This is a genomic window from Yersinia sp. Marseille-Q5920, from assembly GCF_946902935.1.
In the GTDB taxonomy this organism is placed as follows: Bacteria; Pseudomonadota; Gammaproteobacteria; order Enterobacterales; family Enterobacteriaceae; genus Yersinia; species Yersinia rochesterensis.
Genome location: NZ_CAMPQA010000006.1, coordinates 115,343 through 230,685, shown reverse-complemented (window position 1 = coordinate 230,685; position 115,343 = coordinate 115,343). Strand labels below are relative to the sequence as shown.

Below are 115,343 nucleotides of genomic sequence, written 5' to 3'. Positions count from 1 at the left end.
GTGGTGCGTGCTGAATAACGTGAGAATTTAGTTGCTCGGAGGTGGGGCTGATCCCAGATTTCATCGTGATAAAAGCGTAGGCATGGGTATCATACCAATCATGTCTTTTATCGTGGTAACCATCCAATATTTCAGGAGCGAATGCGATAACTGCAGTCGTTTTAAAACGGCTGGATGGATTAAATTCAACAACATCTTTAATAAGAAATTGGCCTTTATCACCTAACGTTATGACATGCCCTTGAGGGTTATCCAGATGAAGATATTGTCGGTTAAACTCAGGGGTAATGATAATTTCATTCTGTGCCAGATAGAGTTTTTTTTGTTGATAGGGATTTAATGTGTTAAAAAAATCGGTGCTAATTGCATAGATATCAATATTTGAATACGTCTTATCATTGACATGTAGGTTGGTGAAAATACGTGCGATGTAATCAATCTTCTTGATATCTTTATCATTTCTTAATACGGAAATAAGTGGGAATGGAACTTGTGCTGACTTCACTTCATCGCCGTTAGGTAGATTAAATGATGTTTCTATCCGATATATATCTTTATAGTTACTATTATGTTTCTCAATACGAGAGTCTGTTAAATAAAGAAACAATACAAAAAATAGTGAGATCAATCCTATAGCCGTTATTAGTATTGCTAACAGGCTTGATACTGGGCTTAGCTTCAGATCATTAAAAAATTCACTTGTTAGCATGGAAAGTATCTCACTGATTTTAATAAAATAGAGTGGTGGTGTTATTTTTTTCTAAAATTCATCAAACGATAATGATCATTATAATTAAGATGCTACTAATAGCATCTTAATTTGTTTTAATTAAAAGTATCATTGTTTGATTTATTGTTGTGTAAAACTTTTTGACCAATTCCAGGCGGTTATTTGGTTGTCGGCGTTGCTGCGTTTTAGATTTTCTATTTCATGGTCATTTATAGAAAATAAATTATTTTTAAATGATTGTTCTAACGACTCTAACTTAGTCTTTAATGCCATTAAATGAGCATTATTTATTCTTTCATTTGATTGATTCGACGTAAACATATGAATATCCTTTTAAGTTTATTCCTTTTTTGTGCTGCTCAGCCTCAGTGAGTGTTGAACTATTTATTTGTAATTCTTTTCTCCGATTTTATCAATGTTTTTTTCATCATGCTTTTTATAATGATTTATTAATTATGTTATTAAACTAAAGGATTATTAGTTATTGGCGTAACGAGAGTAAGCTATATATCTTAAATAAAATAAAAAGCTCCCGAAGGAGCTTGAGGTTAATGGCAAAGTGCCTGTAGCCGGTGAAAACAGGCAGATCGTAAAGACGCCATACTTCTTTTGTTAAACAAGCTTCCCAGGGGGGCGAGCTGCGCCATCCTTGGCGCGGACGCTTTACTCTTCTACCTACCGTCATCTTGCAAGATCGAGTTATCGAGGTTTGTCAGCAGTCCGAAGGAGCTTTAAGTTTTCTATTATTGTTGATCGGCTGAGTGATATCCGTTAGCGATGTAAATATTCGGCATGGAAACGCAGATGATCTTCAATAAATGTCGCTATGGTGAAATAGCTATGATCATAGCCCGGCTGAATACGCAAGGTCAGAGGCCAATCACGTTGACGTGCCAACTCGGCTAATTTTGCCGGTTGTAATTGATCGGCAAGGAACTGATCGACATCTCCCTGATCCACCAACATCGGCAACTGGGTTTCTGCATGTGTTAGTAAATGGCAGCTATCATATTGTAACCATTGGCTTTCATCTGCACCCAGATAGGCACTAAAGGCTTTACGGCCCCACGGAACCTGACACGGATTGACTATCGGCGCGAAAGCTGAGGCCGATTGATATTGCTGCGGGTTACGCAGCGCTAACATCAGCGCACCGTGCCCGCCCATTGAGTGACCACAGATAGATTGACGTGCACTGACACTAAAGTGCTGACCAATCAATGCAGGCAACTCCTGGCTGATGTAATCATACATATGAAAATGTTCAGACCAGGGAGCTTGCGTTGCATTGAGGTAGAACCCCGCTCCCTGGCCTAAATCATAGCCATCATCATTAGGAACATCATCACCACGTGGGCTGGTATCCGGCATCACCAGCACCAATCCTAGCTCAGCCGCGATACGCTGTGCGCCCGCTTTTAGCGTGAAGTTTTCATCATTACAGGTTAGTCCCGATAGCCAGTAAACTACCGGCGGCGGGTTATCATCCCGTGGTGGTGGCAGATAGATGCTGAAAGTCATATTGCAATTCAGGCTGCTGGCGGCGTGGCGATAGCGCTGTTGCCATCCGCCAAACATCCGGTGCTCTTCGAGAAGTTCAAGTGACGTATTCATGCCTTCTTGCCTTACTTGTTTTGTAAAGAATGGTTTTGCGAAGATTGATCAAAATGAATCACGGTACGGATGGATTTGCCTTCATGCATCAAATCAAAGGCTTCATTGATTTGGTCCAATCCCATGGTATGGGTGATGAAGTCATTCAGGGCGAACTTCCCATCCAGATATTGCTGCACAATGCCCGGTAATTCTGAACGGCCTTTTACCCCACCAAAGGCAGAACCACGCCAGACGCGGCCTGTCACCAATTGGAATGGACGGGTTGAGATCTCTTCACCGGCACCGGCGACACCAATAATCACTGATTCGCCCCAACCTTTATGGCAGCACTCTAAAGCTGAACGCATGACATTGACGTTACCAATACATTCGAATGAGAAATCTACGCCGCCATCGGTCAACTCGACAATCACATCCTGAATAGGTTTATCATAATCTTTCGGGTTAATCAGGTCCGTCGCACCCAGTTTGCGGGCCAGCTCGAATTTACTGGTATTGAGATCGATACCGATAATGCGACTGGCACCGGCCATCTGTGCGCCAATGACCGCAGACAAGCCAATACCACCCAGCCCGAAGATAGCTACAGTGTCACCCGGTTTTACTTTGGCAGTATTGATAACTGCCCCCATGCCAGTGGTGACGCCACAACCGAGCAAGCAAACTTCTTCTAATGGCGCTTCTTTATTGATTTTTGCTAGTGATATTTCTGGTACCACTGTCAGTTCGGAGAAAGTTGAGGTGCCCATGTAATGGAAAATTGGCTGGCCATTCTTAGAAAAACGCGTGGTGCCATCAGGCATTAACCCTTTGCCCTGTGTGCTGCGGATTGCTTGACACAGGTTGGTCTTACCAGAGCGACAGAATTTACATTCACCACATTCAGGTGTGTACAGCGGGATCACATGATCACCCACCGCAACACTGGTCACGCCTTCGCCAATTGCTTCTACAATACCGCCACCTTCGTGACCCAGAATAGCTGGGAATACACCTTCAGGATCTTTGCCCGATAAGGTATAGGCGTCAGTGTGGCAAACCCCACTGGCGACGATCCGCACCAGGACTTCGCCTTTTTGTGGTGGCATTAAATCGACTTCTTCAACGGATAGCGGCTGGTTTGGCCCCCATGCGACGGCGGCGCGGGTTTTAATCATCTTCATGGTGTTGCTCCTATAGCTTCTGTGTAATGAGTGTTATATAAATATATTCTTTATGTATCATATATGTTTCATGTGATCGTTACCGATAACAGCAGACGATACTTGTATAAATTATGACCGGAAAAAGTAGCTCTGCCCGCTCAATTACTGAGTTTCAATCTGTTCAATGATTAATTCTTTGAGGGCGTGAACATTAGGGCTAAAGGCATCTTTACGCCAAATAAGCCAGGTTGCCGTCTCGGCAATATCGGGTGGCAGGTGGTGCACCTGTACTCGCTCGTGGCCGGGTAGTAGAGCCAATACTGAATGCGGTATCAGCGCTAACCCCGCTCCGCTAGCCACACAAGCTAGCATGGCGTGGTAGGACTGGATTTCCATGATATGTCCAGGTAAACAGCCCGCCTGACGGAACCAGCTTTCCAGCTGTAGCCGATATGAACAACTGGGACGAAAAGCAAACAAAGTTTCATCCACGGCATCACGGGCTTGCAGAATAGGTCGGTGATCCAGACAGGAAATGATCACCAATTGCTCCTCGAAAGAGCGGCAACCATGCAGTTCATCATGCTGCACCGGGCCATCGACCAATGCGGTCGCCAGTGTTCCGGCTCGGACTTGTTCAATGATTTCGCCGGAAGTCCCGGTGGTCAGTGATAAAGAGACCTTGGGATAGCGCTGGTGATAAGCCGCGAGCAGATTGGGCAGGCGAGTGGCCGCAGTACTTTCCATCGAGCCGAGAGGGAAATTACCGGCAGGTTCACCTGCATGAGTAATGCTCATGGCCTCCTCGCTCAGCGCCAGAATTCGGTTGGCATAGCAAAGAAAATTGTGACCCATGGGCGAAAGGCGCAGGCGCTGTTTTTCACGGATGAACAGGTCTGCACCCAACTCTATTTCAAGCTGGCGCAGGCGTGTCGTCAAATTTGAGGGGACGCGGTGCATCTGCTCCGCTGCTCGGGCAACGGAACCTGTTTCTGCTACACAACAAAACATGCGCAGCTGGGTCAGATCCATAGGTGTTCTCTTTTTGTGATGAACTTAGTGACTATTATTCATTTTTTGTGATTCTAATGCTCAGGCATGATATTCGCAACTTTCTTTTAACAGATTGTCTGCGGTAATGAGCTGACAGAAATAGATAGGCGGGGCTGATGGCATTAAGAATTGCATTGAGTGGCTTTCTGGCATTAGTGGTGGCTATGGGGATAGGGCGTTTTGCTTTCACTCCCCAAGTGCCACTGATGATAGCGGAACATCAATTCACCCTGACCGGGGCAGGGCTGGTTGCGGCAGTTAATTATCTGGGATATTTATTTGGTGCTTTTGATGCCATGCGGGCCAGCCGCCATGTTGAACGCCGCTTATGGCTAGGGATATGGGGCGCGGCGGCGTTGACATTGCTATCGGCGTTTGTTGACGGGCCGTGGTGGCATGGTGTGGTACGTTTTGCTATTGGCTGGGCCAGTGGCTGGTCGATGGTGCTGGTTGCCGCCTGGACCAATGAGCGATTGGCACATTTTGGCCGCCCTGCGCTGAGTGCGGCTATCTTTGCTGGGCCGGGGGCTGGCATATTCATCAGCGGCATGTTGGCTGTGCTGATTCATAGCTATGGCTTATCGGCGGGAGAAGCTTGGCTAGTGTATGGCGTATTGGCGTTGATTATTGTTGCTGCCATTAGTATTAATTTACCGCGCAGTGGGGAATTGCATCGTCCTCATCTTGCCGCTGTGCCACTGACTTTAACTCCAGCACTGAAACGGTTGGTGTGGAGTTACAGTCTGGCGGGGTTTGGCTATATTTTACCCGCCACGTTTTTATCGCAGATGGCCACTGCCCGTTTCCCTGATAGTCTATTTGCGCAGTTTGTCTGGCCTGTTTTCGGTGGTGCCGCCGTGATAGGTATTACCCTAGGTATCCTGACGCGCCATTGTTTGACATCACAAACACGGCTGGCATTAACCCTGTGGGTACAGGCCTTAGGGGTGCTGTGTGCAGAATGGGTGCCAGGTGTGAGCGGACTGGCATTGGGTGCTGTATTAATCGGCGGTGGTTTTTTGAGTGTCGTCCAACTTTCTTTGCAACATGGTCGCGAATTGGCCCCGGAACACACCCGGTATATGGCCGGTTTATTGACCACCGGCTATGCTATCGGGCAGTTGGTTGGGCCGATATTATCCGCGATTTCGACCGCATTGACCCACCGGTTGGAACCCGCATTATATGTCGCAATAGTGGCACTGATGATTGCCGGGGCTTTGGTGATTAAAACCCCAGCCCGTGCGCGGGAGATTGCTGCTCATCCAGACGCAACAATTTCATCATGATGAAAGAGCCGCTGCAGATGAATAACAATCATCGGATATCAAGAACAATCACTGGATAATCATTTTGCTCTCAACTAAAGTGGAGAGCAAAATCTGAACGTGATCTACATCATGTTTATCTCGCTCAGACACGTATGCCTGTTGGAGAAAAGAATGTCATCGCTGAGTAAAGAAGCTGAGCTGGTTCATGAAGCACTGCTGGCCCGTGGCCTTGAAACCCCATTGCGCAAACAAGAATTAGATGCCGAAACGCGCAAGACCCGGATTCAGGAACATATGACGCAAGTTATGCAATTGCTGAATCTTGATTTATCTGACGATAGCCTGGCTGATACACCCAGACGTATCGCCAAGATGTATGTTGATGAGATTTTCTCCGGACTGGATTACGAGAATTTCCCTAAAATTACCCTGATCGAAAATAAAATGAAGGTTGATGAGATGGTTACGGTGCGTGATATCACCCTGACCAGTACTTGTGAACATCATTTTGTCACTATCGATGGTAAAGCAATAGTGGCCTATATCCCGAAAGACAGTGTGATTGGTTTATCCAAAATCAATCGTATTGTGCAGTTTTTCGCCCAGCGCCCACAAGTACAAGAGCGGCTGACGCAGCAAATCCTGCTGGCCTTGCAGACCTTGTTAGGGACAAATAATGTCGCTGTTTCTATTGATGCCGTGCATTATTGTGTGAAAGCGCGTGGTATTCGCGATGCGACCAGTGCGACCACCACCACGTCATTGGGCGGGTTGTTCAAATCCAGTCAGAATACTCGCCAGGAATTCCTGCGCGCTGTTCGTCATAATAGCTAATATCACCACGGTTAATTAGCCTTTTGCCAAAAAGGGCACCATTGGGTGCCCCTATACAGGATGTCGGGTATGCGTCAACGCATCGCAACGTTAGACAGCGCGCGAGGTCTGGCCATTCTTGGCATTCTTCTGCTCAATATTAGTGCTTTTGGCCTTCCCAAGGCTGCTTATCTTAATCCTGCTTATCTTGGTCTTCCCTCTGTGTCTGATAGCTGGACATGGGCCATTCTTGATATTGTCGCTCAAGCAAAGTTCCTCTCTATTTTTGCCATTTTATTTGGTGCTGGCCTTGAACTGCTGCTTAAACGTGGCAAAGGCTGGATACGGGCGCGGCTTTCTCTCCTATTGTTATTAGGGTTGATTCACGGCATTTTCTTCTGGGATGGCGATATTCTTTTAGCTTATGGTTTGATCGGCCTGGTGTGCTGGCGAATGATTCGTGATGCTAAAGATGCAACCAGTTTATTGCGCACCGGGGCGGTGCTTTATTTGCTGGGGGTGGCGGTGTTATTGCTACTGGGTTTTGTCACCAGCGCCGAGCCGGGCCGCTTTTGGCAACCGGGGCCAGCAGATTTGCAATATGAGCAATTCTGGAAATTACAGGGTGGGGCGGAGGCTTGGAAAAACCGGCTGGATCTGTTGTCATCCAATTTGATTGCTATCGGCGCGCAATATGGCTGGGAACTGGCAGGCTCAATGCTCTTGGGGGCCGGGCTGATGCGTTGCGGTTGGCTACGTGGGGAATTCAGTTTGCGCCATTATCGGGTGCTGGCTGCTTGTTTGATACCGCTTTCATTAGTTATCCAAATACCGGGTGTGGCGCTGCAATGGTTGGTTGGATGGGATTTCCGTTGGACCGGCTTTTTGCTACAAGTGCCGCGTGAGCTGGGCGCACCTCTGCAGGCGGTAGGTTATTTGGCCTTGCTTTATGGCTTCTGGCCGACATTGGCGGGCTGGCGAGTTAGCCATTGGTTGGCACAGGTTGGCCGCATGGCACTGAGCAATTATTTATTGCAGACATTGATATGCACTTTTATCTTCTATCACCTCGGCTTCTATCAGCAGCTAGATCGTCTGCAATTGTTAGCTATCGTTCCATTGGTCTGGCTATGTAATATCCTCTTCTCCTTGTTATGGCTGCATTATTTTGCCCAAGGGCCAGTCGAATGGCTTTGGCGTAAATTGACCGCCTATGCTTGTGGTCAATCGTTACAGCCGCGCAACACCAAGTCTTGAATGCGTCTAAAACAGGATAATGATTGAACAGTTGCAAATTTGTATGTAAACGTTTTCTTTCTTGTGACGTATTTCACGTGGCAGTCTCAATAAACTGGGTAGGATAGGCCACCTGCCATGACAGGTTGTGCTTAACCTATGCATGGCGACTTATTGATAAAATAAGACTCACAGGATAAGGTCATGGCCGCTCTGCATTCAACTGGAAACAGTATTACTATTCGCGATGTGGCCTCACGGGCGGGCGTTTCGCTGGCCACAGTTTCAAGAGTGCTTAATAACAGCGCCTCTATTCGGCCAGAAACTCGGGCTGCCGTGCTGAAAGCGGTGTCAGAGCTGGGCTACCGACCTAATGCCAATGCACAGGCGCTGGCAACTCAAAGCAGTGATACGGTCGGTGTGGTCGTGATGGATGTATCAGATCCCTTTTTTGGTGCATTGGTGAAAGCGGTAGACACTGTTGCACAGCGACATCAAAAATATCTATTAATTGGCAATAGTTATCACCAAGCAGATAAGGAGCGGCACGCCATTGAGGTGTTACTCCGCCAGCGATGTAATGCTTTGGTGGTTCACGCTAAGGCATTGAGTGACGGTGAATTAATTGCCTTTTTGGACCAAGTTCCCGGCATGGTTCTGATTAATCGAATCATTCCCGGGTTTGAGCATCGTTGCGTCGGATTAGATAATGTTAGCGGTGCGCAAATGGCGTGTCGCCTGCTGCTCAAACATGGTCATCAGCGCATTGGTTTCCTCGGTTCTAATCACCCCATAGATGATGTAATGCAGCGCCAGATTGGGTACCTCAAGGCACTTGAGGGTGCCGGTATTACTGTACCTGATACTTGGCGCGCCTATGGTACTCCGGACTTAGCCGGAGGAGAGCGGGCTATGATTGACCTGCTGGGGCGCAATTTGCAACTCAGTGCAGTGTTTGCCTATAACGACTCAATGGCTGCTGGCGCACTGGCGGTGCTAAAAGAAAATGGTATCAGTGTCCCTGAGCAGTTTTCGCTGGTGGGTTTTGATGATATCCCGATTGCTCGCTATACCAGCCCTAAATTAACCACAGTCCGCTATCCTATTGTTTCTATGGCAACTTTAGCCACAGAGCTGGCGCTTGAAGGTGCCAGCCGTGCGCCAGACTCACATGCGGTCTATTGTTTTAATCCTACACTGGTGCCCCGGCATTCTGTCGCAATTTGTGGTGTCGCTCACTAGTTCGGTATTTATTCTTGTGTAACCGTTTTCAATCTGTGAGAAAATTCACAGATTCTTAACAACGGCCCGTCTATGCTCTAGTTGTTTTCTACCTGAATGTATCAATATGTCATCAGTTACCGGATAAAAAAATACACGGTAGCGGGTTTTAGAATAGCGATTTACAAACGCGAGTTCCGCAAACGACGAGTTTGTAAATGACATGGTTTTTGACGACTCAGGCAGCTTTTCGGAGTGGAGTGTGTTCAAGGACGAAAGATATGAGTGTCAGCTGCTTTGAACGATGGGTTTTTCTCACGTTAAGGCGATGGTGTTATCACCCTGTACTACCCTACATAAACCCGGAGATACAAATGAATAAGAAGGTTTTCACATTAGCGACTCTGGTTGCCAGCATGATGTTCGGCGCGGCGGCTCAAGCTGATACCCGTATTGGTGTCACTATTTATAAATATGATGACAACTTTATGTCCGTGGTCCGTAAAGCTATCGAGAAAGATGCTAAAGCATCTCCTGATGTTACCTTACTGATGAATGACTCTCAGAATGACCAATCCAAGCAAAACGATCAAATCGACGTGTTGCTGGCGAAAGGCGTAAAAGCGTTGGCAATCAACTTGGTTGACCCAGCCGCAGCGCCGGTGGTTATTGATAAAGCCCGCGCAAACGATGTTCCAATCGTGTTCTATAACAAAGAACCTTCACGCAAAGCGCTTGATAGCTATGACAAAGCTTATTATGTAGGGACTGATTCCAAAGAATCTGGTGTTATCCAGGGTGAGTTAATCGCCAAACATTGGCAAGCCAATCCAAATTGGGATTTGAACAAAGACGGCAAAATTCAATTTGTGCTGTTGAAAGGCGAGCCAGGTCACCCAGATGCAGAAGCTCGTACCACCTATGTTATCAAGACCCTTAACGAGAAAGGCATCCCGACACAACAATTGCAGTTAGATACCGCAATGTGGGATACCGCACAGGCTAAAGATAAGATGGATGCGTGGCTATCTGGCCCGAACGCCAACAAAATTGAAGTGGTTATCGCTAATAACGATGCCATGGCAATGGGTGCAGTGGAAGCATTGAAAGCGCATAACAAAACCAGCATTCCAGTCTTTGGTGTTGACGCCTTACCAGAAGCATTAGCTCTGGTGAAATCAGGTAAAATGGCCGGTACTGTTCTGAACGATGCCAACAATCAAGCTAAAGCGACCTTTGATCTGGCTAAAAATCTGGCCGATGGCAAACCTGCTGCCGAAGGCACTAAATGGAAAATCGAAAACAAAATCGTACGAATTCCATATGTAGGTGTTGATAAAGATAACCTGGCTGAATTTACTAAATAATAGCCAGTAGCCGTGATGGGATGTACCCACAGCAGCTCTAACCGCTATGGGTAAAGACGTTATTAATAACCTTCTGGCCCCGTTCTTGGGTGACCAGCACCGGGGTGGAAGGTTTTTTTGCATTGATCCTTATTTTGAATATGCGCTAAACGACTGGTGCTGTATATATCCAGGACGTCAGTGGCAATTCTTAGCCAGGTACAACTATGGCCGATATTAATACAGCACAACCTCGTGAGTGGTTGCTGGAAATGAGTAATATTGATAAATCATTTCCGGGCGTAAAGGCGTTAGATAACGTAAATCTTAAAGTGCGGCCAAATTCGATCCATGCCTTAATGGGAGAGAATGGTGCAGGTAAGTCAACGCTATTAAAATGTCTGTTTGGTATCTATAAAAAAGACTCTGGAAGTATTATCTTTCAGGGGCAAGAAATAGAATTTAAAAGTTCTAAAGAAGCATTAGAACATGGTGTTTCTATGGTGCATCAGGAGTTAAACCTGGTATTACAACGCACCGTAATGGATAATATGTGGTTGGGGCGTTATCCAACTAAGGGTTTCTTTGTCGATCAAGATAAAATGTACAAAGATACCAAAGCAATCTTCGATGAATTGGATATTGATATTGATCCACGCGATAAAGTTGCCACTTTATCGGTATCCCAAATGCAAATGATCGAAATTGCCAAAGCTTTCTCTTACAATGCCAAAATCGTCATTATGGATGAACCCACTTCTTCATTAACTGAGAAAGAAGTTAATCATTTATTTACGATTATCCGCAAATTAAAAGATCGCGGCTGCGGAATTGTTTATATCTCCCATAAAATGGAAGAAATATTCCAGCTGTGTGATGAAATTACTATTTTGCGCGATGGTCAGTGGATTGTGACCCAACCACTGGAAGGGCTGACCATGGACCAGATAATCTCAATGATGGTCGGGCGTTCACTGAGTCAACGTTTCCCAGATCGCCTTAATAAGCCCGGTGAAGTCATTCTGGAAGTGAAAAATCTGACCTCACTGCGCCAACCTTCAATCCGTGATGTGTCCTTTGATTTGCATAAAGGTGAGATTCTGGGAATTGCCGGGTTGGTGGGGGCAAAGCGCACCGATATTGTTGAAACTTTATTTGGTATCCGCGAAAAAGTAGCTGGCACTATTAAGTTGCATGGTAAGAGTATTAATAATCACAGCGCCAATGAAGCTATTAATCACGGTTTTGCCTTAGTGACGGAAGAGCGCCGTTCAACCGGGATTTATGCTTATCTCGATGTTGGCTTTAATTCCCTAATTTCTAATATTCGTAATTATAAAAATAAATTTGGGCTGCTGGATAATACCCGCATGAAAAGCGACACCCAATGGGTTATTGACGCTATGCGAGTAAAAACACCCGGTCATCGCACCAGTATTGGTTCTTTATCGGGTGGGAATCAGCAGAAAGTTATTATTGGCCGTTGGTTACTGACTCAACCAGAAATATTAATGTTGGATGAACCGACTCGGGGGATTGACGTCGGTGCTAAGTTTGAAATCTATCAGTTAATGACTGAACTAGCGAAGAAAGACAAAGGAATTATTATTATTTCCTCTGAAATGCCTGAGCTATTAGGGATTACTGACAGAATTTTGGTAATGAGTAATGGTCAGGTTGCGGGAATTGTTGAAACAAAACAAACCACGCAAAATGAAATATTACGTCTTGCATCCTTGCATCTCTAATCTAGTCGAAGGTTCTTATTATGAATGCGTTAAATAAGAAAAGCATGCTCACTTACCTTAAAGAGAGCGGGATTTACGTCGTATTATTCGTATTGCTGGCAATAATTATTGTCAAGGACCCGACATTTTTAAGCCTGATGAACTTAAGTAATATTCTGACCCAATCTTCTGTGCGTATTATTATCGCGCTCGGTGTTGCGGGGCTGATTGTGACTCAAGGGACTGACTTATCCGCCGGTCGTCAGGTGGGGTTAGCGGCAGTGGTTGCAGCTACAATGCTGCAAGCCATGGATAACGTTAATAAAGTTTTCCCAGATTTGCAGACTGTACCTATTCCGATCGTTATTTTAACCGTGTGTTTGATTGGTGCGATTATCGGATTGGTCAACGGTATTATCATTGCTTACCTGAATGTGACACCATTTATTACCACATTGGGCACCATGATTATTGTTTACGGGATTAACTCCCTGTATTACGACTTCGTGGGCGCATCACCGATTGCCGGTTTTGACCCTGCATTCTCAACCTTTGCACAAGGGTTCTTGCGATTTGGTGATTTCAAACTCTCTTACATTACTTTCTATGCTTTGATTGCTATCGTTTTTGTTTGGGTACTGTGGAATAAAACGCGCTTTGGTAAAAATATCTTCGCCATCGGCGGTAACCCAGAGGCAGCAAAAGTTTCTGGTGTGAATGTGCCACTAAACTTAATCATGATTTATGCGCTGTCTGGTGTGTTCTATGCATTCGGCGGGATGTTGGAAGCTGGCCGTATCGGTAGTGCGACGAATAACTTAGGCTTCATGTATGAGTTAGACGCAATCGCCGCTTGCGTGGTCGGCGGGGTGTCATTCAGCGGCGGTGTCGGTACGGTTATCGGCGTGGTGACCGGGGTAATCATCTTTACTGTGATTAACTACGGGCTGACTTATATCGGTGTGAACCCGTATTGGCAGTACATTATTAAGGGCGCGATTATTATCTTTGCGGTAGCACTGGACTCACTGAAATACGCTAAGAAGAAATAATCGACCATTAGCAGTAAAAAAAGCCAGCCAGAGTCAAACTCGGCTGGCTTTTAATTGTCATTTTTTTCGTCATAATTGTCGAAAGATACCATGATGTCTGGCGCACTAGATTCAGTGAGCCGGATTACGCAGATAGATAATCCAGTAGGTCAAACCTACTAATAATCCGCCACCAATGATATTACCGAGAGTCACCGGAATAAGATTATCAATAATAAAATTAGACATTGTGAGGGCAGGGAATTGCTCTGGTGCTGCATTAATTGAATGCCAGAATTCAGGTGATGCAAAATCACGAATCACAATAGCTAATGGGATCAAAAACATATTAGCAATGCTGTGCTCAAATCCACTGGCAACAAACATGCCAATGGGAAGTAGCATCACCACGATTTTGTCTGTCAAAGTATGGCCTGAATAACTCATCCATACAGCCAGGCAGACCATCAGATTAGCTAATATCCCCAAACACACAGCTTCTACAAAGGTATGGTGCAATTTATGGTCGGCTGTTTGCAGCACATTTAAGCCCCATAAACCATTCGCCGCGGTATGCTGTCCAGCAAACCAAATCAGAGCAACAAAAAACAATGCGCCAATCAAATTACCAAAATAGACATTAATCCAATTGGCCATTAATTGCCGCCAATTTATCTTGCCGCTGGCTTTCGCTACCACAATCAACACCGTAGAGGTGAATAAATCAGCACCACAAATAATTACCAGAATCAGGCCGAGGGAGAAACATAAACCGCCGACTAATTTTGCCAGCCCATATGCCACACCTGCGGTGCCGGTGGTAGCTGTAATGTAGAAGACAAAAGCAATGGAGATAAAAACACCTGCTGTTATGGCTAAATAAAAGGTTGTGGCGGGATTCTTAGTGGCCTTATATATACCAACTTGCTCTGCAAGTTTTGCCATATCAACCGGAAGTCGTAGATCAAAGGGATTTTCAATACTCATTGATAACTCCTTGTTGCTTATTTTATTGTTAAGATAAAAATAAATATTTATTTTAGTGACAGGAGTTTCATGCATTTTCCATACCATGAAACAGATGGGGCGATTATAAATTGGGTGATGAGTCAGATTAAGTATTTCTATTGGTGATTTTCAGTCAGTATTACTCATATCGTTATATAATAATCTATACATCGATGTGCCGGTGATGGATATAAATTGTCACGATATGTTTTAATGTAACTTAATGTTTTATTGAATTTTTAATCTGAATGAGACGTGATTTCAATCATGAATTGTCATAGGCTAATGTGGTGAAATAGTTTATTAATCCAGATCAAGCTTATCGTTGGTTAATATATATTTGTTCATTTCAATACATTAAAGTAGTTATCATCCATTTTTTGGGCTTAATTACTTTGGGTATATATGGATAGCGCAAAAAAACTACCCCGTCCCACATTGGCTCAAGTTTGGCAAGACACATTGTTCAGGGTATCGAAAAAGTTATTATTACTGCGGGATATAACCGATTTAGTTAATGAACTCAGGAAACTCTCTTTTTCTGTCATCCGTTTCCAACGGGTCAATTTATTACTGCTTAACCCCCTGTATAACCAAATGACCCTCTATACCCATGATGATGTGTCTGATACTGTCGTGGAGTCGCAAAATATTTTATTTGCCGAAGGCCCTGGTGGCCAGGCCTGGCAGCAACAGACGCCTTTGCAAACTGACCATCAGCGTATGCAAAGGGAGTTTTCTGCTGTCTGCGATTTAGCGCCGTATCAGGAATTACATTCTGGTTGCCATTTTCCTTTGGGCCATGATAACCACTGGTCGGGCTGTGTTGAGTTTATTAAAACCGATGACAGCCAGTTTGATGAGCAAGATATTACTTTACTGGAATTATTGGCCGAGGTAGTGGCCATTGCGGTGAACAATATTACTGAGATAAACCGAGCATTTTCCGAGCGTGAACGGTTACGCTTTGAACGGGATCATTTCCGGATATTAGTTGATGTCACCAATACGGTTATTTCTAAACTGGAGTTGGATGTATTAGCAGCAGAAGTCTCGAAAGAAATACATCGCTTTTTCAATATTGATTACATCAGTTTGGCAATATGTGGCACCCACAATGACAAAAATAAACTGAATGTTTTTTCTACCCGCTATCAGTCTGGTAAAGCGGTGCAGCATCAGCAATCCTGGGTGGATATAACAGGTACATTAGCCGGGCAGGTTTTACATAGCCGGGAATTATTGCTGGTCAATCTGGCTGATATTGCTCTCTTGGCTCCGGATGATAAACAACTGGAAAATATGCTGGACGCTGGCTTACAGGCAGTCTGTCTGTTACCCCTATTTTTCGGTCATAAGATGCTGGGCGTATTAAAACTAGCACAATGCCAAAGTGATATTTTCACCGACAGTAACCTCAAGTTGCTGCGACAAATAGCTGCGCGAATTGCTATCGCAGTCGATAACGCTTTGGCTTATAACGAAATTACCCGTTTGAAAGATTCACTGGTCAATGAAAATCTCTATTTGACTGATCAAATTATTCATAATGAAGAGTTTGGTGAAATCATCGGCCAAAGTAGCGCTATTCAAGCGGTGCTGGAACAGGTTGAAATGGTGGCCTCCAGTGATTGTACAGTGCTGATTTTGGGTGAAACAGGAACAGGTAAAGAGTTAATTGCTCGCGCTATCCATAATTTGAGCACCCGTAAGAATAAACGCATGGTGAAAATGAACTGTGCGGCTATCCCCTCCGGCTTAATGGAGAGTGACTTATTCGGTCATGAAAAAGGAGCTTATACCGGCGCATCATCACAGCGCATTGGCCGATTTGAAATGGCAGATGGCGGTACGTTATTTCTCGATGAGGTCGGTGATATTCCTCTTGAGCTGCAACCGAAACTCCTACGGGTACTACAAGAGCGCGAAATAGAACGATTGGGGGGCAGTAAAATTATTCCGGTTGATGTTAGGCTAATTGCCGCAACCAACCGCGATTTAAAAACGATGATGGTGAATCGGGAATACCGCAGTGATCTCTATTATCGGCTTAATGTTTTCCCAATTGTGATTCCACCTTTGCGTGAACGCCCTGAAGATATTCCTTTACTGGTGAAATTCTTTACTCAGAAAATAGCCAAACGTATGAACCGCACTATCGATACCATTCCGAGTGAGACATTGCGTTTGCTCAGTCGCTTACCTTGGCCGGGTAATATTCGTGAACTGGAAAATGTGATTGAGCGGGCGGTGATCCTCAGCCGTGGCACTACGTTAAATTTACAGTTACAAGAACTGGAATATCATTTATCACCATTAGAAGTAGCCAAACCGGTGTCTGAAAAGGTTGTTCACAAAGTTTTATTACCTGAGAGTGAAGAACCGGAATTTTCAGAATCCGAACGTGCGCGAATTATTCGGGTATTACGGGAAACTAATGGCGTGGTTGCCGGGCCAAAAGGGGCGGCAATTAAGTTAGGGCTGAAACGTACGACACTGTTATCCCGCATGCAGCGGCTAGGAATATCAGTAAAAAGTATCGAAGATGAAGATGGAATGGAGTAACTCAAAAATAAGATCCATATCTAATTACCGGTCACCCTGTTGAACCAAGGCGTGATAAATCTTTCTACTCGGACGAAGCGTCGCGAGCAAAGCCAGTCTGGGCGCGCCCAGCGCACAGCCACCGAAGTGTACATAAGTACATGACGGTGGCGAGCACTGCGTAAACCCAGAATGGCAAAGCGCAGTAGCCGTTAGTCTATTAACTTACTTCGGCTTCTCGACGTAACCGCGCCTTCAACTGGCTATACTCTTGCTGCACGTAGTTTTCCGCCCAAGTTTGATCTGTAATGGCCTCTAGTTTCACCGCACAATACTTATATTCCGGTGTCTTGGAAATAGGGTCCAGATGGTCCAGTGTCAGCTCATTACAAGCGCCAATCCACCACTGATAAGTCATATATACCGCACCAACATTGATACGCTCACTGACTGACACGCGAGTAATAACCTTGCCGCGCCGTGATTCAACCCACACTAATTGCTGGTCTTGCAAGTGCATTTTATCAGCATCCTGCGGGCTGATTTGCACATAACCTGGTTCGTCGGCCAGTGTTTGTAATGCTGAGCAATTACCGGTCATTGAGCGGCAGGAATAGTGGCCGACCTCACGCACGGTACACAGCACCAGCGGATACTCCTCATCCACCTGTTCCATTGGTGCGCGCCATTCGCTGGCAAACAACAGTCCTTTGCCGCCAGGGCGGTCGAACTTATTACCGGCATATAGCCACGGTGTGCCGGGACTGTCTTCCGTGGTACAAGGCCACGGAATATAGCCTAAACCGGCCATTTTTTCGTAAGTTGCGCCGTAATACAGTGGGCACAGCTCGCGCAGTTCGTCCCAAATCTCTTTAGTATTGTTGTATTTCATCGGATAGCCGAGCGCCGTAGCCATTAGGCTAATAATTGCCCAATCCGGTTTTACATCACCTTGGGGTTCTACAGCTTTTTCAAAACGTTGGAAGCCCCGGTCGGCGGCAGAATAAACGCCTTCATGTTCACCCCACGATGTTGCCGGGAAAATGACGTCCGCTTCGGCAGCCGTTTTGGTCATAAATATGTCCTGCACAATCAGCAATTCCAATTCGCTGAATGCTTCGCGCATCATCGAAAGGTCGGGTTCAGTTTGCAGCGGATCCTCGCCCATCACGTAGTTGGCTTTGATTTTTCCCTCTTTAACCTTGTGCGGAACATCGGTCAGCGAGTAACCAATTTTGTTGGAAAGCGAAGGAACACCCCAGGCTTTGGCAAATTTTTCCAGTGTTGCTGGGTCAGTAACGGGTTGGTAACCGGGGTACATATTGGGCAATGCGCCCATGTCGCAGGCACCTTGCACGTTATTTTGTCCACGCACCGGGCCAACGCCAACATTCGGGCGGCCTAAGTTGCCCGTCAGTAATGCCAATCCAGATAATCCCTTAACAACATCTACGCCCTGACCCCATTGGGTTACTCCCATGCCCCACAAGATGGTGGCAGAGGGCGCGGCAGCATAGATGCGCATTGCTTCACGGATGGTTTGTGCTGACAAGCCAGTGATGCTTTCGACATATTCCGGTGTGTATTTGGCAACAATTTCGCGATACTCATCAAAACCTTCGGTATAACGCGAAACATAGTCTTTATCGTATAGTTCTTCAGTTATCAGCACATTGGCGAATGCATTCACCAGCGCCATATTGGAGCCGTTTTTCAATGGCAGCCACAGGTCGGCAATACGCGCTGTTTCAATATGGCGAGGATCGCAAACAATGACTTTAGCGCCTTTCTCTTTAGCTTTGAGAATGCGGCGGGCCACGATAGGGTGAGAATCTGCGGCGTTATAGCCAAACACTAAAATGCATTTGGTATCTTCAATCTCGCAGATGGAATTACTCATCGCGCCGTTACCCAATGTCACTTGTAGACCCGCCACTGATGGGCCGTGACACACACGAGCGCAGCAGTCAATGTTGTTGCTGCCGGTGACGGCGCGGGCAAATTTTTGCATTACATAGTTGGTTTCATTGCCCGGCCCACGGGAAGAACCGGTGTGCATAATGGCTTCCGGGCCATATTTTTCTTTAATAGCGCGCAGTTTACTGCTGGCGAATTCGATAGCTTCGTCCCAAGAAACTGCTTCCAGCTTGCCGCCTTTTTGACGACGAATCATCGGCTGTTTTAAGCGCGGGGTCAGTAGCTTGGTATCATTGAGAAAATCCCAGCCATAATAGCCTTTCAGACAAAGTTCACCCTGATTGGTGACGCCATTTGCCCCTTCAGCGCCAACAACTTTACCATTTTCGACCAGTAAATTGATTTTGCAGCCGGAGCCGCAGTAAGGACAGACAGTGAGTGCCTTGTGCATATTAATTATCCTTCGTTCAAAAGTTCATCTCGTTGGCTTCGTCCAGTGCGGCGCGCATTTGTTTCTTGCGTAGCATGGCTTGCAGGGTGTCGCGGCCAATCAGGTGTAGCGCCTGAGTCGGACACACCGAGATACAGGCCGGGCCGGCGGCGCGACCTTCACATAAATCACACTTTTGAGCTTCAGCTTTCAGGCAAAAGCCCTGTGAGAGGCCGTTGAACATCACTTCGACCTGTTTGGTCACCACATTCATGGCACCGTAAGGGCAGGCAACAACGCAGGTTTTGCAGCCAATACATTTCTCCTGCAATACCTGGATGCTGTCAGTTGCCCGCACAATCGCGCCATTCGGACAAACATTGGCACAAGGGGCATCTTCACAGTGACGACACATAATGGCGGTGCTGACATTCATTCCTTTGACCACTTTCAAGCGCGGGGCGAAATTGGCTTTGGTCATGGTGTCCAGTTTGCCGCCATTGTGTGCTAGCACGCAGGCAACCTCACAGGTACGGCAGCCAATACACTTTTTTGGGTCTGCGATTATGAACCGGTTCATTGTTTCCTCTCCTTACGGTTCCAAATAGAAAGTTCTGGCAGATTTGCATTTAGGTTCGCAAATCTGGCTCATTACCTCACATATTGCATGGTTTATGCCAAGTTGAAGAGGTTCGATAGAAGTTAATCAATCTAATTGTTTTAAAAGGATTTATGGTTTTTTATCGAGGGGAGAGAACTGGAAAAAACTGTCGGCGGGTGTGACGTCGGCAAATTTGACGACACCACACCGTCACCTAATCAAAGGTGGCTAAAACCGCCGTCACCCTGCCAATGGGGTAGTTGTTGATACAGTGTTTCGACGGCCTGTTTGACAATGTCGGTCATCGGGAAGTAGAACGCCACTAAGGTGGGCTGGATACCGACGAAGATAACTTCGCTGATATCTTCCTTTAACTGATCAATCAGAAAATTGAGCGGTAAATTATGCGTGCTCATGATGAACATCTCGGAAATTCGCTGCGGATCAATAATACGAATCTCACCTGGCGGCAGTTCCATATCGGCGGCATCAACGATAATCAAGCGCGTGGGGCGTAAAGCACGAATCCGATGCACCACATTTTCCGGTGCCGAGCCGCCGTCGATAACTTGCCAGTCAGCTAAGGGTTGCTGGGTCATGCGCTCGGCTAGCAGCGGGCCTGCGCCGTCATCGCCCATCATGCTATTGCCGACGGTTAATACTAAATTTGTGATGGGATGTTGATGGTTCATGGGCGGCGTTTCACCATTAAATAAATGGCCGGTTCCTGCTCAATATCGTACAGGGTTTGCAGCAGTTGTTGGCTCCACTGCGGGTGCAGCGAAGTAGGGTCTTCAGCCAGTGGCGCAAAGGCTTGGGCCAGTAATTGGGTATGGGTGCTGTCGATGGTGATTTCACCAAATTTCAGCAAGCCGGCCATTTTTCGGCGAGCTTCGCCCTCGGGTAACTGGCTGAACCACTGTTCATACTCATTCAGCGGGCATTCCATGATGGCTTTTAAGCAATCAATGACTCCAACATGGTGGCCAATAGCCAGCGAGTAATACATCACTTGCTGCGCTTGCTCGGGCATATCCTCATCACTGTCGAGGAACTTCTGGTTTAGCGCATAAAAAATCACTTTAGCGGCCATCAACATACCCTCCCGCCAGTTGTTATAGAGTGAGTTGTTGCAGAGTTATCTGTTGCAGGCTGGCAAATATCTCACTTAGGCGCGGGTCATCTTGCTGGTGGAGGTAACTTTGACAGCGCTGTTCCAGCCCTGGTAGAGGTTGATTGACCAGCAGTGATAAGAAACTGTCGGTGATTTCCCGCCCTTGACGATAACCGGCCATGCGGCGGGCCTCGCGCTCTAACAATACCCGCAGTGTGAGTGGCGCATCCGGGTGGATCAGCGCCACGCGCTCATCGGCGGCTTCTTGATGATCCTCACCTTTGAGTTTTTGCTCCAGCAAACCCAGCGCTACCGCAAAGCCATAAATGGTGGCGGCGGGGGTAGGAGGGCAGCCGGGGATATAAACATCAATCGGCACAATGGTGTCGCTACCGCCCCAGACACAATACAGGTCGTGGAAGATGCCGCCGCCGCAACCACAAGCGCCATAAGAGACACAGATTTTAGGGTCAGGGGCCGATTCATAGGCGCGTAAGGCCGGTGTGCGCATGGCGCGAGTGACTGCGCCAGTAAACAGTAAAATGTCGGCGTGGCGCGGCGAGGCCACCACTTTAATACCAAAGCGCTCAGTGTCGAATACCGGCGTAATCGAGGAGAAAATCTCGATTTCACAGCCATTGCAGCCGCCGCAGTCCACTCGATATACATAAGCCGAGCGTTTGATATCTTTGAGTAATTTTCTTTTTAGCTGGGCGATAGAAGAGTCAAGCGCAACTGGCTGGCTGATATGGTGCCCCCAGGCCGGTTTTAATGAATCTAGTTGGCTCATGAGTTGATCCCCTCATTGCGGTGCTGATTGAGCATTACATTATGCTGACGACCAATATTATGCTGACGACCAATATTATGATGACGACCAATATTCTGTTTCCGCTTGCACTCCGGGCAGGTTTCAAAATGAGGCCGTTGTTGTTCGACATCTTCAGCGCTCATTCCGGAGTGAATCAGTAGCGCCATGACGTAATCCACTTCTTTTTTCGGCGCAAAGGGCTGCTGGCACTGCTGGCAATGGGCGAGAGTAAAACTGGCGCGCTGATATAAATCGGCTTTATTGAATACCGCCAGCTCAAATTCTTGTGATAACACAATGGCGCGGGTCGGGCAGACTTCCTCACAGCGACCACAAAAAATGCAGCGCCCCAGGAACAATTGCCATTGTCGAGTCCCGCCAGTAAGGTCGGTTTCCATGGTCAACGCATTGGCGGGGCAGGCCATGGTACAGGCACCACAGGCAATGCATTGCTCGGCATCATATTGTGGTTTACCACGGAAGCCGTGGCTGACCTCAAGCGGCTTAAACGGATACTTCACCGTGGTATCGCCAACTTTCAGGATGGTTTTAAACAGTTTTAACATTCTTCATCCCTCTATTTGAGCGGCGAATGGGTGCGCTCAATGCCATAGCGTTCGATCTCTTTGTACGGCACGGTGACGGATTTCTGCTTGCGCATATCCACCAATGTCACCCGGTCGGTGCAGGAGTAGCAGGGATCGAGACTGCCAATAATCAATGGCGCATCAGAAACCGTGTTGCCGCGCAGCATATAGCGCAGCACCGGCCAATTGGCATAGGTGGCGGCGCGACAGCGCCAGCGGAACAGCTTTTGATTGTCGCCGGTCATGCTCCAGTGGACATCTTCACCACGCGGGGCCTCTGAAAAACCGAGCGCAAATTTATACGGTTGATAGTGGACTTTCTCCTCCAGCAGCGGCCCGCCCGGCATATGGTTCAACCCGTATTCAATCATCACCAGCGAGTCGAAGAATTCTCGCACCCGCACCAGCAGGCGCGAATGCACGTCGCAGCCATCCAGGCTAAACAGCTCTTTAGGGACATTGGCGTAGTTGGCATAAGGGTGGTCATGGCGCATATCGCGCGCATAGCCACTGGCGCGGATCATCGGGCCGACAGGGCTGAAATCACGGGCAATTTTGCGGTCCAGCAAGCCAACACCGACAGTACGCTGCTCAATATTGGCGGTGCTCATCAGCATATCCACCAGCTCACTGATATCGGCGCGCATCTCTGAGACCAATTGCAGAGTTTTGAGGCGGTCGGCTTTCAGAATATCGCGCCGTACCCCGCCAATCAGATTCAGGCCATAGGTTTTACGCGCGCCGGTGAGCATCTCGGCGATGGTCATGGCTTTTTCGCGCACGCGGAAGAACTGCATAAAACCGGTATCAAAACCGACAAAGTGGCAGGACAATCCGATATTGAGCAGATGGCTGTGCAGCCGCTCGACTTCCAGCAAAATAGTGCGGATCATCTGCGCCCGTGGTGGCACGATAATGCCGAGCGCATTCTCAATCGACGAGGTGTAAGCGACACTGTGAGTAAAGCCGCAAATACCGCAGATGCGATCCGACAGGAAAGTTACGTCGTTATAGCCCATGCGGGTTTCAGCCAGTTTTTCCATGCCTCGATGCACATAAAAAAGGCGATAGTCGGCGTCAATAATGTCTTCGCCGTCAACAAACAACCGAAAGTGGCCCGGCTCATCGGAGGTAATATGCATCGGGCCGATGGGCACGACCCGGCTGCTGCTGCCCGCTTCATTTTCAAACTGATAGGTTTCAGTGTTGCTGGTAGGGGTTGGGCGCTGGCGGTAATCCATGGTGTCTTTGCGCAATGGATAAAGGTCGTCCGGCCAATCATCGGGCAGCACTAAACGGCGCTCATCAGGCAGGCCAATGGGCTGCAAGCCATACATATCGCGCACTTCGCGCTCCCCCCAGACCGCCGCCGGAACCCGTGGTGTCACGGAGGGGAACTCGGGGCGCTCGGGGCTAATCAGCGCTTTGACAATCACCCAGCATTTGTCGCCGTATTCTTTGCCGGTATCAACGCCGTATTGTTCGCGGCCCTCCATTGACAACACATAGTAAATAGCAAAATAGCCATTCAAACTGCGTTCGTCATTGCCGAATAGCACTGACAGCCAACCACCTTGTTGATAATAAAGGTGTTCAACCACATCCGGCAGACTGTTCAGCTTAATGGTAATCGTCAGTTGGTCTGGGGTTTGCCACTCTTCATCAAGGATTGCCGCCGGAAATTGTTCCCGCAGGCGGGCTACATAAGCGGCGCCCAGTTTTTCACCACCATGTGGCGGTTGCCCTGAAACTGAAATAGGGGGTTCGTGAGTCACGTTACATCTCCTGACGAGTCGGGGTAAGTTGTACAACGGTATGGCTTTGTGCAACGGATGGAATGGGCTGAGTTATCGTTGGGGGTGGAGAAATCTGTTGCCACGGCAAGATAAAGGGCTGCTGGGCGGGGTCACGACTGTCATTATTGAGCACAATCTGTGCTGCATCGGTCAGCAAACGGGTGACCGGTGCGGGAATATGTACCCCGAGCAACAGCATCAACAGCAATAAAATAGCCATTGGCGCAGTGGTCAGAATCCCCAACTCCCCTTTGCTCACGGCTTCCGGTGGGGTGCCCAGCACAGTGCTGGCGATCATGCGCACCAACCCGGCCAGTACCAGGGTTAGCAGCAATAGTAAGATAATCACTAAGGTGATATGACCGGCTTTAATCGCGGCGGCGACCACCATAAATTCACTGACAAACACGTTAAACGGCGGCATCCCGGCCAGTGCCAATGCGCCGCCAGCCAGCATCACCGCCGTGAATGGCGCAACACGAATAATGCCCTTGATAGCGCCCATATCTCGCGTGCCATACTTCAGCAGCACATTCCCCGAACCGCAGAACAGCAAGGTTTTTGCCAGGCTGTGATTCATAGTGTGGAACAGTGCGGCCAATACCCCGAGTGGGCCACCAATGCCCAATGCCACGGCGATTAACCCCATGTTCTCCACACTGGAGTAAGCCAGCAAACGTTTCATATCGCGCTGTGCCAGAATAAAAAATGCGGAGACGGCAACTGACATCATGCCGAAGACCAACAGCAACATTTGTGGGAAATGCGGCCCGATAGCGGCGCTGATAATGATGTAATAGCGGATGATGACCAACAGGGCGCAGTTGAGTAATACGGCGGATAACAAGGCGCTGGTCGGGCTGGGGGCTTCGCTGTGGGCATCCGGTAGCCATGAGTGCATGGGAAACAGGCCGGTTTTGGTGCCAAAGCCAATCAGAATAAAGACAAATGCCAGGTGCATCAGGCTAGGGTCTAGCTCTTTGGCATGTTCGGCGACGACTGTCCAGAAGATGGCACTGCTGGGGTCTGCCAGCACATTGGCCGCATTGGCATACACCAATACTGTGCCGTATAACCCGAAAGCCACCCCCACGGTACAGATGATAATGTACTTCCACGCCGCCTCCAGTGAGGAGCGCTGGCCGTATAATCCCACCAAAAAGGCCGAACTGAGAGTGGTGGCTTCAATGCCGACCCACATCAGAATGAGATTATTGCTGGTCACCACCAACAGCATGGTGAACAGGAATAGATGGAAAAAGCCGTAATAATTGCACAGCGTGCTGACGGTAATTTCGTCGTTATTCACTTCATGGCGCATATAGCCGAGGGAGTAAAGGCCGGTGATAAAACCGATAACCCCCAGAATAGCGAGGAACAACGCGCTGAGGCTGTCAATATGCAGCCAGTTGTGAACCGCCAGAATTTCCCCGCCAACGGCGACCCGGCATACCACCATCAAGGCCACTATGAACAATAAACTGATGCCGGCAAAATGTACCCAAGTGGTTGCCATGCGGGCGGCACGGCCCAAAGCCCGGCAAGCAAATGCCAGCAGCGAGGTTATCAGAGGTATCGCCAGCAGTAACAGCAGCAGGTCAGTATGACTCATTTCATTACCCCTTTAGCGCCGTCAGTTGTTTAACATCCAGCGTGTGCAGTGTGCGGTAAATTTTGCGCGCCATTAACGTCATCACAATCACCGCGAAGATGGCATCGGTAGCAATACCAATCTCGACCAACTCCGGTGCGCGGAAAGCCAGTAACGCCAACATCAGGTGAGCGCCATTTTCCATCAGGCAGTAGCCGAAGATATTTTTCAGGATATTGCGCTGGGTGACGATACACAGCAGGCCAATCAGGAAGTGCCCCAGTGACACCGCCAGCGCCGGTTTCAGGGCGCTGACCATCGGCAATTGCACCGGCTCGACCACGAAGTAGCTCAGTAAAATGATAATGGCGGCGATAAATATTAGACTGGCCGTCCCTATCACACCGCCGTCGGCTTTGGGGTCTTCCATCTGGCGAAAAGCGCGGTACATAATCCACGGCACCAAGATCACCTTGGTGATAAAGGCGGTCAGCGACCACATATACAGCTCGTGGGCGTGCAAGGTTTCGGCTAATACCAGGAAAATCAGCACCAAGACCAGTGACTGCACCGCATAAAACAGCGCCGAGGTGGCGGGCTTTTTGACAATAATTACCAGTAGCGAGGTAATGATCAGCAGGCCAGCTAGATTGTTGACGACCATATTGTTGACAAGAAGTGTTCCGGTCATTTTTTACTCCCTTATCCGAGCCAGGCGACGGCAATAAAGCTTGAGCACACAGACATAATCACCAGCACCACCAACACGCCCTGCATGGCCAACGGCAGCGGTTTGGCACTGGCGACGGCTTCTGATGGTTTGCCGGGCACGGTTTGCCCGAACCAGTAGAGGAACCAGCCGAAGCTCGCTACTGATTCAATCAGGGCCAGCACCAATAGCGGTATTAGCAGCCAATGTTCACCAGAAAGTGAGAAACCGGCGGCGAAAATGGGGAATTTGCTGAAGAAACCGTTAAACGGCGGCACTCCGGTGATAGCCAGTGCGGCGACACAAAATCCAACGCCCAATAGCGGCATTTTGCCCATGATGCCTTTGAGTTTGGGTAACATGCGGGTACCGCAGCTGTAGCTCAGCGCCCCAGCGACCAGGAAGAATAAGCTCTTGGCAAACGCGTGGTTGAAGATGTAGGCAATGCCGCCATCAAAGGCCAGTTTTGACCCATAGATAGCCAGAGACAGCGCGAAGAAAATATAAGACAACTGGGTGATGGTGGAGTAGGCCAGCAGCCGCTTCATATCTTTTTGCGGCAGATACATAAAGAAGCCATAAATCAGGGTGATAACCGCCATCACCATGCCGACGGTGCCGATAATTTGCGGCACGTCACCGGCAGAATAAATGGCACGGGCGAAGATATAGACCCCCACTTTGACCATCGAGGCGGCATGCAGATAGGAACTGACTGGGGTCGGCGCTTCCATCGCATCTGGCAACCAGATATGCAGTGGCAGTTGGGCGGATTTCCCCCAAGCGGCAAACAGGATGCCACCGAACACCATGATTTTGGTGTTGTTATCCAGTTGCGCTAGCGCGGTTAAAGCAAAAGTGCCCGTATTGACCAGCAGCACTGCCGCCGCCAAATACAGGCCGATGGCGGCCACATGGGTGACCAGCAAAGCTTTTAGCGCTGAGCGCAGTGACTTCTGGCTTTGATAGTAGCCAATCAATCCCCACGAGCAGCCGCCAGTAATTTCAAAGAAGAACAACTGACCCAGTATCGTGGATGATAATACCAGCCCAGCCATCGCGCCGATGAATACTAATAACAGCGCATAGTAGCGGTTGGTGCCTTCGTGAGGATGCTCGCGATTACCTAATGTCAGATAGCCAGTGGAATAAATGCTAACCAGCAAACCGAGGAACACCACGGCGAAAGCAATCAAGGTGCTGATGCGGTCGATGGTCAGGCCGAACAGCGCCATATCACCGTAATGAATCAGATCAAAAGTGACATCAATCTTGCCGCCACTCAGATAGGCGTAAGCCAGCAGCACAGTGCCGAGAGTGGCCAGCAGTGAAAAGAAAGTGCAAGACCATTTTGCCCATTGTTGTGGTAAACAGGCCGTGAGGATGGCACCGGCAAACGGCAGCAGAATGGTCGCAAGGGCGATGTTTATAAGGACTGAATCCATAAGAGCCATGTTATCCATGATGGGTTTATTAGCTCCTTAAAGGCCGGTGAGATAGAAAACCAGAGACAGGGCGGCGACGCCAAACCCCAGCCAGGTAACACGGGAGGTCAACAGGAAGCGCCCGCGGGCAATACTGTTTTCCACGATGGAGGCCAGTACAAACAGCACCACCAATTTGATAACACCGGCCACCAGCGCCCATAGCAAGCCCGGCCCACTCAGTACCGCCAGCTTGCCAAAGGGGATAAATACGCCGAGGAAAAGCTGCGCCACCACCACCTGTTTTAAACTAATGCCCCATTTGACCAAGCCCAGTGACGCGCCGGAATACTCAGTCAGAGGCCCTTCTTGTAGCTCTTGTTCTGCTTCGGCGACATCGAACGGAATTTTGCCCATCTCGATAAACACCGCGAAACCACAGGCCAATAGCGCCAGAGCCGTTGCCGTCGGTGATTGCCAGTGCCCTTGAGACAAGGCGGTACTGATGGTGCCGATATTGGTGGAACCAGCAATTAACCCGACCACCAGCAGTGACAGAATTAATGTCGGTTCGACCAACACCCCCAGCGTCAACTCTCGACTGGCACCAATACCGGCGAAGATGCTGCCGCTATCCAGACCCGCCAGTGAGAAAAAGAAGCGGAACAACGCGAACAGATACAACAGGGTTATCAGGTCGCCCGCCACCCCAAAGGGGGAGGCCAGAGTGAAAATGGGCAACGCCATGGCAATCAACAACATGCTACCCAGCAGTACATAGGGCATCAGGCGGAAAATAATCCCAGCATTGGCGGGGGCTACATCCTGGCGTTTCAGCAGCTTGGCTAAATCTCGATATTCTTGCAGGACGCCCGGCCCACGGCGCGAGTGCATCCGGGCTTTCACCATGCGCGAGATCCCCGCCATCAGCGGTGCCAGCGCTAGCATCACCAGCGCTTGCCCGATGGCGAAAGCAATCATAGAGACCGCGGGCATATCAATAGTTGGCATTGCTCGTCTCCTTAAATAGCCGCAATGATCAGCAGGGTAACCAACGCGGCGACCACATACAGACAGTAGAGGCGGAAATCGCCCTGTTGCAGCCATTGAATTCGTTGGCTGAGCCATTGGATCAAACGGATAAGCGGAGCCACAATTTTGTCGTCCCAGACCGGTTCCACCCGGCCCGCGCCACTGACGGAATGTTCCAGCGCGCGTTGCATCATTGGCGCGGGGTCGAGTGTTTTACGCAGCCGATAGAGTGGGGCAAACATGGCTCGCAGAGGTTGAGTAAAACCACCGGCAGAGACAGTCATCGCCTGCTCCCAGGCATAGCCGCAAGCCCAAGGATCACCGCCATGGCGAAATGCTAAACGGCTGCCTTTGTAGCGGCTGACGACTAGCAAAATCACCAGTGGCAATATCAGTAAACCGAAGAAAATATACAGGGTGGACAGCATGGCCTGAGAACTGTGTTGCGGGAATAACACCGCGCCTTGGGCGACCTGCAAAGAAGGCACTGGCGGGGCGGTTATCAAGCTAGCGGCAATGCGGGCAATCACCGGTGCGACGTGGGTGGCACCTATCCCCAAGGCCAAACACAACAGTGCCAACAACAGCATGGCGGCGGTCATCGGCCAGGGGACTTCCCGCGCGAGGGCTGCTTTTTCTGTGCGCGGCAACCCGCAGAAACTAATGCCGTAAACTTTCACAAAACACATCGCCGCCAGTGCGCCGGTAATTGCCAGCATCACGATAGCAATCGGCCCGGCCAGGCGAATAATAAAGCCGCCATCTTTGGTCATGGTAAACAGCGATTGATAAGTAAACCATTCACTGACAAAACCATTGAATGGCGGTAGGGCGGAAATCGCCATACATCCCACCAAAAAGGCCAGCGCGGTATAAGGCATCATTCTGGCTAAGCCTCCCATCTTCTCCATGTCTTTGGTATGTAAGCGATAAATGACCGCACCGGCCCCAAGGAACAGCAGCCCTTTGAAGACGGCGTGATTAAGCAGATGGTAAAGTGCGCCAAGTAAGCCAAGAGCGGCTAATACTGGCTGATGGCTGGCAATCCCTATCATGCCGACCCCAACACCCATCAGGATGATGCCGATGTTCTCGACGGTGTGGTATGCCAGCAGGCGTTTGATGTCGTGCTCCGCCAGCGCATATAGCACGCCGAGCACGGAGGAGACTGCGCCAAAGCCCAAGACCACCACGCCCCACCACAGCTGGCTCGCGCCGAGCAAATCAATGCCCACTTTGATGATGCCGAAGATACCAATTTTAACCATGACACCGGACATCAGGGCTGAAGCATGGGACGGGGCAGCAGGGTGCGCCCGTGGCAACCAGCCATGGAGCGGCAGCATCCCGGCCTTGGCACCAAAACCGAAGAAAGCTAACAAGAAGATAACCGAGGCCATGATCGGCTGCGGGTTAGCTTGACGGAAAGCAGCAAACTCCAGACTGCCGCTCAGGCGGTACAACAGGAAGAAAGCAATCATGATCAGCACGGAACCGGCGTGGGCAATCAGAAAATAGAGCAAGCCCGCGCTGATGGCGTCGTCGTCCTGATCGGAAATCACCAGGAAGTAAGATGCCAATGACATCATTTCGAAGAAAATAATAAAGTAGAAAGCGTTATCCACCACCACCAGCGCCACCATTGAGGCGATGAATAAGTTCATAAAGACCCCCATTCCCCATGCCCCGCGCCCTTTGTATTCCTGCACATAGGCCAGTGAATAGAGGGCGGTTATCACCACCAACAGTGAGATGACCATCAGCATAAATGCCGCTAATGGGTCAAGGCGCAGACTGAATGCCGCGAATGGGAATGGCCCGGCGGTGATGAAAGTGATTATCCCGCCCCCCAGCAGTGTGGGCGCAGCAGCCAACAGACCAACAACGCCACCCAGTAATGACGCCAGCCCAGAGGCATAAATCGCCAGTGTTTCGCGCCGTGCCAAAAGCAGAGAAAGCAATGCGCCAGCCAGATACAGCAGTAAGGAGAGCCATAATAGCTCAAGCGAACTCATCATCTTTTCTGCTCCTCGTGAGAGATGGCGGACGCGGTGTCCGTGGCCATAAAGGGCAGCTCGTTGGCAAATCCGCTGGCGGCGGCCAGGTGCTTGGCGCGATTAGCCTGCTCAATGCTGTGTTCATCCACCAACATCAAGGCATTGGTCGGACAAACCCGCACACATTCCGGCCCCTGCGGTTGGAAGCTACATAAGTCACATTTCACTGCGACAGTGCGAACTCCGGCATTCCAGGCAAGGAACGGATTCATATTGACCGGGCTGAATGGCACATCAGATAACGTGGTCATCGGAATGTATTCAGGGAAAATTTCTGGCACCCCCAATGGTTTACTCCCCGCTGGGGTGATAGCGCCAAATGGGCAGGCGATACCGCAAAGCTTACAGCCGATACAGGTGGTTTCATCCAATTCGACGGCGTTATTGGTCAGGGTGATGGCATTGACCGGACAAACTCGTGCGCACCATGCATCTTCGCAGTGGCGACAGAGAATTGGCGTCGTAACCGTGGCGTTACGCATCACGGTCAATCTGGGATGTTCTTGTAAACCCTTGGCTTTATGCACCTGGCTGCAAGCAGCCATACAGGTATTGCATCCAATACAAAGCCTTGGCTCCGCAATCACAAAGCGGTTCATGGCCATACCCTCCGGGACAAAAATCTGGTGACAGTCAGGCAGATAGAAATCATTTCCCAGCGACAAAGCATATTCTGTGCCAGTCCGGCGGAGGCCAATACAAAAGAGCGGTGAAGCCCCGCCAGTAGGGCATTAAGGTGATTGCAGATAAAGGGGAGGAATTTAAAAGGCAGTAAAAACAGGGGGATTGCCACAGGTCGGTGTCGACATTAGTGACGAAACTGCCGCTGTTTGATGACACTTCGACAGTAATTATTCATCCAGTGAATTTATTGCGAGGGGATTTTGGTAAATATCATTATTTATCAGTTTGTTAAATTGAATGTCGTTTCAGTAGAAAGCGCGGAATTACTGGCACCGTCTTTGCATTATTTTTGTAAGTTAAATCCACACAGGGAGAACAGTCATGCATGAGATTACCTTGTGCCAAAACGCTATTGCCATGATGGAACAGCAGGCACGGCTGCATGGTGCGCAGAGAATTACCGGGGTGTGGCTGGAAACCGGCGCATTTTCTTGTGTCGAGCCGCAGGCATTGGAGTTCTGCTTTGAGCTGGTGTGCCGTGGCACTTTGGCTGAAGGCTGCGTTTTGCATCTTAGCCAGCAGCAATCACAAGTGTGGTGCCATGACTGTCAGCAATCCATTAATTTGCTCAGCAGTAAAGTGACTCGCTGTCCATTGTGTGGCGGCAGTCATTTGCGTACTGGCGCGGCTGATGATGGCGTGATGATTAAGCGGTTGGAGGTGGAATGAATTTACTTTTTTTATGCCGTGATACAGCAGGAGCCGGATTATGTGTATAGGGATCCCAGGGCAAATTGTCGCGCTAGATGACATTCAACCGGGCATGGCATGGGTGGATGTCTGCGGTGTACGCCGCTCGGTGAATATTATGCTGGTGGCCGCAGATGAGCAGGCCAGTGCAGCATTAATCGGCCATTGGGTTTTGGTGCATGTGGGGTTCGCCATGAGTCGGCTGGATGAGGATGAAGCACTGGAAACCTTGCAGTTATTGCAGGAAATGGGGGAGGTTGAAAGCGATGTGGGGGAATTTCTAGGGCAAAGGGGGAGTTTTTTATAGTCTAGTGGTGTTGATTCAGGAGTTCACAAATTCAGTAAGTTAGATATTCAGTGATCCGGTTCGGTTGTTAGTGCTTCACGGCTCACCTGTCCTTGAGTGAACCAACAGCCAAAGGGGGTGGCGGCCCCCTTGTGGAATTACGCGCTGGCGCGAAATATTACTGCTGTTCGCAGTACCCTCCGGCAGTTTGCATGCTAATCGAACCGGGGCCGACTATAGCCTCTTCGAGGCTACCCTCCGGGCCAACGCAAGCGTTGTTCAAAACTGCTACGCAGTGTTGTCGCATTCCAGCTCGACAGCCCCTTTCGCCGCGTCCATGCGGCTCATTCGGCCTGCAATCTTTGTCGGCAATATTTCTGATTGCGCTTAACTGCAAAAGCAAAACAAGAGCAAAAACAAAAGCGGGGCAAGAGTAAAAACCAATTCAAAATCATGGTGCAGGTGCAGGTGCAGGTGCAGGTGCAGGTGCAGGTGTAGATGCAGTTTTTTTCGCTTTTTCTTCTGCCAGCCGTTGTTCCAGTTCAACTAACTGTTCTGGCGATACTGCCGGATAGCCTTGTGCATCATCGGGTATGACGTGTACCTCAGGGATAGGAATTAATGGCCCAAGGAAGCGCGGCTCACGTTTCAGAACATAGAGATCAGACAGTGCGCCGAGGCGGGCAAAGATCTCGCGGACCCGGACATTGAGCATATTTTTGGGGGATGGCACGGCAAAACACTGCGCTTGAATCCCCATATGCAGAGCAATAAATAATGCCCGCTCGCAATGGAAACGCTGAGTAATGATAATAAAATCATTAGTATCAAACACCTTACGAGTGCGCACAATAGAATCTAGCGTGCGAAAACCTGCATAATCCAACACGATATCAGAGGGGGCAACCCCTGCGGCGATCAGGTCACGGCGCATGGTCATTGGCTCGTTATAACTGTGTAGAGCATTATCACCGCTAAGCAGTAAGTAACTGATTTTGCCACTGTTATAGGCGTTTAATGCTCCTTGGATGCGGTATTGATAGAACTGATTAATACCACCGGTACGGTAATATTTGGCAGTACCCAACACCACACCGACTTGCCGATGGGGTAAGTCTTGTAGCTCATCATAAATAAAAGGGGCTGTTTTCCAGCTGATCCAGCGATCGAGCGCAATAGCTGTCACCATCAGCAACCCTGCGATGATAATTAAGCTAATAATCAGGCGTTTCCACATTCTGAGGCCTTTAATGCATTCAACTCACTGGTGATGTTGCAAGGCTACTGTACCTGCCTATGCCGCGCAACATAATATCTTTCGCCCTTAGGGTTACAACTGCGTTAGCTGCGCTCGTTCACCCGAATCACTGACTTGAGCCAGTGATTCGGGATTCTCTTACAGCCAGCCTGGCTGTAATGCCAATGTCTTTTCGCCCTTGGCGCTACAGCGGCGTTAGCTGCATTCGTTACTCGGCCAACGTAAAAGTGCGGGCCGGGTAGGATTTAGAACGAAGTTCGCTTGTAGGTACGATACTGTGGTTGCCAATAGTTATGCTCAATGGCTTTTGCCAGTGCTTCTTCTGAGGTCACAATGGCGACGCCTTGCAACTGTGCGGCTTTACCGACCTGCATTGCAATGGTTTTTGACACAGCTTGAATATCGTCGATATTCGGCAACAATGCCCCCTCACCATTAAGCGCTAGTGGTGAACACCCGGCTAATGCGCGGCTGGCAGCCATTAGCATGCCGTCAGTCACGCGTTTGGCGCCGGATGCCAATACTCCCAAGCCAATACCGGGGAAGATATAGGAATTATTGCATTGAGCAATTGGATACAGTTTATCTTTATAACTCACGGGTGAGAAAGGACTGCCCGTCGCCACCAGTGCGGCGCCATCGGTCCAGTTAATAATGTCTTCTGGCCGTGCTTCTACCCGCGATGTTGGGTTCGACAGTGGCATCACGATTGGGCGCGCGCAGTGTTTGTGCATCTCACGGATCAATTCTTCGGTAAACAGCCCTGGCTGACCAGAAACGCCAATCAGGACAGTGGGCTTGGCATTACGCACGACATCCTGCAATGAGATTGAGTCACTGCTCAGATTCCAGCCCTGCAGTGAATCACTCTTCTGCACCAGTTTACTTTGAAAATCCAACAAATTAGGGAGTTTGTCAGTCAACAGGCCGAAACGGTCGACCATAAAGACGCGCGCCCGGGCTTGTTCTTCGCTCAATCCTTCTGAGATCATCTGTGCGATGATTTGCTCAGCAATACCACAACCAGCAGAACCGGCACCGAGGAAGGTGACTGTTTGGTCGCGCAACTGGCTACCAGCGGCATGACTGGCGGCAATCAGGCTACCCAAGGTGACCGCTGCAGTACCTTGAATATCATCATTGAAACAGCACAACTCATCACGATAGCGGTTAAGCAGCGGAGTCGCGTTATTCTGAGCAAAATCCTCAAACTGCAACAACACATTCGGCCAGCGACGTTTTACTGCCTGAATGAACTCATCAACAAATGCATAATATTCATCGCCGGAAATTCGCGGGTGACGCCAGCCCATATACAGCGGGTCATTCAGGCGTTGTGGATTGTTGGTGCCCACATCCAACACCACTGGCAAAGTATAAGCTGGGCTGATACCACCACACGCGGTATACAGTGAGAGTTTCCCAATGGGAATGCCCATACCGCCGATACCCTGATCGCCAAGGCCAAGAATACGTTCGCCGTCGGTGACCACGATAACCTTAACATTCTGCTTGGTGGCATTTTGCAGCATGTCATCAATGTGTTCACGGTTCGGATAGGAGATAAATAACCCGCGCGCGCGGCGATAGATATCCGAAAAGTGTTCGCAAGCTTCGCCTACAGTCGGGGTATAAATAATGGGCATCATCTCACTGAGATGGGCTTCCAGCAGGCGGTAAAACAGAGTCTCATTGGTATCTTGAATATTACGCAGATAAATATGTTTATCATCGTCGTTTTTGAAATCTTGATACTGGCGGTAAGCACGCTCGGCCTGTTCCTCAATGGTTTCAACCGCTTCCGGTAATAAGCCGTGTAAATTGAAGTGGTTGCGCTCATCATTAGTGAAGGCGCTACCTTTATTCAATAAAGGGAATTCCAATAGGATGGGGCCAGCGTAAGGGATGTACAAGGGGCGCTTACTTTCGTATTCCAGTTCCATGAGTTTTACTCTTTGACTTTGGGTAGAGACAGTAATTGTTACCCCGATCCTAAAAGATAAGAAAAATATGTACAGCTTTTGTTAGTTAAATAAAACAACTGTGGGTAAAAGTGCGAGCCAACTTACAGATTCAATAGCTAATCAGCAACATGCGGTGTTTTATTGCGCAATACCCCGCATGCCATTGCATGCTGCGTTGTCATTCGAGGAGCATTTTGTTTGCATGGCAGATAAAACTCACCTGCTGGCACAAAAAAACATCACATTGGAGGAGTATCTGGTACAGCCTCATTTGCTGATAGCCCTTCAGGCCGTGGTGGGGACTGATTTATTACTGACTGTCGCCAGCCGGGTGGTGACTGAGCAAAGTGATAACCGGGGTTAGTCAGATAACCCCGGATTAAGCGCTATTCGTTTAAAATGTCACGCGTTTTACATCAGAGCAACCAAGGGCGGCCAGTGTGGCTTGAGTTGCAGCCCACTGAGTCAGTATCGGCTGGCTGCCTTCGACCAGCACTGCGCGGCGAATAGCACCACAATTTTTGCCTGAAAGATTGGTCAGGATCAATGCGGCTTGCAGTGGTGGCAAACTCGGGTTGAATGCCGCATTTTCAGCATAACGGCCTGCATAAATGTTGCCATCTGCAGTTTCTAATGCCACGCCGCTGTGAGAAAGGCTGTAAGGTGCATGGCTGTGGTTTGCACCATTAAGTGCCGCCTGAGTCAAGGCGTCAGTGTCAGTCACTTTATATTCGTGATTGACCGGGTCCATCAGCAGGGTGGTGATATCCAGATCTTTCGGACCGAAAGAGTCAGGTAAATATTGTCCCAGTGTTGAAGCCGGGCGGCCTGGTAGATGAATGTGCAGGCCAGTTCCGCTGTTCAATTCATTCATAAACTGGCGGCAATGACCACATGGCGTGTAATTAACGGTAATAGAAACCAAACTGGCCTCATTGCGCAGCCATGCATGGGTGACAGCGCACTGTTCGGCATGAATGGTTTGTTGCAATGGGGCACCACTGAACTCCATATTGGCACCGAAATAGAGATTACCGCTAATCCCCCTGGCAATGGCCCCGACCTTAAAATGGGAGATAGGCGTTAGCGCACAAGCGGCGGCCAGTGGTAACAACGCAAATGCTAGCGCATCGTCATCTAACCCACTGATGCTCTTCACCGTTTCAACTTGCTTAGCTGTCAGCATTGCAGGGAAATCGTTTGCGCTCAAGATAGGTTCAAGGGCGGATTGCAGTGAGGCGGGCAACGTAGCCCAAGCGTCATGGAAACGTGCTTGCATAGGGTTCTCTCCAATAGTTACGGGAAACTATTTTAGGCAGCTTAGGGTTTTCTTGGTGTGACGTGGATCTCGTTATATATGAAATCTATGCAAGTAAAATCCCAAATGAGAGATGTATCTCAAATTTATACCGTCATCCTCAGCCAAATAAATGTAGCAGTATCGGAAATAAAAAGGGCGCCAGCAGTGAAGTAATAATCCCGCAGATAACCAATGCGAGTGAGCTAAACGCGCCTTCCTGGAAATCTAACTCCGCACAACGGGCAGTGCCAAGGGCGTGCGAAGCTGTTCCCATTGCCAAACCGCGCGAGGCTTTGGTGGTGATTTTTAACAGATTCAACAAGCTGTGACCAAAAACGGCCCCCAGAATGCCGACAAAAATAACGCATACCGCACTGATGGCCGGTAAACCATGAATAGATTCGGCCACGGCCATGGCGATCGGCGTAGTGACGGATTTTGGCAAAACTGAGGCAGCAATTTCAGGGGTTGCCCCCATCCAGAGGGCAACAGCAGTACCACTGACCATGGCGGTAATACTGCCGATAAAACAGATGCTAATGATGGATTTCCAGCGCGCACGAATCTGATGCAACTGTTCATACAGTGGGAAAGCCAGTGCCACCACCGCGGGCTGCAACAGGTCATTCAGGATTTTGCTGCCCGCGAAATAGTTGGCATAGGGCATATGTGTTACTAACAACAATGGAATGATGACAACCATTGATATCAATAATGGGTTGAGCAGCGGCATTTTTAGCCAGCGTGCCAAACGACGGGCGCTGAAGAACACAATGAGAGTCAGTGGCAGTGACCACCATAAATTGCTGATCATTTGTCTTCCTCCGTGTGAGTCGGAGAACCTACCACCTTGAGCTCACGGTGGACATATTGTGAACTGTAGGCCACCACCAGCATCACAATCAGGGTACTGACAAAGCAGGAAACCACAATCGGGCCAAACTGCTGGGTCAGTTGATCATAATATTGCATGACGCCGACACCGATCGGCACAAACAGTAGCGCCATATAGCGGATCAGCAGGTGGCAGCCAGGTTTCACCCAGGTTGAAGGCAAAATCTGTGAGGCCAGCAGAGCAAACAGAATCAGCATGCCGATGATGCTACCGGGGATGGTGATGGGTAGCAGTAAGGCCACGGCCTTACCCGCCCATAAACACAGATAAATAATGACGAAAGCTCGCAGATACTGCCAGCAAAGTGAAGTCACATTGCGCATAAGAAGAGTCCTGAGTGACCGAATACATTCATCATACAATTAAGTTTAGCACTGTGCCAGTCATCACAGTATGAATAATATACCCATTACTTTTCAAATTGCAGGGGTGCTGGCTGCTGGCTCTTCTTGTCTTTTAGCCAGTTGGTAGCCGCGATAGAAGAATGCCAGCCCCAAAATAGCCGCAACAATTAGCATATAGAACATCATTTGTGGTGCCGCATACGCTAACAAAAAGCCGCAAAGTACCGGATTAGCTGCACCGCCTAACTGGCCGAGATTCTGTACTCCATAGTAACTGCCTTTAAGATTTGCTGGGGCAATAAAATCGATAAACAGGTATTCGACCGGGATAACAATAATCTCACCTAATGAGAAAATCGCCATTGCCAGCATCCACACGGGGATTGACTGCTGAGCCACCATAAATCCGAACAAACCAATAATAAAGAACAGTGTGCCGAGCATCAGCCAGCGCATTAAATTCTGTTGATTCATACGGCGACTTAATAGGTATTGTAAGGTAATGACAATGACGGCATTGACCGTCATCACGGCACCAATCACTTGATAAGCAAATTTGGCATCAGACACGGTAATCAGGTATTGAGATAAGTAGCCGGAGAACTGGCCAAAAACCACTGCACTGAGCATGCTCCCAATAGTGAAATAAATCAGCCGCTTATCATGGCGCAAAATACGGAATGTCTGGCGGAAATCTGGCACGGATTCGGTCTGTGTCTGTTCGGCGATTGACATATCAGCGCTGTTTATTCTGAATTTCAAGATAATGGCCACCAATAACGCCAGTATTCCCGAAATGATAAAAGGGACTTGCGGGCCGATGTTGACGACCAACACCCCTAACCCTGGGCCGATCGCCCAGCCAACATTCACTAGGGTGTAGTTAGCCGAGAAAGCTTTAATGCGCTCATTAACCGGTAGCCAGTCAGCAAAACAGGCTTTAATAGCAATAGCGTAGACCGAGTAGGCCGAGTGCAACAGCGCCAGAATCAGGATAACCCACGCTGGGTGCTCAACCCACGGCAAGCTAAAAAAGGTCACTGAGAATAGGGTGACGGCTAGCAGAATCAACTGTTTTTTGTTGAATTTGTCCACCAGATAACCGCCGTACAAACTGGTGAAAATACCTAAGGTTAAACTCGCCCCAAGGACTAACCCAACCTTATCGGGAGCCAACTGAAAATGCTCGGCCAAATAGATGGTGATAAAGGGGAGTGTGACGGCTCGCCCAATGGTCAAGACCAATGAGGCAATCAGCAGATTAGTGACTCGCGATGGAAATCCTTTCATGGCATTTTCTTATTGATAATTATTTTGGGTAATGAACTGTTTCTATGCGGTTTTTTCAATCAAAAGAATGACTCGAACAGCATTACCACAGAGCGGCTCAGCCAATTACAGTAGACTATTGCAGGAACTAAAGAGAGGGGGAGGAAGAAAAATTTTTGCAAATAGCCGATCGACCTAAATCGACCAGCCATTTATAGGTTTTTAACCTAAATATTCGATGATAGATAAGCCACCATTATAATCGGTGCTGTAGATAATCCCCTGGGCATCAACAAACACATCACACGACTGAATGACTTGTGGGCGACCGGGTCGCTTATCCATCATTTTTTCCGGCGCAGCGGGCACTAAAGCCCCCGTCTCTTTCGGCTGATAAGGGTTGCTGATGTCATAAGCACGAACCCCGGCATTCTGGTAAGTTGCAAAAATCAGTGATGAGCTGATAAAACTACCAGGCCGGTTCTCATGCAAATTATGTGGGCCAAAATGAGCGCCTTTTTTCACATAATCCTGCTCATCAGGCACCGGGAAGGTTGAGATACTCACCGGATTGCTCGGCTCACGAATATCGAATAACCAAATATGCTTCTCGCCATCCTCTTGGTTATCCAGCACCGCTTCATCCAGCACCACCAATAAATCGCGGTCGGGCAGGGGCAATGCAGTATGTGTGCCACCGCCAAATGGTGGGCTCCAGTTACGATGACTGATAAGCGTTGGCTCAGAGCGGTCGCTGACATCTAACAAGGTTAGGCCGCCATCGCGCCAACTGCCATATGCAGTGTCGCCGCTGATAATGGCATGATGCAATGCATAGCGTTTGCCGTCTGGCCAAGTGGCTTGCTCACCCGCCGCAGTATGCATGCCGGGTAAAGCATAACGGCCAGCAACCTGCGGTTTTTGCGGGTCAGCCAAGTCAATGGTGAGAAAGATATAATCACTGTAACCATCTAACAGCGCCGAAACATAAGCCCAACGCCCGCCGACATACCAGATTCGGTGGATACCAATGCCGTCAAGTGGCAGGAAACTTATCTCGCGCGGCTTATCCGGTGTCGAAATATCAAAAATGCGTAAACCGGCACTCCAACCGCGGCCTTCTTGCTGGGTACTGACCGTTTGGGCAACTGACTGGGTGTAATACACTTTTTCTTCGGCAAAACTGGCGTCAGCGAAGAGGTCACGAGCATTAATCACCAGTAACAGGTCATCATGGGCTTGTAAGTGCACATTCCAGGTATTGGGTGGTGCGGCAATAAAACCCGCGGGGCGGGGATTTTTGGCATCTCGAACATCAATAATTGAGACACCCTGCGACACCATATGGCCGACATAGGCGTAACCGCGATGCACCATCACCTGCACACCATCTGGTTTGCCGCCCTGATCGCTATGACCAATCAGCCGCATATTGCGGCTGTATTCTGGTGTCGGCAAGACTCCTTGCGCTGCCATTTATTTCACTCCAAATCGATTAACCACATTGATTTTTACGGGTTCATTACTGACCGTTCTTGGCCGCAAGGGTAGCAAACCAAGGCGAGTTGAAATCATCAGATTGGCCCCAGCCAGGGATAATTTTACTCAAACCAGCAACGTTAACCGGGCCGGGTTGGCTTGCCAACAGGGCTTGTGGAATAGAGGCTGCACGGAATTCATAGCTAGCGGGGGTTTCTTCACCAGCAATCTTCTTGGCAATCAGGCGCAAGTTAACCGCCCCAATGAGCTTAGGATCGACAGCAACACTGACTTTCCATGGGCTATTAGCTTCACGCATCAGTTGTAAATCTTGATTCGAGATATCAATGCTGTACAGCTTGATTTCAGTACGGCCATTTTCCTGCAAGGCTTTATAAGCGCCCTGAGTAAAGGCATCCCAAGTTCCCCAGATAGCGTCGATCTTACCTTTTGGGTATTTTGCCAAGACGGCACCCACTTTATTCGCGGTATCACCTTGAACATCAGATGAAACAGCACCAATAGACTCCAGTTCAACAATGCCCGGATTCTGTTTTAGTAATGTCTGATAAGCGGCCTGGCGACGTTCCATTGGTGGGAAACCGGCTACCCAGAGTTTAATAATATTTGCTTTCCCGTTGAAATCTTTGACTAATTGACCGAAAGATTCATTGGTCAAGGAGGCGTCGTCTTGTTGAGTCACAGTTAAGCCGGGGATATCGCCCTGAATGGCGGTATCAAATACAGACACCGCAATGCCGCTGGCGGCAATACGTTTAACCAGTTCAGTTGAGTAAGGGTCACGGCCTTGGGAAAGGATAATTCCATCATATTTTTGGCTAATAGCTTGGTTAACAAAGTCCTGAAAACGTGCATCATCGCCATTACTCAAGAAAGTATCGACTTTGAAACCGAGCTTTTTGCCCTCTTTTAATACACCTGACAAGAACTGTGTTGTGTTGTCGTCAGAACCCAAATTACGAATTACCGCAATTTTAATCTGCCCTTCATGGTTGGCTATCGCGTCTGGAATTGGGGCTACTGTGGCGGTGTCCGCAGCGAATACTGGCAGTGCCGTCAATAGGCTCAGGGCCAGTAATGGGGAAGAAAATTTTTTCATCTGGAACTCCGTCATGGTGTTGATATGTTATGCAATGTGTACGTTGCTATCATTGTTATGGCTATCTTTGTGTCTAGACGTCTATCTGTCTCTGTGGAACATCATAACCATAACTATTTAGATAAGGAATTAACTTTGTTATGAATTTTTGGATTGCCTTATGTCTTTTAGTTTGGATAGCTGAAATAAACAGCGAAAGACGGAGAGGGGGTGAGTATAATGAGAGCAAATAATACCAATAACCTTTTTGTTTTAGTGGTTTTATTTCAATAGAAGTTTTATGGTCTATTTTTATTACAACGAACATCAGGGTTAATATTTTATTTCACTGCATACTCATGACTGGTATTCTAAATAGACCTGAGCCACAACAATAAAATAAAAGATGTTAACTGTCATGAAATGAGTCAATTTTCATCGTTTTAAGTTTAATGATTTTTAAAGGATTAAAGTCACTATGGGTAAAATTAGCAACCTATATAAATTCAGGAAAGATGGCGTTGAGATGGCGAAAATGGATTTAGATTATCTTATCAATAATGGATTTATTGATAACCCTATTTGCCGCTATATGTCGCGTAGTGAGTTCTTCTTTCTATTTTTTCGTTATTTATTCGCATTAATGGTTATTGTGTTTCTGGTGACGATTTTATTTCCTGATTTGACTGATGACGTTTTGTATCTTTCAGTTTCGTCCTTCTTTCCCGTACTTTCATTGGTGTTGTTGCTACCTTGTTCATACCGTTTGGCGAGCCAAAAGTTAAGTCCCTGTTTATTGATGTTCCACTTTCTTCCGTTCGCTTATTGTTTTTTGCACGGCGTACTGATGTTTTTCTTGTTGGGTTCATTTTTACTTTATCTGATACTTATCAATATTTTTGATATAAAACCACTCGCATGTGAACGTAGAAAACAATGGGCTTCTGCCTTACCTAACGAATATCCATTCAGATTGGCACTGATCAGCTTTAGTTTATTATATCTAAGCTTTTTTCTATTATTTGAGTTAGATGATGCCATTATTGCGTTAATGATGTTGTCGTGGATTTTCTTTTTACTGGCTAAATGGTATTGGCCGGTGGTGGCATTGAATATCGTGGGGGCCGTTGGTTTATTCTGGTTTTTCTCGTCAGGATTTGTGGAAGTAAAACATCATAAGAATATTATTATTGATGCACTTATTAAGATTTCTTTACTGGACAGTATTTTATTTTTAATTTTCTCACTCAGTTTATTTATTAATATCCTATTTTGGTTGGAAGCTCGGCAACGTGAGCAGCAACCTATCACGCATAGAGAGTAACGGTCAGATTTCAATCAATATGTTGGCAATAAAAAGCCAGTCAGGACTCCCATGACTGGCTTTTTCGTCTTCTAGCTCGATATTACTTTACTTGCATGCCGGGTTGAGCACCACTGTCCGGACTAAGCAGGAAGATATCGTTGCCGCCAGGGCCGGCTGCCATCACCATACCCTCTGAAATACCAAAGCGCATTTTACGTGGAGCCAGGTTTGCCACCATCATGGTGAGTCGACCTTCTAAGACTTTCGGATCAGGGTAAGCCGAACGAATGCCAGAGAAGACCTGACGCGTTTCACCGCCGAGATTCAGTTTTAGTTTCAGTAATTTATCTGAACCCTCGACAAAATCTGCTTGTTCAATCAGCGCGATACGCATATCCACTTTAGCAAAATCATCAAAACTGATGGTTTCCTGGATCGGGTCATCGGCTAATGGACCGGTTACCGTCACTGCTGTTGCAGCCATATCTTCTTTAGAAGAAGCGACCATATCGTTCACCTTATCCAAATCAATACGGTTAAATAGCGCTTTAAAAGTATTAATCTGATGACCTAACAGGGGGTGTTCGATGCTATCCCAAGTTAATTCAGTGTTGAGGAAAGCTTCGGTACGTTCGGTCAGCGCAGGTAGCACCGGCTTGAGGTAAGTCATCAAGACCCGGAACAGGTTGATGCCCATGGAGCAAATAGCTTGCAAGTCAGCATCACGGCCTTCTTCTTTCGCCACAACCCAAGGAGCCTGTTCATCAACATAACGGTTGGCAACATCGGCCAGCGCCATAATTTCACGAATCGCTTTGCTTGATTCGCGGCTATTATAAGCATCCGCAATACTGACGGCGGCATCTGTAAAGGTTTTATATAATTCAGGTGAAGCAAGGTTCCCGGCTAACTTACCAGCAAAACGCTTGTTAATAAAACCGGCATTACGGGAAGCCAGATTGACCACTTTATTGACGATATCGGCATTAACGCGCTGGACAAAATCTTCCAGATTCAAATCGATATCATCAATACGTGAAGAGAGCTTGGCGGCGTAGTAATAACGCAGGCAATCGGCATCCAGATGTTTCAGGTAAGTGCCCGCTTTAATGAATGTGCCACGGGATTTCGACATTTTTGCGCCGTTTACCGTGACATAACCATGGACGAACAGATTGGTTGGCTTGCGGAAGTTACTGCCCTCCAACATGGCTGGCCAGAACAAGCTATGGAAGTAAACAATGTCTTTACCGATGAAATGATACAGATCGGTTGTAGAATCTTTACGCCAGAACTCATCAAAATCTAAATCGCCGCGCTTATCGCACAGATTTTTGAATGCGCCCATATAGCCGATAGGGGCATCAAGCCAGACGTAGAAATATTTACCTGGCGCATCGGGGATTTCAAAACCAAAGTAAGGCGCATCACGGGAGATATCCCACTGTTGCAGGCCCGACTCAAACCATTCCTGCATTTTATTCGCAACTTGTTCTTGCAGTGCGCCAGAACGTGTCCAGGCTTGCAACATATCGCTGAAAGCAGGTAAGTCGAAGAAGAAATGCTCAGATTCGCGCATGACCGGCGTAGCACCGGAAACCGCAGATTTTGGGTCAATAAGTTCAGTCGGGCTGTAGGTTGCGCCACAAACTTCGCAGTTATCGCCATATTGATCCGGCGCTTTACACTTCGGACAAGTGCCTTTCACAAAGCGATCGGGCAGAAACATACCTTTCTCAGGGTCATAGAGCTGAGAAATAGTCCGATTTTTGATATGACCGTTCGCTTTTAGGCGGCCGTATATCAGGCTCGACAGTTCACGGTTTTCATCACTGTGAGTCGAGTGATAGTTATCATAACTGATAGCGAAACCGGCGAAATCTTGTTGGTGCTCCTGGCTCATTTCGGCAATCATCTGCTCTGGTTCGATACCCAATTGCTGAGCTTTTAGCATGATTGGGGTGCCGTGGGCATCATCTGCACAGATAAAATGAACCTGGTTGCCGCGCATTCGCTGGAAACGGACCCATACGTCTGCCTGGATGTGCTCGAGCATGTGACCGAGATGTATAGAACCGTTAGCGTATGGTAGCGCGCACGTCACCAATATTTTTTTCGCGACTTGAGCCATAGTGGGAAATTGCTTTCTTTATGTCGATTAAAGGGTCTTTGATGTTAACCGATATACCGGCTCGTCGCTAGGGTAGGAAACCTGCACTTTGCCTTAAGTTATAATCGATTTACTTTGACGACACAGGCATGACGGAGTTCTGGTACACTATATACTCGTCATACTTCAAGCTGCATGAGCGTTGGCTGCTCTCATTCACCCGAATTATTGACTGGAGTCAACTCATCGGGATTTATTCAATTGCCGCCTTCCTGCAACTCGAATTATTTAGAGTATATTTTGGTTAAAAACGATTGTTGGTTAATAACGATAAATACAAGGAGCCGGGATGAGCCAAAAATCCCCCGAGCAGACCACCCCTGACCTGCTGCAATTACAAATTTCAAAGGTTCTTGCTGCCTTTAAACACCCAACCTTGCAAAAGAGCCTAACTGAGTTGCGCGCTATTCATCACTGTGCCCTATTGGACAATGTGCTGCATATCGAGCTGGTGATGCCTTTTGCCTGGCAATTTGGTTTTGATGCATTGAAAGAGTCGGCCAGCGGAGAATTGCTGGCAGTGACCGGTGCTAAGGCCATTGACTGGAAACTTTCTCATAATATCACCACGCTAAAACGCGCCAATGATCAACCGGGCGTCAAAGGCGTGCGCAACATTGTCGCGGTCAGTTCCGGTAAAGGCGGGGTGGGGAAATCCAGCACCGCTGTGAACCTGGCATTGGCCTTGGCGGAGGAAGGCGCAAAAGTCGGTATTCTGGATGCTGATATTTATGGCCCCTCCATCCCAAATATGTTGGGCACCACCCAGCAGCGGCCAACATCCCCTGATGGCAAACATATGGCACCGATTATGGCCCATGGTATTGCCACTAACTCGATTGGCTATTTGGTGACTGACGAAAACGCGATGGTGTGGCGCGGCCCGATGGCCAGCAAGGCCTTAATGCAGATGCTGCAAGATACCTTATGGCCGGATTTGGATTATTTGGTCATTGATATGCCGCCAGGTACCGGTGATATCCAACTGACGCTGTCACAGAATATTCCAGTCACCGGTGCGCTGGTGGTGACCACGCCACAGGATATTGCCCTGATTGATGCCATGAAAGGCATTGTGATGTTTGAGAAAGTGCATGTGCCGGTGCTGGGTATTATTGAGAATATGAGCATGCATATTTGCAGTAATTGTGGCCATCTGGAACCTATTTTTGGTACCGGCGGGGCAGAGAAACTGGCGCAGAAATATCATTGCAAACTACTGGGCCAAATTCCGCTGCATATTTCACTGCGCGAAGACCTCGACCGCGGCGAGCCAACGGTTGTTAGTCATCCTGATAGCGAATTTGCTGATATCTATCGCCAACTGGCATCCAACGTTGCGGCAGAAATGTACTGGCAGGGCGAAGCGATTCCGACGGAAATTTCATTCCGCGCGGTGTAATTGCGGTTATTTGTCTCTCTAAAGTCTTTGGCGTTGCGCAGTCAACACCGCTGCAACGCCAAAGACGCAGGGTATTGTGCTGGCATCAAACCCGTTAACTCCTTATAATTGGCGCGATCGAAGCACTTAGCGTGCTTTGTCTCCCCTCACACTTCGTAATCAGGTCTTTAATTTTATGACTGACAAAGCACACCAGTGCGTCATTATCGGGATAGCGGGTGCCTCAGCCTCCGGAAAAAGTCTTATCGCCAGTACGCTGTATCGTGAATTGCGTGAACAGGTTGGTGACCAACATATTGGCGTCATTCCTGAGGATGGTTATTACAAAGACCAAAGTCACCTGTCAATGGAAGAGCGGGTCAAAACTAACTATGACCATCCCAGCGCCATGGACCACAATTTATTGTTGGAACATCTGCAATCACTGAAAGCAGGCAAGCCGATTGAACTGCCGCTCTACAGTTATACTGAGCACACGCGTAAAAAAGAAACCGTCCATTTAGAACCGAAAAAAGTGATTATTTTGGAAGGGATCTTACTGTTGACTGACATTCGTCTGCGCCAGGAAATGAACTTTTCTATCTTTGTTGACACCCCTTTGGATATCTGTTTGATGCGCCGTATGAAGCGTGATGTCAATGAACGTGGCCGTTCCATGGACTCCGTCATGGCTCAATATCAGAAAACAGTGCGCCCAATGTTCCTGCAGTTTATCGAGCCTTCCAAGCAATATGCTGACATTATCGTTCCGCGCGGCGGCAAAAACCGTATTGCGATCGATATTCTAAAAGCGAAAATTAGCCAGTTCTTTGAGTAATGTTCGTCTGGATCTTTGCTTCTTAATATGGCAGCTTTCATAGTATGCAAGCTGTAACATGCGAATTTTGATGGAGATTTTAGCAATGAGACTGTGCGACCGTGACATAGAAGCTTGGCTGGACAGCGGTAAATTGGGGATTGACCCCCGCCCGCCAGTAGAACGTATTAATGGTGCGACAGTCGATGTCCGCTTAGGGAATAAATTTCGTGTCTTCCTCGGGCATACTGCGGGTTTTATTGACTTAAGCGGCCCGAAAGATGAAGTCAGCGCAGCGCTGGAACGGGTCATGAGTGATGAAATCATTCTGCCTGAAGGAGAAGCATTCTTCCTGCATCCCGGTGAGTTGGCGCTGGCGGTTACACTGGAATCAGTGACTATTCCCGATGATTTGGTCGGCTGGCTTGATGGCCGCTCTTCCTTGGCCCGCCTTGGATTGATGGTGCATGTGACCGCCCACAGGATAGATCCCGGCTGGCAAGGTAGGATTGTGCTGGAGTTCTATAATTCAGGTAAGCTGCCATTGGCACTGCGCCCTGGCATGCTGATTGGTGCGCTGAGTTTTGAGCCACTCTCAGGCCCCGCTGCCCGCCCTTATAATAGCCGTCAGGATGCCAAATATCGTGGCCAACAAGGTGCTGTAGCCAGCCGTATTGATAAAGATTAGTCCTTTTCTCGCTGAGATTTTCGCCTGATAAGGCTTGTAGCTTGATAAGACTTTTAACTTGATAAGACCTTTAGCTTAATAAGACAAGAGGATGTCATGAGACGATTACTAACGACGTTGATTATCCTGCTGGTTGTGCTGGTGGCAGGAATGAGCGCATTGGTATTGCTAGTAAATCCTAATGACTTTCGTGCTTATATGGTCAAACAGGTTGAAAGAAAAAGTGGCTATCATCTGCAACTGGACGGTGATTTACGTTGGCATGTCTGGCCTCAACTTAGCATCATTGCGGGTCGGACTGCGTTAACGGCCCCCGGTGCTGCTGCGCCGGTAGTCAGTGCTGAAAATATGCGCCTGGATGTTAAGCTCTGGCCACTGTTATCGCATCAGCTTGATGTTAAACAGGTCATGCTAAAAGGTGCGGTTATCCGTTTAACGCCGGATAGTGAGGCACAGCAGGAACCAGGGGCGCCGGTTGCGCCAGCGGGTAATGCACCTCTTGATGAACATCGCGCCTGGAAACTCGATATCAATAAAGTCCAGGTTGCTGACAGTCTGCTAATTTGGCAACGGTCAGATAATGATCAAGTGAATGTTCGCGATATTAATCTTGAACTTAGCCAAGACCCTCAACGACAAGTCCATATAACACTCGACAGCCGTGTTAACCGCAATCAGCGGGATGTCACTTTCTCCTTGGTTGCCGACGCCGATATGCGCCATTATCCACAGCAGTTCAGCGCGAATATCAGCCAATTCACCTATAAATTGGAAGGTGCAGATATTCCTGTCGGTGGTGTGAGCGGCGAGGGGACATTAGAAGCCAGTTATCAACGCGATATTCAGCAATTGTTGCTCAATAAACTGAGTTTCAAGGCAAATAATAACCAACTGACAGGCAGTGCCAAAGCGACTTTTGGCCCAGTTCCTGAGTATGTTATTAATTTGGCTGCTGATAATCTCAACTTGGATTCCATTTTCGGTTGGCAACCCAAGAGCATCGCCGACACTAAAGCCACGGCCAAAGCGGCGACGGTAACCGCACCAGTTATTGCTATTCAAGTCGATGATGATGTTGGGCAGGATTTACAGGCATTCCGTGATTTTTCGGCGCAAATGACACTGACTGCGAATAATGTGGTTTATCGTGCAATAAAAGTCAGCCAATTTAATTTACAAGCATCAAACCAACAAGGTGATGTCCAGATTAGCCGTTTAACGGGCAGCGCTTTGGGCGGTGATTTTTCACTGCCGGGTTCACTGGATGTCACGGGCAAGAAAATCCTCACCGCGATTAATCCGGTGATAAACCATATGGAATTAGGGCCGGTATTAGCGGCAGCAGATTTACCGCAGATGATGACTGGTAAATTCTCCATGAAAGCGCAGTTGTCCGGCGATGGCATTAATGTTAAGGCATTCACTCATCGTTGGAAGGGGGATGCGCAGTTCAGCATGAATGATGCAAGGTTAGAGGGGCTGAATATTCAGAAACTCATTCAGCAGGCGGTCACTCGTAGTTCCAATGATGTTAAAGCTCAAGACCGCGATGAGCGCTATACCGCGGTTAAACAGCTGCAAGCAAATTTGACTCTGAACAAAGGGCGGATGAATGTCAGCAATCTGGTTGCAGACTCTACTTTGATTGCGATTAAAGGCAGCGGAGAACTCAATCTACCGGCGAAGCAAGCTGACATGAATCTGTCAGTACGTGTGATGCAAGGTTGGAGCGGGCAAGATAGCTTGGTCAAAATGCTGCAAAATACGGACATTCCACTGCGTATTTATGGTCCATGGGCTCAACTCAGCTATCAACTGAATGTTGAGCAGCTTTTGCGGAATGAATTACAACAGCGGGCTAAAAAAGCACTCAGTGATTGGGCTGAACGTACTCAGCAGAGCCGCGGAAGTAAGGATCTTAAGAAGCTGATTGATAAGCTTTAAAAAAGAGCGCCATCTTCGATAGCAATGATAGTTATCGGAGGTGGTGGTCTGACTTTGTTATTCTTCAGTTATAATATTGTTCTCCAATGTCGCCTTTCTAAACATAAAATCCTCTCTCTTGCTCACAAACTAACATTTGTTTCTAAAATCTCTGCGAATCATTGATAGATGTCATAAACTCGCCCATGGACTTTGGGCAGAGTGCAGAGCAATTTCCGTGTTTTAACAATTTATGTTTTAACAATTTATGTTTTAACAATCTGTATCTCAATAATCCGTGTCTTAACAACAATAATGATTTACACCCCAAGTAATTAGCGGGCCACTAGCGGTGCGGTGGTGTTGAAAACGCTGGGTATTCAGCAACAGGCGAGTTTTCGGTAAGAGAGGGTATATGTTAGATCTTTTGATTGGGGTTGTAGTGGCCATTGGTGTTGGCCGTTATATTATTAAAGGCTACTCAGCCACCGGCGTACTCATGGTCGGCGGCTTATTGTTATTAGCTATCAGCGCCCTGATGGGCAAAAACGTGTTACCCGCCAGTGCGACGCCAACTGGTTGGCGGGCGACAGACATTGTTGAGTACGTCAAAATCTTGCTGATGAGCCGTGGTGGCGACCTCGGTATGATGATCATGATGTTATGTGGCTTTGCCGCGTATATGACCCACATTGGCGCGAATGATGTGGTGGTTAAGATTGCATCCAAACCACTACAAATGATCAACTCCCCGTATTTATTGATGGTCGCGGCCTATATTGTGGCCTGTTTGATGTCTTTGGCGGTGTCATCGGCAACCGGGTTGGGCGTATTATTGATGGCGACATTGTTCCCAGTGATGGTTAACGTGGGTATCAGTCGGGGGGCTGCTGCCGCAATTTGTGCATCACCCGCAGCTATCATTCTGGCCCCCACCTCTGGCGATGTTGTGCTGGCAGCAAAAGCCTCTGAAATGCCGCTGGTCGATTTTGCTTTTAAAACCACATTACCCATCTCCATTGCGGCGATTGTCTGCATGGCTATTGCTCACTTTTTCTGGCAGCGTTATCTGGATAGCAAAAGCCAGGAAAAGCATGAAATGATGGATGTTAATGACATCACGACCAATGCCCCGAGTTTTTACGCCATTTTACCTTTCACACCTATTATTGGTGTGCTGATATTTGATGGCAAATGGGGGCCGGAACTACACATCATTACGGTATTGGTCATCTGTATGCTGATTGCTGCAGTGATTGAGTTCTTGCGCAGTTTCAATGCAAAAACGGTCTTTACCGGACTCGAGGTTGCTTATCGGGGGATGGCTGATGCATTCGCGACAGTGGTCATGCTGTTAGTTGCTGCTGGGGTATTTGCGCAGGGTTTGAGTACCGTTGGTTTTATCAGCGGGCTGATTGGATTGGCACAATCATTCGGCACAGGTGGCATTATTATGATGCTGGTATTGGTCACTATCACCATGCTGGCGGCGATGACGACCGGCTCAGGTAATGCGCCATTCTATGCATTTGTTGAATTGATCCCGAAACTGGCAGGACAAATGGGAATTAACCCGGCTTATCTGGTGATCCCAATGCTACAAGCTTCAAATTTGGGGCGTACATTGTCCCCGGTTTCTGGCGTGGTAGTTGCGGTGGCGGGGATGGCAAAAATCTCACCTTTCGAAGTAGTGAAACGCACCTCAGTTCCGGTATTAGTTGGGCTAGTGGTGGTGATTGTCGCTACTGAAATTCTGGTTCCTGTGCACTTATAACATCTAAAAATTGTCATAAAAAGCACAAATAATGATAAAAAAACCGGGTAGCAATAAGCAACCCGGTTCTATTTTTATCATTCACATGGCCAATTTCTGCGGCCTAAATATTACGCTACCCACTAATTACACTTCATAATCAGGATCCGGAACCTTCAGTGGCGTTATCTTCACCTTTAAGATGCGGTGACTGCTCACCTCAAGAGGTTCGAACAGATAGTCACCAATTTTCAGTTGCTCACCGACCTGAGGGATCCGCTGGGTATACTCCATCAATAATCCAGCCAATGTATGATATTCACGTTTGTCATCAATCGGCAGTGGTAGATAGAGCACCAAATCTTCCAACGGCATATAGCCATTGGCTATCCAGCAGCCATCATCGGTTTGTTGAATATCATGACGGGCATCTAATTCCTCACCTGCAACAGGCAGATTACCCGCAATGGTTTCCATCACATCGGTCAGCGTCACCACCCCTTCGATAGAGCCGAATTCATCCACCACGAAGGCAAAATGGGTCTGTGCCTGGCGGAATTGCTCAAGCGCCATCAGCAAAGAGACTTGCTCAGGGAAAATTAAAGGCTGACGAATCAATGCTCGCAAGTCGAGTTTTTCATTGGTTAACTGTTGCTTCAACAAATCAATGACATGAATAACGCCGAGCGGTTCATCTGTTGAACTATCTTCGGTGACGACAATTCGGGTATGCATATTCTTCGTTAGCAACTGAGTCAATTTTTCTGGCGGATCATTCAAGTCGAGATACTCAACATCATGGCGTGAGGTCATGATGCTACTCACCGTCCGCTGTGCCAGCCCTAACACCCGCTCAATCATCCGGCGTTCTTGTTGGTTGAACACCTCTTGACCCACCCGAGTATTATCAGCAATCAGATTAGCTGTATGGTTATCCAATTCAGCTTCTTCATGCTTGCCACTGAGCATACGCAGCACCGCTTCTGCTGTCCTTTCACGTAAAGGACGGACAGTCGATAGGAAGCGGCGGCGGTTGAATTGTGCAAACTGATTCAGTGATTCAATAATGACTGAGAAACCAATAGCCGCATACAGATAACCTTTCGGAATACGGTAACCAAAGCCTTCAGCCACTAAACTGAAACCTATCATCAGCAAGAAGCTCAAACAGAGAATGACAATCGTTGGATGCGCATTCACGAAGCGAGTCAATGGCTTACTGGCTAATAGCATCAGGCCAATTGCAATACAGACCGCAGCCATCATGACCGCCAGATGATCGACCATGCCGACGGCGGTAATCACCGAATCGAGGGAGAAAATAGCATCCAACACCACGATTTGTGCCACGACAGGCCAAAAACGAGCGCCTTTGCGCTGCTGATTTTGTTGATGATCCTTACCCTCAAGGCGCTCATTGAGCTCCATGGTGGCTTTGAATAACAAGAATATCCCACCGATTAGCATGATCAAGTCACGAGCGCTGAATGGATGCCCAGAAAGTGTGACAAATGGCGCAGTTAATGTCGCTAACCAAGAGATACTCGCCAATAACACCAAGCGCATCAGCAGTGCGCACAACAGCCCTGTTACTCTCGCTTTATCTCGTAAATGACGGGGTAGCTTCTCCGCCAAAATAGCAATAAATATTAGATTATCAATACCCAATACAATTTCGAGCACAACCAGCGTTGCTAGCCCCGCCCAAATAGTAGGATCTGCGATCCATTCCATATATCTAACTTCACCTTTTATTTCTATGAATTATGACACTAAAACGAATAATGGGCTTATAAGATCAAATTTTCAAATTTAATATAAGAAATAGCTGATATTCATGACAAGAAATACAAACGTAAAAAGGAAATCAATGAAGATAACGTAATGAAATAATTACGCTAATTTATAATTAGTGTGTCAACCAGATAAAGAGAGCTAACAGAATTCTCCTAGTTAAATTTAATATTCTATACTGGATAATCAGTAGAAATCATGATGAGTGTAAAGCGCCTATCCTGTCAAAAGTAGAACATGCCTTTATCAAAGAAAATTTAGACTTTTAGGGTTCTTGCCGTATCCCAAACGCCTGCGCCGTTGAAGGTTTTGTCAATGATTTACCCTTTTACTCTGAGTTTTCTGACCTGAGAAGTGTTGGTCAGTTGGAATACAGAGTGACACTCACGACAACGAAAACGGTTCTAGTTTTTAGGATTCTACCCATGGCGATAAACCAGAGCTGGATCATAACGGAAACAATAAATATTGCGTGGCCAGAGTAAACCTCAAAGGCCACATTATACATCGGATTTAACCGATTGGAGTTATCTTCTAATGAAGATAAAACAGCACTTTTAACACTTTGCTGTGCTCTGATTTTCCTCGTTCATTGACGTTTGAAGCTTTTGGTATTGCTTTATTAGAAGGTGCGATGCATGACAAACCTTTAATTTCAAGTGAAATAGAAACTAAGACAACATTTATTAATACCGGTCAATAGATAGGATTGCTTGTACCGCCATCAGATCCAAAAGCATTAAGAGCAGCGATGGATAACTTATGGGGTAATATTTGAGCTATCTGAAAAATTAGGACGTAATTCAAGAACACGTTATTTAGAATATTTTATTTCTGAGAAAATAGTGTCTGGTTATATTGTTCTCAATAATGAAATTATTGATAGATAATATTTCATTACATAATTTTATAAATTTTTTTGATAATGCAATGTTAATTCAGTCTGTCTGATGATTGACAAAAATGAGGTGTTTACAGGTATTTTAAGAATGTAATCAGAAAAATTCTGATGTAAACTTTGATGCGAGTAGATGGATAAGGGATAATCCCAGTTTATTTCGCCAAGTGTACAGAATTAATCCAACCAGATTTAACTGTTTAAAGTTGAAGAGGTCATAGCAATGAAGTGTTTGAAAGCCGTTATTCCTGTTGCCGGGCTTGGCACCCGCATGTTGCCAGCGACGAAGGCGATTCCGAAAGAAATGCTGCCAGTGGTTGATAAGCCTCTGATTCAATATATCGTAGATGAATGTGTTGCCGCCGGAGTCAAAGAGATCGTGCTGGTAAGCCATTCGTCCAAAAATGCGATAGAAAACCATTTTGATACCTCATTTGAATTGGAGGCGGCACTGGAGTCACGGGTTAAGCGGCAGTTATTAAAAGAGATTAAAAATATTTGCCCGCCCGATGTCACCATTATGCAAGTGCGCCAGGGCCATGCCAAAGGACTGGGGCACGCAGTACTTTGTGCTCAACCGATGGTGGGCGATAACCCATTTATTGTGCTGCTGCCAGATGTACTACTTGACGATTCAACAGCTGATTTGTCTAAAGAGAATCTTGCCAGTATGATTCAGCGCTTTGAGAAAACTGGGCATAGCCAAATCATGGTCGAGCCGGTGCCTCAAGCGGACGTTTCCAAGTACGGTATTGCTGATTGTGGCCATGTTGATTTAAAACCAGGTGAAAGCACCCTGATGACAGCTGTAGTAGAGAAGCCTTCTGTAGCTGATGCGCCTTCTAATCTTGCTGTGGTTGGGCGCTATGTGTTGTCTAAAGATATTTGGCCATTACTGAAAAAAACTCCGCGCGGTGCTGGCGATGAAATTCAGCTTACTGATGCCATTGCGATGTTAATGGAGCAAGAACCGGTTGAAGCTTTCCATATGACGGGTAAATCTCACGATTGCGGCGACAAATTAGGCTATATGAAAGCCTTTGTCACTTATGGCGTTCGCCATAACACCGAAGGTGAAAATTTTACTGCTTGGCTGAAAAAACAAATCGATTAATATCGATTTAGTGCCAGAATAGAGAATGATTTTAAATTTGCATTAAAAATCAGTAGGTTAATTATGACCAAATTGAAAGCAGTAATCCCTGTGGCCGGTTTAGGCATGAGAATGCTTCCCGCCACCAAAGCTATCCCCAAGGAAATGCTACCTATTGTCGATAAGCCATTAATCCAATATGTAGTTAATGAGTGTGTTGCTGCCGGTATTAAAGAAATTATTTTAATAACTCATTCGTCAAAGAATGCGGTAGAAAATCATTTTGATACTTCTTATGAGCTAGAGGCCATGCTGGAGGCGCGTGTTAAGCGCCAATTATTGGAAGAAGTGCAATCTATCTGCCCGCCGGGAGTGACGATTATGCACCTTCGCCAAGGGCATGCAGAAGGATTAGGCCATGCGGTATTATGTGCCAAACCACTGGTAGGGAATGAACCATTCGCGGTGTTGTTGCCGGATGTGCTGATTGATGACGCAATGTCGGATTTAACCCGAGATAATCTGGCTCAATTGGTTAAACGTTTCGAAGAAACCGGCAACAGCCAAGTATTAGTACATTCGGTTGAACCAGAGGCTTTATCAAACTACTCGGTCATTTCGTGTGAAAAAGCTGACTTGGAACCTGGTGAAAGTAGCCGTATTAAGGCCATGGTTGAAAAGCCGCAAAGCCCAGTTGACTTACAATCAAATCTTTCTGCTGTGGGGCGCTATGTCCTGTCCGCAGATATTTGGCCACTGTTGGAGCAAACCAAGCCCGGAGCTTGGGGGCGTATTCAACTGACAGATGCTATTGATGCTCTGGCTGAAGTTAAACCAGTAGAAGCTGTTGGATTAACTGGCAAGTCTTATAACTGTGGTGAGAAACTCGGTTATATGCAGGCATATGTTGCTTACGGTTTACGTCATCCAAAGCAAGGCGCTGAGTTTAAGGCCTGGTTGAAAGAATTTCTGGCGTAAGCCAATGTAGCGATATATGAAAAGCAATCTTGGTGATTGCTTTTTTTTTCTACAAACCAGCATGATAAATTAAATCACATTCACTGTTCACTTTGATAAAGCAAACGTGTGCGAACAGCAACTAGTCAGTTGTGCTATCTATCGCACCAATCACTACCCAGCGGACATAATCCTGAGTTAACATGTTTCCCACATCAAAAACCTGTTGGCTTCAAGGCCGATAACAGGTGTCATCTCTTCAGACAGGAGTTTTTTAATGTCCAAACAACAGATCGGCGTTGTCGGTATGGCAGTGATGGGCCGTAACTTGGCGCTCAATATCGAAAGCCGCGGCTATTCCGTCTCTATCTTTAACCGTTCATCAGACAAAACCGATGAAGTAGTTGCTGAGAATCCAGGTAAAAATCTGGTGCCGAGTTACACCGTTGAAGAGTTTGTTGATTCACTAGAAAAGCCGCGCCGTATCCTGCTGATGGTGAAAGCGGGTGAAGCCACTGATAAAACGATTGCTTCACTGACGCCGCACTTGGATAAAGGCGACATTCTGATTGATGGTGGTAATACTTACTACAAAGACACCATCCGTCGTAATCGCGAACTTTCTGCACAAGGTTTTAACTTTATCGGTACTGGTGTTTCCGGTGGCGAAGAGGGGGCATTGAAAGGCCCATCCATCATGCCTGGTGGCCAGAAAGAAGCCTACGAGTTAGTTGCTCCTATTCTTGAGAAAATTGCTGCTCGTGCTGATGATGGCGATGCTTGTGTTGCGTATATTGGTGCAGACGGTGCGGGCCATTACGTTAAAATGGTTCACAATGGCATTGAATACGGTGACATGCAGTTGATCGCTGAAGCTTATTCTCTGTTGAAACAGTCTTTGGGCTTGAGCAACGAAGAGTTAGCAAGCACCTTTGCTGAGTGGAACAAAGGTGAACTGAACAGCTATCTAATTGATATTACTAAAGACATCTTTACCAAGAAAGATGAAGAAGGTAAATATCTGGTTGACGTTATTCTGGACGAAGCAGCAAATAAAGGTACCGGTAAATGGACCAGCCAAAGTTCTCTGGACTTAGGTGAGCCATTAACATTGATCACTGAGTCTGTGTTTGCTCGTTATTTGTCTTCCCTGAAAGATCAGCGTGTTGCGGCATCTAAAGTGCTCACTGGCCCGACAGTGAAGCCTTTCACTGGTGATAAAGCTGAGTTCATTGAGAAAATTCGTCGCGCATTGTATCTGGGTAAAATAGTTTCTTACGCGCAAGGTTTCTCTCAGTTGAAAGCGGCTTCCGAAGAAAATAACTGGAATCTGCATTACGGCGAGATTGCCAAGATTTTCCGTGCTGGTTGTATTATTCGTGCTCAGTTCCTGCAAAAAATCACTGACGCGTACGCAGAAAATGCGGATATCGCAAACCTGCTGTTGGCACCTTACTTCAAGCAAATTGCTGATGAATATCAGCAAGCGTTGCGTGATGTTGTGTCTTATGCGGTTCAAAACGGTATCCCAACACCAACATTCTCTGCGGCGATTAACTATTATGACAGCTACCGTTCAGCCGTACTGCCAGCTAACTTGATTCAGGCGCAGCGCGACTATTTCGGCGCACATACATATAAGCGTACAGATAAAGAAGGCGTGTTCCATACCGAGTGGATGGAATAATCTATTTAACGGCTACTGCGCTTTGCCATTCTGGGATTGCGCAGTGCTCGGACTCCTCACGTACTTCGTGTACGCTCCAGGTCACTCCGCGCTGGGCGCCCCCAGACTGCCTTTGCTCGCTACGCCTTGAATAGGTTTGCTATTAAGACAAACTTAGAAAGAACAGACAGTCGCTGATTTTAAAAGTTTGCCTTAATAAAAATGCCCTCGATGCTGAGTCGAGGGCGTTTTTTTGCCAGTAAGAGAACCAATAAGAAAATTACTTCTCGTGGCGTTCGCGCAGGCGGCCAATGACTTTGCTTAGATCTAAATCCTGATCTTGTAATAACACCAGCAAGTGATACATCAAATCCGATGCTTCATTTGTCAGTTCTTCACGATCATTCACCGTGGCAGCAAGGGCGGTTTCCACTCCTTCTTCCCCCACTTTTTGCGCGATACGCTTAGTGCCGCTGGCATACAGTTTTGCGGTGTAAGAACTGTCTGGATCTGCTGACTTACGTGATGCCAACAACTGCTCTAGTTGATATAGGAAACCCCAATCGCTGGCCGCTGGGGCGAAGCAACTGTTATTACCTAAATGGCAGGTTGGGCCGATAGGATTGACCAGAATCAGCAGGGTATCATTATCGCAGTCAGGGTAGATATTTACTACATTCAGGAAATGGCCGGAGCTTTCGCCTTTGGTCCATAAGCGCTGTTTAGTGCGAGAGAAGAAAGTGACTTTGCCGGTTTCTTCTGTCACTGCCAGCGCTTCTTTATTCATATACCCCATCATCAGAACTTCGCCGGATACGGCATGTTGAACGATGGCTGGCATCAGATTGTCGACTTTGTCCCAATCCAGTTGGTTAATTTGTTGTTCGCTTAACACACTCTTATCTCCACACCTTGTTCAGACAAATACTTTTTCAATTCGCCGATATTAATGATTTGCTTATGGAATACGGAGGCTGCTAGCGCACCATCGACATCTGCATCACGGAATGCTTCCAGAAAGTGTTCTGGTGTTCCGGCACCGCCAGAGGCGATTAACGGGACATTGCAGAGAGTTCGCATCTGTTTCAATTGGCGCAAATCATAACCGTTACGCACGCCATCTTGATTCATCATATTTAGCACAATCTCACCGGCCCCACGTAATTGAACTTCTTTTATCCAATCCTCGGTTTGCCAGGTGGTGGCTTTGGTCCGTTTTTCATCGCCGGTAAATTGATAAACTTGGTAACTGTCACTTTCTGCGTCATACCAAGTATCAATGCCCACCACAATGCATTGTACGCCATAGCGGTCGGCCAAGCGGGTAATTAACGTCGGATCAGCCAGCGCTGGTGAGTTGATGGAGATTTTGTCCGCACCGAAGGTTAGGATTTGACCGGCATCTTCCACACTCTTAATTCCACCTGCAACGCAGAATGGAATATCAATCACTTCCGCAACCCGTGATACCCAGCTTTTGTCGACCACTCGGCCATCAGAGGAGGCCGTGATATCGTAAAATACCAACTCATCAGCGCCTTCTTGTGCATAGCGTTGTGCCAGCGGCACGATATCACCAATGATTTCATGATTGCGGAACTGGACGCCTTTAACCACTTGGCCGTCTTTCACATCCAGACAAGGAATTATACGTTTTGCCAGCATGCAATCGCCTCCTTCACGTTAAATTTGCCGTCCAAGAGCGCGCGGCCCACGATCACGCCTTGTACACCACTGCCGCGCAAACGAGCAATATCATCCAGACAACCAATGCCACCGGAGGCCTGGAATGCCACTTGCGGGTAACGCTGGCACACTTCCTGATACAGCTCAACATTTGAGCCACTTAAGGTGCCATCGCGTGAGATGTCTGTACAGAGCACATGTTTTAGGCCGAAAGGTAGGTATTGTTCGACAATTTGCTCTAACGTGGCATCAGAATTCTCCTGCCAACCGCTGATTGCGACTTCTTTGCGGCCTGCATCATTGATACGCACGTCCAGCGCTAGCACAATGGCCTCGGCACCATAGCGTTCAAACCATTGCTGTACCATTTCCGGTTGTTTAACCGCGGTTGAACCCACAACAACGCGTGTTGCGCCAGCTTCCAGTAGTGCGACAACATCTTGCTCATTACGGATACCGCCGCCAACTTGCACCGGCACATCAACACCGGCCAGTAACTCACGTAATAATGGGATTTGGCGGGCTGCGGGGTCTTTAGCGCCAGTCAGATCAACCAAATGCAATACTTGAGCACCTTGCTGCTGATAATCCTGTAAGCGCGGTAACGGGTGATTGCCATAATCACGCTGTTGACCGTAATCGCCTTGATGCAAACGCACCACCTTGCCTTCGATCAAATCCAAAGCGGGAATAATCATGGTGCTTACATCTCCAAAAAGTTTTTCAGCAGTTGGGCTCCAGCCGCTCCGGAGCGTTCCGGATGAAACTGCACACCAAAGAAGTTGTCTTTTTCGACTGCGGCGGTAAACGGCTCGCCGTAATTGGCTTGGGCGATGGTATTTGGGCATATTGGCATTGCGTATCCGTGCACAAAGTAGAAATAAGTTCCGTCCGGGATACCGCGGAACAGATGATTTCCCGCCTGTGGCGTGATCTGGTTCCAACCCATATGCGGTAACGGTAAACCAAAGTCTGTCATCTGTTTTACCGGTGTATCGATAATGCCAAGCGTCTCAATCCCGCCGCTCTCTTCGCTGCTGGTTGCCAGCAACTGCATTCCGAGGCAAATACCCAGCACTGGCTGAGTGCAGCTTTTAATCAACTCGATAAGCTCGCGTTGCTTCAATTGCTCCATTGCTGCATGAGCGGTACCCACGCCAGGTAGAAACAGCTTATCGGCCCGCAGCACTATTTCCGGGTCGCGGCTGATAACCGGCGCATAACCTAAACGCTGCACCGCGTAGGTGACAGAGGAGAGGTTGGCGCAACCGGTATCCAGAATCACCACATCCATTACAGCACTCCCTTGGAACTTGGCAGGGTGTTGCCCTCAACACGGATTGCCTGGCGCAAAGTACGACCAAACACTTTAAACAGGCTTTCCACCCGGTGGTGATCATTGCGACCTTTGGTTTTCAGGTGCAGGGTGCAGGCCATGGCATAAGAGAGAGAGCGGAAGAAGTGCTCGACCATCTCAGTGCTGAGGTCGCCCACGCGCTGATAGTTAAATTCTGCTTTGTATTCCAAGTGTGGACGGCCGGAAATATCTAATGCACAACGAGCCAGACATTCATCCATTGGCAGCACAAAACCAAAACGCCCAATACCGCGTTTGTCACCCAGTGCGTTGTTAATAGCCTCACCCAGCGCCAGCGCAGTATCTTCCACGGTGTGGTGGTCATCAATGTACAGATCGCCACTGACCTGAATATCCATCCGGAAACCGCCGTGTGTTGCGATTTGGTCCAGCATATGGTCGAAGAAACCTACGCCGGTTTTGATCTTACTGCCGCCTTCTCGGTCCAGCCAGACATCAACATCAATGGCAGTTTCTTTGGTGACACGGTTAACGTGAGCATGGCGATCACGCTGGGTCAGTTGTTTGGCAATCTGTGACCAATTCAGCCCATCGCGCTGATACCGCAAGCCGCTGATACCCATGTTTTGCGCCAATTGCAGATCAGTCTCGCGGTCACCGATAACATAGCTGTTGGCGCTGTTCATCACACCTTCGGCCAGATAGTTTTCGACTAATGCTGTTTTTGGCTTACGACAATCACAGTTATCTGCCGGTAAGTGCGGGCAAATCAAAACCTGTTCGAAATTGATCCCCTGAGAGCTGAAAATCTGCATCATTAGGTTATGTGGCGGATCAAAAGTTTCTTGCGGGAAACTGGCAGTGCCCAGCCCATCTTGATTAGTTATCATCACCAAACGATAATCTGCTTTTTGCAGTTCCAGCAATGCTGGAATGACGTCTGGCTCCAGCTCCAGCTTGTCCAGCCGATCAACCTGAAAGTCCGCTGGTGGCTCAGCAATCAGGGTGCCGTCTCTGTCAATAAAAAGAAATTTCTGGCTCATATCGTTTCCTTACGGAGGCTGGAGGTATTAGTGTTATTCGGGCTATCAACACCAGGTAAAGGAGCAAGGGCGGCAGCCACTCGCTCACATTCCTGGCGGGTACCTATCGTGATACGCAGGCAATTCGATAGGCTCGGTTGCTTGTTTTGGTCTCGCAAAATAATGCCCTGATCCCACAGTGTTTTGAACACACTGCTGGAGGCTGTGAATCGCGCTAATAAGTAGTTACTTTCACTGGTAAACACTTGTTCAACACAGGCGCAGTTTTGTAACGCATTTTGTAGCCATTCACGATTGGCTTTTACTTCGCTGACCCGTTGGCGCATTTGCTCAAGGCCCAGTGGGCTGAGCGCCTGTGCAGCAATATCCGCCACTGGCGTTGATAATGGGTACGGCGCAATCACTTTAAGCAGCAGTTGGATGATATCGCTGTTCGCTAACGTAAAGCCACAACGCAAACCGGCTAATGCAAAAGCTTTCGATAAGGTGCGCAAAATAACTAAATTCGGATAATCTTTTAGCCAACCGCTCACCGAGGCCTGTGGGCAGAACTCTATATAAGCTTCGTCGATAGCCACGATAGCGCGGCCTTGTGCTAGTTCCAGCACTGCGCGTAAGTCAGCCGGGTTGATCAAATTACCGGTTGGGTTATTCGGGCTGCAAATATAAATCAGTTTCACCCGATCTAAGCTTTCTTTAATCGCGGGCACATCTAATTGCCAATCTGTTTTGGTCTGCACTGTGCGAAGCTCAACACCAAAAGTTTCGGCACTGACAGCATACATACCATAGGTTGGCGGGCAGAACAGAATAGCATCCTGACCCGGCTCGCAGAAGGCGCGAATTAACAGCTCAATCCCTTCATCGGCCCCACGGCTGACTAAGACTTGGTCAGTTTCTAAACCGGCGTAAGCCGCATAGCGCTCGATAACCAATTTGGGCTGGCACTCGGGGTAGCGGTTAAAGGTTTGCGCCGTCAACTGGTATTCAGTGGCCAGCGGATATTCATTGGCATTGAGCCACACATCGCCATTACCGCCCAAGCGGCGGGCTGACATATAAGGGGTCAGTGCGCGGACATTGGCCCGGGCTAAATCAGTGACATTGGCAGAGTTACTCATGCTTGCTCCTTATTAGCGGCTGTCAGGGCAGCGACACGGAGGGTAACGGCGTTTTTGTGGGCGGTCAGTTGTTCAGCCTGAGCCAGCGTTTCAATGGTTGATGCCAGTCCCAGCAAACCTTGCGGGGTTAATTGCTGCACGGTCATGCGCTTAACAAAATCGGCTAGCCCTAAACTGGAATAGGTTGAGGTATAACCGTAAGTCGGCAATACGTGGTTGGTGCCAGAGGCATAATCACCGGCCGATTCTGGCGACCAGTCACCCATAAACACCGAACCGGCGTTATCGATCTGATCAATGATTTCTTCCGGCTGGCGGATTTGCAGAATCAAGTGTTCCGGCCCGTATTGATTGCTGATTTCAATACATTGCTGCAAGTCTTTAGTGATGATCAAGCGGCTGCTTTCCAATGCTTGACGGGCAATATCCGCACGCGATAACTGCTGGAGTTGGCGCTCAACTTCGACCGCAACGGCTTGAGCAATAGCGGCATCTGGCGTCAGTAAGACTACTTGAGAATCCGGCCCGTGCTCGGCCTGAGACAGCAAGTCAGCGGCAATAAACGCCGGTGTAGCGCCGCTGTCGGCGATAACCAATACTTCAGATGGGCCAGCCGGCATATCAATCGCCGCACCGTCCAAACGTTGGCTGACCTGACGTTTTGCTTCAGTGACATAAGCATTGCCCGGCCCAAAGATCTTATTCACTTTCGGCACTGACTCACTACCAAATGCCATCGCAGCAATCGCTTGCGCTCCGCCAATTTGGAACACTTCTTGAATGCCACATAATTGCGCGGCATACAGAATTTCATCGGCAATCGGCGGTGGGGAGCATAAAATCACGCGCTGGCAACCGGCAATACGCGCCGGAGTGCCAAGCATCAGCACGGTAGAAAGCAGCGGAGCTGAGCCGCCAGGAATATATAAGCCGACGGAGGCAATCGGGCGGGTGATTTGCTGACAGCGCACACCCGGTTGCGTTTCAACATCCACCACCGGCATTTTCTGCGCGTTATGGAAGATTTCAATATTACGCACCGCTTGCGCCATGGCCTGTTTGATGTCGTCACCCAAGCGCCCTGCGGCGGCGGCTATCTCATCGCGGCTGATGCGGATGTCAGCAACTTTAACCGTATCAAAACGTTGGCTAAAATCACGCAAAGCACTATCGCCCTCGATTTTCACCCGGTCAAGGATTTCACTGACTGTTGCGGTGATTCGCTCTGATGCATTAATAGCTGGGCGGCTCAACAGCGCTTTTTGCTGCTCTTCACTGCATTGCTGCCAGTTGATTAAGGTATTGAAATTCGTCGGCTGCATTCTTTACTCCATCATCTTTTCAATCGGCAACACCAGAATGGAGCTGGCACCCAGCGCTTTCAGTTTTTCCATGGTTTCCCAGAATAGGGTCTCGCTACTGACCATGTGCATCGCTACGCGGCTTTTGTCACCAGCCAGTGGCAGAATGGTCGGGCGCTCGGCACCCGGCAGCAGGGTGATGATTTCATCCAGGCGCTCACTTGGCGCGTGCATCATGATGTATTTGGATTCGCGCGCTTGAATCACACCCTGAATACGGGTCATCAGGCGGTCAATCAGCTGTTGCTTATCGGCTGGCATTTCGCCATCACGTTGAATCAGGCAGGCTTTAGAGCGGTAAATCACTTCAACTTCGCGCAGGCCGTTGGCTTCCAATGTGGCGCCAGTGGATACCAGGTCACAGATGACATCGGCTAAACCGGCACGTGGAGCCACTTCAACTGAGCCGTTGAGCAAGCAGGATTTGAAAGTTACCCCTTGTTTATCAAGATATTGTTTTAAAATGTGCGGGTAAGAAGTGGCGATGCGCTTATTTTGTAAACATTGCGGGCCGGTATATTCGGTATCCAGTGAGGCGGCCAGTGACAGGCGACAACCACCGAAATCCAGACGGCGTAAAGTGAAATAACGTGGGTCTTCACCTTGAGCACGGCGGCTCAGCAACTCTTCTTCCAGCACGTTTTCGCCAATAATCCCCAGATCAACCACACCATCCATCACTAACCCTGGGATATCGTCATCACGTACTCGCAGGATATCGATCGGCATGTTTTCCGCGAAAGCGATCAGGCGCTGTTGTTGTAAATTAATTTTAATTCCGCAGCGCGATAATAATTCGTGGCAATCGTCACTTAGGCGGCCTGATTTCTGCATCGCAATGCGTAAACGCGTTTTATCCAACATGGTAATCCTCTTAATCTATTAATTTATAAATCTAATTTATAAAATGGTGGGCAACAAAAAAGCCCTCGGAAGATAATCTTCCGAGGGCTTTCTCTATTGCGTTCTACCGCCACCTGGAAGATTCGTTAACCGTCTTCCAGCACACATCGGCCTGCAAGACTAGTCAGGATGATGGTGATGATGGTGATTAAATTGAACGCGATTCATAATAATTTCTCTATTTGGGCTTTCTGACATAATTTCTGTCAATCAACGTAAACCATCTGACTAGTACCGCGCAACCTTTTTTTCACCTGATGATTTTATTTTACGCCGGTACACCACGTGCCATCTGCTGGCGCTGGTTTTATTTTTAGCGATTATCACTCTATTTGATGTCAGTTTAAGCAGGAAATTGTTACATATGGCGATTACGCCAACGAACAAAAACAGATTCATAATATCGAGCAATTATTAAGTTACATTAATTCTCGTAGGTTATTAGTATGGAGTGTGGCGGTATGAACCGGTCGAGGGCAATTGAGATGAAAAAAGTAGCCATTATTGGATTGGGCTGGCTGGGTATGCCGTTGGCGCAATCATTGGTTCGTCGTGGAATTGAGGTTGTGGGGAGTAAAACCACGCCGGATGGCGTCGAAGCCGTCAGAATGAGCGGGATTAATTGCTTTCAATTGCAACTCACCCCCGAGTTGATTTGTGACCCAGATGATTTGGCACAACTGATGACGGTGGATGCGCTGGTTATCACCTTACCCGCCAGCCGCACGGCTGACGGCGGGGCACAGTATTTTCAAGCGGTACAGATGGTGGTCGACAGTGCACTGGCGTTTGGTGTGCCGCGCATTATTTTTACCAGCTCGACCTCAGTGTATGGCGAAACTCGGGGCCGAATTAAAGAAAGTTCTCCACTGCAACCGGTGACCACAGCGGGTAAAACGCTGGCAGAACTTGAACTCTGGCTGCATAAATTACCGAATACTTCGGTGGATATTTTGCGTCTGGCGGGGTTGGTGGGGACTGATCGCCATCCGGGCCGTTTTCTGGCGGGTAAAACCAATGTGAAAGGTGGCTCGCAGGGGGTAAATCTGGTGCATCAGGAGGATGTGATATCCGCCATCGAACTGCTGCTTAACCTGCCCAGAGGCGGGCATATTTATAATTTGTGCGCGCCAATCCACCCACGAAAACGGGATTTTTATCCTGAATGCGCGCGCGCGTTACAACTGACTCCGCCCGAGTTTGCGCCTGAAGATATTGAAGAACCCATTCGCGAGATTGATGGCAGTAAGATTTGCAGTGAGTTGGGGTTTGAGTATCAGTACCCCGATCCAGCCAGAATGCCTTTGAATTAATGATACGGCTACTGCGCGTTTGTATTTTGGGCTTGAGCACTGCCCAAGCCCAAAATACTTTCGCTCGCTACGCCTCGAATGGATGGGCATTGAAAACATTACGAAATAAGGATCAATACCCAATCACCGCTTCTGATGAATATAAGTCAGGGCTAAGGCCAGCGCCAGAACCAACCCTTTGATGATATCCATTGCGTAGTAAGGTACTGACAGCATCACCAGCCCGTTTTGCAGCACACCAAGGATAACCGCGCCAATTAAGGTGCCGAAAGCATTGGGTTTGCCGGAACCCGCGAGTGAAAAGCCAATATAGGCGGCAGCAACGGCGTCCATCAGGTAACCACCACCGGCGTTGACTTGTGACGAGCCAATGCGTGATGCCAGTAAAATCCCGCCCAGTGCCGCTAGCAAAGATGAAAATACATAAGCCAACACCCGATAACGTACGGTACGGATGCCCGCCAGCCGCGCCGCTTCTGGGTTGCCACCAATGGCATACATCCGGCGACCATGCTTGGTTAATGACAAATACAACTGCACTACAATAGTCACCGCCAACATGATTAGCACGATAACCGGCACTTGACCCAGCGCTGAGAATATCTCAGGAATGACGCCCTCCGCCATATCGCCGCTCGGCAGCAACATATTCTGCGTGATAGAGCCGCCGTAGCTGTACGTCATCGCCACGCCCTGAATGACAAACAGACTGGCAAGGGTCGCCAGCATATCGGGGATCTTCAGCACCACAATCAGAAATGCGTTAAATAGCCCCACTAATGTACAAATGAGCAAGGTCAGGATAATTGCCCCAGTGGTGCCAAATCCGTACCAGACAAAGAGTGAGACCACGATGGCATTGGCCAGCGAAGCAGTCGAACCGACCGATAAGTCAAACCCCCCCACAGACAGGGAAATAGACACCCCGATAGCAATCACTGTCACTATGGCAATGGATCGCAATATATTGATGATATTGTTTGGGTCGAGGAAGTTATCTGAGGCCAGACCAAACAGCGCGATTAGCGCCACGACGGTGAGCAACATCCCCCATTTGTAGAGAAAATCAAACAACTGGTGACGCCATGGCTGCGCGTCCGGCAGGGGTATTTCTTTGCTCACTGAGGGGTTCCTCCGGTTGAAAATAGTAATAATGTTTCTTCATCGACATCTGCGGCGTTTAGCTCGGCAACAATTCGCCCATCCCACAACACACAGATACGAGAGCATAAACCGACCAATTCTGAGAATTCACCGGATGCATAAATAATGCCTTTTCCCTGTTGCGCTAACCCGTCAATCAGATTGAACAGATCCTGTTTGGCTTTGATGTCCACACCTTTGGTTGGCTCATCAAAAATCAATACCTGCGCATCGCCGCGCAACCATTTGCCGATCGCCACTTTCTGCTGATTTCCCCCCGACAAGCGGGCGAGTTTTTGCTGCGGCGAAGAAGTTCGCACCCCCAAGCGCGCAATCAACTCTTTGGCCCAGCTCAACTCTTGGCGGCGGCTAAAAATACTCCAGCGGGAAAAACTGTCATCAGCGGCCACACTCAGGTTCATTGGGATACCTTCGTGGATAAAAATACCTTCTTTGCGCCGTTCTTCGGGCACTAAAGCTAGCCCCTGCTCGACGGAGCGATCCGGTGAACGCGGTTTCCAAGGTTTGCCCTGTAATTCACCCTGATCAACACGGCTGGGCGTAGCACCAAACAATGCTTTGCACAATTCGGTTTTTCCCGCGCCAGCTAACCCGGCAATCCCTAATATTTCCCCTTCATGCAATGTCAGGGAAATATCGCGTAATTTGTGTTGGTCATGTAACCCACTGACAGACAATAATATTTTTTCACTAAATGCCGTTCGTCGGGGTGGGAAAATATCATCCAAAGTGTGGCCGAGCATCTTTTCGACAATTTGCTCACCACTCAGGTCACCCATTGCATCATGGCTGACTTTGCGACCATCGCGTAATACGGTCAATTGATCGCAAATTTCGCGCAATTCATGGATGCGGTGCGAAATGAACACAATGGCTATTCCTTCGGATTGCAAGCGGCGCACCACTTTAAACAGACGCGCACTCTCTTCTTGATCCAAGGGGGCGGTGGGTTCATCCAGAATGAGAAAACGGCATTGATGGGAAAGGGCGCGGGCCAATAGAACCTGTTGTTTCTCCGCCAATGTGCAAGATTCCAACCGCTGGCGCACATTCAACTTGAGGTCAAGCTGCCCGAGTAGCGCTTCTGCCTGGCGATAAAGTTGTGGCCAATTAAACAGATGCCCCTGTTCCGCCAGCTTATCCAGCATAATATTTTCCGCCACAGACAGGGTAGGGATCAGTGCGACATCAACCTCTTGCTGAACCACATGGATACCGTGCTGCTTTGCCTGACGGGGGGAGTGAATGTCTATCTGCTGGCCATCAATATAGATCTCGCCGCGATAGTGATTGTGAGCGCCGGAAAGAATCGCCATCAGCGTTGATTTCCCTGCGCCATTAGCACCGACTAGCGCATGAGTAGACCCACCTTCCAGTGTGAAATCAACTTGTTGTAGGGCATGGAATCCAGAAAATGAGATAGATATATTCCGCATCTCAAGGCGGGAGGATGAGGTGATACTGGACATAAATTTCTATCACTGCCCTATGAAGTATTTTGACGGAATAGGCAGTCAATAATGCTGCGGTAGACTTCTTTTTAACACAATTTCCATTATTCGCAACAAACTAAAATAGTTAAGGTATATCAAAAAGTTATTAAACATTGGCAACTTAGCCTTTAAGATGAGAAAAATACTGATGAGATCATCCTTTAAAAGGAACGCGCCATGAGCACGAACGCAATCCGAGTGCAGGTGGGGCCTGCCAACTATTTTTCTTTTCCAGGCGTTATCGAAAAGCTGAGCGAGTTTTATCCTCAAGCAACATTGGAAAATGCGCTGTGGATCTATGGTGAGCGCGCCTTGGCGGCGGCCAGTGATTATCTGCCAGCGGCTTTCCATGGGCCACAAGCGGTGCGAGCTTTATTTTCCAGTCATTGCAGTGAATCTACTGTTGCTGATTTAGTGAAGGCTGCGGGCAGTGACCGACAAGTGGTGATCGGTATTGGCGGTGGTGCAGTATTGGATACGGCCAAGGTGGTGGCGCGTAAACTTGGCTTGCCGCTGGTAGCTATTCCCACGATCGCGGCAACCTGCGCGGCCTGGACACCACTTTCCGTGTGGTATAACGATGCCGGGCAAGCGCTAAATTTTGAAATATTTAAAGATTCCAACCAGTTGGTGTTAGTAGAACCGCGTATTATTTTGCAGGCACCAGTGGAATATCTATTGGCGGGAATTGGCGATACATTGGCGAAATGGTACGAAGCGGTGGTGCTAAGCCCGCAACCGGAAACATTGTCTTTGACCGTTCGTTTGGGTTTACAGGCCGCGCTGGACATTCGCAATGTGCTGCTCAAACAGAGCGAATCTGCATTACAGGCGGTGGAGCAGGGGGAACTAACGCAAGATTTCCTTGATGTAGTGGATGCGATTATTGCCGGTGGCGGTATGGTCGGTGGGCTGGGCGAGCGCTATACCCGCGTTGCGGCGGCTCATGCAGTACACAATGGTCTGACACTGCTGCCCCAGACCGAGCATTTCCTGCATGGCACCAAAGTTGCCTATGGAATTTTGGTTCAAACAGCCCTGCTGGAGCAAGATGAAGCACTGCAATCACTGATTGTGGCGTTTAATAAATTAGGTTTACCAACGCATTTGGCTGCGCTGGATGTTGATATTAATGACCGTGATGCTATTGAGCGTGTGATTAGTCGAATTCTGAAGCCGAGCGAGTCAATTCATTATCTGCCTGTTGAGCTGAGTTCAGACAAAATATGGACAGCAATTGAGCGGGTAGAAATTGCCGCTCAGCACTGATACAGCATAGAAATAGCCGTTTAGATCAAACTGCCATAAGAATATTGTTTCAAGCCGTTTAACATCTTGTTTTTTGCTCTCAAGTTAGGGCAAAATACGCGCCATGGAATAGCCGACGTTTAAACGCGTCGGTTATTTTTTTGCATTCGTGTTTTCACAAATCAAGAGGCCGGACAACGATCCGGATAGATAAACAGGTCCGCGAGCGATTATTCACATACGAAAATCGCCGTTATGAGGAAAGAAAGATGGGGCAATTATTTACACTGGCACCGGTGCCCACCGGTATGCGCTGCACATGCAGCGATTATGGCGCAACAGGTATGGCAAATACCCGTTACACCGCTCTTATTTCCCCACTTACGTGTCCCAGGCAGATACGAAGTTTCCCCGTCACCTCTGACCTGCGAGCTACACTTGCAAATTGGGTCAAAGGTATGGGGAGGCTGAATCATGACGCATAATGCTACTGTTGCAGTCGGCACCAATCAAACTGGCACCAATAACCGCGTTCAGCTCAGAAAAACACTGACGTTGGTGCAAGTGGTGATGATGGGCTTGGCTTATTTACAGCCGATGACCATTTTCGATACTTTTGGTATTGTCTCCGGCCTGACCGATGGTCACGTCGCGACTTCTTACGCCATTGCGTTGATAGCAGTGCTGTTCACTGCCGTCAGCTATGGCAAATTGGTTAAGCGTTTCCCGTCTGCGGGTTCGGCTTATACCTACGCCCAGAAATCCATTAGTCCGAATGTTGGCTTTATGGTGGGTTGGTCATCACTGCTGGACTACCTGTTCATGCCGATGATTAACATTCTGTTGGCAAAAATTTATCTCGAAGCGATTTTCCCAGGTGTGCCATCATGGATTTTTGTTGGCGCATTGGTCAGCTTGATGACGCTATTCAACCTGCGTGGCATTAATGTGGTCGCTAACCTGAACTCGATCATCGTTGTGGTTCAGGTCGCTGTCATGGTGGTCTTTATGGGGCTGCTGATTCACGGTGTTTATCAAGGTGAAGGGACAGGTACGCTGGTTAGCCCACGTCCGTTCTATTCTGAAAATGCTCATTTGGTGCCGATGATAACCGGGGCCACGATACTGTGCTTCTCATTCCTTGGCTTCGATGGCATCAGTTCGCTGTCTGAAGAAACGCCAGATGCCGGGAGAGTGATCCCGAAAGCGATTTTCCTGACTGCATTGATTGGCGGCGTGATTTTTATTGTCGTGTCTTACTTCTTGCAGCTCTATTTCCCGGATATTTCGCGCTTCACTGACCCCGATGCATCACAGCCGGAAATCATGCTGTTTGTGGCCGGCAAATTCTTCCAGTCAGTGATTCTGTGCTTCTCCTGTGTCACGGTGTTGGCATCAGGTATGGCGGCACACGCCGGCGTTTCGCGCTTGCTGTATGTGATGGGGCGCGATGGGGTATTCCCTGAGAGAATATTTGGCTACGTGCATCCAAAATGGCGTACTCCAGCCATCAACGTATTGTTGGTGGGGGGCGTGGCATTGTCTGCTATTTCCTTTGATTTGGTCACGGCAACTGCATTGATTAACTTTGGTGCGCTGGTGGCTTTCACCTTCGTTAACCTGTCGGTGATTTCACAGTTCTATATCCGCGAGCGCCGCAACTGCACAGTTAGGGATCATATCAGCTACCTGATTCTACCGATGATTGGTGCAGGGACAGTGGGTGTACTGTGGGTTAATCTGGAAAGTAGCTCTATGACTCTGGGGCTGGTATGGGGCGCAATTGGCCTGCTTTATATGGTCTGGAAAACTCGCGCTTTCCGTCAGGCATTACCTCAGTTTACTGGTGAGCTTGCACAGTAACGCCATGTGTTCTTGTTGATTGGATATGGTGTTATTGCTGATTAAAACGGAGCCTGACGGCTCCGTTTTTTATTGGATTAAATCCATTATCAATATCAGCTCACCAGATCTCTGGCATAGTCAAACAGGGCTTTCAGTAGTGCCAACTTCTCTTTATCGCCCTCATACTGGTTATAAAACTGTTCCAGTTGCAGTACATAATCTTGCACTCTTTCTGGATTAAGTGCTTCGCGACGATGCTCTAACCAGCGCTGTTGCTCACTGTCCGTCAAAGTATTCGGATAATTACGGGCGCGGAAGCGAAATAGCAGCGCTTCCAAACGTGGGTCTTGGAAGGTCAGATCGAGCGCGGGTAGATTTTGTGGCTCAGTTTGTAAAATGATTTTCATGGTGGCGCGGTCAGCATCACTGAAAAATCCATTATACAGCTGGGCATCTACATCATCAGACACTGCAAAAGGTTCCGCTTCAGCAAACAACGCGACCACTTTTTCGCGTATTTGCGGGTTTTGCCGCAATAGTTGCAGGTTTTGCAGACAGCGCTGACGATCAATCCCCAGCCGCTCGGCATTCTCAGCCAGCAGCGTTTTCGCCGGTGCCAATACCGGACATTTATTAATGTGCACCAACTTCAAGGGGACGGCTGCGTCTTGAGCATTGAGTTTATCGCGGCGGGTATACAGCCGCTCACGCAGAGTATCGCTATCCAGCTCCAATAGTGGCGACGTATCACCCGCCAAATCGCACATAATTACCGCATTTTTATTCTCAGGATGCCATGCTAGCGGGGCAACCCAACTGGTGTTGCCCCGCGCGGCACCAAACATGCCAGACACATGAACCAGTGGCGTCATATCTGCAATATCAATCAATGCGTTAATTTTATGTTTGCTGCGGTGCTGATAGAGGTAATCAAACAGCCGGGGTTGCGCTTGCTTGACCAACTTTGCCATGGCGATGGTGGCGTGCACATCGGACATCGCATCATGGGCATGTAAGTGCTCGACACCATTGGCTTTAGTTAAATGCTCAAGTTTAAAGCTGGGTAAGCCATCTTCGTTTTCTGGCCAGACAATGCCTTCTGGACGCAGGGCATAACAAGCGCGCATGACATCGAGCAAGTCCCAACGGGAATTACCGCCTTGCCAGCTATAAGCATAGGGATCATAGAAATTGCGGTAGAAAATATTGCGGCTAACTTCATCATCAAAACGAATATTATTGTAGCCGAGAATACAGGTGCCGGGCACATTGAAAGCTTGATGAATTTGGCGGGCAAACTCGGCTTCATTAACCCCATTGGCTAAGGCATGTTGCGGGGTGATGCCGGTTATCATCACGGCCTCTGGTTGCGGCAGATAGTCATCGGCGGGGGCACAGTAAACCACCAATGGTTCCTCGATGATATTGAACTCCAAATCGGTACGCACTCCGGCAAACTGCGCGGGTCTGTCTAACGCCGGGCGCTGACCAAAGGTTTCATAATCGTGAATGTAAAATGTTGGTGACTTATTTTTATCTGACATTATTCAGTTTAACCCTTAATTCTTATGGCTATTCTTTATGATGGGACACCGCCGCGGTCAGTCGCAGTGACCCATGGCATTAGTGCTAGAATATCATTTCAGGCGGGTTAGGGTGTCAGGATTTATTTTGAAATAATTATGTTTTAGTCAATCAGTGTCGTTCTAACTAATATTTACCTGCTGTTTAATTAGCTACTTATATAATCTGCATACTTAATAAAATATGTAGGATTAATGGTGAAAACACTTCTGTTAACCGGTGCCACAGGTTTTTTGGGCGGAGCAGTGCTTGAAAAGTTATTGTTGGAAAACTCAGATTTTAATTATTTATTATTAGTTAGGGCCAAAACACCGGAGCAGGGATTAACCCGTATTCGAGAAAATCTGGCAAAGTTTTATCTGCCTGCTGGGCGGCTGAATAAAATAATGACACATCATATTCTATTAGGGGATTTAGCTGAACCTGACAGTTTTATTAATGACCCGCGTATCAATGAAGTGACGCATGTTATTAATTGTGCCGCCGTCGCATCATTTGGTAATAACCCATTAATCTGGAAAGTTAATGTCGACGGCACATTAGCCTTCGGCAAAAGAATGTCTCAGGTCGCCGGTTTACAAAGATTCATTCATGTGGGCACCGCCATGTCTTGTACTCCCGATGCCGATACTGTAGTGAATGAGCAGATCCTATCGGCAGAAGATGATGCACATTTAGTGGAATACACTAAATCTAAATCGGCCATTGAGCGCTTATTGGCGGAAGAATGTCCGGGGTTGCCATTGGTATTTGCCCGGCCATCAATTGTTGTCGGGCATACTCGTTTGGGCTGCCAACCTTCTAGCAGCATCTTCTGGGTATTCCGCATGGCATTAATGCTGCGCAAGTTTATGTGCTCTCTGGATGACTATATTGATGTTATTCCAGTCGATTATTGTGCTGACGCCTTAGTGTGTATTTTGCTGCATCCAAACTTACCGGAAGATATCTATCATATTTCTGCTGGAGAGAAAGACAGTGTCAGTTTTGCTGAGATTGATCAGGCCATGTCGTCAGCAGCTCGACAACAACCCATGGGGGCAGATTATCGCCAGGTAGAATATGGTGCTTTGGTGCAGATGCGTAAGCAACTGAAAGGTATTTTCGGCCCATGTAATGAGCGTTTAATGTTGAAAGCCATGCGCTTATACGGCTCTTTTGCCGTGCTAAATGTACGTTTCAGTAATGAGCGATTGCTCAGTTTGGGGATGCCAAGGTCGCCCCGTTTTACCGATTATATTGCTTGTTGTGTAGAATCGAGCTTTGGCATGACAATCCAACAACAAATGGCAGTTGATTTTAAATAAGCTTATTTCCCCGTTTAGCCATCGCTGACGGGGATTATTTAGTTCCCTCCGATTTATTCCCGCCACTTTTAGTAACGGTTAATCCGATGCCAGAGTGTAATAACTCAGCTAGACTTAGTTTTTAGTATCTTATTGGAAGTAGGTCTGTCGTGCGCTTGAATAAAAAAATATCGCCGCTGGATAACCTGATTTACACCCATTACCGCCTGACTCATGCTTTGCGTATTACGCTGGCTTTTATCCTAACATTCCTGATTATCCGCTTGTTGGCCGTCCCAGAAGGGACTTGGCCGCTGATCACCTTAGTGGTTGTCATGGGGCCGATATCCTATTGGGGGAATGTGTTGTCCAGAGCTATGCAGCGCATTGGCGGGACTGTTTTTGGCGCAATATCCGGTCTGATCGCCCTTTATCTTGAGTCATATTCTCTCACTCTGATGCTGGTTTGGTGTGGCGCTGTAATGTTCCTGTGTGGTTATCTGACTCTGGGCAAACGCCCCTATATGGCTCTGCTGATTGGTATCACGCTGGCAGTGGTCTGTGGGTCAGCTCCGGGGGATATGAACACGGCACTGTGGCGCAGCGGCGATGTTATTTTTGGCTCATTATTGGCGTTAGTTTTTACCAGTGTCTATCCGCAACGCGCCTTTACCCATTGGCGCATGCAAATGAGTGATAACTTGCGCGCTATCAGCCAAATTTACGCCGCCTACTTATCGCCGAATGTTATCGATCGTCCGCGATTAGAGCCAAAATTAAAAGCTGCGCTCAATCAATCGGTTAAAATGCGTACTTTTATTGCGCCAGCCAGTAAAGAATCTCATATTAATAAAGATGTTTTTGAGGCTATCCAGACACTCAGCCGCAATCTGATTTGCACACTGGAATTACTGGTGGATGCTTATTGGTCATCGCGAGAAAGTCATTTTATTATGCTCAATGCCAAAGGGCTGCGCAGCGCCCAATTGATGACGGCCCGCACGCTTAATACTTTAAGTGACAGTTTGCGCGATGGTTCACCGGCTCGAGAGCGGGAAGTCGCGGGTGAGTTGAGCGAAATTTCAACCGAATTGAAATCATTGATGTTGGTTGTCACACAAGAACAGCAGATAGAAACGCCAATTTACGGCTATGTTTGGCTGAGTCTGGAGTTAACCAAACAACTTGAGGAATTGGACGATCTGATTAATATGACCTTGCGCAGGTGATCAATCCGGTTTTAAGGCAGATGATATTTCTGTCTGGCGGGTAAAGCAGGTAAGATAAGCCAATGAATCTTGTCACCAGGTACGGCAAAGCGGTATGGTGCAGGTAGCCTGGTCACCAGCAATTGAATTTGTGTAAAACTTAAGTGAAGGTATAAAAATGGATAATGCAACTAAGCCAACTTTCCAGGACGTTTTGGAGTTTGTGCGTATGTTCCGTCGCAAAAATAAATTACAGCGTGAAATCGTTGATAACGAAAAGAAAATTCGTGATAACCAAAAACGCGTTCTGTTGCTCGATAACCTGAGTGAATACATCAAGCCAGGGATGAGCATTGAAGAGGTTCAGGCCATTATCGCTAACATGCGTGGTGACTACGAAGATCGTGTTGATGATTACATCATCAAAAACGCCGATCTGTCTAAAGAACGTCGTGAATTGTCGAAAAAACTGAAAGCGATGGGTGAAGTTAAGTAACTTTAGCTCAAGCGGGATAGTTTTTTTGTAGCTATTAATAGAAAGGCTGGCATCAATTGCCAGCCTTTTCTTTTTTCTATCAATACATTAACTTGACGGTTTATTTTGCCGCAAGAAACGCTGGAATGTTGATTCCTTTGACAAAGATAAACGCCAGCAGCAACGAACCCCACAATGCCATGGTGATATAGCTACTCACCCCCATGATATTCAGCCCGCTTTCCAGCATTTGTAGCAAGAACAGCGCTAATACAATGCCGAAAATCTTACCAAACCCGCCATCAGGATTAACCCCGCCTAATACCGTTGCTAGAATAGTGATAAGTAACAGTGACTCGCCGTAGGACGCTTTGGCGGAGTTGAGTTTGGACATCATCAACAACGCCGCGACAGTGCAGAGTAACGATGAAATCACATACACCCAAATTAGTGTGCGGCGGGTATTAATCCCGGAGAAAAAGGTGGCTTTTTCGTTGGAGCCAGAAAGATATATCTGACGGCCCAACGGGGTCTTGGCCAGTATTAACCAGATAATCAGAGCGACCGCGATGAACAAATATAACGGCACCGGCACCCCGAGAAAGTTATTGCGATCCAATGCCAGCACATAGTTGGGGAAGTTAGAAATCGCCGACCCTTTGGAGATAAGCACATTCACGCCCTTGAGCAAGGTCATGATGCCCAATGTCGCCAGAATAGGGGAGACGCGGACCACCGAGATAAGTACCCCATTGATCAGCCCAACCACCAAAGCAACTGAGGCTCCGGCCAATAGCATCAGCATCATTGAGCTGAATGTTGGCTCAAGGTGGGTACAAACCCAGGCCATCACCAGCGCACTGGCATTGGCGGTAGCAATGATTGATAAGTTAATCCCTCCGGTCAGCATAGTGATTGCCATTGCCAGTGTTAATACCCCAGCGACGGGGATTTGTGAGGCAATGGATTGGAAGTTAGCCGCAGACCAGAATACCTGTGGGATCAGCACACTGAACACCACCGCCACCAACACCAGCAGTGCCACCAGCCAGCGCTCGGTATGATCCCGTTGAGTTGTTTTCGACATGGTTATATCCCTACCTTATGACGTTGGCCCCAGGCCGTCACACTGATACTGATGACAATCACCAGACCGATAACCACGGTGTGCCAGTACGACGAAATACCCAGTAAATTCAAACCATTTTGCAATATCGCCAGCAAAATCACTCCCAGCAGGGTACCGGTTAAAGTGCCGCGCCCGCCGATAATACTGGTGCCGCCCAGCACTACCGCCGCCAATACAGTGAGTTCATAGCCGAGCAGTGAATCTGGGGCCACCGTCAAAACGGTGTAAGACTGCACCACACCGGCAATGCCGGATAAAAAGCCCATGTAGCCATAAACAAACAGTTGCAGCTTAAGGATGCTGAACCCCATGCGGGAGGCGGCTTCCTGATTACCGCCTAATGCATAAATTTGCCGACCAATACTGGTGCGAGTCATCAGCAAAGCTGTGACGATAATCGTCGTCAGCAAAGTCAAAATCGGCAGCGAAAGGCCATAGTCATAGCCATCAGCAGCGGTAAAGGCGAACAGCATCGGCCCATGTTCGAACCATTCTGGGTAGGTATACAACCAAATTCCTCGGCTGAGATACAGCAGTAATCCGTAGAATATATTCAGCGTGGAAATGGTAATAATGATGGACGGCACGCGCAGGCGATTAACTAACAGCGCATTAATCAGCCCCAGCAATAAGCCGATACCGCCCGCCAGTGCGAATGCCACCGGGAAGTTACCACCGAACTTCACAATTAATGTCACCATGACATATTGCGAGATGATGGTCATCGCCGGGAATGAAATATCAATACCGCCAGAAATCAACACGATAAATAAACCACAGGCCAAAATGGTTAACATGGCATAGTTATTTATCAAGTCATAAATATTGGCGAGTGTCAGAAAATCGGGACTGGCGAAAGTCAGATAAGTCGAAATAACCAATATAGTGAAAGCCAACATAACTTCATGGCGTTTCAGATGTTCTTTATTGAATAAACCTGTTTTACCGACATCCGATTTATTGAGTGCATGGGGGTTAGCCATTTACTACCTCCGCAATGGCTGCTTCGCTGCTATTACTTGGCAAGAATTCCTGCACAAGTCGGCCGGCCCGCATTACTAAAATACGGTGGCTGTTAAAGTAAGCTTCATCAATCTCATCACACACCATCAATACCGCAATGCCACGCGCTGACAATGCATTGATAATATTATAAATACCGGCTTTGTTGGCGATATCCACCCCGACTGTCGGAGAGTCGAGGATCAATATTTGCGGCTCAGTTGCCAGCCATTTGGCGATAGCAATGCGCTGCGCATTCCCACCGGATAAGGTATTGACCGGTAAATCACTGCTGCCAATTTTAATCGACAGGTGCTTTACCATGTCTTCGACCAATGTATCGACCCGCTCAGTACGCATCAGGTGGAAGGTGTTTTTCAGCCGGTGTAAAACCGTGGCGCTGATATTGTCGCGGATGGATTGCGCCATAATCAGCCCGGTGCTCATGCGGTCTTCCGAAACATAACCCACACCGGCGGCGATGGCATCGCGGTTACTACTGAAATACATTGGTTTATCATTGATACGAATGGTTCCCGACTCGGGAGTGGTTAAACCGAATAAACTGAGACACAACTCGGTTCGCCCGGAACCCAACAGGCCGACCAGCGAGATAATTTCGCCCGGATGTAAAGTCAGTGAGACATTGTGATATTCGTTGCCACGGGAAAGTTCTTCCACTACCAGCACTGGCGGGCGTGATGGGGTGTAAGCGTGTAAGACCTGAAAATCAAACTTCATACCGGTCATGAGCCAAGCCAGCCGTGGGTTATCAACTTCAGCGGCGGGGTAGGTTCCGACCCAATTACCATCTTTTAGCACCGTAATGCGGTCTGAAATTTCCAGCACTTCACTCAACCGGTGGCTAACAAATACCACGCAAATATTGCGTGATTTAAGTTCATGCACCACCCGCAGCAAGCCGTTAACTTCTTGCCGGGTCAGAGACGCGGTGGGTTCATCCATCACAATCAAACGCGCATCCTGCGCCAGCGCACGACAGATAGCGACTAACTGCTTCTGGGCGATGGGTAAATCCTCAACCAATTCATCCAGATTAAGATGGGCATCAATGCTATTGATGACGCGCTCGGCGGTTTCCCGCATCTGACGTTTATTCACCCATAGATGATGATGATAATGATTCATGGCAATGTTCTCAGCCACGGTCAGATTGGGGAATAATGATAAATCCTGATAAATAACCTGAATCCCCAGCCGGACAGATTCAATGGGGGTCAGGGTTGAATAGGTTTTGCCATCGATAGTCATCGCGGCATCGGCATCGGGTTGATAAACACCGGAGATAATCTTGATCAGTGTGGATTTGCCACAACCGTTTTGCCCTGCGAGGCAATGAACCTCACCTGGTAACAGGGTCATAGCCACCTTATTGAGCGCTTTAACGCCATAAAAGGTTTTACTGATGTTTTCCAGGGTAATAAATGGTTGCATAGATCTTACTTCCTCTCGATCCAAGCGGATATTAATGACAGAGCCGGACAGGGCATCCGGCTTTGCGATAACTCAGTAAATCAATACAGTGAATCCACGTTATCTTTGGTTACGCGCAACACATTATGGAATTGAATCAGACGTTTATCTTGATTAACTTCCGCTTTACCCACTCCTGGAACATCCATGCCAGTTTCGATTTTCTCGCCTTTCAGCACTTTATCAGCCACCGCAGTCATAGCATAACCGGCTGAACCTGGGTCATAAGTCACACCCATCGCGATGTCACCACTTTTCACCAGTGATGCCGCCTGAGACGGGATCATCATGCCGAACACATGAACATTGTTTTTCGCGCGTTTCTCTTTCACTGCGCGCCCAGCACCAATCGGGCCTTGTGAACCGAAAGCGACGATGCCTTTCAAATCACTGTGCGCTTTCATCAAGTCCAGTGTAGTGCGGCGTGAGTCATCAATGCTCTCGGCGACCGGCATACGGCTGGTCACTTCAAACATTTCTGGATAATGCTCTTTTTGGTATTTAACAAATAGATCTGCCCACAGGTTATGTTGTGGCACGGTCAGGCTGCCAACATAAATCACATAACCGCCTTTGCCGCCCATCGCTTTTGCCATTTCTTCCACATTATCTGCGGCAAATTTGGCATTATCGATGATCTCAATATCCCAGTTAGCACTTGGCTGCCCAGGAGATTCGTTGGTTAACACCACGATTCCAGCTTCACGCGCTTTCTTAAATACTGGCTCCAGTACATCGGCATCGTTCGGTACAATGCTGATGGCACTGACTTTCTTGGCGATTAAATCTTCAATAATTTTAACTTGTTGTGGGGCATCAGTGCTGGAAGGGCCGACTTGATAGGCTTTGATCCCAAGATCTTTACCGGCGCGTTCCACCCCTTCGCCCATGCGGTTGAACCATGGCATACCGGCGATTTTCGAGATATTGACGACTTCCACTTCTTGCGCCAATGCACTGCCCGAGCAGGCGATCATGCTGAACAGGCTAGCTGCTAATAATGTTTTTACACTCAGTTTTTTCATCTAAGGCTCCGGGAGTTCATGTAGGTTGAGGCTATCGTAGTTAGGTGTTGGCGTAATATTCTGTATGACTTAAGTTATATTTATGTTTTTAATAAAATGAAGATTTATCAGGAAGCAGATTTTACATCTGCACTACATTTCCTGTAGGTGGACTCTACTGCCTCGGTGGCTATTTTCCCCATATCTTTGAATGCTATTTACATGGATAAAATGGCTGCTTTCCTGGTTTGTGACTGAGGTCATGGTTCTGAGGGGGGAAGTCAAGAGAGTTGCATCGAAATGGTCGGCATAAAGGGAATTGCAGCGCGTATTGCATGGACATTCTGGTTTGATGAGTTTGATGATAATCACGGCTAGTTAGAGTTGAATGGCGGCCTATGAAGGCTATCGTACCCCGCCGGGTACCATGGTTAATAAGTGTTGGCGCGGATAATTCTGGCTAATGTTGCGTTGTTGTAATTGCCAATGAATGTGTTCTACATCATGAAGTTGGCGATCTAATAGCAACCCCACCACACTGCCGCTGTGTGCCACATTCAGCCCATATAAATCCAATTCCTCCACTAACGCCAAGAGGGCGGAAAAGTCCGGTTTGACCAACAAGTGCTGACTGGCTTGTGCGCTAAGGGTGGTGGATTGGCCCAACAGGGCGTTATCGTGGCGTTCGGCGGCCTGAGTAAACAGTTGCCATGCCCGCTCCAGTGAGGCGGCACCCGCCAACAATGTGGGTTGGCGATGACGACGATGATAATCTTCAGTGTTGAGAATATGCGGGCTTTCCAGCAGCAGAATGTCCATGGAAGGCTGCCAATCATAAGAAATCTGCGTGGCGGCGGTTTGGTGGTCAAATAAGGTTAGCCGCCGAAATAAAGTGCTGTCAGTGGGCTCCAGACTGACGCACAAAGTAGCAAGGGCGGCTTCATCCAGTGTTTCACCCAGATGACGGGCGGTGGCCAGTGCGGTAGCAGCAATGTCGGCTGTGCTGCTGGCCAACCCTTTTGCCACCGGAATAGTGGAATCAAAACTGATATGCAGGCCACGGGCCATCTCTGCTGGTTGGTCGAAGTAAGCTAATACCGCCCTTAGCATTTGGCGCATACGTGGCCGTTCGTGGCCGTCTGGAACACCGTCGGTGACTGACACGGTGCTAAACCAGTTTACCGGGCAGGAAATCAGCTTTTCCCCTCCCAATATCCAGCCCTGAATTAACTCACCACAGGACGCGGGGCAGCGGGCTTCAGCCATGACCCAAAACCTGCTGCAAGGCGGTGACCAACCGCTGATTATCGGTTGCACTTTTGATGGCCACACGGTAATGGTCGCCGGTCAGACCGGGGTAATTGGCACAGTGGCGAATCAAAATATGCTGCTGCAATAATGCTTGTTGCAGGTTGATTTCTGGCCTTAGGCAGCGCAGGAAAATGTAATTGGCGCACCCTTGCCACACCTGCAATGCGGGTAAATCCGCTAAGTGCTGATATAACCAAGGCCGCTGCTGCTTTAGCCACTCATGCGTCGCCTGAATATAAGGTTGGTCATCAAGAATAATCTCACCCGCTAGCGTGGCGAAAGCATTGATAGTCCAGGGTTCGCGCTGCTGTTTCATTTGCGCCATAGCCGCCAGATTGCCACTGAGCAGGTAACCCAAACGTAACCCTGGGATCGCGAAAAACTTAGTCAGGGAACGCAAGACATAAAGTTGGGGGAAATCAGCCAATTGTGGGATAAGCCCCGGCGCATTGGGCAGGAAATCAATAAAGGCCTCATCGACAATCAGCGCAATGTGGTGTTGATGGCAGCACTGCACAATAGCTTGCAACAGCGCCGCATCAGGCATCAGGCCGGTGGGGTTATTCGGCGTTGCTAAAAACAGGCAATCAGGGCGCAATTGCACTAAAACGTCTAGTAACCGCTCATCGGGCTGATAGCCATCAGCTTCACTCATCTGATAATCATGAATCTGGCAACCGACTCGTTGCAGGGCGCGGCGATATTCAGCAAAACCCGGTGTCAGCAACAGGGCACTGCGCGGTTGCAGATAATGCACCACGGCATAAATCAGTTCAGTAGCCCCATTGCCTGCCATGATGTTTTCCGGCAAACAATGGTGAGCACGGGCTAGCGCACTGTGTAATTGGCGATACTCAACATCAGGGTAATGCTCCGCGCGCGCTAACTGTTCAACAATGGTAATTTTTAGGGAGTCTGGCATTCCCAACGGATTAATATTGGCACTGAAATCAAGGATGTTTTCTGCATCTGTGCCGATTTTCAGTGCCATTTCCAGCACATTCCCACCATGCTCACTCATTGCTGCGTTATTCCCCTATTTAGGTTATGCATTAGATTACCATAAGCGAGGGAATTGAGTTTAGCGACAGCGCTTCTGGCGTGAATGCCAGAATTTCGCGCAAGCGCACCACATCACCAATCACAATCAACGCCGGCGCAGTTAACCCTTGTGCAGCCACCTGATCAGCTAAGGTGGTCAGGGTGCCACTGGCGACTTGTTGCTGTTGATGGCTGGCATACATCACCACCGCTGCGGAGGTGTTCGGCGCTTTACCCGCAGCAATCAATTGCTGGCAAATGGTCGTCAGTTGCGTCATTCCCATCAGGATAATCAGAGTGCCGTCCAATTTTGCCAGTGTCGCCCAGTCCTGCGGCTCATTACCTTGGCGCAAATGGCCGGTAACCACATGAAAACCTGAAGCATAATCACGATGAGTCACCGGGATCCCAGCATAGGCCAGCCCGCCGATGGCTGAGCTTATCCCCGGCACCACCTCAAACGGAATCTCCGCCAATGCCAATGCTTCAGCCTCTTCACCGCCGCGGCCAAACACATAAGGGTCACCGCCTTTGAGCCGCACCACATTCAGGCCGCGCTGGGCGCAATCCACCAAAATTTGATTAATTTGTGTTTGCGGCACCAAATGATGATTGGGCGTTTTACCCACATTGATCATTTCGCAACCGTCCGGGGCTTCAGCCAATAATTCCGCACAAACCAACCGGTCATAGACCAGCGCTTCGGCGCGGCGAATAGCATGTAAGCCTTTGACTGTAATCAGCGCCGCATCCCCCGGCCCCGCGCCCACTAGCCAAACTTTCCCACTTTTCATATTGCCTCTCATTGTGCGGCGAGGGCCGGTTGTACCGGCAGATTCAGTGCCACGCGCAGGACATCACGGGCAATCATTAATTCTTCATTGGTATTGACGATGGCAATCTGTACTGGGGCGTTATCTTGTTGAATAAAAAACTGATTTTTGAGGTTTTTCTCTTTATCCAGTTCAATACCAAGGAACGCCAATTCCCGACATATCTGCTGGCGGGCGCTACGTGAATTTTCGCCAATGCCGCCAGTAAAGATAAGCGCATCAATCCCGCCCAGTTGCACGATATAGCTGCCAATCACGGCACGGATCCGCTCGGCGAACAGCTCAAGGGCTACTGCGGCGCGGCGGTTGCCATTGTCGGCGGCGTGTTCCACATCACGATAATCATGAGAAATGCCGGAAATACCCAGCAAGCCGGATTGGTTATTGATCAGATGGTTAATTTCGGCCGCACTTTTGCCTTCCGTTTGCTGAATAAAAGGCAGAATAGACGGGTCAATATCGCCGCTGCGGGTTCCCATCATCACACCCGCTTGTGGGGTGAAGCCCATGGAGGTATTCACCGAGCAGCCATTGCTGATAGCACAAATACTGGAGCCATTGCCAAGGTGACAGGAGACAATGCGTAGTGTTTCCACGGGCCGCCCCATGTGCTCGGCACAGACTGCACTGACATATTTATGGCTGGTGCCGTGGAAGCCGTAACGGCGGATGCCCAGTTCTGCATAATAACGCCAGGGTAATGGATATAAATATGAGGTTTGGCTGAGTGTTTGGTGAAACGCGGTATCAAACACCGCCACCGCGTGGGCATGGGGTAGGGCGTGTTGAAACACCCGGATACCCAGTGCATTCACCGGGTTATGTAAGGGCGCTAATGCGCAAAGTTGTTCAATGTTATTCAACACTTGCGGGGTTATTAGCACTGAATCGGCAAAGGTCTCACCGCCATGGGCAACCCGATGGCCGACGCCGATAATTTCATCCAACGAGTCAATAATATTGTGCTCAATCAGCGCCCTGAGCAGGTATTCAGCCCCCTGGCGGCAATCCGCGATGGGGAGAGTTTCTCGCCATTGCACATCACCGGCCCGCAGATTAAATACCGCATCATTCATACCAATGCGCTCAATTAATCCCTGACATAGCACTTGTTCACCATTTAGCATGGAAAAAAGCTGAAATTTCAACGAAGAACTGCCGGCGTTAATCGCCATAATCTTACCGGGCATGCGACTCTCCACAATGTTTTAAATAAGTCATAAGGTCAGTTAACCCCTCGCCGGTTTGCGCCGAGGTGATAAAAATATGTTGTGCGCCCGCTTGCGTCAGGCAGTCCGCCGCCCAGCTCAGTTGAGCGGCGTGGCTGACGGTATCGGCTTTGCTGATAATGCCGATCACCGGTTTGTTGAAAACCTGTGCCAACATTGGCGCAAACCAGCTCTGTGTGGCATCGGCGTTTTGCACCAACCCCACCACATCGGCCTCACAAGCGCTCGCCAGTAACGCACTGTATAAGCAGCGGTTTTCCAGATATTCACCCGGTGTATCTATGGCATTGTCCTGCCAGATAATGGACTGGGTTTTCTGGTAATTCAGCGCTTCGCCATGCAAACGCTGGATTAGCGACGTTTTGCCGCATTGACTGGGGCCAATCAACATGATGCGCTGCATGGCATTAAGTCCGGGTCATCGGGCAGGCGGTAAACTTCATCATGTCGCCGAGGGTGTGAATCACCTGTTTCAACGCGTACTCCACCGCAGAAACATCGCCGGTAAACACCACTGCGCCAGTGAAACGATCAATAAAACCAATCTCGACCGCACCCGATTTGGTGGCGATATCACTGGCAATAATCGAAGCTTCACTGGGGGTAATGGTCAGAATACCAATGGCGCTGCTGACATCGTTTAGTCCCAGTTTTTTGTAAAGTGTTTTATTCGGGTTGGCTATCAGATGCGCGAGAGTTATCTGTTTGCCGGGAACATATTCTTGAATCACGCGCTCGGGGGTATTGTTGGTTTCCATCATGCCTCCTGAACTAACTGACGCCACAGCGCCTCATGGGGACGCGGGATAACTGAGCTGTAAATCAATAATCCCTTTTCACCGGCACATTGGCTGGCGACTTCGACTGCGGTTTGCACATCAGCAATATCGCCACTGAGCACCTGATAACATTTGCCGCCGATACCAAAAGCCATATGAATACGCACCAAAGTGACATTGGCGGCTTTTACTGCCCGGTCAGCTGCAGTGATGCAGGCCACTACACTCCAGGTTTCCACCACACCTGCTGCCTGGCGGTTCTCCACCCGATTTAAGCCGCTGATGGCGGGTAATACTGACGGGTGAAGATTGGGTAGCACGATGCTATCGACCAATAAGTGCCCGCTATGCCGTTCGCCGTTTTGCACCGACTGAGTCACCGCTCCGATGTCGCCCCCGACCATCAGCAAATATTTGCCGGGGCACAGAGTTTTGCTGACCAACAGGTCGACATTGGCACTTTTCAGCATTAAGTCGCAGACTTCCATCCCTTTGGCGATACTGCTTAATTCAACAATTCCAATGGCTTGTGACATGCTTACTCCCGTTAAATGCCGCGACGAATCGTGATGGTGTTGGCGCTGACATCCGTGACGACACCCCGAATACTGGCGTGTAGCGGTGCGCCCAAGGCGTCATGCGGGATGTGCCCAATCAACTGGCCGTGTTCTACCTGATCTCCGACTGTGACAATGGCTTGTGCGGCAGTACCGATATGTTGGCGCAGCGGCAATATCACCTGCTGCGGCAAATAGTTTTCTTCACTGAAAGGCGCGGCTTGATACCAGTCAGTCAGATCCAAACGAGCAATTAGCCGTGATGTCGGCACCAGGCGGTAATTTGCCATTGGGTCGGCTGCGCGCAGTTCTCCTTGATAGCGGGCACCTTGCGCACGCAACTGGGTTTTCAGCAGGCGGTTAATACGCATTGGCGAGATATCTACCGGACAGGCGTAGCTTTCACACAGACTGCATTCTGAGCAGGTCAGGGCGCTGAGCAAGATGTCTGGCGTGGCGACTTGCTGATAAATAATCGCCCGCACCAGTAAATGTGGCGGCAGTTCATGGCCAATCAGGTGGCGTGGGCAGAGTTCAGTACACATGCGGCACTGCTCGCAGACGGTTCGGGCGATGGCGAGCACATCCTGGTCACTGCGGGCGCGGCGGGTAATCAGCAGATGGTCAGCGGGCAACACCAGCAGGCCGCCAGTGGTTTTGGTCACCGGCTGGTCAAGGTCATGCAGGGCATGGCCCATCATTGGGCCGCCATTGATATAGGCCGGATTGTTGATGGTCACGCCACCAGCCAGTGCCAGCACCTCTCGCAAAGGCGTACCCAGTGGCACCGTCAAGGTTAAGGGCCGTGCCACTGCGCCGTTGACTGTCAGAGTGCGGCGGGTCACCGGCCATTGCTGTTCCACTGCTCGAGCCACATTGAGCAAAGTTTGCACATTATTCACCACCACGCCAATGCTGATGGGCAGCGCGGCGGGCGGAACCCGGCGACCGGTCGCCAACCAAATGGTGATCACTTCATCACCAGCGGGGTAAACATCGGGTAAAATATGCAGCCGAATTTGCGGTGGTAGCAGCGGTGTCAGCGCCGCAATGGCTTCCTCATATTTAGCTTTTAAGGCAATGATGCCTTCGCGCGCACCGGTTGCGACCATGCCATACAGCACGCCGCGCACCAATCTTGCCGCCTGACGAGGGATTAATTGTTGGTCTACTTTCAGCAGCGGTTCACACTCAGCGGCATTAACCAGAAAAATTTCCGCCTGCGCCTGTAATTTCACCGCCGTGGGGAACCCGGCACCACCCGCCCCAACCACACCAGCATCCCGCACCCGCTGTTGGATAGTCGCGGCGTCACATTGCACCAGCTCGCTATCAGCGGAGGGAGTGCACAGAAAATGAGTATCCGGTATCTGAATATCACTCATAAAGCGCCTCGATAATTCCGCGGATATCTTTGTCGTCAGCTGGGCGTGGATTAGTGCGCAATGTCACATCGGCCTGAGCGGCGGCAATCATGTCTGGGATGTGTTGCTGCAACTGGCGTTCATTGATTTTCATTGCCGCCAACGGCTGAGGTAGCCCGCACTGGCGTTTCAGCAATTCTATTTGGTGAATAAGCTGATTGACCGCCCCGCGATCGTCACCATTGGCCGGGCTGAAATGGCACAGTTTTGCCAGCCGAACATAGCGTTTACGCGCCCGGGCATCGGCGGCGTTAAAGCGAATCACTGGCACCAGCAGCAGGGCATTCGCCAAACCATGAGCAATATGAAATTGCCCGCCTAATTGGTGGGCGATGGCGTGATTGATCCCCAGCCCGGCCTGGCTGAATGCCATGCCCGCCAGTGTCGAGGCATTGTGCATTTTTCCACGGGTTATCAAGCAATCACCTTTACGGTAGGCGGTTACCAGATGGCGGAATACCAGTTGCACCGCTTTTTCTGCCAGTGCATCGGTAAAATCACTGGCACGCGGTGAAACATAGGCTTCCAGTGCATGAGTCAGTACGTCCAACCCGGTATTGGCGGTAATCGCGGGCGGCACGCTGGCCACCAATGCGGCATCCAAAATGGCAATGTCAGGGTAAATATCATCGTCAAATATCGGATATTTAATACTTTTTTCTGGGTCACTTATCACGCAAGCGCTGGTGACTTCCGAGCCGGTGCCGCTGGTGGTAGGGATGGCGATACAGGTTTCTATCTCCAGCCCCTGCTTGCGGCTAAACCAGACAATGGCTTTGGCGGCATCCAGTGCCGAGCCGCCACCAAAACCGATCACCATGTCGGGGCGCAGTGCTTGCATCTGCTCAATCCCTTTCACCACTGTGGCGATATTTGGATCCGGCGTGATATCGCTGAAAAAAGTTATGTGGTTGTCTGCGGGCAGCGCCTGTTTGAGCTTATCCAGCAGCGGCGAGGTCGCCAAAAAACCGTCGCAAACTATCCAAATTTTGCGCTGATGAAAGCGTTGCAGCACTTTGAGGCTGCCTTCCCCGCTATAAATGCGCGTTTGCAGGAAAAAAGTTTTCATACATCCTCGCTCAGCGAATGGAGAAACCGTTAGTCAGCACACAGCGGCGTTGGCGGGCAAAGGTGCGCGCCGAAGTGGTGCCTTCCCCGGTCGGGGTGGCGATGGTGAAGGTGGTAAAGCCCTCACCACCGACGCCGATCCCGGCATAAGACGGGCCGTTTTTGACAAAAATGGAAGTCTGCAATAGGCGGGCGGCCAGATTTAGGCGCGAGACATTCTGCGAATGCATGGTTGCGGTATGATGTAGACCGCCTTCGACTTGCAGCGCCAGCGCCAGACCAGCATCAAAATCCTTTACCCGCACTACCGGTAGCAGCGGCATCAATTGTTCGGTGGTGACCAATGGATCGTCATCGGTCACTTCGACCAGTAACAGACGCGGTGCTTTAGCCGGGCAGGCGATGCCCGCCGCTTTCAGCAATTCAATCGGGCTTTTACCCACCAAATTTTTATTGGCATGACCCTGCGGGGTGAGACAGGCTTGGCGTAGGCTGTCCACTTCATGTGGCTGGCTGATGAGCAATGCATCGAAGGCTTGCATCTGTTGCAATAAACGGTCAGCTACACTTTCCACTACAATCAAGCTTTTCTCGGCAATACACGGCAGGTTGTAGTCGAATGAAGCGCCAGCCACGATATCCTGCGCCGCTTTGACTAATTCGGCAGTTTCATCCACCAGGCAAGGCGGATTACCGGCCCCGGCCCCAACCACTTTCTTGCCACTTTTCATGCCCATGGCGACAATGGCGGGGCCACCAGTGATGGCGAGCAAAGCAATTTTGTCATGGGCCATCATCTGTTGAGTGGCTTCAAAACTCGGTTCTTGCACGGTCACCACCAGATTGCGGATGCCGCAACTGTTGAAAATGATCTCCTCGATTTGGGCGATTAAATCCAGTGACACGGCTTTAGCGCCGGGATGTGGGCTGAAATACACCGCATTACCGGCCGCCAACATACTGATACTGTTGTTGATAATGGTTTCGGTCGGATTGGTGCTGGGGGCGACCGACCCAATGACACCAAATGGCGAATATTCGAATAACACCATGCCGCCGTCACCAGTCAGGGCGGTGGTGGACAAATCTTCAATGCCCGGTGTGTTTTCCAATGCCGCTTTATTTTTCAGGATCTTATCTTCTTTATTACCCATGCCGGTTTCACTGGCACCGCGCTCAGATAGGGAAATAAGTTGTGACTTTAGTTGCTCACGAATTGCGCTGATAATGGCGCTGCGGGTTTTCATTGGGCTTTGCTGATAGCGCAAAAATGCGCTGTGAGCGGCATTGATGGCTTCATCCACGCTGGCAAAAATGGCGCTGGAGGCCGAGGCCGTTACGGGCGTCAGTTGCTCGGTGAGGATAGTGCGAATGAGAGATTCAAGGTCATTGGTATTCATTATTCATTCCTCAGATGTAAAGCCGATATGGCCGCTTCTGCTATGTGCATATCTTGTGCAACGCTACCGCCACTTATCCCTAAACCCCCGACCAATTTGCCGCCGCGCCATAATGGGTAGCCGCCGCCAAAGCTCACCACTTTGCCGCCAGTGCTGGCCTCCAGTTGGAACAGGTCGGCTCCCGGTTGAATAGCCGCATTCAGTTGGTGAGTAGCGGTTTTTAAGGCGACCGCAGTCCAGGCTTTTTTCGGTGCTAATTCGCTGCTCACCAGCAGGGTATCGGGCATGCGGTAGGTCATTATCATGTTGCCGTGGCGGTCGGCCAGTGCTACCACCACCGCAATCTGTAATGTCATGGCGGCCTCAACCGCTAACTTAACTAACTGATGAACATCCGGAAATCCAAGTCCGACGATGGTGGGCTGAGCCGTCGTAGCTGTGGGTTTCTCAGTGGTTGCGGCTAAATAGCGTGCCACCACCGTTTGTGCTGTTTGCTGTAATTGCTGGCGTTGATCTTCATCACGGGCCAGGGCGTACAAGCAATCGGATAGCCGGTTGAGGTATTGCAATAACACCGGGCGCACCGGTACTTGCTCTGCTAACTCAATCAGCCGACGTTCACAGCGCCGCGTCAAGGTGCGGGCAAAATGTAAGCGGCTCCCGGCTTCAGTGTTGCCGGGCAAGATAAAGCCGTGAACCGGCGGCAATAGCGCCATGCAGCGGTCCACCGCCTGTTCCAGCGCCTGAATATCTTGTTTGCTAATACTTTTTCGCCCGACCGGAGGGGTTTCAATCCCCTCGCTGGCCAGCTCGGCGCTGAAATAAAATAGTTGATGTTGTACGGCATCAAGTAACTGAAGGTTTTCTTCACCTTGTGCCACGCGGGCACACAGGCTAAGTGCCGCATTCAGCTCATCCAGGGTGCCGTAGGTTTCCACCCGAGGATGACTTTTTTTGACTCGCTGGCCGGTGAACAGGGCTGTGGTGCCCGCATCGCCGGTTTTGGTATAGATGCTCATAAAATCACCGTTTAATCAGTAAGAGCATTCATCGACGATGGCGACAATTGCCAAGTCGATAGCATCATTAGGTTCGGCAAAAACACGCCGAGCGCTGGAACCACCGGACAGCAGCACTAGCTCGCCCTGACCCGCACCGACGGAGTCGACCGCCACTTCATCCGGCGTGTTGCTGTCCGGTGGCAATGAGCCATCGCCAGCGACGCGGCGCACCAACAGTAGTTTCTTACCAATCAGCGTCGGTGACTTTTGCGTTGAGACCACAGAACCTACCACTCGGGCCAGTTGCATGATTTACTCCTGCCTTAACAGTTGAATGTGACGGACTGACAGCGTTTCTTGTGCCAGCGGTGTAACCAAGGTGTGGTGGTCAATCAGCAACCAACCGGGGCCAAATGTGGCAATATCGCGATAACTCAACACCTTGCCAGCGTGTAGCCGCACCGCCAGACCTTGGCTGTCACTGAAACTCAGTGGTAATGGGCGCAGTGCCGCGGTGGGCAGGGCTGGCAGCAGTTGGCGGTGCAAACTGATATGCACTTTCATGCCCCACGACCAGGCCTCATTCAGCGCCGCCACCGCCGGGCAAGTGGCATCGAACTGCGCCAGTCGGTGGATAAACGCCAAATCCGGCAACATTACGTGCAGCGTGGCATGGAGCACGAATATCGATGAGTCCAGCCCGGCGCGTAGCTGCGGCAGCCGCAGGGCGTGAACCCGGCGTTCGCGCTCAGCCAACCGCGTGACAATCTGGCTGACCAGCTGTTCGGTTTGCGCCTGAGTCAGATTCATGGCTGCGTTGTCCGTGACGGGCCTAATAACGTGGCGAACGCGGCGGGGTCGTCAGCGCCCGCTGCATTGGCCTCGTCAGTATCAATGTGCATTTCCAGTTTCATTTGCGGTGAAACGCGGATAGCAACATCATCCAAAATCAACCGGCGGCCACTGCCCTGAATCGCCACCTGCACTCGGTCGCCGTGCTTGACCCGATAGATAAGGGCATCCAGCGGTGACATATGAATATGGCGCAGCGCCACAATCACACCCTGCGGCAATTCCAACTCGGCATATGGACTGACCAACCGGATTGCAGGTGTGTTGTCCAGATTGCCCGACATGCGCAGAGGGGCATTGATACCCAGTATGCGGGCGTCGGTACGGGAGATTTCGACCTGACTGTGGCGACGCAGTGGCCCCAAAATTCGGACGTTTTTCAAGCTACCTTTCGGCCCGACCAAGGTTACAGTCTGTTCGGCGGCATACTGGCCGGGCTGGAGCAGCGCTTTTTTCTCCATCAGCGGCTGATTGGGGAACAATTGTTGATAATCCTGCACTGAGAGATGCAGATGACGGTTGGAAACCCCAAGCGGGATCGGACGAAGACGCATTTCGTCGAGGATCTTGCTGACAACGGGTTCCAGTAACGCTTTTTCCATCAGATTTTTCCTCGTTTACCCAAGTGGATACAGCGAAAGCGAGGCTCACCTTTATGGCGTCGGCAAGCCGGGTCGAGGCAGAGATTGCAGCTCACACGAGGAGCTGGCGGGGCCTCACTTTCTGCACTTTGTCTTGCTACATCCAAATCCATTATTGCCACACCCAAGGCAATTTCTGGTGCATCATCGGTGGCGCTATTGGCAGGCGGTGGGGTCTCTGCCTCTTCAGCCTCCGTCTCCTCATCTGCGGATATCTCAGTCATAACTGCCGCGACGACAACCTCGTGTGCAGGTTGGCTCAAGGTGGTCGGTTCGGCGGCCATCGGCTCAATTTTGGGGGCTTGCCAGTGCGCCATCAGGGCATCTGCTGGGCGAGCCAGCACGGCACTTGAGACCAGCCCGTGATGCCGTTCAGCAAAGGCAGCACCGGTGTTGATTGCCGCCTGAACTGAAGCAACATCACCGGTCAGGCGGATTAACATCCAGCCGGAGCCGTTGGTTTTTTCTATTCCGATAAGGGCAACGGATGCCGCTTTTGCCATGGCATCCGCCGCACCAATTGCCAGCGCTAGACCGCTAACTTCCAGTAAACCCAGTGACGTTTTCACGCTGTGCTCCTCTTCTTACCTTTAGGCAGAGGTCGGTAAAATGGCTTCTACATCGCTGTGCGGGCGCGGAATCACATGGCAAGATTTCACTTCACCCACCGCGCTGGCTGCCGCAGAACCGGCGTCAACAGCGGCTTTCACTGCGCCGACATCGCCGCGAACCATGACAGTCACCAGACCGGAGCCGATTTTTTCATAGCCCACCAGTTGTACGTTGGCCGATTTGACCATGGCGTCAGCCGCTTCGATGGCCGCGACCAGCCCTTTGGTTTCGATAAGTCCTAATGCGTTATTCATAGATATGAGTTCCTTGTTAATTTGAGTGTGATTATTTAAACGGTAAGCCTTTGACTAACCGGGCGGCGTTATTGCCCAGCCGCCGTAATGGGTCTTCGTCTTGTGCCAGTGGCTGCCGGAACAGCGGGTTGGCGGGCGGTAAATGGCGAAAATGCACAATCACTTCGTCGGCAGAACACGCTAGCCCGACCAATAATGGAGAGCGAGTCGCCGCCTGCCAGGCGCGTTGTACGGCATCCGTGTCATCGTCTTGCTGCCACTGCCAGGGAATGCCTTCCTCCTCAATTCCCAGTAATACCGGGTGCCAGACCGCCTCGGGGGTTGACGGGGTTAGGCTGATAACAATCGCGGGCGCATCTTGGGTAAAGTTCATCAATAACTCTCCCGTTGATAGGCCAGAATCAGCCCGGTGGCGACCGCATTACGCGGGCCTTCACTGGCACGGATATTGCCGCGACCCGCCACCAGCTTGTAGTGGGAGAGGGCGTCGGTAACCAATTGCGGGATTTCGAAGTCCAGCGAGGAGCCACCAACCAGCACCACGAAGGGGATATCGCGGATATTGCCGGTCGGACTGACTTGCCGTAGAGCACGAAGTGCATTGGTGACAAACACCCGTTCTTTGGCCGAGCGGCGAATATTGCGTACTTTTTCCAGCGCGTAATCTCCCGGCAGTGGCACCAAACCATCCGGTTTGACCACCACTAATCGGGCAAAAACTTCAGGCGGCAGCGGTTGTGGGAAGAACTGAACGCTGCCGTCTTCGTGGCGCAGGTGGAACAAACTTTCCACTTTTGCCAAGGGGTATTTTTTGATGTCTTCAGCTAAATAGCGGTCTTGGAGATCCAGCTCAGAGGCGATTATCATCGTGACCATATCGCCAGCACCCGCCAGATGGGTGGCAACGATTTGACCTTGCGCATTGATGATCGAGGCATCGGTAGATCCAGCCCCTAAATCGAGGATGGCAAGTGGCCGTCGCGTCCCAGGTGTGGTCAGCGCGCCGAGTATCGCTGCTTCAGCTTCTGCCCCTCCGACCTGCACCTCAATATTCAGGCTTTTTTTGATTTCACTGGCGATATGCGCCATTTGCAGGCGATCAGATTTCACCATTGAGGCGATACCCACCGCCTGTTCCAGCGAAAACTCACCCGCCAGACCACCAGTGACATTGACTGGCACCGCAGTATCAACCGCCAGTAAATCTTGAATGAAGATTTCATTGGTGGGTTTGTTGGTCAGTTCAGCCATGGTTTGGCGGACGTGTTCGAGCATGCCGCCGATATTGGTGCCCGCTTCGCCACTGACATTGTCCAGATGGCGGAAGCTGTTGACCGCGGTCATGATGGCCTCAGCACCGGTTGCGACATCCACCCGCAGGGTACGGCCATTGGCAAATAGCTCCAGATGCCCAGCCGGAATAGAGCGGGCTTTAACATCGCCCTCGGGGGTTTTCACCACCACCGCAGAGCGCGTGCCAATTAAGGCGCGCGCCACTGGGACGATGTTTTTGGTTTCTTCAGCGCTCAGCCCGAAGACCGTGGCAATACCATAAGGGTTCGAGAGGGTTTCAATGACTTGACCCGGCATGGCAACTTCAACCGCTGCCAGCATGCCCATCGGGATACGGTCGATATGCAATACCTCATCGACGATGGGCAGCGGGTGAGTGAGGCGGTTGCTGACCAGCACCCCATCATCCCGTTGCAAGATAATCGCGGTAATGCGAAATCCCGCGCCGTTAGCGGCATTCACCACGGCTGCGACATCGGCAAAATCAACTGCGGAGGGCACCACCAGAATGTAAGGCTGGGTAGGATCGCGAGTGACTAGCTCATCAATAGTGATGGTCAGCCCAACACCCAACCCCAGCCCGCCGGGGGTTTTCGGATTGTGGCCAATCATGGTGGATTCAGTGATGATGGTTTCAGTGATAGTTTCCATCGCCACATCACCAATAACCGGGGTCGCCTCGTTGATGCGGATTAGACTGATATCACTCAGCGTGATACCGGCCTTTTCCACCAACATATTCAGCGCCTTAGTGATGCCAAAAATGTTGCGCTGCGTCCCTTTGACACCGGTGGTTTCGGTCAGGGTACTGGTAACAAAGTGCAACTGACCGTCAGCCATGCATTGTGCCAATGCGACTTCTGTTGATGAGTTGCCGATGTCTACACCGACGATGTAATCCATATCCGATCCTTAAATGACTAATAACTGGATGTCGTGATCAACGGGGCTATCGCGCCCAGGGCACGCTTCCCCTTGATTGATATCACTGGGTTAATCGTCGCCTTTTAGCTTCTTGCGCTGGACATACAAAACGGCGGCTTCGCGCACGAATGCGGCACAAATGGTCGCTTTGTAGGTCTGTTCCAGCTCATCGGCGATGGCATTCAACTCTTCTTTACTGGAGCGGAATGGTCGCAGGGCGTTGTAGATATCCAGCACCTTGTCATCCGGTACCGCAGTCAGCTCAGCGGCGCGCTCAAAGTTCATTGCCAGCAGCGGGCGGCCCGCGTCTTTGGCAATAGATGCTTGAATACGCAGGATTTCCGGGGTAATACGCAAATCCTGTGAAGTGACACTGCCGTTTAAAACATTCGCCAGTGTCAGGTCATCCAATGTTTTATTGGTGGCGGTTTTCACCCAGTCAGGGTGTTTATTCGCCAACGGATAATCAGAGACTTTGGCATCACTGCGCGAACTGGCCGCTGGAGCACAAGCGGCAGTTGGCGTTTGGCCTTGCAAGCTGTTCATCTTGCTGAGCACATCGCGAACCATGGATTCAATAGCTTCGGAATTCATTGTGTTTTCCTTTGTTAAAGCGCCACCCGGAGTTCCTGAGGATTCTTGCCAGTCACCACATATTTGGTTTCTTTAATGTGCAGAATCGCGGATTTGGCCTGATATTTTGGCCGTGCCATTTGGTCATTCAGGGTCGGAACCGGTTGTGGTGATTCCCGCTTGGCGTAACGAGCGGCGTTTTTACCAATCTGGCGATAGGTTTCCAGTGTCAGCAGCGGGGCCTGTGGGAACAGCTCCAGGTTAGAAAGCGGCGGCAGGCCTTGCTGATGAATTACCGTGGTTCCTTTTGACTGGATGCCGATAGAAATTCCGGAGCCACTTAGGCGGTTACCTTCAACGGCGACAAAAGCCACGTCGGAGGATTTAAAGCAGCGGATCACCCGCGCTTTGATACCTTCTTCCTCAATACCGGCAATGACTTCGCGTAGAATATTTTTGTGCGATAAACCGACGATATTGGCGGTTTGCGACAAGCCAAATGCCGGGCCGACAGCGATGATGACTTCATCCTGATGAGTGCCGGGACGGGCTTCACCGACTTCAGTGAGAAAATCCCCGGACGCAACAGCCGCTGCCGCGGGTTGGGTATCTTGCTTAAAGGAAACAGTATTTTTGTCTCCCTGCATTTCCTGTAATACGCCCTCAATAATTTGGCGTAACAGTTTTTCGTTAATATCCACCATCTCGTGAACCCCTTAGCCAAGCTCATTCGGATCAAGCGCGTTTGGAATATTTTTAATTTCTTCCCAACGTGCACCTTCCAGCCGGTAACCGGTCGCTGGCCCCGCGTAGTCATTGACATCATTCACCGCCGACAACACCTGATTGTCACCTTTGATGATGGCCGAGGTATGCAGATAGTCGCCGGCAATTTTGGCTTTCTGGATGTTGAGCATGTCTTGCGCCACATCTTCAAAGCCGCCTTGCGCCAGGGCTTTCACCACTTCCAGACCGGTGCGGTTTTTGCTGATGATTTCCTGAGCGAATTTGATGTCTTCGACGATGTTACGCTCCGGCATATCTTTCGATCCGTGGGCATAAGTTGCGGCAATCACTTCTTCGTCGGTAATTGGCGGTAAACCCATTCCGGCGAATACTGCTTGCAGGGCGCGCGCGGCTTTATTGCGAATGGCCACCACGTCAGCTTCCAATACCGGGCGTAGGCCGCCATCGACTTTCAGATCGCGCTGCAACACGTTGTAATCATCAAAGTCTTCGGCATCTTCGTTGGAGCCTGCGAACATGTTGTCGTAGTTCGGCACCGCAGAATAACCAGAGGAAATAAAGTCAGTGCCCGGCAGGAATTGCATCAGCAGACGGGCGGTACGGCGCATATCTGAGTGGGTAAAGGTTTGGTCGTTACTGGACGCGCATTCTAAATCCAGCGCCGAACAAATTAGGTTTTCGGCCAAAATGGCGCGAATGCCGGATGGCACCGCAGACGGCACACCGACGCAACTGACCGAGCCGTTTTGTAGTCCCTGAACCCCGGCGGCTTTGGTGATGTAAATACAGCGCGCTTCGAGATACAGCATTGATTTCCCTTCGGCGTAGCCCATTTGGACTTCAGAGCCGGAGCCGGAGGTAAAGCGCATTTTCAAGCCTCGTGATGCATAAGATGAGGCGAGAAAACCTTTCGACCATGGGGTGTCATCGCCGTCGGTAAACACCGGCTCAGTGCCATAAACCGAGATAGTTTCGGCGTAACAGGTGTGGCCCAGCATCCCCAGTTTCAGCTCGGTGGCTTCTTCCAGCGAACATTGGGTCAGTACGCCGGGGCGGCCCACTTGTGATCCCACCAACAGCGCAATGGCGTTGAATGGCGCATAGCGGGCTACGGCCACCGTGGTTTCTTGCTCATCGAAACCACGGAATGCGCCTTCCGCCGCATCGGCGGCAATTTGCACCGGATTATCTTTCACGTTGGTCACGTGAGCTTGTTGTGATGGAGTCCGACGGGCGCGCATTTTCTGCATCGACATCATCATTTCCACCACGTTCATATGGGAAACCACCTCGACTATCTTGGCCGGAGTCATGGCGGTGGTCAGCGGCACAATAGTGCGGCGCGACACATTGGGATCACACAGCATATTGGCCAACTTGATGGAATCCATCTTCATCACTTCTTCCGCGTGCTCCAGATTAATACCGTAGCGGGCGATAAAGTGGTCAATTAGGTCAAAACTGCTTTGTGGTTTGCCGTCTAGCTCGGTCACCACACCATTGACAATCTTGATGGAAGGTTTTGGATCATTCGGGCTTTCCATGGCAATAAAGCCTTCCTCGATCCATTCTTTGACAAAGCCGTCCTGATTAACCGGGCGTTTCGCCAACGCTTCAAATCTTTTCGATTTCATGAAACAGCCTCACTGTGGCGTCAGATATAAGACGGGCGGTCGTTTTTCGGTTCAGCACCTAAAGTGGCTAATACCGTTTTGCCAATCTCACGGGCAGAAATAACTGCCTGACGGACTGCGCCAGAATCGCCGGAGATAACCAGAATCACTTCGTTACTAAAGCTGGTGCCCTGTGCGGGGGAGCTGTAAGCCACCACATCAACATTGGCGGATTTCACGGCGGTATCGGCCATCAAAACACCAATCGAAGCTGGTGCGCCGACGATCACGCCGCAAGAGCGGCCCAGTGGTGCGCCAAAAGCTTTTTCCAGGGCATGACTGGCGCGAGCGCTGTATTGCAGTTCAATGTGGCCAGCTTCATTGGCATAAACATCGCCGAATGTCCGGTCTAACTCTTTCAATGCCACTTCGACGGCGCGTTTTACGTCAGAAACATCATCACCGCCGAAGATAATTAGCGAGCCATGACCGGCACCGCCTTTGGTATCACGGGGTAATTCAATACTGACCACCTCGGTATTGGTGGCTTTTACTGCTTCATCAGCTGCCATGATGTGTGGGCCAGCGCCAGTACGTGCGCCCAAAATGCCAATCGAGCGATAGCGTTTTTCTAGCTTCATGGCGTCCAATAGGGCGCTATCGACGTTAGCGATCACCAGTCCGACTGTGTCGCCGATCGCGGTTCCAACAAATTCCGTTAAACTGCAAGTTTTCTCAGCCATAGCCGTACCTCGTTGTTTATAAGAGGGTTGTGCAGAAGACGCTGGGGCGTGCTCGCTGACTTTTGCTATCACCTGCGCCATGATTTGGTCGACCAGGTCATTGCTACTCATGGTTTATTTCCCTTAGGTAAATTGCCCTTTGGTAAAAAAGCTTCTACATCGGTATGGGGGCGTGGGATAACATGGGTAGACTTCACTTCGCCCACGTTAGCGGCGGCAATCGCGCCTGCATCAGTGGCGGCTTTAACGGCCCCCACGTCACCCCGGACGATAACGGTGACCAGGCCAGATCCAATTTTTTCATAGCCCACTAATGTCACATTGGCCGATTTCACCATGGTGTCAGCAGCTTCAATGGCTGCGGCCAACCCTTTGGTTTCCACCATTCCTAGTGCTTCTTGTTGCATATATACCTCGACGAATATCAGGTGCCCTTACCCGTCATACTTCAAGCTGCATGTGCGTTGGCTGCTTTCGTTCACCCGAATCACTTACCTGAGTAAGCTCATCGGGATTTACTCAATTTCCGCCTTCCTGCAACTCGAATTATTTAGGGTATTGCTTTGGCTTGAATTGCCATGTTCAAAAGTAATGTTGTTATATTCAGTAATAACGTTGTCAGGTTCGTGCTGAGACTGAATATACAAACAAGCAATGAAAAAGAATGGCTGTATTGAATTTACTGGCGGGAATGGTTAGCGATGAAATAACAAATTATTGTCACGAAATTATTTAACTAATTATTTTACAAGCCTATTTAGTTATGAGGAGGTGATAATAATTGGTTTTTGCATATTCATAATTACAATTAAGGTGATGACAATTGGTATTTTATTTGATAATCGCGCACACAATGAAAAGATGAAGCATGGCTCACATTAAAGCAGGAAATGCGAGCTTGATTGCAATAACGGAAAGAATAAAAAGCAATAAAGTCACATTTTTTAATTAAATCATAAATTGCGTATTGACTGGGTTCCAAGAGGGTTCTGGCGGGGGTAATAGCAATAATTTGTTATAGAAACTCTATTTTTTGTTTAATTAATGGCGAATCACAACAACACTTTCATTTCCCGTCTCTTTATAGTGGTTGCGTCAAGGGCCGTGCAATACCATACCCGTCATACTTCGAGCTGCATATGCGTTGGCTGCTTTTGTTCACCCCAGTCACTTACTTATGTAAGCTCCTGGGGATTTACTCAATTGCCGCCTTCCTGCAACTCGAATTATTTAGGGTATATAACGTATTAATTTAACCGTAAGCAGGGTAACCCTATGAACGACTCGCTCAAAGCTCAATGTATGGCTGAATTTCTCGGCACCGGGCTATTTTTATTTTTTGGTATTAGTTGTTTGGCGGCGATGAAAGTGGCTGGTGCCAGTTTTGGTTTGTGGGAAATTTGTATTGTATGGGGGCTGGGGATTTCACTGGCGGTCTATCTAACCGCCGGGATTTCCGGTGCTCACCTCAACCCCGCCATCACTATTGCTCTCTGGCTGTTTGCTTGTTTCCCCGCGCGCAAAGTGATTCCTTACAGCATTGCACAGATTGCCGGTGCTTTTGGTGGCGCAGCGCTATCTTATATGTTGTATCACAACTTATTTACTGATTTTGAAACTGCCCATCAGATGGTGCGCGGTAGTCTGGAAAGCCTGCAATTAGCTAGTATTTTCAGTACTTTCCCTTCACCGGCTATCAGTGTATGGCAAGCTGCATTTGTTGAAATCATAATTACCTCGATATTGATGGGGCTGATTATGGCGCTGACGGATGATGGTAACGGAGTACCGCGCGGCGCATTAGGGCCGTTATTGATTGGTATTCTGGTGGCGGTGATAGGGGCTTCAACCGGGCCATTAACCGGTTTTGCCATGAACCCGGCCCGTGATTTTGGCCCTAAATTGTTTACCTTCTTTGCCGGTTGGGGAAAAATCTCGATGACCGGTGGTCGTGATATCCCTTATTTCATTATCCCGATTATCGCACCAATTATTGGGGCTTGCCTCGGCGCAGCGGTTTATCGCTTCTTCATTGGCAAAAACCTGCCGTGTAATACCTGCAAGTTAGAGGATGAGGAAGCCAGTATATAAATGAATGCCAGTTTCCTCATCTTGAAAGAGTGAAACGGGATGAGGAAATTTCGTGATCTATTCGGGCTAATGGGCTGATTATAGTCCCCTGTTGATTATGACTCTGGTAAAGTGAATTGTTATTTTTTTCATTTTACCAAAACATAAACCTTGATAGGGAAATAGGTTTCTACTGGGTAAATAGGAGTAAAATATAACAAAAAAATAGCACATTAATCATTTCAGGGATGACATATGGCAACAAACAAAAAACTAATAACAATAAATTAACTGAGAGGTTTTATCATGATTTCTGCCAGTTCTCTAAACTCAGAGCTCATAAATAAAATCGCGCAGGATTTTGCTCAGGCAACTGGGCTGGCTGTGGTGGTGGTCAATATTCACGGCGAAGAAATTTCTGATCTCTTTAATTTCACGCCATTTTGTCAATTGATGCGACAAGACCCGGTGAATCATCTTCGTTGCCGCATGAGTGATCGCTGCGGTGGTTTGGAAGCCTCAAAATCCAATGAACCTTGTATTTATCGCTGCCACGCCGGGTTAACTGACTTCTCTATTCCGCTGGTTATTGCCGGTCATTTGGTAGGGTTTGTTTTATGCGGGCAGGTGCGGTTGCACTCAGATGTTTATCTTATTGATATTCTTAATGTTGATAATCATTGGCAGCAAGATCCGGCACTGATGGATGAATTCCACAATGTGCCCATTATCGATTTTTCGCGCGTGATTGCGTCGGCAGATTTATTAAAGCTGATTGTTGAAAATTGTCTCAAAAAACATCTCAACTTTGTGGTTATCAATGACAACATGGGCAGCAAAGAACCCGGCAGAATACGGCCGGTTCATCCCCATGACAGTAAAATGAAGAAAGCACTGCGTTATATTGATGCGCATTTATCGGAAGAATTGCGGCTGGAAGAAGTCGCGGCTAAGGTGTATCTCAGCCCTTACTATTTCAGCAAGTTGTTTAAAAAATATCACGGCATCGGCTTTAATGCCTGGGTCAATCAGCAACGGATGGCTAATGCCAGAGAGATGTTGCAGCACAGTGATTGGAGCATTGCTAGCATTGCTAAGAATCTAGGTTTTTCCCAGACCAGCTATTTCTGCAAAGTGTTCCGTCAGACCTACAATGTGACACCGCAGGTATTTCGCTCACTTTCTTCTGAACGCAGCAAGATGGAGTAACCATCATTGATTTAATATTATGCAATTTGGTCGTGCACTTGGGTTTTCTATTTAAATAAACAAACTAAAAATTAACTACTTAAAATAATTAATGACAATAATTTGCTATAGGCCAAGTGGGCTTGAAACTTTGTAAGTTACTGTTTTTAATTTTAAATCACTCATGGTTTCGACAATAATTTGTTGTGGTGATGCAAAAAAATCCCTATCAAAAAATCAAATTCACCATTTTTTATGAACAGAAAAGGGTATATTAATTTTAAGAAATTCCATCAGACTAATAATGAATAAACACTCTGTTATAATAGTGTAAATAAAGAGATAAATGAGATAACGAAACAATAAATTAAATAACAGAATCTACTGTAATTAGATAATTGTAGTTACTGAAATGGTTATGTCGTGTGCTTGTCCTCAAGACATGATTGGGAAGGGGGTGACAATCCCCCGCAGCCCCCGCTGCTGTGATGCTGACGAACCCGCTGAAACCACTGATCCACAGGATTGGGAAGGTAGCGGGGGAGGGTGACGCTAAGCCAGAAGACCAGCCAAATCAGTAAAAGAGTTTCAACTCCTTCGGTGGGAAGCGGGTTGTCATCAGATGCGCGCAGCGGTGACGTTGCGTAGATGCACCTTTTTGACACTGCATATCCCGCTTGAAATGGCGGGATTTTTTTATGCAATGCTCAGGCAAACAAGCATTTATCATCGCAGGAACCGGCAGCGGGTGCGGTAAAACCACCGTAACCTTGGGTATTTTGCGGGCGCTGATGGCGCGTGGATTGTCGGTGCAGCCGTTTAAGGTCGGGCCGGATTATCTGGATACTGGCTGGCATACCGCAGTCAGTGGCGTGACGTCGCGTAACCTCGATGCTTTTATGTTGCCGCCGGCCACCCTCAATGGGCTGTATAACCAACATATGCGCCATGCTGATGTCGCCGTGATTGAAGGTGTCATGGGGCTATATGACGGCTATGGCACTGACCCCGATTATTGCAGCAGTGCGGCGATGGCCAAGCAATTGGGCTGCCCGGTTATCTTGCTGGTGGATGGCAAAGCGGTGTCGACATCCGTGGCGGCGACGGTACTGGGCTTCTGTCAATTCGACCCTGACCTCACCATTGCTGGGGTGATTGTTAACCGCGTCAATTCAGAAAATCACTATCAACTTATTCGCCACGCTATTGAACACTATTGCGGAATTCCAGTTTTGGGCCGCTTGCCGGTCATGGACGATGTGGCTTTGCCATCGCGCCATTTAGGGCTGATTCCAGCACAGGAGCGAGCCGGTGGGCTATCCAAACAACCCGATAATTCGCCACGCTGGCAGCAGTTGGCCCAACAGGTCGAAGAGTTTATCAATCTTGACCGGTTACTGGCCCTGACCTCTTGCACTGAACTTCCGGTTGGAACCCCGCCGACATTACCACCTCAAGCTTTGGCCGACGGGCTGACACTGGCCTTAGCCGAAGATGAAGCTTTCAATTTTTATTACCCCGATAACCTTGATTTGCTGGAGCAGGCTGGAGTGCGTATCCAGCGCTTTAGTCCGCTGCATGACCGCAGCTTGCCTGATTGCCAGATGATTTATTTGGGCGGCGGTTATCCCGAAATTCACGCCAGTGCGCTGGCAGAAAATACCGCCATGCACACCGCATTACAGCAAGCTCATCGCCAGCAAATCCCTTTGTATGCCGAATGTGGTGGCTTGATGTATTTGGGTGACGGTCTTACCGATGACTGCGGGCAGCGCCATGGGATGGTGGGGATTTTGCCCGGTGAAAGCCGCATGGGGAAGCGCTTGACCCGCTTTGGTTACTGTCAGGCGCAAGCCCGCAGTGACACATTATTAGCTGCGCAAGGCGAAATATTGCGCGGCCATGAGTTCCATTACTCCGATTTTACCAGCCCGCTGACACCCGTTTTTGATAGCAGTAAATGGCGCGACGGCGAGGTTATCCAGCGCTGGCACAGTGGCTATCAAGTGCAACGTACCCAAGCCAGCTATCTGCATATTCACTTTGCCCAACGCCCCGGTTTATTGAATGGCTGGCTGACCGCTGCCCGGAGTGTGCTATGACCCTCGCGGCGTGGTTTGTGGCTTTCCTATTGGACAATTGGCTCGGCGATCCGCCGCGTTGGCCGCATCCGGTGCGGTGGATTGGCAACTTGATTACCGGGCTGCAACGGAGGATTCGTGCTGTGTGTCATAGCGAGCAGGCCCTGAAATGGGGCGGTGCCCTGTTGTGGGTGTTGGTGGTGGGCATCACCTGGCTCGTCAGTTGGGGATTTTTATGGCTGATGACAGAGATTAACCCGTGGCTCGGCTGGCTGGCGCAAGTGTGGATGATTTACACCTTGCTGGCTGGGCGTTGTTTGAGTGACGCGGCATTGTTGGTCTTTGATGCGCTACAGCAGGGTTCTTTGGCACAAAGTCGCGAAAAACTGTCATGGATTGTCGGGCGCGATACTTCGCAGTTGGAGACGCCGCAAATGACCCGTGCGGTGGTAGAAACCGTGGCGGAGAACAGTGTCGATGGCGTGATTGCGCCGCTATTTTTCCTGCTATTAGGGGGCCCACCGCTGGCAATGGCCTACAAAGCGGTCAATACCCTTGATTCGATGGTGGGCTATAAAACGCCGAAATACCGCGCGATGGGTTATGTCTCCGCCCGAATGGATGATTGGGCCAATTGGCTTCCCGCGCGCCTGAGCTGGCTGCTGCTCAGTGCCGCGGCCTGGCTGATCCAAGCTGATTATCGTCAGGCTCTGCGTATTGGCTGGCGCGATCGCTATCAGCATTCCAGCCCTAACTGTGCCTGGTCGGAAGCCACTGTAGCTGGGGCGCTGGGCATTCGTCTGGGCGGCCCGAATGATTACTTTGGTGAGCGGGTCGAGAAGCCGTGGATTGGTGATGACCGGCGCGAAGTCGCGCTGAGTGATATTCCGCGCAGCATCCATTTGATGATGATGGCGTCGCTATTGGCCCTGTTATTGTTCGCCCTGATCCACTTGCTGTTGGTCGGTATTTAATAAGGATAACCCCATGAACTATATGAAAAATCCGCAGGAAATAGAACAAAATAGCTTTGTCATTATTGGCGATATTATTGCCACTGAGCGGCCGGACTATCGTTTCGCCAGTGAGATGCACCAAGCGGTGATCAAGCGGGTTATCCACACCACAGCGGATTTTGACTGGCTGGATATTCTGCATTTCTCACCGGATGTGCTGGCCTACATTGCCGAGGGATTAGGCCGGGGATGCACGCTGTACACCGACACCACCATGGCGATGTCGGGTATTAACAAAACGCTGCTGAAGCAAATGGGATGCGAATGCCGCTGCTATATCAGTGACCCGCGAGTGGTGGAAACTGCGCCCGCGCAGGGCATTACCCGCTCGATGGCGGCGGTGGATGTGGCGCTGGAGGAACCGGGCGAAAAGTTGTTTGTGTTCGGCAATGCCCCGACCGCGTTATTCCGTTTATTAGAGCGGCAAGCTGCACCCGTGGCGGTCATCGGCGTGCCAGTGGGGTTTGTTGGCGCGGCAGAATCCAAAGAGGCGTTGGCCGAAAGTCATTTGCCGTGCATTGCTGCATTGGGGCGCAAAGGGGGCAGCAATGTGGCGGCGGCGATTATCAACGCCATCCTCTACCAGTTGCGAGGTGCGCAGTTGTGAAGGGAGAAGTGGCGAGGCGAGCTATGAGTGACGGTCGGGTCAGTGATGATATTGCGCGGCAAAACCAGCAATTAGACAGCATTTGGCATAACGGCAAGCAATACCGCAAAGGCTATACCACTGGCTCCTGTGCCACGGCGGCGGCCAAAGTAGCGGCGCTGATGGTGCTGCGGCAACAAGTGATTGACCAGATTTCCATTGTCACTCCGTCTGGCATCACCTTGTGTCTGAATGTCGAGCAGCCGCTAATTGAAGGCCAGCAAGCCACGGCGGCGATTCGCAAAGATGGTGGCGATGACGTCGATGCTACCCACGGCATGCTGATTTTTGCTCGTGTAACTCTCACTGAACAGGCTGAAATCACCTTGCGTGGCGGCGAGGGGGTTGGAACTGTCACCCGCAAAGGCATTGGTCTGCCGATCGGCAGCAGCGCCATTAATCGCACACCGCGCCAGACCATCGAGGCCGGCGTGCGCGAGGTTATTGGCCCGTTACGCGGTGCAGAAGTCGAAATCTTCGCGCCGGAAGGCGAGGAGCGAGCAAAGAAAACTTACAACGGGCGGCTGGGGATTTTGGGCGGGATTTCCATCATCGGCACCACCGGCATTGTCACGCCGATGTCTGAAGAGAGCTGGAAACGTTCGTTGGCGTTGGAGTTAGAGATGAAACGGGCAGCCGGTGAGGATCGCGTCATTCTGGTACCGGGTAATCACGGCGAGCGCTTTGTCCGCGACCATTTGGGGCTGGATAGCCAGCAGGTGGTCACGATGAGTAATTTTGTCGGCTACATGCTGCAAGAAACTGTGCGGCTGGGGTTCCGCCATGTGCTGTTGGTCGGGCATCCCGGCAAATTAGTCAAAGTGGCCGCCGGTATCTTCCATACCCACAGCCACATTGCCGATGGGCGCATGGAGACGCTGGTGGCGAACTTAGCATTAATGGGCGCGCCGCATGCGCTATTACTCGAAGTTAATCAGTGCGATACCACTGAGGCGGCAATGGAACTGATTGCTGAGCAGGGGTGGCAGGGCGTGTATTCGCGTATCGCGGAGCGCATTTGTGAGCGTATTAGCGAAATGATGCGCTTTTCGGTTAATCCGCCCCAGTGCGATGCCATTTTATTCTCTTTTGATAATCAGGTGCTGGGTAGCAGCCGAGCACTGGATGAGATTGTGGAGGTATTTCGATGATAACTGTGGTGGGCATCGGCCCCGGTGATACTGACTATCTGACGCCAACGGCGCGGCGGGCTATTGAGTGCGCCGAGGTGTTGGTGGGCGGCAAACGCCATCTGGCGACATTTTGTTGTGATATCAAAGAGTCCCGTTTGTTGGATGCGGACTTATTGGGGCTACTAGAGTGGCTGGATAGCAATAAAAATCGCGCCATTGTGGTGTTGGCCTCGGGCGATCCTCTGCTGTACGGCATCGGCAAATTACTGGCGGCAAACTTCAGTACCGAGGAGTTGCATATCGTCCCCGGTATCAGCGCGATTCAATATCTGTGCGCCAAAGTGGCGCTGGACATGAATGACCTTTTCCTCACCAGCAGCCATGGTCGCGAGCCTGATTTTGACTGGATCTTCCAGCACGACAAAGTGGCGATGGTGACCGACGGCATTATCGGCCCACGGGCCATTGCAGATGCGCTACAGCAACGCGGCCTGTTTCGCACTTTTATTATTGGTGAAAATCTTTCGCAATCTAACGAACGCATCCACCGCCTGCCCGCAGAGCAGGTGGCAGCCCGCTATGACATGAATGTGGTGGTGATCCTCAATGAAAGATGAGCTGTTTATTCGTGGGCAAAATACGCGCGGACAAAAAGTCCCGATGACCAAAGAAGCGGTGCGAGTGTTAGCGCTGGAGCGGCTGGATTTGTCGGATGCGACTCACCTGATTGATGTTGGCGCGGGTACCGGCAGCGTGGCATTGGAAGCGGCGTTGCGTTTCCCTCATTTACGCGTCACTGCCATTGAACGCAACCCGGCCGCCCTTGAGTTGATTAATGAAAACTGCCAGCGGCTAGGGTGCAGCAATGTGAACATCGTCGCCGGTGTAGCCCCTCTTCCTCTGCCCGATAAAGCCGATGCCATTTTTATTGGCGGCAGCGGCGGCCATTTAACTGATCTTATCGACTGGTCGCTGAAGACGCTTAACCCCGGTGGTCGTCTGGTTCTGACCTTTATTTTGCTCAATAACCTCAATGAGGCGCTAAGCCATTTACAGACCTGTGCCGTTAGTGAATTGGATTGTGTGCAATTGCAACTCTCCACTCTGACCCCTTTGGGTAGCGGGCACTATTTTAAGCCGAATAATCCTACTTATCTTATTTCCTGCCACATGGAGGCGAGCAATGTCCGAGCATCCTAATACCGTATCGACACCGGTTATCCCTACCTCTGCTATACCCTCCTGGGATACGCAAAAGGTCTGGTTTGTTGGTGCCGGGCCGGGTGACAAAGAGCTGATTACGCTAAAAGGCTACCGCTTGCTGCAACAGGCGCAGGTGGTCATTTATGCCGGGTCGCTTATTAATACCGAGCTGTTGGCGTATTGCTCCCCCCAAGCGGAATGTCACGACAGTGCGGGCTTGAATCTGGAGCAAATCATCACCCTGATGGTGGATGGTGTGCGCGCGGGCAAGTTGGTAGTGCGGTTGCAAACCGGGGATCTCTCTTTGTACGGTTCTATTCGTGAACAGGGAGAAGTGTTGGGCGAGCACGGCATAGGCTTTGTTTCCGTACCGGGCGTCAGTGCTTTCTTGGGGGCCGCTGCTCAACTGGGGGTGGAATATACCGTGCCGGAAGTGGCGCAGAGCTTGATTATCACCCGTATTGAGGGGCGCACCCCGATGCCACCCTTGGAGCAACTGGAAGCTTTCGCCGCTCACCAAACCTCAATGGCGATTTTCTTGTCGGTACAAGAAATGGACAGAGTTGCCGAGCGCTTAATCGCTGGTGGCTATCCTGCCAATACGCCGGTTGCAGTGGTGTACAAAGCCACTTGGGCTGAAAGTCGCACGGTACACGGCACGCTGGCAGATATCGCCGAGTTGGTGCGGACAGCAGCCATTCATAAAACGGCGCTGATTTTGGTGGGGGCGTTCCTCGGCGATGAATACCACTATTCCAAACTGTATGACGCGGGGTTTAGCCATGAATATCGTCAAGCCTGAATCAATCGCGGTATTTTGTCTGACCCCCGGCGGAGTGCGGCTGGCGCGGCGCTTGCAGACCCACTTACCGCTGACTTGTTTTACCAGTGACAAGCTATTGGAAGCGGGTTTTTTGCCCTTCAACGGCAGCTTTGGCAATACCCTGCGCGAGGCATTCAAGCAATATTCAGCGCTGGTGGTGGTGGGGGCAATTGGCCTGACAGTGCGCGTTATTGCACCGCTGGTGAATGACAAAATGACCGATCCTGCGGTGGTGGTGATTGATGAGCGCGGGCAACACGTCGTCAGTTTGCTGTCGGGTCATGTGGGCGGGGCGAATACCTTAACCCGCTATTTGGCAGGAATTTTGGGGGCCGATCCGGTGATAACCACCGCCACGGATGTTAACGAAATGGCGGCGCTGGACACACTGGCGACCCAATTGGATGCTGAAATGCAGGATTTCCGCCACGCGGTCAAAGTGGTCAATCAAATGTTGGTCAGCAGCCAAAAAGTCGGGCTGTGGTGGGATGCACCGCTGTTGGCGGAGCGGGATCGCTGTGACACGCGAGGGTTCGTGCCGGTTGACTCTTTGGATCAATTGCCCGCGCTGGATGCATTGGTGTGCATCACGCTGCGCGATATTTTGCCGCTGCCCGCCGAGCAACTCGCCGCCTTACCGGTTTATAAGCTGGTGCCGCGCCGGGTGGTAGCAGGGATTGGTTGCCGCCGCGCGACCTCGCTGCAAACACTGGTTGAATTACTGCAACAGCAAATGGCTGAAAATCACTTCGATATCATGGCATTGAGAGCCATCGGCAGTGTCACTATCAAAAAAGATGAGCCGGCGCTGCATCAGTTGGCGAAATGCTGGCGGGTGCCTTTCGAACTGTTCAGTGTCGGCGAACTGAGCCGCCACGAGCAACGTTTTCCTGCTTCTGATTTTGTCCGCCAAACGGTGGGTGTCGGCAGCGTTTCACAACCGGTCGCCTGGCTGATGAGCGACGGTAAATTGGTTGGCAATACTCTGCGCCAGCAGGGCGTCACCATCACTCTGGGAGTATCGCATTAATGTTAACAGTGATTGGCATCGGGCCGGGCAGTGAATCAATGATGACGCCGGAGGCTATCGCCGCTATCCGCGAGGCGGAAATTATTGTCGGCTACAAAACCTATACCCATCTGGTCAAGTCCATGACCCTGGATAAGCAAGTGATCAAAACGGGTATGTGTAAAGAAATTGAGCGCTGTCAGGCGGCGATTGATCTAGCACTGGCCGGTCATAAGGTGGCGCTGATCAGCAGCGGTGACGCCGGCATTTACGGTATGGCGGGCTTGGTGTTGGAACTGGTCACCCAGCAACAGTTGGATTTGGAAGTGCGACTGGTCGCCGGTATCACCGCCAGTATTGCAGCCGCCTCTTTACTCGGCGCGCCGCTGATGCATGACTTTTGTCATATCAGTCTGAGTGATTTGATGACGCCGTGGGCCGTGATTGAAAAACGCATTATCGCGGCGGCGCAGGCGGATTTTGTTATTTGTTTCTATAACCCGCGCAGCCGTGGCCGCGAAGGGCATTTGGCGCGGGCGTTTGAGCTGATGCAGCCGTGGAAGAAAGCCGCAACACCGGTGGGTGTGGTGAAAGCGGCGGGGCGCAAAAAACAGGAAAAATGGCTCACTACATTAGGTGACATGGATTACGAGCCGGTGGACATGACCAGTTTGGTGATTGTTGGCAATCAGGCCACTTATTGCCGTAACGGGCTAATGATTACCCCCCGGGGCTATTCATTATGACGGATTATTCATTATGACGGATTATTCATTATGACCAAGGGCTATCCGCCTATTCATATTTTCGGTGGAACCAGTGATGCACGGCTGATTTGCCAATTGCTGGATGAAGCTGGCGAGCGCTACAGCCTGTCGGTCGCCACTGATGCAGGTAAACAACTGGCGGGTGATATTGGTGGCGAGATATTAGTCGGGCGGATGGATGCGGCGGAAATGGCCGATTTTCTTATCAATCGGCAAGTGCGGTGGGTGGTCGATGCTTCACATCCCTACGCCGACCTGCTCAGTGACAATGTTGCCGCCGCCTGCGGGCAATCTAAAGTGGCGCTGACACGTTATCAGCGCCCGAGTGAAATTGCAGCGCTCAATCACCCACTGCTCTACAAAGTCGACAGTGCAGCGGCAGCTTGTGCCGTGGCGCAAGACTTGGGGCCTCGAGTGTTATTGACCACGGGCAGCAAACAGTTGGCGGAGTATCAACAGGGGCTGACCGGTAAAACCCTATTAGCGCGAGTGTTACCGACGGCGGCAGTGCTGAGTCAATGTGAGGCTCTGGGGCTGGGGGTGGACAATATTATTGCGCTGCGCGGGCCATTTAGCGCGCAATTCAATCACGCGCTGTATGAGTTTTGTCAGCCTGATGTGGTCATCACCAAGGAGTCTGGCGCGCAAGGTGGCTATCAAGAAAAAGTGGCTCCCTGTCTGGCCCTGAATATTCCCTGCATTGTGGTGCGCCGCCCGGCTGCCGTGGTGTTGGGCAGTTTTGGGCAACAAGTGACTTCATTGGATGAATTCACCCAACATCTGATGCACTGGCAGCAATCTGACCCACTGGCAAGAACAACGAGGACAATAAAATGAAAAAAGCACTGTTGGTGATCAGTTTCGGCACCAGTTATGAACACACCCGGCAAAAGAATATTGATGCTTGCGAGCAGCAATTAGCGGCGGCTTACAGCGATCGCGATGTGTTCCGCGCATTTACCTCAGAAATGATCATTCGCAAGCTACGCAAACGCGATGGCTTGCAGATCAATAATCCGCGAGAAGCGCTGAAACAACTGGCTGAGCAAGGTTATCAAGATGTCGCCATCCAATCATTGCATGTGATTAATGGTGATGAATACGAAAAAATCACCAATGAAGTGCGCAGTTTTAACGACTCTTTTCGTCATCTGGTGCTTGGTACGCCGCTGTTGAGCAGTTTTGCCGATTACCAGCAATTGCTGGTGGCGCTGCAAGCGCAAATGCCCCCACTGGCGGTGGATGAGCGGGTGGTATTTATGGGCCACGGAGCCAGTCACTATGCTTTCTCAGCTTATGCCTGTCTTGACCATTTAATGACCTCGCTGAACTTCCCTGCCTTGGTTGGTGCGGTCGAAAGTTACCCGGAAATCAGCCACATCATTACCCGCTTACAGCAGCAGGGGGTGCGCAAAGTGCACTTAATGCCATTGATGCTGGTGGCGGGCGATCACGCCATCAATGACATGGCTTCTGACGAGCCAGATTCATGGCGCACACAACTGGAGTCCGCCGGTATCAGTGCTCAGTCATGGTTGCAAGGATTGGGGGAAAACCCGTTGATTCGGCAGATGTTTGTCGGGCATTTGGGCCTCGCTTTACAGCAGAAACAGCAGGAGGCAGCGTAATGAGCGGCAGACTTTATGCATTGGGCGTCGGCCCCGGAGCCAGTGATTTAATCACGGTGCGGGCCTCCCGGTTGATAGCCAAACTGGATGTGCTGTATGCCCCGGCGGGGCGCAAAGGCGGCGATAGTCTGGCGCTGTCCATTGTGCGCGAATATTTATCGCCAAATACTGAAATTCGCACCTGCCATTTCCCGATGAGTGCGGATAACAATGAAAAACAAGCGGTCTGGGATGAAGTGGCGCAGCAGTTACAGGCGGAAGTCGCCAAAGGCCGTCAGGTGGGCTTTATCACCCTCGGTGATGCCATGTTATTCAGCACCTGGGTATTTTTGCTAGAGCGTATTGGTCGGCCAGATTGGTTGGAAATTGTGCCGGGTGTAACTTCTTTTGCTGCCATTGCCGCCCGCGCTGCATTGCCATTGGCGATGGAGCAACAATCGCTGGCGATTATGTCTTGCACCGCCCCAGAAGCAGCGCTGGAGCGCGCGCTGCAAGACCACGACTGCGTGGTGCTGATGAAAGTCTATGGCCGCTTTGCGCAAATTCAGGCGCTATTGGGCCGGCTCAATCTGTTCCCACACGCGCTGTTGATGTCAGAAGCCTCATTGCCGGGAGAAGTGTGTTGGCGGCAGTTGGATAGTATTGCCGCTGATCAGCCATTGCCCTATTTCTCGACCATTTT

At 49.4% G+C, this 115,343-nt stretch carries 109 protein-coding genes, 1 pseudogene, 1 riboswitch and 1 other annotated feature (2 of these 112 running past the window's edge); of the genes and pseudogenes, 41 read left to right on the top strand and 69 right to left on the bottom strand.

All coding sequences use genetic code 11. The features are described 5' to 3' along the window. The 5 genes from darB to ptrR form a co-directional block, all read right to left on the bottom strand. Positions 1-709, bottom strand: partial view of a darobactin export ABC transporter permease subunit gene (darB, locus tag OVO64_RS11135; RefSeq protein ID WP_038634383.1) — the 5' end (the start) only. 1,664 nt of this gene lie to the left of the window's left edge; the window shows 709 of its 2,373 coding nt (coding positions 1-709); the start codon lies at positions 707-709; the stop codon falls past the left edge of the window. A gap of 141 nt (positions 710-850) precedes the next feature. Beyond that, positions 851-1,051, bottom strand: a complete 201-nt coding sequence (darA, locus tag OVO64_RS11130) for a darobactin family peptide antibiotic (protein ID WP_032818984.1) — start codon at positions 1,049-1,051, stop codon at positions 851-853. A gap of 450 nt (positions 1,052-1,501) precedes the next feature. After that, positions 1,502-2,344 carry an S-formylglutathione hydrolase gene (gene fghA, locus OVO64_RS11125; RefSeq protein ID WP_038634381.1) on the bottom strand — a complete coding sequence of 281 codons (843 nt, stop codon included), beginning with the start codon at positions 2,342-2,344 and terminating at the stop codon, positions 1,502-1,504. A gap of 11 nt (positions 2,345-2,355) precedes the next feature. Next, entirely contained in the window at positions 2,356-3,510 is a 1,155-nt protein-coding gene (locus OVO64_RS11120) for an S-(hydroxymethyl)glutathione dehydrogenase/class III alcohol dehydrogenase (protein ID WP_038634378.1), read from the bottom strand. Positions 3,511-3,654: 144 nt separating this feature from the next. Further along, on the bottom strand, positions 3,655-4,524 hold the full coding sequence (ptrR, locus tag OVO64_RS11115) for a putrescine utilization regulator PtrR (RefSeq protein ID WP_145509579.1): 870 nt from the start codon (positions 4,522-4,524) through the stop codon (positions 3,655-3,657). Between the two features lie 137 nt (positions 4,525-4,661). Between ptrR and OVO64_RS11110 the strand changes: the two genes are divergently transcribed. The 7 genes from OVO64_RS11110 to mglC all read left to right on the top strand — a co-directional run bounded on the left by OVO64_RS11110 (position 4,662) and on the right by mglC (position 13,211). After that, positions 4,662-5,834, top strand: a complete 1,173-nt coding sequence (locus OVO64_RS11110) for a YbfB/YjiJ family MFS transporter (protein WP_145509578.1) — start codon at positions 4,662-4,664, stop codon at positions 5,832-5,834. Positions 5,835-5,987: 153 nt separating this feature from the next. Then, positions 5,988-6,650 (top strand): GTP cyclohydrolase I FolE, encoded by a 663-nt coding sequence (gene folE / locus OVO64_RS11105; RefSeq protein ID WP_038634369.1) that lies wholly within the window; start codon positions 5,988-5,990, stop codon positions 6,648-6,650. Between the two features lie 69 nt (positions 6,651-6,719). Beyond that, complete coding sequence (gene yeiB / locus OVO64_RS11100) at positions 6,720-7,886, top strand: DUF418 domain-containing protein YeiB (RefSeq protein ID WP_267248769.1); 1,167 nt, start codon at positions 6,720-6,722, stop codon at positions 7,884-7,886. Between the two features lie 183 nt (positions 7,887-8,069). Beyond that, the gene (galS, locus tag OVO64_RS11095; RefSeq protein ID WP_038634364.1) at positions 8,070-9,107 is read left to right on the top strand and encodes an HTH-type transcriptional regulator GalS; all 1,038 of its coding nucleotides are present in this window, start codon (positions 8,070-8,072) and stop codon (positions 9,105-9,107) included. A gap of 353 nt (positions 9,108-9,460) precedes the next feature. Further along, the gene (gene mglB, locus OVO64_RS11090) at positions 9,461-10,453 is read left to right on the top strand and encodes a galactose/glucose ABC transporter substrate-binding protein MglB (protein WP_038634361.1); all 993 of its coding nucleotides are present in this window, start codon (positions 9,461-9,463) and stop codon (positions 10,451-10,453) included. Between the two features lie 206 nt (positions 10,454-10,659). After that, the gene (mglA, locus tag OVO64_RS11085; protein ID WP_038634358.1) at positions 10,660-12,180 is read left to right on the top strand and encodes a galactose/methyl galactoside ABC transporter ATP-binding protein MglA; all 1,521 of its coding nucleotides are present in this window, start codon (positions 10,660-10,662) and stop codon (positions 12,178-12,180) included. 20 nt (positions 12,181-12,200) lie between these two features. Continuing rightward, positions 12,201-13,211, top strand: a complete 1,011-nt coding sequence (gene mglC, locus OVO64_RS11080; protein WP_038634355.1) for a galactose/methyl galactoside ABC transporter permease MglC — start codon at positions 12,201-12,203, stop codon at positions 13,209-13,211. A gap of 111 nt (positions 13,212-13,322) precedes the next feature. Here the strand turns inward: mglC and focA are convergent, their stop codons facing one another. Beyond that, positions 13,323-14,177: a formate transporter FocA gene (gene focA / locus OVO64_RS11075; protein ID WP_120011186.1), complete on the bottom strand. Its 855-nt coding sequence runs from the start codon at positions 14,175-14,177 to the stop codon at positions 13,323-13,325. Between the two features lie 426 nt (positions 14,178-14,603). Between focA and flhA the strand changes: the two genes are divergently transcribed. After that, positions 14,604-16,763 carry a formate hydrogenlyase transcriptional activator FlhA gene (gene flhA / locus OVO64_RS11070; protein ID WP_145509577.1) on the top strand — a complete coding sequence of 720 codons (2,160 nt, stop codon included), beginning with the start codon at positions 14,604-14,606 and terminating at the stop codon, positions 16,761-16,763. Between the two features lie 199 nt (positions 16,764-16,962). Here the strand turns inward: flhA and fdhF are convergent, their stop codons facing one another. The 13 genes from fdhF to OVO64_RS11005 form a co-directional block, all read right to left on the bottom strand. Beyond that, a complete protein-coding gene (fdhF, locus tag OVO64_RS11065; RefSeq protein WP_038634346.1) occupies positions 16,963-19,110 on the bottom strand; it encodes a formate dehydrogenase subunit alpha in 2,148 nt (715 codons plus the stop codon). Between the two features lie 16 nt (positions 19,111-19,126). Then, the gene (locus OVO64_RS11060; protein ID WP_038634343.1) at positions 19,127-19,669 is read right to left on the bottom strand and encodes a 4Fe-4S binding protein; all 543 of its coding nucleotides are present in this window, start codon (positions 19,667-19,669) and stop codon (positions 19,127-19,129) included. Positions 19,670-19,908: 239 nt separating this feature from the next. Then, positions 19,909-20,382: a hydrogenase maturation peptidase HycI gene (gene hycI / locus OVO64_RS11055; RefSeq protein ID WP_038634339.1), complete on the bottom strand. Its 474-nt coding sequence runs from the start codon at positions 20,380-20,382 to the stop codon at positions 19,909-19,911. After that, positions 20,379-20,783 (bottom strand): formate hydrogenlyase maturation HycH family protein, encoded by a 405-nt coding sequence (locus OVO64_RS11050; protein WP_050291719.1) that lies wholly within the window; start codon positions 20,781-20,783, stop codon positions 20,379-20,381. Before OVO64_RS11050 ends, hycI begins: the two co-directional genes overlap by 4 nt. A 22-nt stretch (positions 20,784-20,805) precedes the next feature. Continuing rightward, entirely contained in the window at positions 20,806-21,594 is a 789-nt protein-coding gene (locus OVO64_RS11045) for an NADH-quinone oxidoreductase subunit B family protein (RefSeq protein ID WP_038634336.1), read from the bottom strand. Further along, entirely contained in the window at positions 21,591-22,181 is a 591-nt protein-coding gene (gene hyfH / locus OVO64_RS11040) for a hydrogenase 4 subunit H (protein ID WP_145509576.1), read from the bottom strand. Before hyfH ends, OVO64_RS11045 begins: the two co-directional genes overlap by 4 nt. An 11-nt stretch (positions 22,182-22,192) precedes the next feature. Next, complete coding sequence (locus OVO64_RS11035) at positions 22,193-23,977, bottom strand: NADH-quinone oxidoreductase subunit C (protein WP_042562358.1); 1,785 nt, start codon at positions 23,975-23,977, stop codon at positions 22,193-22,195. 1 nt (position 23,978) lies between these two features. After that, positions 23,979-25,610, bottom strand: a complete 1,632-nt coding sequence (locus OVO64_RS11030; protein ID WP_038634330.1) for a hydrogenase 4 subunit F — start codon at positions 25,608-25,610, stop codon at positions 23,979-23,981. 4 nt (positions 25,611-25,614) lie between these two features. After that, on the bottom strand, positions 25,615-26,280 hold the full coding sequence (gene hyfE, locus OVO64_RS11025) for a hydrogenase 4 membrane subunit (RefSeq protein ID WP_038634328.1): 666 nt from the start codon (positions 26,278-26,280) through the stop codon (positions 25,615-25,617). Positions 26,281-26,291: 11 nt separating this feature from the next. Further along, positions 26,292-27,761, bottom strand: a complete 1,470-nt coding sequence (locus tag OVO64_RS11020; RefSeq protein WP_038634325.1) for a hydrogenase 4 subunit D — start codon at positions 27,759-27,761, stop codon at positions 26,292-26,294. Positions 27,762-27,779: 18 nt separating this feature from the next. After that, positions 27,780-28,733 carry a respiratory chain complex I subunit 1 family protein gene (locus OVO64_RS11015; protein WP_038634323.1) on the bottom strand — a complete coding sequence of 318 codons (954 nt, stop codon included), beginning with the start codon at positions 28,731-28,733 and terminating at the stop codon, positions 27,780-27,782. An 11-nt stretch (positions 28,734-28,744) separates the two neighbouring features. Then, positions 28,745-30,772 carry a hydrogenase 4 subunit B gene (gene hyfB, locus OVO64_RS11010; protein ID WP_038634321.1) on the bottom strand — a complete coding sequence of 676 codons (2,028 nt, stop codon included), beginning with the start codon at positions 30,770-30,772 and terminating at the stop codon, positions 28,745-28,747. Beyond that, the gene (locus OVO64_RS11005; RefSeq protein WP_038634320.1) at positions 30,769-31,410 is read right to left on the bottom strand and encodes a 4Fe-4S dicluster domain-containing protein; all 642 of its coding nucleotides are present in this window, start codon (positions 31,408-31,410) and stop codon (positions 30,769-30,771) included. Before OVO64_RS11005 ends, hyfB begins: the two co-directional genes overlap by 4 nt. Before the next feature lie 406 nt (positions 31,411-31,816). Between OVO64_RS11005 and hypA the strand changes: the two genes are divergently transcribed. Further along, positions 31,817-32,164, top strand: coding sequence for a hydrogenase maturation nickel metallochaperone HypA (gene hypA, locus OVO64_RS11000; RefSeq protein ID WP_145585830.1), 348 nt, complete (start codon positions 31,817-31,819; stop codon positions 32,162-32,164). Between the two features lie 40 nt (positions 32,165-32,204). After that, positions 32,205-32,492, top strand: coding sequence for a HypC/HybG/HupF family hydrogenase formation chaperone (locus OVO64_RS10995; RefSeq protein WP_145585832.1), 288 nt, complete (start codon positions 32,205-32,207; stop codon positions 32,490-32,492). Between the two features lie 430 nt (positions 32,493-32,922). Here the strand turns inward: OVO64_RS10995 and sanA are convergent, their stop codons facing one another. Beyond that, positions 32,923-33,708: an outer membrane permeability protein SanA gene (gene sanA, locus OVO64_RS10990; RefSeq protein ID WP_267248768.1), complete on the bottom strand. Its 786-nt coding sequence runs from the start codon at positions 33,706-33,708 to the stop codon at positions 32,923-32,925. Between the two features lie 266 nt (positions 33,709-33,974). After that, a complete protein-coding gene (locus OVO64_RS10985; RefSeq protein WP_038634309.1) occupies positions 33,975-35,672 on the bottom strand; it encodes an NAD-dependent malic enzyme in 1,698 nt (565 codons plus the stop codon). A 223-nt stretch (positions 35,673-35,895) separates the two neighbouring features. Between OVO64_RS10985 and OVO64_RS10980 the strand changes: the two genes are divergently transcribed. Further along, positions 35,896-36,057, top strand: coding sequence for a hypothetical protein (locus OVO64_RS10980; RefSeq protein WP_155483403.1), 162 nt, complete (start codon positions 35,896-35,898; stop codon positions 36,055-36,057). Between the two features lie 30 nt (positions 36,058-36,087). Here OVO64_RS10980 and cdd read toward each other — a convergent pair whose 3' ends face one another. The 6 genes from cdd to OVO64_RS10950 form a co-directional block, all read right to left on the bottom strand. Continuing rightward, positions 36,088-36,972: a cytidine deaminase gene (cdd, locus tag OVO64_RS10975; protein ID WP_145509574.1), complete on the bottom strand. Its 885-nt coding sequence runs from the start codon at positions 36,970-36,972 to the stop codon at positions 36,088-36,090. 139 nt (positions 36,973-37,111) lie between these two features. After that, positions 37,112-37,807, bottom strand: a complete 696-nt coding sequence (locus OVO64_RS10970; protein WP_038634304.1) for a CidB/LrgB family autolysis modulator — start codon at positions 37,805-37,807, stop codon at positions 37,112-37,114. Beyond that, positions 37,804-38,211 carry a CidA/LrgA family protein gene (locus OVO64_RS10965; protein WP_145509573.1) on the bottom strand — a complete coding sequence of 136 codons (408 nt, stop codon included), beginning with the start codon at positions 38,209-38,211 and terminating at the stop codon, positions 37,804-37,806. The genes OVO64_RS10970 and OVO64_RS10965 overlap by 4 nt, the downstream gene beginning before the upstream one ends. 93 nt (positions 38,212-38,304) lie before the next feature. Continuing rightward, complete coding sequence (locus OVO64_RS10960) at positions 38,305-39,522, bottom strand: MFS transporter (protein WP_145585836.1); 1,218 nt, start codon at positions 39,520-39,522, stop codon at positions 38,305-38,307. A 201-nt stretch (positions 39,523-39,723) separates the two neighbouring features. Then, positions 39,724-40,977: an LVIVD repeat-containing protein gene (locus tag OVO64_RS10955; protein ID WP_050291643.1), complete on the bottom strand. Its 1,254-nt coding sequence runs from the start codon at positions 40,975-40,977 to the stop codon at positions 39,724-39,726. A gap of 46 nt (positions 40,978-41,023) precedes the next feature. After that, positions 41,024-42,100 carry a sugar ABC transporter substrate-binding protein gene (locus OVO64_RS10950; protein ID WP_186368325.1) on the bottom strand — a complete coding sequence of 359 codons (1,077 nt, stop codon included), beginning with the start codon at positions 42,098-42,100 and terminating at the stop codon, positions 41,024-41,026. 457 nt (positions 42,101-42,557) lie between these two features. Between OVO64_RS10950 and OVO64_RS10945 the strand changes: the two genes are divergently transcribed. Continuing rightward, complete coding sequence (locus tag OVO64_RS10945) at positions 42,558-43,403, top strand: hypothetical protein (protein WP_145509780.1); 846 nt, start codon at positions 42,558-42,560, stop codon at positions 43,401-43,403. 82 nt (positions 43,404-43,485) lie between these two features. On the opposite strand, the gene metG is transcribed toward OVO64_RS10945, so the two are convergent. After that, entirely contained in the window at positions 43,486-45,516 is a 2,031-nt protein-coding gene (gene metG / locus OVO64_RS10940; RefSeq protein ID WP_145509779.1) for a methionine--tRNA ligase, read from the bottom strand. A gap of 328 nt (positions 45,517-45,844) precedes the next feature. Here metG and apbC point away from each other — a divergent pair, with 328 nt between their 5' ends. From apbC to dcuC, 5 genes are all read left to right on the top strand, one after another. Next, positions 45,845-46,957 (top strand): iron-sulfur cluster carrier protein ApbC, encoded by a 1,113-nt coding sequence (gene apbC / locus OVO64_RS10935; protein ID WP_050291644.1) that lies wholly within the window; start codon positions 45,845-45,847, stop codon positions 46,955-46,957. 175 nt (positions 46,958-47,132) lie between these two features. Further along, on the top strand, positions 47,133-47,774 hold the full coding sequence (udk, locus tag OVO64_RS10930) for a uridine kinase (RefSeq protein WP_005162352.1): 642 nt from the start codon (positions 47,133-47,135) through the stop codon (positions 47,772-47,774). 85 nt (positions 47,775-47,859) lie between these two features. Continuing rightward, positions 47,860-48,441: a dCTP deaminase gene (gene dcd / locus OVO64_RS10925; protein WP_005168320.1), complete on the top strand. Its 582-nt coding sequence runs from the start codon at positions 47,860-47,862 to the stop codon at positions 48,439-48,441. A gap of 96 nt (positions 48,442-48,537) precedes the next feature. Further along, complete coding sequence (gene asmA, locus OVO64_RS10920; protein ID WP_038634285.1) at positions 48,538-50,385, top strand: outer membrane assembly protein AsmA; 1,848 nt, start codon at positions 48,538-48,540, stop codon at positions 50,383-50,385. A 394-nt stretch (positions 50,386-50,779) separates the two neighbouring features. Continuing rightward, on the top strand, positions 50,780-52,138 hold the full coding sequence (gene dcuC / locus OVO64_RS10915) for an anaerobic C4-dicarboxylate transporter DcuC (protein WP_038634282.1): 1,359 nt from the start codon (positions 50,780-50,782) through the stop codon (positions 52,136-52,138). Between the two features lie 126 nt (positions 52,139-52,264). Here the strand turns inward: dcuC and OVO64_RS10910 are convergent, their stop codons facing one another. Next, positions 52,265-53,851 carry a TerC family protein gene (locus tag OVO64_RS10910; protein WP_038634279.1) on the bottom strand — a complete coding sequence of 529 codons (1,587 nt, stop codon included), beginning with the start codon at positions 53,849-53,851 and terminating at the stop codon, positions 52,265-52,267. A 320-nt stretch (positions 53,852-54,171) separates the two neighbouring features. After that, positions 54,172-54,378, bottom strand: a pseudogene (locus OVO64_RS20625) (IS1 family transposase); the annotation flags it as partial. A gap of 654 nt (positions 54,379-55,032) precedes the next feature. Between OVO64_RS20625 and galU (OVO64_RS10905) the strand changes: the two are divergent. From galU (OVO64_RS10905) to gndA, 3 genes are all read left to right on the top strand, one after another. Further along, complete coding sequence (gene galU, locus OVO64_RS10905) at positions 55,033-55,923, top strand: UTP--glucose-1-phosphate uridylyltransferase GalU (protein ID WP_038634276.1); 891 nt, start codon at positions 55,033-55,035, stop codon at positions 55,921-55,923. A gap of 63 nt (positions 55,924-55,986) precedes the next feature. Continuing rightward, on the top strand, positions 55,987-56,880 hold the full coding sequence (gene galU, locus OVO64_RS10900) for a UTP--glucose-1-phosphate uridylyltransferase GalU (RefSeq protein ID WP_038634273.1): 894 nt from the start codon (positions 55,987-55,989) through the stop codon (positions 56,878-56,880). 256 nt (positions 56,881-57,136) lie between these two features. After that, positions 57,137-58,546, top strand: coding sequence for an NADP-dependent phosphogluconate dehydrogenase (gndA, locus tag OVO64_RS10895; RefSeq protein WP_038634269.1), 1,410 nt, complete (start codon positions 57,137-57,139; stop codon positions 58,544-58,546). Between the two features lie 259 nt (positions 58,547-58,805). Here gndA and hisIE read toward each other — a convergent pair whose 3' ends face one another. The 9 genes from hisIE to hisL form a co-directional block, all read right to left on the bottom strand. After that, entirely contained in the window at positions 58,806-59,420 is a 615-nt protein-coding gene (hisIE, locus tag OVO64_RS10890) for a bifunctional phosphoribosyl-AMP cyclohydrolase/phosphoribosyl-ATP diphosphatase HisIE (RefSeq protein WP_145509777.1), read from the bottom strand. After that, a complete protein-coding gene (gene hisF / locus OVO64_RS10885) occupies positions 59,414-60,190 on the bottom strand; it encodes an imidazole glycerol phosphate synthase subunit HisF (protein ID WP_038634263.1) in 777 nt (258 codons plus the stop codon). The genes hisIE and hisF overlap by 7 nt, the downstream gene beginning before the upstream one ends. After that, positions 60,172-60,909, bottom strand: a complete 738-nt coding sequence (gene hisA, locus OVO64_RS10880) for a 1-(5-phosphoribosyl)-5-[(5-phosphoribosylamino)methylideneamino]imidazole-4-carboxamide isomerase (protein ID WP_038634260.1) — start codon at positions 60,907-60,909, stop codon at positions 60,172-60,174. The genes hisF and hisA overlap by 19 nt, the downstream gene beginning before the upstream one ends. 5 nt (positions 60,910-60,914) lie before the next feature. Next, positions 60,915-61,505, bottom strand: a complete 591-nt coding sequence (gene hisH, locus OVO64_RS10875; protein ID WP_038634257.1) for an imidazole glycerol phosphate synthase subunit HisH — start codon at positions 61,503-61,505, stop codon at positions 60,915-60,917. Further along, on the bottom strand, positions 61,505-62,572 hold the full coding sequence (gene hisB, locus OVO64_RS10870) for a bifunctional histidinol-phosphatase/imidazoleglycerol-phosphate dehydratase HisB (protein WP_038634254.1): 1,068 nt from the start codon (positions 62,570-62,572) through the stop codon (positions 61,505-61,507). Before hisB ends, hisH begins: the two co-directional genes overlap by 1 nt. Then, on the bottom strand, positions 62,569-63,693 hold the full coding sequence (hisC, locus tag OVO64_RS10865) for a histidinol-phosphate transaminase (RefSeq protein WP_267248767.1): 1,125 nt from the start codon (positions 63,691-63,693) through the stop codon (positions 62,569-62,571). Before hisC ends, hisB begins: the two co-directional genes overlap by 4 nt. Then, on the bottom strand, positions 63,690-65,015 hold the full coding sequence (gene hisD / locus OVO64_RS10860; RefSeq protein ID WP_038634249.1) for a histidinol dehydrogenase: 1,326 nt from the start codon (positions 65,013-65,015) through the stop codon (positions 63,690-63,692). Before hisD ends, hisC begins: the two co-directional genes overlap by 4 nt. A 3-nt stretch (positions 65,016-65,018) precedes the next feature. Continuing rightward, positions 65,019-65,918 (bottom strand): ATP phosphoribosyltransferase, encoded by a 900-nt coding sequence (gene hisG / locus OVO64_RS10855; protein WP_004388789.1) that lies wholly within the window; start codon positions 65,916-65,918, stop codon positions 65,019-65,021. Positions 65,919-65,971: 53 nt separating this feature from the next. After that, positions 65,972-66,102: a sequence feature (His leader region), on the bottom strand. After that, positions 66,078-66,125, bottom strand: a complete 48-nt coding sequence (hisL, locus tag OVO64_RS10850) for a his operon leader peptide (protein WP_002231208.1) — start codon at positions 66,123-66,125, stop codon at positions 66,078-66,080. (Overlaps the previous feature by 25 nt.) Positions 66,126-66,442: 317 nt before the next feature. Here hisL and OVO64_RS10845 point away from each other — a divergent pair, with 317 nt between their 5' ends. Then, entirely contained in the window at positions 66,443-67,270 is an 828-nt protein-coding gene (locus tag OVO64_RS10845) for an SDR family oxidoreductase (RefSeq protein ID WP_038634244.1), read from the top strand. Positions 67,271-67,393: 123 nt separating this feature from the next. Here the strand turns inward: OVO64_RS10845 and OVO64_RS10840 are convergent, their stop codons facing one another. Then, positions 67,394-68,392 (bottom strand): ABC transporter permease, encoded by a 999-nt coding sequence (locus OVO64_RS10840; RefSeq protein ID WP_050291646.1) that lies wholly within the window; start codon positions 68,390-68,392, stop codon positions 67,394-67,396. After that, a complete protein-coding gene (locus OVO64_RS10835; RefSeq protein WP_145585840.1) occupies positions 68,389-69,903 on the bottom strand; it encodes a sugar ABC transporter ATP-binding protein in 1,515 nt (504 codons plus the stop codon). Before OVO64_RS10835 ends, OVO64_RS10840 begins: the two co-directional genes overlap by 4 nt. Before the next feature lie 201 nt (positions 69,904-70,104). On the opposite strand from OVO64_RS10835, the gene OVO64_RS10830 reads away from it, so the two are divergent. From OVO64_RS10830 to OVO64_RS10825, 3 genes are all read left to right on the top strand, one after another. Next, positions 70,105-71,196: an oxidoreductase gene (locus OVO64_RS10830; RefSeq protein ID WP_267248766.1), complete on the top strand. Its 1,092-nt coding sequence runs from the start codon at positions 70,105-70,107 to the stop codon at positions 71,194-71,196. A 248-nt stretch (positions 71,197-71,444) separates the two neighbouring features. Then, entirely contained in the window at positions 71,445-71,660 is a 216-nt protein-coding gene (locus tag OVO64_RS20510) for a hypothetical protein (RefSeq protein ID WP_038634233.1), read from the top strand. Then, positions 71,650-73,038 carry an APC family permease gene (locus tag OVO64_RS10825; protein ID WP_038634232.1) on the top strand — a complete coding sequence of 463 codons (1,389 nt, stop codon included), beginning with the start codon at positions 71,650-71,652 and terminating at the stop codon, positions 73,036-73,038. Before OVO64_RS20510 ends, OVO64_RS10825 begins: the two co-directional genes overlap by 11 nt. Positions 73,039-73,133: 95 nt before the next feature. Here OVO64_RS10825 and sbcB read toward each other — a convergent pair whose 3' ends face one another. After that, entirely contained in the window at positions 73,134-74,564 is a 1,431-nt protein-coding gene (gene sbcB, locus OVO64_RS10820) for an exodeoxyribonuclease I (protein ID WP_050291647.1), read from the bottom strand. A 237-nt stretch (positions 74,565-74,801) separates the two neighbouring features. Here sbcB and OVO64_RS10815 point away from each other — a divergent pair, with 237 nt between their 5' ends. From OVO64_RS10815 to tmaR, 3 genes are all read left to right on the top strand, one after another. Further along, positions 74,802-75,911: an SDR family oxidoreductase gene (locus OVO64_RS10815; protein WP_038639619.1), complete on the top strand. Its 1,110-nt coding sequence runs from the start codon at positions 74,802-74,804 to the stop codon at positions 75,909-75,911. A 149-nt stretch (positions 75,912-76,060) separates the two neighbouring features. After that, on the top strand, positions 76,061-77,119 hold the full coding sequence (locus OVO64_RS10810; RefSeq protein WP_038634227.1) for an FUSC family protein: 1,059 nt from the start codon (positions 76,061-76,063) through the stop codon (positions 77,117-77,119). A 157-nt stretch (positions 77,120-77,276) separates the two neighbouring features. Beyond that, a complete protein-coding gene (gene tmaR / locus OVO64_RS10805; protein WP_032819099.1) occupies positions 77,277-77,594 on the top strand; it encodes a PTS system regulator TmaR in 318 nt (105 codons plus the stop codon). Between the two features lie 100 nt (positions 77,595-77,694). Here the strand turns inward: tmaR and OVO64_RS10800 are convergent, their stop codons facing one another. The 27 genes from OVO64_RS10800 to pduA all read right to left on the bottom strand — a co-directional run bounded on the left by OVO64_RS10800 (position 77,695) and on the right by pduA (position 101,504). After that, the gene (locus OVO64_RS10800; RefSeq protein WP_267248765.1) at positions 77,695-78,660 is read right to left on the bottom strand and encodes an ABC transporter permease; all 966 of its coding nucleotides are present in this window, start codon (positions 78,658-78,660) and stop codon (positions 77,695-77,697) included. Between the two features lie 2 nt (positions 78,661-78,662). Next, positions 78,663-79,601 (bottom strand): ABC transporter permease, encoded by a 939-nt coding sequence (locus tag OVO64_RS10795; protein WP_038639616.1) that lies wholly within the window; start codon positions 79,599-79,601, stop codon positions 78,663-78,665. Between the two features lie 76 nt (positions 79,602-79,677). Then, the gene (locus OVO64_RS10790; protein ID WP_267248764.1) at positions 79,678-81,159 is read right to left on the bottom strand and encodes a sugar ABC transporter ATP-binding protein; all 1,482 of its coding nucleotides are present in this window, start codon (positions 81,157-81,159) and stop codon (positions 79,678-79,680) included. A gap of 80 nt (positions 81,160-81,239) precedes the next feature. Next, the gene (locus tag OVO64_RS10785; RefSeq protein WP_230852344.1) at positions 81,240-82,175 is read right to left on the bottom strand and encodes an autoinducer 2 ABC transporter substrate-binding protein; all 936 of its coding nucleotides are present in this window, start codon (positions 82,173-82,175) and stop codon (positions 81,240-81,242) included. 432 nt (positions 82,176-82,607) lie between these two features. After that, complete coding sequence (locus OVO64_RS10780) at positions 82,608-83,468, bottom strand: GHMP kinase (protein ID WP_038634213.1); 861 nt, start codon at positions 83,466-83,468, stop codon at positions 82,608-82,610. Then, on the bottom strand, positions 83,461-84,534 hold the full coding sequence (cobD, locus tag OVO64_RS10775) for a threonine-phosphate decarboxylase CobD (protein WP_267248763.1): 1,074 nt from the start codon (positions 84,532-84,534) through the stop codon (positions 83,461-83,463). Before cobD ends, OVO64_RS10780 begins: the two co-directional genes overlap by 8 nt. 31 nt (positions 84,535-84,565) lie before the next feature. Beyond that, positions 84,566-85,348 carry a uroporphyrinogen-III C-methyltransferase gene (cobA, locus tag OVO64_RS10770; protein ID WP_038634207.1) on the bottom strand — a complete coding sequence of 261 codons (783 nt, stop codon included), beginning with the start codon at positions 85,346-85,348 and terminating at the stop codon, positions 84,566-84,568. An 8-nt stretch (positions 85,349-85,356) separates the two neighbouring features. After that, positions 85,357-86,577: an acetate/propionate family kinase gene (locus OVO64_RS10765; protein WP_038634204.1), complete on the bottom strand. Its 1,221-nt coding sequence runs from the start codon at positions 86,575-86,577 to the stop codon at positions 85,357-85,359. Next, positions 86,567-87,019, bottom strand: coding sequence for a EutP/PduV family microcompartment system protein (locus tag OVO64_RS10760; protein WP_145509775.1), 453 nt, complete (start codon positions 87,017-87,019; stop codon positions 86,567-86,569). The genes OVO64_RS10765 and OVO64_RS10760 overlap by 11 nt, the downstream gene beginning before the upstream one ends. 4 nt (positions 87,020-87,023) lie before the next feature. Then, on the bottom strand, positions 87,024-87,374 hold the full coding sequence (pduU, locus tag OVO64_RS10755; RefSeq protein WP_145585846.1) for a propanediol utilization microcompartment protein PduU: 351 nt from the start codon (positions 87,372-87,374) through the stop codon (positions 87,024-87,026). After that, entirely contained in the window at positions 87,374-87,931 is a 558-nt protein-coding gene (locus tag OVO64_RS10750; RefSeq protein ID WP_038634195.1) for a BMC domain-containing protein, read from the bottom strand. The genes pduU and OVO64_RS10750 overlap by 1 nt, the downstream gene beginning before the upstream one ends. Positions 87,932-87,942: 11 nt before the next feature. Further along, positions 87,943-89,337, bottom strand: a complete 1,395-nt coding sequence (locus OVO64_RS10745) for a 4Fe-4S dicluster domain-containing protein (protein ID WP_038634193.1) — start codon at positions 89,335-89,337, stop codon at positions 87,943-87,945. Further along, entirely contained in the window at positions 89,330-90,445 is a 1,116-nt protein-coding gene (locus tag OVO64_RS10740) for a 1-propanol dehydrogenase PduQ (protein WP_038634190.1), read from the bottom strand. Before OVO64_RS10740 ends, OVO64_RS10745 begins: the two co-directional genes overlap by 8 nt. A gap of 10 nt (positions 90,446-90,455) precedes the next feature. Continuing rightward, positions 90,456-91,844 carry an aldehyde dehydrogenase family protein gene (locus OVO64_RS10735; protein ID WP_038634188.1) on the bottom strand — a complete coding sequence of 463 codons (1,389 nt, stop codon included), beginning with the start codon at positions 91,842-91,844 and terminating at the stop codon, positions 90,456-90,458. Next, positions 91,844-92,863, bottom strand: coding sequence for a cob(I)yrinic acid a,c-diamide adenosyltransferase (locus tag OVO64_RS10730; protein ID WP_038634186.1), 1,020 nt, complete (start codon positions 92,861-92,863; stop codon positions 91,844-91,846). Before OVO64_RS10730 ends, OVO64_RS10735 begins: the two co-directional genes overlap by 1 nt. A gap of 15 nt (positions 92,864-92,878) precedes the next feature. After that, positions 92,879-93,154 carry a EutN/CcmL family microcompartment protein gene (locus OVO64_RS10725; RefSeq protein ID WP_004699362.1) on the bottom strand — a complete coding sequence of 92 codons (276 nt, stop codon included), beginning with the start codon at positions 93,152-93,154 and terminating at the stop codon, positions 92,879-92,881. 3 nt (positions 93,155-93,157) lie between these two features. Continuing rightward, positions 93,158-93,655 carry a microcompartment protein PduM gene (gene pduM, locus OVO64_RS10720; protein WP_038634181.1) on the bottom strand — a complete coding sequence of 166 codons (498 nt, stop codon included), beginning with the start codon at positions 93,653-93,655 and terminating at the stop codon, positions 93,158-93,160. After that, positions 93,652-94,299 carry a phosphate propanoyltransferase gene (locus tag OVO64_RS10715; RefSeq protein ID WP_038634178.1) on the bottom strand — a complete coding sequence of 216 codons (648 nt, stop codon included), beginning with the start codon at positions 94,297-94,299 and terminating at the stop codon, positions 93,652-93,654. Before OVO64_RS10715 ends, pduM begins: the two co-directional genes overlap by 4 nt. Further along, entirely contained in the window at positions 94,299-94,907 is a 609-nt protein-coding gene (locus OVO64_RS10710; RefSeq protein ID WP_038634176.1) for a BMC domain-containing protein, read from the bottom strand. Before OVO64_RS10710 ends, OVO64_RS10715 begins: the two co-directional genes overlap by 1 nt. Before the next feature lie 21 nt (positions 94,908-94,928). Continuing rightward, positions 94,929-95,204 (bottom strand): propanediol utilization microcompartment protein PduJ, encoded by a 276-nt coding sequence (gene pduJ, locus OVO64_RS10705; protein ID WP_004388818.1) that lies wholly within the window; start codon positions 95,202-95,204, stop codon positions 94,929-94,931. A gap of 31 nt (positions 95,205-95,235) precedes the next feature. After that, a complete protein-coding gene (locus tag OVO64_RS10700; RefSeq protein ID WP_038634141.1) occupies positions 95,236-95,577 on the bottom strand; it encodes a glycerol dehydratase reactivase beta/small subunit family protein in 342 nt (113 codons plus the stop codon). Continuing rightward, positions 95,577-97,400, bottom strand: a complete 1,824-nt coding sequence (locus tag OVO64_RS10695) for a diol dehydratase reactivase subunit alpha (protein ID WP_038634138.1) — start codon at positions 97,398-97,400, stop codon at positions 95,577-95,579. Before OVO64_RS10695 ends, OVO64_RS10700 begins: the two co-directional genes overlap by 1 nt. A gap of 90 nt (positions 97,401-97,490) precedes the next feature. After that, positions 97,491-98,015 carry a propanediol dehydratase small subunit PduE gene (pduE, locus tag OVO64_RS10690; protein WP_038634136.1) on the bottom strand — a complete coding sequence of 175 codons (525 nt, stop codon included), beginning with the start codon at positions 98,013-98,015 and terminating at the stop codon, positions 97,491-97,493. Between the two features lie 14 nt (positions 98,016-98,029). Continuing rightward, positions 98,030-98,695, bottom strand: a complete 666-nt coding sequence (locus tag OVO64_RS10685) for a propanediol/glycerol family dehydratase medium subunit (RefSeq protein ID WP_162472786.1) — start codon at positions 98,693-98,695, stop codon at positions 98,030-98,032. Positions 98,696-98,710: 15 nt separating this feature from the next. Next, positions 98,711-100,375, bottom strand: coding sequence for a propanediol dehydratase large subunit PduC (pduC, locus tag OVO64_RS10680; RefSeq protein ID WP_038634130.1), 1,665 nt, complete (start codon positions 100,373-100,375; stop codon positions 98,711-98,713). A gap of 20 nt (positions 100,376-100,395) precedes the next feature. Beyond that, positions 100,396-101,208 (bottom strand): propanediol utilization microcompartment protein PduB, encoded by an 813-nt coding sequence (gene pduB / locus OVO64_RS10675; RefSeq protein ID WP_038634127.1) that lies wholly within the window; start codon positions 101,206-101,208, stop codon positions 100,396-100,398. Continuing rightward, entirely contained in the window at positions 101,205-101,504 is a 300-nt protein-coding gene (gene pduA / locus OVO64_RS10670) for a propanediol utilization microcompartment protein PduA (RefSeq protein ID WP_038634124.1), read from the bottom strand. Before pduA ends, pduB begins: the two co-directional genes overlap by 4 nt. Before the next feature lie 868 nt (positions 101,505-102,372). Here pduA and pduF point away from each other — a divergent pair. The 14 genes from pduF to OVO64_RS10600 form a co-directional block, all read left to right on the top strand. Next, positions 102,373-103,188 (top strand): propanediol diffusion facilitator PduF, encoded by an 816-nt coding sequence (gene pduF / locus OVO64_RS10665; RefSeq protein WP_038634121.1) that lies wholly within the window; start codon positions 102,373-102,375, stop codon positions 103,186-103,188. A 285-nt stretch (positions 103,189-103,473) separates the two neighbouring features. After that, on the top strand, positions 103,474-104,376 hold the full coding sequence (pocR, locus tag OVO64_RS10660) for a transcriptional regulator PocR (RefSeq protein WP_050291650.1): 903 nt from the start codon (positions 103,474-103,476) through the stop codon (positions 104,374-104,376). A 388-nt stretch (positions 104,377-104,764) separates the two neighbouring features. Beyond that, positions 104,765-104,944: riboswitch (cobalamin riboswitch) on the top strand. A gap of 109 nt (positions 104,945-105,053) precedes the next feature. Then, positions 105,054-106,457: a cobyrinate a,c-diamide synthase gene (locus tag OVO64_RS10655; RefSeq protein WP_267248762.1), complete on the top strand. Its 1,404-nt coding sequence runs from the start codon at positions 105,054-105,056 to the stop codon at positions 106,455-106,457. Then, complete coding sequence (gene cbiB / locus OVO64_RS10650) at positions 106,454-107,410, top strand: adenosylcobinamide-phosphate synthase CbiB (RefSeq protein WP_267248761.1); 957 nt, start codon at positions 106,454-106,456, stop codon at positions 107,408-107,410. Before OVO64_RS10655 ends, cbiB begins: the two co-directional genes overlap by 4 nt. Before the next feature lie 13 nt (positions 107,411-107,423). After that, positions 107,424-108,059, top strand: coding sequence for a cobalt-precorrin-8 methylmutase (locus OVO64_RS10645; RefSeq protein ID WP_038634109.1), 636 nt, complete (start codon positions 107,424-107,426; stop codon positions 108,057-108,059). A 23-nt stretch (positions 108,060-108,082) separates the two neighbouring features. Beyond that, positions 108,083-109,249, top strand: a complete 1,167-nt coding sequence (gene cbiD / locus OVO64_RS10640; protein ID WP_267248760.1) for a cobalt-precorrin-5B (C(1))-methyltransferase CbiD — start codon at positions 108,083-108,085, stop codon at positions 109,247-109,249. Continuing rightward, complete coding sequence (locus OVO64_RS10635; protein ID WP_032819033.1) at positions 109,246-109,848, top strand: cobalt-precorrin-7 (C(5))-methyltransferase; 603 nt, start codon at positions 109,246-109,248, stop codon at positions 109,846-109,848. Before cbiD ends, OVO64_RS10635 begins: the two co-directional genes overlap by 4 nt. Continuing rightward, positions 109,838-110,431, top strand: coding sequence for a decarboxylating cobalt-precorrin-6B (C(15))-methyltransferase (locus tag OVO64_RS10630; RefSeq protein WP_050291651.1), 594 nt, complete (start codon positions 109,838-109,840; stop codon positions 110,429-110,431). The genes OVO64_RS10635 and OVO64_RS10630 overlap by 11 nt, the downstream gene beginning before the upstream one ends. Continuing rightward, positions 110,415-111,236 (top strand): cobalt-precorrin-4 methyltransferase, encoded by an 822-nt coding sequence (locus OVO64_RS10625; protein WP_038634096.1) that lies wholly within the window; start codon positions 110,415-110,417, stop codon positions 111,234-111,236. Before OVO64_RS10630 ends, OVO64_RS10625 begins: the two co-directional genes overlap by 17 nt. Then, complete coding sequence (gene cbiG, locus OVO64_RS10620; RefSeq protein WP_038634093.1) at positions 111,217-112,287, top strand: cobalt-precorrin 5A hydrolase; 1,071 nt, start codon at positions 111,217-111,219, stop codon at positions 112,285-112,287. The genes OVO64_RS10625 and cbiG overlap by 20 nt, the downstream gene beginning before the upstream one ends. Continuing rightward, positions 112,287-113,012, top strand: a complete 726-nt coding sequence (locus OVO64_RS10615; protein WP_050291653.1) for a precorrin-3B C(17)-methyltransferase — start codon at positions 112,287-112,289, stop codon at positions 113,010-113,012. The genes cbiG and OVO64_RS10615 overlap by 1 nt, the downstream gene beginning before the upstream one ends. Positions 113,013-113,042: 30 nt before the next feature. Then, the gene (locus tag OVO64_RS10610; RefSeq protein ID WP_145540284.1) at positions 113,043-113,870 is read left to right on the top strand and encodes a cobalt-precorrin-6A reductase; all 828 of its coding nucleotides are present in this window, start codon (positions 113,043-113,045) and stop codon (positions 113,868-113,870) included. Beyond that, positions 113,867-114,661 carry a sirohydrochlorin cobaltochelatase gene (gene cbiK, locus OVO64_RS10605; protein WP_038634086.1) on the top strand — a complete coding sequence of 265 codons (795 nt, stop codon included), beginning with the start codon at positions 113,867-113,869 and terminating at the stop codon, positions 114,659-114,661. The genes OVO64_RS10610 and cbiK overlap by 4 nt, the downstream gene beginning before the upstream one ends. Beyond that, on the top strand, positions 114,661-115,343 hold the 5' portion of the coding sequence (locus tag OVO64_RS10600) for a cobalt-factor II C(20)-methyltransferase (protein WP_038634083.1). The gene runs 28 nt beyond the window's last position; only the first 683 of its 711 coding nucleotides appear in the window; it begins with the start codon at positions 114,661-114,663; its stop codon lies off the right edge, out of view. Before cbiK ends, OVO64_RS10600 begins: the two co-directional genes overlap by 1 nt.

Bases quoted from the DNA above. Each gene is read 5' to 3' on its own strand.
- sbcB (WP_050291647.1), bottom strand. From the start codon at position 74,564: ATGTCAGATAAAAATAAGTCACCAACATTTTACATTCACGATTATGAA.
- OVO64_RS10995 (WP_145585832.1), top strand. From the start codon at position 32,205: ATGTGTATAGGGATCCCAGGGCAAATTGTCGCGCTAGATGACATTCAA.
- OVO64_RS10610 (WP_145540284.1), top strand. From the start codon at position 113,043: ATGACCAAGGGCTATCCGCCTATTCATATTTTCGGTGGAACCAGTGAT.
- cbiD (WP_267248760.1), top strand. From the start codon at position 108,083: ATGAGTGACGGTCGGGTCAGTGATGATATTGCGCGGCAAAACCAGCAA.
- OVO64_RS10965 (WP_145509573.1), bottom strand. From the start codon at position 38,211: ATGCGCAATGTGACTTCACTTTGCTGGCAGTATCTGCGAGCTTTCGTC.
- flhA (WP_145509577.1), top strand. From the start codon at position 14,604: ATGGATAGCGCAAAAAAACTACCCCGTCCCACATTGGCTCAAGTTTGG.
- OVO64_RS11030 (WP_038634330.1), bottom strand. From the start codon at position 25,610: ATGAGTCATACTGACCTGCTGCTGTTACTGCTGGCGATACCTCTGATA.
- OVO64_RS10825 (WP_038634232.1), top strand. From the start codon at position 71,650: ATGACGCATAATGCTACTGTTGCAGTCGGCACCAATCAAACTGGCACC.
- OVO64_RS10910 (WP_038634279.1), bottom strand. From the start codon at position 53,851: ATGGAATGGATCGCAGATCCTACTATTTGGGCGGGGCTAGCAACGCTG.
- OVO64_RS10985 (WP_038634309.1), bottom strand. From the start codon at position 35,672: ATGGAACTGGAATACGAAAGTAAGCGCCCCTTGTACATCCCTTACGCT.
- OVO64_RS10765 (WP_038634204.1), bottom strand. From the start codon at position 86,577: ATGCCCGGTAAGATTATGGCGATTAACGCCGGCAGTTCTTCGTTGAAA.
- OVO64_RS11110 (WP_145509578.1), top strand. From the start codon at position 4,662: ATGGCATTAAGAATTGCATTGAGTGGCTTTCTGGCATTAGTGGTGGCT.
- galU (WP_038634276.1), top strand. From the start codon at position 55,033: ATGAAGTGTTTGAAAGCCGTTATTCCTGTTGCCGGGCTTGGCACCCGC.
- pduJ (WP_004388818.1), bottom strand. From the start codon at position 95,204: ATGAATAACGCATTAGGACTTATCGAAACCAAAGGGCTGGTCGCGGCC.
- pduE (WP_038634136.1), bottom strand. From the start codon at position 98,015: ATGAATTCCGAAGCTATTGAATCCATGGTTCGCGATGTGCTCAGCAAG.
- OVO64_RS11060 (WP_038634343.1), bottom strand. From the start codon at position 19,669: ATGAACCGGTTCATAATCGCAGACCCAAAAAAGTGTATTGGCTGCCGT.
- OVO64_RS10960 (WP_145585836.1), bottom strand. From the start codon at position 39,522: ATGAAAGGATTTCCATCGCGAGTCACTAATCTGCTGATTGCCTCATTG.
- OVO64_RS10955 (WP_050291643.1), bottom strand. From the start codon at position 40,977: ATGGCAGCGCAAGGAGTCTTGCCGACACCAGAATACAGCCGCAATATG.
- gndA (WP_038634269.1), top strand. From the start codon at position 57,137: ATGTCCAAACAACAGATCGGCGTTGTCGGTATGGCAGTGATGGGCCGT.
- apbC (WP_050291644.1), top strand. From the start codon at position 45,845: ATGAGCCAAAAATCCCCCGAGCAGACCACCCCTGACCTGCTGCAATTA.
- OVO64_RS10740 (WP_038634190.1), bottom strand. From the start codon at position 90,445: ATGAAAACTTTTTTCCTGCAAACGCGCATTTATAGCGGGGAAGGCAGC.
- OVO64_RS10795 (WP_038639616.1), bottom strand. From the start codon at position 79,601: ATGTTGGCTTTCACTATATTGGTTATTTCGACTTATCTGACTTTCGCC.
- cbiB (WP_267248761.1), top strand. From the start codon at position 106,454: ATGACCCTCGCGGCGTGGTTTGTGGCTTTCCTATTGGACAATTGGCTC.
- OVO64_RS10715 (WP_038634178.1), bottom strand. From the start codon at position 94,299: ATGGAAAAAGCGTTACTGGAACCCGTTGTCAGCAAGATCCTCGACGAA.
- hisA (WP_038634260.1), bottom strand. From the start codon at position 60,909: ATGATTATTCCCGCTTTGGATTTGATCGAAGGCAAGGTGGTGCGTTTG.
- OVO64_RS11020 (WP_038634325.1), bottom strand. From the start codon at position 27,761: ATGGATAACATGGCTCTTATGGATTCAGTCCTTATAAACATCGCCCTT.
- hisG (WP_004388789.1), bottom strand. From the start codon at position 65,918: ATGTTGGATAAAACGCGTTTACGCATTGCGATGCAGAAATCAGGCCGC.
- ptrR (WP_145509579.1), bottom strand. From the start codon at position 4,524: ATGGATCTGACCCAGCTGCGCATGTTTTGTTGTGTAGCAGAAACAGGT.
- OVO64_RS10945 (WP_145509780.1), top strand. From the start codon at position 42,558: ATGGGTAAAATTAGCAACCTATATAAATTCAGGAAAGATGGCGTTGAG.
- OVO64_RS10835 (WP_145585840.1), bottom strand. From the start codon at position 69,903: ATGTCCAGTATCACCTCATCCTCCCGCCTTGAGATGCGGAATATATCT.
- OVO64_RS10830 (WP_267248766.1), top strand. From the start codon at position 70,105: ATGAGCACGAACGCAATCCGAGTGCAGGTGGGGCCTGCCAACTATTTT.
- OVO64_RS10645 (WP_038634109.1), top strand. From the start codon at position 107,424: ATGAACTATATGAAAAATCCGCAGGAAATAGAACAAAATAGCTTTGTC.
- OVO64_RS10980 (WP_155483403.1), top strand. From the start codon at position 35,896: ATGGCAGATAAAACTCACCTGCTGGCACAAAAAAACATCACATTGGAG.
- galU (WP_038634273.1), top strand. From the start codon at position 55,987: ATGACCAAATTGAAAGCAGTAATCCCTGTGGCCGGTTTAGGCATGAGA.
- sanA (WP_267248768.1), bottom strand. From the start codon at position 33,708: ATGTGGAAACGCCTGATTATTAGCTTAATTATCATCGCAGGGTTGCTG.
- OVO64_RS10750 (WP_038634195.1), bottom strand. From the start codon at position 87,931: ATGTCACAAGCCATTGGAATTGTTGAATTAAGCAGTATCGCCAAAGGG.
- OVO64_RS20510 (WP_038634233.1), top strand. From the start codon at position 71,445: ATGGGGCAATTATTTACACTGGCACCGGTGCCCACCGGTATGCGCTGC.
- fghA (WP_038634381.1), bottom strand. From the start codon at position 2,344: ATGAATACGTCACTTGAACTTCTCGAAGAGCACCGGATGTTTGGCGGA.
- OVO64_RS11015 (WP_038634323.1), bottom strand. From the start codon at position 28,733: ATGCCAACTATTGATATGCCCGCGGTCTCTATGATTGCTTTCGCCATC.
- OVO64_RS10970 (WP_038634304.1), bottom strand. From the start codon at position 37,807: ATGATCAGCAATTTATGGTGGTCACTGCCACTGACTCTCATTGTGTTC.
- OVO64_RS10735 (WP_038634188.1), bottom strand. From the start codon at position 91,844: ATGAATACCAATGACCTTGAATCTCTCATTCGCACTATCCTCACCGAG.
- focA (WP_120011186.1), bottom strand. From the start codon at position 14,177: ATGAGTATTGAAAATCCCTTTGATCTACGACTTCCGGTTGATATGGCA.
- OVO64_RS10745 (WP_038634193.1), bottom strand. From the start codon at position 89,337: ATGAGTGATATTCAGATACCGGATACTCATTTTCTGTGCACTCCCTCC.
- cobA (WP_038634207.1), bottom strand. From the start codon at position 85,348: ATGAAAAGTGGGAAAGTTTGGCTAGTGGGCGCGGGGCCGGGGGATGCG.
- pduU (WP_145585846.1), bottom strand. From the start codon at position 87,374: ATGGAAACCAACAATACCCCCGAGCGCGTGATTCAAGAATATGTTCCC.
- OVO64_RS10695 (WP_038634138.1), bottom strand. From the start codon at position 97,400: ATGGATTACATCGTCGGTGTAGACATCGGCAACTCATCAACAGAAGTC.
- metG (WP_145509779.1), bottom strand. From the start codon at position 45,516: ATGGCTCAAGTCGCGAAAAAAATATTGGTGACGTGCGCGCTACCATAC.
- OVO64_RS10625 (WP_038634096.1), top strand. From the start codon at position 110,415: ATGTCCGAGCATCCTAATACCGTATCGACACCGGTTATCCCTACCTCT.
- OVO64_RS10655 (WP_267248762.1), top strand. From the start codon at position 105,054: ATGCAATGCTCAGGCAAACAAGCATTTATCATCGCAGGAACCGGCAGC.
- OVO64_RS10845 (WP_038634244.1), top strand. From the start codon at position 66,443: ATGAAAAAAGTAGCCATTATTGGATTGGGCTGGCTGGGTATGCCGTTG.
- OVO64_RS11005 (WP_038634320.1), bottom strand. From the start codon at position 31,410: ATGAACCGCTTTGTGATTGCGGAGCCAAGGCTTTGTATTGGATGCAAT.
- mglC (WP_038634355.1), top strand. From the start codon at position 12,201: ATGAATGCGTTAAATAAGAAAAGCATGCTCACTTACCTTAAAGAGAGC.
- darA (WP_032818984.1), bottom strand. From the start codon at position 1,051: ATGTTTACGTCGAATCAATCAAATGAAAGAATAAATAATGCTCATTTA.
- dcuC (WP_038634282.1), top strand. From the start codon at position 50,780: ATGTTAGATCTTTTGATTGGGGTTGTAGTGGCCATTGGTGTTGGCCGT.
- hyfH (WP_145509576.1), bottom strand. From the start codon at position 22,181: ATGTTAAAACTGTTTAAAACCATCCTGAAAGTTGGCGATACCACGGTG.
- OVO64_RS10700 (WP_038634141.1), bottom strand. From the start codon at position 95,577: ATGAACTTTACCCAAGATGCGCCCGCGATTGTTATCAGCCTAACCCCG.
- pduF (WP_038634121.1), top strand. From the start codon at position 102,373: ATGAACGACTCGCTCAAAGCTCAATGTATGGCTGAATTTCTCGGCACC.
- yeiB (WP_267248769.1), top strand. From the start codon at position 6,720: ATGCGTCAACGCATCGCAACGTTAGACAGCGCGCGAGGTCTGGCCATT.
- cbiK (WP_038634086.1), top strand. From the start codon at position 113,867: ATGAAAAAAGCACTGTTGGTGATCAGTTTCGGCACCAGTTATGAACAC.
- hycI (WP_038634339.1), bottom strand. From the start codon at position 20,382: ATGAACCATCAACATCCCATCACAAATTTAGTATTAACCGTCGGCAAT.
- hisB (WP_038634254.1), bottom strand. From the start codon at position 62,572: ATGAGCCAGAAATTTCTTTTTATTGACAGAGACGGCACCCTGATTGCT.
- cobD (WP_267248763.1), bottom strand. From the start codon at position 84,534: ATGAGTGAGCATGGTGGGAATGTGCTGGAAATGGCACTGAAAATCGGC.
- asmA (WP_038634285.1), top strand. From the start codon at position 48,538: ATGAGACGATTACTAACGACGTTGATTATCCTGCTGGTTGTGCTGGTG.
- galS (WP_038634364.1), top strand. From the start codon at position 8,070: ATGGCCGCTCTGCATTCAACTGGAAACAGTATTACTATTCGCGATGTG.
- udk (WP_005162352.1), top strand. From the start codon at position 47,133: ATGACTGACAAAGCACACCAGTGCGTCATTATCGGGATAGCGGGTGCC.
- folE (WP_038634369.1), top strand. From the start codon at position 5,988: ATGTCATCGCTGAGTAAAGAAGCTGAGCTGGTTCATGAAGCACTGCTG.
- hisF (WP_038634263.1), bottom strand. From the start codon at position 60,190: ATGCTGGCAAAACGTATAATTCCTTGTCTGGATGTGAAAGACGGCCAA.
- cbiG (WP_038634093.1), top strand. From the start codon at position 111,217: ATGAATATCGTCAAGCCTGAATCAATCGCGGTATTTTGTCTGACCCCC.
- OVO64_RS11050 (WP_050291719.1), bottom strand. From the start codon at position 20,783: ATGGCCGCTAAAGTGATTTTTTATGCGCTAAACCAGAAGTTCCTCGAC.
- pocR (WP_050291650.1), top strand. From the start codon at position 103,474: ATGATTTCTGCCAGTTCTCTAAACTCAGAGCTCATAAATAAAATCGCG.
- hypA (WP_145585830.1), top strand. From the start codon at position 31,817: ATGCATGAGATTACCTTGTGCCAAAACGCTATTGCCATGATGGAACAG.
- OVO64_RS10630 (WP_050291651.1), top strand. From the start codon at position 109,838: ATGAAAGATGAGCTGTTTATTCGTGGGCAAAATACGCGCGGACAAAAA.
- pduB (WP_038634127.1), bottom strand. From the start codon at position 101,208: ATGAGTAGCAATGACCTGGTCGACCAAATCATGGCGCAGGTGATAGCA.
- pduA (WP_038634124.1), bottom strand. From the start codon at position 101,504: ATGCAACAAGAAGCACTAGGAATGGTGGAAACCAAAGGGTTGGCCGCA.
- OVO64_RS10780 (WP_038634213.1), bottom strand. From the start codon at position 83,468: ATGGCTGAAGCCCGCTGCCCCGCGTCCTGTGGTGAGTTAATTCAGGGC.
- OVO64_RS10790 (WP_267248764.1), bottom strand. From the start codon at position 81,159: ATGCAACCATTTATTACCCTGGAAAACATCAGTAAAACCTTTTATGGC.
- OVO64_RS11045 (WP_038634336.1), bottom strand. From the start codon at position 21,594: ATGAGCCAACTAGATTCATTAAAACCGGCCTGGGGGCACCATATCAGC.
- OVO64_RS11120 (WP_038634378.1), bottom strand. From the start codon at position 3,510: ATGAAGATGATTAAAACCCGCGCCGCCGTCGCATGGGGGCCAAACCAG.
- OVO64_RS10730 (WP_038634186.1), bottom strand. From the start codon at position 92,863: ATGAGCATCTATACCAAAACCGGCGATGCGGGCACCACAGCCCTGTTC.
- fdhF (WP_038634346.1), bottom strand. From the start codon at position 19,110: ATGCACAAGGCACTCACTGTCTGTCCTTACTGCGGCTCCGGCTGCAAA.
- OVO64_RS10635 (WP_032819033.1), top strand. From the start codon at position 109,246: ATGATAACTGTGGTGGGCATCGGCCCCGGTGATACTGACTATCTGACG.
- tmaR (WP_032819099.1), top strand. From the start codon at position 77,277: ATGGATAATGCAACTAAGCCAACTTTCCAGGACGTTTTGGAGTTTGTG.
- hyfB (WP_038634321.1), bottom strand. From the start codon at position 30,772: ATGATGAGTTCGCTTGAGCTATTATGGCTCTCCTTACTGCTGTATCTG.
- OVO64_RS10615 (WP_050291653.1), top strand. From the start codon at position 112,287: ATGTTAACAGTGATTGGCATCGGGCCGGGCAGTGAATCAATGATGACG.
- hyfE (WP_038634328.1), bottom strand. From the start codon at position 26,280: ATGACCGGAACACTTCTTGTCAACAATATGGTCGTCAACAATCTAGCT.
- pduC (WP_038634130.1), bottom strand. From the start codon at position 100,375: ATGAAATCGAAAAGATTTGAAGCGTTGGCGAAACGCCCGGTTAATCAG.
- OVO64_RS10785 (WP_230852344.1), bottom strand. From the start codon at position 82,175: ATGATCGCCTGCTCGGGCAGTGCATTGGCGCAAGAAGTGGAAGTCGTC.
- pduM (WP_038634181.1), bottom strand. From the start codon at position 93,655: ATGAATCTGACTCAGGCGCAAACCGAACAGCTGGTCAGCCAGATTGTC.
- cdd (WP_145509574.1), bottom strand. From the start codon at position 36,972: ATGCAAGCACGTTTCCATGACGCTTGGGCTACGTTGCCCGCCTCACTG.
- OVO64_RS10950 (WP_186368325.1), bottom strand. From the start codon at position 42,100: ATGAAAAAATTTTCTTCCCCATTACTGGCCCTGAGCCTATTGACGGCA.
- hisH (WP_038634257.1), bottom strand. From the start codon at position 61,505: ATGGATGTGGTGATTCTGGATACCGGTTGCGCCAACCTCTCCTCTGTC.
- hisD (WP_038634249.1), bottom strand. From the start codon at position 65,015: ATGCAGCCGACGAATTTCAATACCTTAATCAACTGGCAGCAATGCAGT.
- mglA (WP_038634358.1), top strand. From the start codon at position 10,660: ATGGCCGATATTAATACAGCACAACCTCGTGAGTGGTTGCTGGAAATG.
- OVO64_RS10725 (WP_004699362.1), bottom strand. From the start codon at position 93,154: ATGCAACTGGCCCGAGTGGTAGGTTCTGTGGTCTCAACGCAAAAGTCA.
- OVO64_RS10760 (WP_145509775.1), bottom strand. From the start codon at position 87,019: ATGCAGCGCATCATGTTGATTGGCCCCAGTCAATGCGGCAAAACGTCG.
- OVO64_RS10800 (WP_267248765.1), bottom strand. From the start codon at position 78,660: ATGTCGAAAACAACTCAACGGGATCATACCGAGCGCTGGCTGGTGGCA.
- dcd (WP_005168320.1), top strand. From the start codon at position 47,860: ATGAGACTGTGCGACCGTGACATAGAAGCTTGGCTGGACAGCGGTAAA.
- mglB (WP_038634361.1), top strand. From the start codon at position 9,461: ATGAATAAGAAGGTTTTCACATTAGCGACTCTGGTTGCCAGCATGATG.
- hisC (WP_267248767.1), bottom strand. From the start codon at position 63,693: ATGAGTAACTCTGCCAATGTCACTGATTTAGCCCGGGCCAATGTCCGC.